Origin of the sequence: Budvicia diplopodorum (assembly GCF_009800925.1) — a bacterium.
Lineage (GTDB): Bacteria > Pseudomonadota > Gammaproteobacteria > Enterobacterales > Enterobacteriaceae > Budvicia > Budvicia diplopodorum.
Genome location: NZ_WOYF01000002.1, coordinates 173,015 through 288,357, shown reverse-complemented (window position 1 = coordinate 288,357; position 115,343 = coordinate 173,015). Strand labels below are relative to the sequence as shown.

Here is a 115,343-nt window from a genome sequence, read left to right as displayed (position 1 = left end):
AAGATGCTAACGTTGAAATCGAAGTTATTGCCGTTCGCGGCTAATCACCGTTTGTACCCTACGGTTCAGGGGTGATGGAATAGAAATGGCCGGCATTGAATGCCGGCCATTTTATTTGCTGTAGCTTGAAATATTGCTATTAACTCTTATTTCTATTAACTCTTATTTCTATTAATGCTTATTTCTATTTAACGCTTATTTCTATGCTTTTTATTTTTAGGGGCGGGGTAGGTCGGCCGGGCATGAATTGCCTGATAAACCTTAAAGCGCCCGGTATGAGCCAGTACTTCATGGCTGCCGAAGGTAGCATCAAGAATCTCCGCATACGGCAGGAAGGCGTTGGCTACAATGATCAGACGCCCTCCAAGCTGAAGGTGTTTGGTCGCGCCGCGAATGAGCGTTTCTGCCGTCGTGAAGCTGGTTTGAAGCCCGTCATGGAACGGTGGATTTGAAATAATCAAATCAAAGCGGCCTTCAATATCAGAAAACACGTCGCTGGCAATCACTTTGCCTTTCAGATGGTTCGCTTCCAGCGTGGCTTTACTAGATTCAATGGCAATGGCGCTAACGTCGCTTAGCGTCAGTTCAACTTCTGGCATTGCTTTAGCCAGCACGGCAGAGAGCACGCCCGCACCGCAACCGATGTCGAGAACTTTGCCTTTGGCGCTGTCGAGTACAGAAAGCAGCAGCTTACTGCCCAGATCCAGATCGTCACGGCTAAACACGCCCGGTAGCGTTTTCACCGTGGTGCCTTCAATAGCGTATTCATCCCACCATTCGTCCAGATTGAACTGGGTCTGATTGTCTAAGCGGAAATGGTACAGGCTACAGCGGCGGGCGCTGTCAATTTTAGCAATGGCACCAAAATCGGCTAATAGGGTTTCAGCGCTACGAACGCCGCTGCGGTTTTCACCGACAATAAACATATCGCTGCCAACCGGTAGCTGGCTGAGCAGTGAGCTTAGTTGAAACTGTGCTTCTTGCTTGCTTTTTGGCCAGTAATAAATCAGGGTGTCGCAGTCGGCAACCAGCGCTGGCTGCGGCAATAGGCTAAACTGCGCGTCATCACCCAACGTGCGGTTAATCTGACGCCAGTGGTGATACTGGGAACAGTGGACGCGTACGTTCTTCGCTTCAAACTGGCTGGCCAGTTCATCCTGTAAATCGCCGGCAAACAGTACGCGACGTTCGGTAAATTCATCGGTGTGGCGTAGTATAACTTCGCTGGCCGGGCAAAAAGCGGACATATCATTCTCCTGGGAAGCAAAGAGGCTTTAGGGCTTTGCCGAAACATAGTTAAGCAGACGTTTTATCGCCTATCGATAAGTTCGAAATAAACGCACACTAAGGTAACGCAAAACAACCTGAGCGCTATGCCTCAGTAATTATTCGGCGGAATTATAGTGCTTTCGTAGCGAAAGCACTATAAATACAAATTCCTCTATATTCTCGATGTAACGAGCATCAAAAGCGACAGAGCCGAGCAAAACAGCATGAGAACTTAGAGAAGAGTACGAAAGCGGATGGCACTAAAGAACAGGGTGCTAATAAGTCTGGGAGAATATCCGTTTTATACCCGATGTTAACTCATCGATCGCTGTGTTTTAGGCAAATACTCTAGATAGGGGTTCCGCAGTACACCAGCGTTCCTTGTAGTCGGCAGACGGGCGCCCAAAGCTGAAACGTACCTCTTTATTACGCGCGGTGCCATAATCAATGGCATCACGAACGTTTATCCAAGCGATAATTGTGCCGACTGACAGGTGTTTTAACTCCATATTCATCCCTGCATTCACATAATCTAAATATATTCTCTGATGGTCTTCTGATTTTGTAATCCATTGCATCGCGCAGGGTTCTCCGTGCATTTCAAGAACGGAGCCAAATAGTAGATCGGGGATCTCACTAAGCAGATTTCGGGCACCCTCTGTTCCTGCTCCTGTGCCACGGCGTTGGAAGTATAGTTTTTCATAAATTGGTAAGAGTGAATTAATATCATATTCCGATATTTTTCTAATACTTCCTCCACTGTCGATGAATTTTCGTAATTCTCTATTGCGAGAATTACGAGTCTTACTACTAACATTGTTTACAATACTTATTTCTCTGTTAGCATCAAGGAAGTGGCTTGAATTCATAATGTTACGACTATTAATTGCTGATAGGTATTTTGTTTTAAACGGTAATATACGTATTGAATCTTTTTTTATTGGCGGCATTACTTCATCAAAATTAAGAAGATAATTTCCTAAATTATGCTTTTTTGCTATTTTCTGCTCTCCGGAAATATAGCCATTTTCCCAAGAACAAATAGCTCCAATTAATTCGCCATTATCATTTTTTTTGGTAAAAAAGTTCTCATTAAGATCGTGATGTTTATGAAAGAACTCCAAAATTCTTGGTTCGCTCGATAAGTTCCCACCAAATTTCGCATATGCTTGTTTATATTCATGAAACGAGCACTCTTTCCACCCAAAAAGTTTTTGTAATTTCATTGCTCACCAGATTTACACATTATAAAAGTAGCATTCTCATGAAAAGAGATAGCGTTCAAAAAGTTTACCACAGTCAATATGGATCATAATCGAATTACTAAGCCAACTCCGCCTCTGTACTGGTTTTTAATACCATTGTTCCGTAGCGGATGTTCGACGGGTTTGTTAGCATAGCGCAGCTTAACGGTAAATCATCATTAAAAGCAGCGTTAACTATTAACTAGCTTATCATTTATATTATCAATTATGGGAACAGACAGCGAATTCATGATCACATCACGGCGCGACTGGCAATTACAGCAGATGGGCATCAGGCAATATCAACTGAGGCGCCCGGCAGCGCTCCACGGTGAAGTGGCAATCGTTCTGTCCGATAACGTTCGGGTTGTGCTCTTGGCCCAAACGCCCCCTGCGTTTACTTCGCTTTTGTTGCAGGATATTTTACGCGCGATGTCTCTGAGCCAGGAGCAGGTTTATTGCTTAACGCCGGAGCAGGCGATGATGATACCGGAAAACGCTCACTGTGCTTTTTGGCTTATGGGGTTAGATGAACCGCCTGAACTTCCTGCCTTTGTCGCCAGTTTACCTACTTTAACCAGCCCGTCTCTTACCGAGCTGGCTGATAACGCCAGCGCTAAACGTGCACTATGGCAGCAGATTTGTCACGATGAATATAATTTCTTCCCTCACGCAGAGTGATTTAGCGCAGGCATACCGGATCGAACTCGCCAGCCACGCTTTTCCATGGACAGAAAAAACGCTTAGCGGTAATCAGGGCGATCGCTACCTCAATCTGAAGCTGTGCGTTGATGGTCAAATAGCGGCCTTCGCCATTACTCAAGTGGTTTTAGATGAAGCTACGCTGTTTAATATAGCGGTACATCCTGACTACCAGCGTCGTGGCCTCGGGCGTGAACTGCTACAGCATTTGATCGACGAGTTGCTTCAACGAGGCGTAATGACGCTATGGCTTGAGGTCAGGGCGTCTAATCAGGGGGCGATAGCACTGTATCAATCTTTTGATTTTAACGAAGCGACGGTCAGAAGGGGCTATTACCCGAGTGCTAACGGCAGGGAAGACGCCGTTGTTATGGCGCTAGCGCTCTGATAAACAACGACAATAATGTTAAAGGGCGCGAGTTATTTAATCATACTCGCGCCTTTTTATTGACTATTTGACCAGCAGATCGTTTTCTACCGAGTGCACGCCAACCACGGTCTTCGCTGCGTCAACGGCTTCTTTTGCTTCATCTTGCGATCTGACAAAGCCGCTTAACTGCACTTTACCTTTGAAGGTTGTTACGGTGATTTGCGTTGATTGAATGCTTTTTTGCCCTAACAGCGCAGCCTTAACTTTGGTGGTGATTACTGAATCATCAATATAGCCGCCGGTGCCTTCGGTTTTTGCCGTAGGTGAGCAGCCAGCTACCGCCATCGTCATGACAATAGCGCCAAATAGAGCGGTGAGTGCCTTTGCAATCTTCATCTTTAGTGCTCCTTATAGGAATGAGAAATAACTCACTTGTTTAAATATTATCCACGGCCGCTTGATGCATTATTTAGTGGCATGGTGATACTCAAATTACCTTTTTAATATAGTAATTAAATATATCGATTGCGAATTATTCGATTTTTGTATTTGGCTATCTGCTTGCCGATATTAGGATATTTGCCGCAACATAAGGCCGTTTGCCTATCCTTTCGTTGTCCATGCGTGTAAAATTCCCGCCAATTAATGTTTATTCCGTTTTGTACACCCCGTGTGCCTTCAGAGAACAGTAGATGAAAGATACCTCAAGAGCCGCTGAAATCGCGTGCCGACGCACTTTTGCCATAATTTCCCACCCGGATGCCGGTAAAACCACGATTACTGAAAAAGTATTATTATTCGGCAACGCCATTCAAACGGCGGGTACGGTGAAGGGGCGCGGCTCCAATCAGCACGCTAAGTCCGACTGGATGGAGATGGAAAAGCAGCGCGGTATTTCCATTACCACCTCCGTAATGCAGTTTCCCTACAAATCTTGCTTGGTGAACCTGCTGGATACCCCGGGGCACGAAGACTTCTCTGAAGATACTTACCGCACGCTGACCGCCGTTGACTGCTGTTTAATGGTGATTGATGCGGCGAAAGGTGTAGAAGATCGCACGCGAAAACTGATGGAAGTTACCCGCCTGCGCGATACGCCAATTCTGACGTTTATGAACAAACTGGACCGTGAAATTCGCGATCCCATGGAAGTGATGGACGAAGTGGAACGCGAGCTGAAGATTATGTGCTCGCCCATTACCTGGCCGATTGGCTGCGGTAAGTCGTTCAAAGGGGTTTATCACCTGTATAAAGATGAAATCTATCTTTATCAGTCCGGTAAAGGCCATACCATTCAGGAAGTCCGCGTGGTTAAAGGGTTAGATAACCCTGATTTAGACGCGGCGGTGGGTGAAGACTTAGCGGCTCAGCTGCGCGATGAGCTAGAGCTGGTGAAAGGCGCTTCCCATGAGTTTGACCACGAGACCTTTTTGGCCGGTGAATTAACTCCGGTGTTCTTTGGTACAGCATTAGGTAATTTCGGCGTAGACCATATGTTAGACGGTCTGGTTGACTGGGCTCCGGCTCCGATGCCTCGCGATACTAACGTGCGTGAAGTGGTTGCGGCAGAAGAGAAGTTTTCCGGCTTCGTATTTAAGATTCAGGCCAATATGGACCCGAAACACCGCGATCGCGTAGCCTTCTTGCGCGTAGTGTCAGGCACCTATGAGAAAGGCATGAAACTGCGTCAGGTGCGGCTTGGCAAAGACGTGGTTATCTCCGATGCCTTAACGTTTATGGCCGGCGACCGTTCACACGTTGAAGAAGCGTTTCCGGGCGATATTATCGGGTTGCACAACCACGGCACGATCCAAATTGGTGATACCTTCACGCAGGGTGAAGATATGAAGTTCACCGGCATTCCTAACTTTGCGCCTGAGCTGTTCCGCCGTATTCGCCTGCGCGATCCGCTCAAGCAAAAGCAGCTGTTAAAAGGTCTGGTTCAGCTGTCTGAAGAGGGGGCGGTTCAGGTTTTCCGTCCGCTGGCTAATAACGATTTAATCGTGGGTGCGGTGGGCATTCTGCAGTTTGACGTGGTGGTTGCTCGTTTGAAGAGTGAATATAACGTTGAAGCCATTTATGAGTCAGTTAACGTTTCCACTGCCCGCTGGATCGAATGTGGTGATGCGAAAAAGCTGGAAGAGTTTAAGCGTAAGAACGAGCTGAACGTGGCATTAGACGGCGGTGATAACCTCAGCTATATCGCGCCAACCATGGTCAACCTTAACTTAACTCAGGAACGCTACCCTGAGGTTATTTTCCGTAAGACCCGCGAACATTAATGTTAAATCCGGGCCCGGCTACCGCCCGGGTTTTGTAAGCGAATGAAACAAAGCCTGTCATGATATGACAGGCTTTTTTGTTTTATTGCCACAATATCAAGACGGTTACCGCTTTCTGCCAATATGGCTTTACGCTGGCCGCCAAGAAAAATGTGATCTATACAACATTCTGTTCACGACTGGCCTATATTTAAAGTGCTGTCATTTGTACTTACTGGCCATTCCAATAGCCTATTTATCGGGGTGTTGCCAATAAGCGACATGCAAACGTTATGAATCTTAATTGGTTAAAAATTATTGTTATTTAAATGTTATGGATATATTGAGATTTGTCGTCGTATGGTGACATTCTTTCAGACTATAAATGGAAATAATTTCTAATATATTGATTCTATAATGTTATTTTTTGTTGGCCCGATAATTGCTTTGTCTAACTCGTTAGACAATTAGCTTAAGCACCGGGTTGATTGTTTTGGCCGGGTAGCGCATAGGCTATATGCCTTAGGCTATCCGCTCTTACCGTTTAATTTTAAAGGTAATCATCCATGAAAAATGTACCCTTCTCACGTTCTATTATCGCTGCCGTATTAAGTACCGTTGTTATGAGCGGTGTTGCATTTGCCGAAGAGACAGTAGCAACTAAGGCTGAAAACGCCGTTGATAAAGTCGGTAATTCTATCGATAACTCAATGAAGAAAGTTGATAACTATATGGATGACAGTTCAATCACCGCTAAAGTAAAAAGCGCATTACTGAACGAAAAGAGCATCCGTAGTACCGATATCAAAGTTAAAACTACCGGCGGTGTGGTAACGCTCAGCGGCTTTGTTAGCAGCAAAGAGCAGTCTTCTCAGGCTGATGGCGTCGCTAAACTGGTTGAAGGCGTTCAATCAGTGAAAAATGAGCTTAAAGTTCAGAAAGGCAAAAATGACACCGTGGGTGAGTATGTTGGCGATTCTGCAATTACCAGCGAAGTGAAAGCGAAAATGCTGGCCGATAAGGCAGTTCCGTCACGTCATATTACGGTTCAAACCAGCAATGGTGTGGTTAAGTTAAGCGGTACCGTTGAGAAAGAAGTTCAGTCTGAACAGGCCGAGAAAATTGCCAAACTGGTTGATGGTGTTAAAAGCGTTGAAAACGATTTGGTTGTAAAAGCAGCAAAATAGTCGATGTATCGGTAAAGCAGGCGACTGCTTTACCGAATGTCTGAACCGGAGGTTATTATGATGAATAGTGACATTATTGTCGGCAGACTGAAGCAGTGGAAAGGCTCTTTCCGTTTATGGTGGGCAGAGATAGCAGACAGTGACGGCGAATATTTTGCCGGAAACAGCGATTGGCTATCCGGGATCCTACAAGAAGATTACGGAAAGGAGCAAGAAAGGGTATCCTCTGAGTCAAGGATTGAACATTAAGGATTTTACGTTTGGGAAACAGAGTGCCCGTTACGCCGGTTAGTATTGAACCGTTGGCCTACCCGCCTTATTGGCCGGGGAAAATAGCTCTGGTTTATTTTCCGGCCAAACGGGAGAGTCGGCTGGATATGATTAACGCCTCCTTTAATATCAGAACCCGCTCGACCGGATGGGCCAGTAATCAGAGGTTGTATGGGCCCGGTTTTTATTGATACCCACTGTCATTTCGATTTTCCTCCTTTTGTTCACCATGAGCAGAGTAGCCTTGCGTTGGCGGCAAAGGCCGGCGTAGCGCGTATTATTGTGCCTGCGGTCAGCGCTGATAGGTTTAACGATATTCTTCGCCTGAGCCAGCAGTTTCCGATGATCTACGGGGCTTTTGGGCTGCATCCTTTGTATATCGCGCGGCATAATCAAGATTCGTTAGCGGCATTAGAGGCCTTGCTGAAGGGCAACTCGCAGGGGCTGGTTGCCGTGGGCGAGATCGGGTTGGATGAGTATATGGACGATCCTCAGCCTGAACGACAGCAGTGGATTTTATCTGAGCAGCTAAAGCTGGCTAACCGCTATGACCTACCGGTGATTCTCCATTCTCGCCGCACTCACGACCGGCTGGCTAAAATGCTTCGTCAGGCTAAGCAGGCCCGGGCCGGTGTGGTACACGGCTTTTCCGGCAGTTTGGAACAGGCTCTGGCTTTTATCCGGCTGGGGTATCGAATCGGGGTGGGGGGGGTAATTACCTATCAAAGGGCGCATAAAACCCGAAAGGTTATGGCGGAGTTGCCGCTGGATTCATTAATATTGGAAACCGACGCGCCCGACATGCCGCTGTCGGAGTTTCAGGGGCAGCCTAATCGACCGGAACGCATCCGACTGGTGTTTGAGCAGCTGTGTTTATTACGTTCAGAGCCTTCGCAACAGATCGCTGACCAGCTTTATGCCAACAGTATGGCGTTATTCTGGCCAGCCTGATTCGATATTATCGGTAGGGTTTCTTTTTATGCGGCTGTTTCTTCTTGGCCGTTTTAATCGGTTCTGGCCGTTGGGCGGCATCAATAATATTCTTGAGTTTGCCGTTGTTTGCGGTGGGTCGATGGGCCAGCAGCGTATAAGCCACTATCAGGCCGATTACCGTAGCCAGCAATAGCATCAGCCGGAGCATATTAACGGTATGTTTAACCTGTTGGGATTCAGCCTTTGACGGTTGGGTGTTGGCCGTCAGGCGAATAAAGCCGACGGGCCCCTCTTTACTCTTGATCGTTTCCACTATTTGTTGCCGTTCGGCAGTAGCTAAGCGCTCCCTGAGGCTGGATTGATCGCCTTCCTGCGCAATCAGCGTTCCGTCAACTTTGTACACCGATGCATCAAGTATCCGACTATGCTGCGTCAGGTGTTGTAGAATAGCCTTGATTTGCTGTTCATCAGCGGCGTCAATGGTTCCGTCCAGCAGCGGAGCCAGGGTGAATGCTATCTGTTCTGCTAACGATCGGGTTAATTCTTGTGACCGTTTAGCTTGTGCTGCCTGATTGTTTAAGCTGAAATAGGCTACGCCCTGCATCAGAACGATTAATAAAGTCAGGCAAAACAAAATAATAGCTACCCGATGCAGATTGCGCCTAAACTTGAGCCGTTTGATCATGCCACTACCTTAATGTACGAAGACGTTTTATGTTGCCAGAACTCTATCCGTTAGGATAGCTTGAGACGCTGTTTTGTCGCTGAATCAAATTTTTACTGGATTTTTCCCGTTTCTAAGGAGTTGTAGTAATGCCGATTAGCCTGACCTATAGCGATTTGCCCGCCGAAATTGATTGCTGGCCCGGACTTCCGCTATCGTTAAGCGGCGATGAAGTGATGCCGCTTGATTACTGGGCCGGACATACCGGATGGCTACTGTACGGCAGAGGTTTAGATAAGCAACGACTGGCCGGTTTCCAGCGTCGTTTGTGCGATCCGTTAGTGGTGGTTTCTGCCTGGAGCGTGGATGATTATCAGGTGATCCGCCTTGCTGGCATACTGTCGGCGAAGGCCAAGAAAATTGCCGATGAATATCAGTTGGATGTCGCTCAGATGAGCAATTTGCCGTCATTGCGTTCACCCGGCCTGTTGGTGATGGATATGGATTCAACCGCCATTGAAATCGAATGTATTGATGAAATTGCTAAGCTGGCTGGCGTCGGCGAACAGGTGGCTGAAGTTACCGAGCGGGCTATGCGCGGTGAGCTGGATTTTGCAGCGAGCCTGCGCCAACGGGTGGCTACGTTAAAAGGTGCCGACGCGGCAATTTTAGATCAGGTTAGAGATAATCTCCCGTTGATGCCGGGTTTAACCTCGTTGGTGAGCGGGCTGCATGAGCTCGGTTGGCATGTCGCTATTGCTTCCGGCGGATTCACCTATTATGCCGATTACCTGCGTGAGAAGCTGAGCCTGATTTCAGCCGCGGCTAACCAGCTTGGGGTTAAACAAGGGAAGCTGACCGGTAAGGTCGTTGGTCCTATCGTTGATGCCAAGTTTAAAGCCCATACCCTGCAGGAACTGGCGGAGTCTCTGGATATTCCCATAGGGCAAACCGTGGCTATTGGCGACGGGGCCAATGATTTAAAAATGATTAAGGTTGCCGGGCTGGGGATTGCTTATCATGCTAAGCCGAAAGTGTATTCGAAGGCCAAAGTTGGGATTAGGCATGCGGATCTGTTGGGTGTGATGTGTATTCTGTCGGCGAGTTTGAATAATGAGGGGCGGTAGGGGGAAGGGCGGTTCTTGGTCGTATTTTAACTAGAGCTGCGTATATTTCGTCCGTCAAAAGTAGTGCGTCTGTCTCGGCTTTATGCGTACACGGCCGAGCAGGATGCGGGCGCGCACCCTGCACCCGCGCTTTCGCACGGGAACTCAGGTCGCCTAGGCGACTTCCCTCCACAAAAAATTTGCCTTAACGCACCGGCAGAGAGCCGGAGTACTCGTCTCATCCCTGAGACTCGCCCTTTCAGGGTCAGCACTGAAGTGCTGTTCAAAATTGTTCCTACAATTTTGTCAGACGTCGCTCTGCCTTTCGCAGCATCCATGCTGCTCATGCTAGCAAATTGTTTATGTCGACTGAGTTCAAGTGCTCGTTGGAAGGTCAACGGCATGAAGGGCAAAGGCATGAAGAGCAAAGACAAAGAGAATTGTGCTATCAGGCTTTTTCCATTTTTATTATTAACTAAATAGATAGATCCAGAGGTAATCCATGGCTAAGCCCGTGAAGCGAGCGTTTGTATGTAATGAGTGTGGGGCTGACTATCCGCGCTGGCAGGGGCAGTGCAGTGCCTGTAATGCCTGGAATAGCATTACTGAGATTCGCCTCGCTGCGGCTTCATCGGCCAGAACCGATCGTTTTACCGGCTATGCGGGTGACGGTGGCATCAGTAAGGTGCAGAAGCTGTCGGAAATTAGTCTGGAAGAGCTGCCGCGGTTCTCTACCGGATTTCTTGAGTTTGATCGGGTGCTGGGCGGTGGGGTGGTGCCGGGCAGTGCCATTCTGATTGGCGGTAGCCCGGGAGCCGGTAAGAGTACGTTATTGCTGCAAACCATATGCAGGCTGGCCGGGCAGATGAAAACGCTGTACGTCACCGGTGAGGAGTCTCTACAGCAGGTAGCAATGCGCGCGCACCGTCTTGGTTTACCAACGGAAAACGTGCAGATGCTGTCAGAAACCAGCATTGAGCAGATTTGCCTGATCGCCGAACAGGAGCAGCCAAGGCTGATGGTGATCGACTCTATTCAAGTGATGCATATGGCCGACATCCAGTCGTCTCCGGGTAGCGTGGCGCAGGTGCGTGAAACGGCCGCCTATCTGACCCGCTTCGCTAAAACCAAAGGCGTGGCGATTATTATGGTCGGCCACGTGACCAAAGACGGTTCTCTGGCCGGTCCCAAAGTTCTCGAACACTGCATTGACTGTTCGGTGATGCTGGATGGCGACTCTGACACCCGCTTCCGGACCCTGCGTAGCCATAAAAACCGTTTCGGTGCGGTGAATGAGCTGGGAGTCTTTGCCATGACTGAGCAAGGGCTGAGAGAGATCAGCAACCCGTCGGCAATTTTTTTAAGCCGGGGCGATGAAGTGACTTCCGGCAGCTCTGTGATGGTAGTGTGGGAAGGTTCTCGCCCGCTGTTGGTTGAGATTCAGGCGTTGGTGGACCACTCGATGTTGTCTAATCCTCGCCGCGTGGCCGTTGGCTTAGAGCAGAACCGTTTAGCTATCTTGCTGGCGGTGCTGCATCGCCACGGCGGTTTACAGATGGCCGACCAAGACGTGTTTGTTAACGTGGTTGGCGGCGTAAAGGTAACCGAAACCAGCGCTGATTTGGCGCTGTTGCTCTCTTTGGTATCCAGCCTGCGCGATCGGCCGTTGCCTGAAGATTTAGTGGTGTTTGGTGAAGTGGGGCTAGCCGGTGAAATTCGCCCGGTACCCAGCGGTCAGGAACGGATTTCAGAAGCTTCAAAGCATGGCTTTAAGCGGGCAATTGTGCCGTTTGCCAACGTACCCAAAAAGCAAACGCCGGGAATGGAAGTCTTTGGCGTGAAGAAACTGTCAGACGCGCTGTCAGTACTGGACGATCTCTAAAACGCGCCATAGGGCAGGGTATCGGAAATAATTTCCCGATACCCTGACTAGCTCGCTTAGTCGACCAGCGGACTTAACGATTGCAGCAGAGGGTCAAGATACTGATTCACTTTCTGATAAACCTCGTGGTTAAGGGAACTATAGAAGCGATGGTTTTCCATATTTGGCGCGAAGCTGTCGCCCATCCTGACTAATTTCTTAGCCGCCTGTTGGTAGCTATCAAAGGCTCCGATCGCCATTCCTGCATTAATCGCACAGCCGATGGCGGCTGAACCGTTCATCAGATTACGGCTGGTCGGAATGCCGAATACGTCAGCGAAGATTTGCATAAACAGGTCGCTGTTGGCACCGCCGCCGGAAATAATCAGGCTTTTGAACGGAACCTTGAGTTCGGCCGCCATTTTATCCATATGATTCTTCATGGTGAAGGCAATACCTTCTAGCACTGAGCGATACATATGTGCGCGGGTATGTCGCCCGTCGAAACCAATCATCGCGCCTTTACGGAATTCTGCTTCTGACGGCGGTGCCCAGTCGTGTACGGTAAATAGCCCTTCACACCCGGCAGGAACCTTTGAACCTTCGAGGTTCAACAGCTCTTCAATGCTATGTCCTTTATTTGCGGCTTCGGCCAGCGCGGCTGCGCCAAACTGATCGCGAAACCAGCTAATCGTCCACATCCCACGGCGTACACCCATGCATTCGTACAGATAACGGCCGGGAATGGATGCCTGAAATGGCCAGAAGTTTTGCGCATCTTTAACGTTGGCATGACCATGAACCATGGCACCAATATAGGTACCCAACGAGATCAGGGCTACCCCTTCATCCAGCGATCCGGCTCCCAGCGCTTCTACCGCTTTGTCATGAGCGGTTGCGACGACGGGGATCCCGGCAGGAAGCCCCAGCTGCTGCGCTGCCAGCTCGGTGAGATGGCCCAGAATCTCGCCCGGCTTAACCACGTCGAGTACGCTGTCGCGGGTCAGATTACAGCTTTTCCACGCCTCAGGATCGGTACTCCAGTCCTGCGCATCGTTATCCATTGGCCACCAGCCAATGTAGTTGGCGCAGGTATCTTTAAACTCACCGGTCAGACGATGGGTTATATACCCCGAGGTGGTGGTGATGTAGCGCACACCCTTATAGGCGTCGATATACTCATAGGGCTTATTCAGGCGTTTATCCATCCAGTTAATCACAGGATAGGCCAGCTCGCCGTTCTCTTTTAGCAGCACCCGGCAGCAGCGGATAATACAAACGCCCATCGCCAGAATCTCGTGGCTCTGCCCGCCCCGTTTTTTAAATCCGGCCATTGCCTGAGTAAAAGCAATTTTCAGCGAATCCCACAGGTCATCATCGGGGTGTTCGGCTAACAGCGGTGCCGGAATGTCCATTTTGCGCAATGCCTGCTTTCCTTCACAGATAACATTGCCGTTTAAATCAAAAATCACCACTTTTGCGCTTTGGGTACCGACATCCACGCCCATCAAATACTTGTTACTCATTTTATCGCTCCGTTATAAATTTAATGATTATGCGATGTTAATAGTCTGGTTATTCCTCTGCCTGCAACGGTATTCTGGCGGAAGCGGTACTGCCCGAGCGCTTGATGTTGTTAAACAGCAGGAAGGTAAAGACAATCACCAGACCGGTGGCGAACAGACCCATTAGCCACATATTGCGGTAGGCTTCAGCCGGTGGCAGCGAGTCCTGCCAGTGGCCGATGATCGGGTAGACGAACACGTCAGGCAGAAAGCCGATAACTGAGCAGATTCCAACGGTAGTACCCATGATGTATTGAGGCGTGCGGGCTTCACCAATACAGGCGAAGTACAGGCCTCGTGAGGCATAGCAGGCGAATGCTAACAGTAAGATTAGCCCGATACCGACTACCACGGAGCCTGGATTCTGGTTGGTTATCAACAACGCCACCAGCGTAATTACGCTGATGATGGCCAGAAGCTGAATAACCCGGGTGGGTGATTTTAAACGGCCGTAGGTGGTAATCAGGCCACCTACCGGGCCGCACATGGCGCGGAAAATTTTGTTAATGACAATTCCCATATAGCTGGCTGCCACAAGGCTCATCCCGTACATTTCGGTCAGATAGTTAGTGGAGTAGCTGAGGATGGCGTAGATGGTATACACGCCAAAAATAATCATGCTGCAATACCAGGTGGTGCTGATTTTTAGCACTGACAAAATGTCAGACATGGCAAATGCGGGCATATTTTTCTGGCTTTCGGCGCTTTCGTTATGGGCGGTGAATCCGTCACTGACAAAGAACCAGCACAGTATGCCCAGTAAAATGTACACGCCGCTGTAGATCAAAATAACCGTTTTCAGGCTGTTAGGGTCGTCGGGTAAAAACAGTGAGAAAACCCACATGGTGAACACCGCCAGCAGCATCACGCCAACGCCGCGCAGGCCTTCCATCCAGCCCATGATTTTCCCTTGCTCCTCATGGTTGCCGAGTAACGATGCGGCTTTGATGGATACCGACCACAGCAGCAAAATGGTGGTAATCGCGAAGGCGACCTGTATCAGAATCATCACCCAGAACGGCGGATAAACTGCCATTAATAGCCCGAGTAGGCCGGTGGCGATCATGGCGAACGTCATCATCTTTCGGTGTGAAAACTTGTCGGCAATGACGCCGCTTGGGGCATATAGCACAATGGCAGTAATACCGAAGGTACTCATGATCAGCCCAATTTCGGTATTAGAAAACCCCATAAACTTAGCCATTGGAATTTGGTAAATGTATCGTAGGTAGGCCAGATCAAAGCTGACACCACCGCTGATACTGATGATTGCCAGAGTTAACCAACGGCGAAAATTATCTTTTTGCATGGCGTTATCCCAGTTGTAGTTCGTTGATTTTGGGCAAAAAAAAAGAGAAAAGTAAGCTTCCCGCACCGGGCGGAAAGTTACTTTTCTCGTCATCTCTAGTAACTGTGCTAATTAATAACATGCCGGTGTTGATACATTCCGTGAGAGTTGTCACAAATCCCACCATGATAAAACAAGGTTTGGCTATTTAGTTGATAATTAAAATAATATTAAGTTTTTTGGCTGAGTGCATTGTTCGTATGGGCGATGTTTAGTTTGCCAAATCGTATTCTGTGAGTGGTATCACGGAAAAGTCTTCGCCAGATATGTTACTTCTTTAAATAGTTACTAGAGACTATGAGAAAAGTAACTTTCCGCCCGGTGCGGGAAGCTTACTTTTCTCTTTTTTTTTGGATTTTTATCAGGACGTTAAGGGGTTACATCATGTCATTAAGCGCTTTAGATGGGTTTTCTCTGGATTTTTTCTCCCTTAAGGGCAAAACGGCGATCGTTACCGGTGGTAATAGCGGGCTGGGGCAAGCCTTTGCCGTTGCGCTGGCAAAAGCCGGTGCCAATCTGTTTATTCCAAGCTTCATTATGGATAAAGGCGAAACCCGCCAATTAATTGAGAAGCAGGGCGTTAAAGTCGAGTTTATGCAGGTTGATATTACCGAAAAAGGGGCACCGGGTAAGGTGATTGCCCAGTGTCTGGAAACGTTCGGTAGCGTTGATATTCTGGTGAACAATGCCGGTATCTGTAAGCTAAATAAAGTGCTGGATTTTGGCCGTGCAGACTGGGACCCAATGATTGATATCAACCTGACTGCCGCTTTTGAACTCAGCTATGAAGCCGCCAAAGTGATGATTCCCCAACGCCACGGCAAAATTGTGAATATCTGCTCCCTGTTCTCTTACTTGGGCGGGCAATGGTCTCCGGCCTACTCGGCCACTAAGCATGCGCTGGCCGGATTTACCAAAGCGTACTGTGACGAACTGGGCCAGTACAACATTCAGGTTAACGGCATTGCCCCGGGCTATTACGCCACTGAAATTACCACTGAAACTCGTAAAAATCCGGAAACCAATAAGCGCGTACTTGACCATATTCCGGCCAACCGTTGGGGTGAAACTCAAGACCTGATGGGCGCAATGGTCTATTTAGCCAGCCGAGCTTCGGACTATGTAAACGGTCATCTGCTGGTGGTTGACGGTGGGTACTTGGTTCGTTAAGCCGATTTAGTTTTTATCTATAGCCATGGCTTAGGCCATTTAAACGTACTGAAGCAGGAAGGATTTAACATGTCGCTGACAAGAGAAGCAATCGTTGAGAAGCTAAAAGAGATTGTAGGCCCGGAACGAGTTATTACTGATAAGAAGGTGCTGCAGAAAAACAGCGTCGATCGGTTTAGGAAATATGCCGATATTCACGGTGTTTTCACCCTACCGTTACCGGCTGCGGTGGTCAAATTGGCCGATACTCAGCAGGTTTCTGACGTTCTGGCATTTCTGAATAAGCATAAGATCAACTGTGTGCCACGTACCGGCGCTTCTGCGACCGAAGGCGGTCTGGAAACTGTGGTCGAAAACTCAGTGGTTCTGGACGGTTCTGGTCTGAATAAAGTTGTCAAAATTGATATCCAAAACATGCAGGCGACCGCACAGTGCGGCGTGGCGCTGGAAGTGTTAGAGAATAAGCTGCGGGCTCAGGGTTATACCACCGGACATTCGCCTCAGTCTAAGCCTCTGGCTCAGATGGGCGGGCTGGTGGCCACCCGTAGCATTGGCCAGTTTTCTACCCTGTATGGGGCAATTGAAGACATGGTTGTCGGGCTGGAAACGGTATTCCCTGATGGAACCATTACGCGGATTAAAAACGTTCCACGGCGCGCTGCCGGTCCGGATATCCGTCATGTGATTATTGGGAATGAAGGTGCGTTGTGCTATATCACTGAGGTTACGGTAAAGATCTTTAAATATATGCCTGAGAATAACCTGTTCTACGGCTATATTCTGGATAACATGAAGACCGGCTTTGAGATCCTGCGAGAAGTGATGGTGGATGGATATCGCCCGTCAATTGCCCGCCTGTACGATGCCGAAGATGGCACCCAACACTTTACCCATTTTGCCGAAGGTAAATGTGTGCTGATCTTTATGGCTGAAGGCTCTAAAGGCATTGCCAAAGCGACCGGCGAAGGGATTGAAGCGATTGTTAAACGTTATCCTGAATGCAAAAAGGTTGACAGCAGGCTGATTGAAGCCTGGTTTAATCATTTAAACTGGGGGCCGGAAAAGGTTGCCGCCGAGCGTGAGCAGATCGTGAAAACCAATAATATGGGATTCACCACCGAAGTTTCCGGTGACTGGAGCTGTATTAATGCCATTTATGAAAACGTTATTCAGCGCATTCGCCATGAATTCCCTCACGCCGACGACATTACTATGCTGGGTGGGCACTCGTCCCACAGCTATATCAACGGCACCAATATGTACTTCGTCTATGACTACAACGTCGTGGGCTGCAAGCCTGAAGAGGAAATTGATAAGTACCATAACCCGCTGAATAAGATCATCGTTGAAGAGACCATTAAGCTTGGCGGTTCAATGGTTCATCATCACGGTATTGGTAAACATCGGGTGCATTGGACTAAAAGTGAACACGGTTCGGCCTATTACATTCTGAAAGCATTAAAAGATGTATATGACCCGAATGGCATCATGAATACCGGTACGATTTACCCGATTGAGAAGTAACTTCTGGTCAGCCCCGCATCCTGCCCTTTGCGGTAGGGCGGGGCTTCATTATTATGATGGTAGGTTGACCACTGCTGCAAAAAGGGGATCATAATGTCATTATTACAACGCCCTAAGCCAGTACGCATGGACGACATCCCGCTAAACCGCTTTCATATTAAGATTGCTGGCCTGACGTTTGGTGCCCACCTGACGGACGGCTACGTATTGGGTGTGATTGGTTTTGCGTTAACGCAGATTAAGCCGCAAATGGCTCTTTCGTCTTTTTGGGTCGGAATGATAGGAAGTTCTGCACTTTTCGGCCTGTTTCTAGGCAGTCTGGTATTAGGCTGGATTTCTGACCATATTGGCCGTCAGAAGATTTTTACCTTCAGCTTTGTAATTATCACGCTGGCCTCATTGCTACAGTTTTTTGTCGCGTCGCCCGAGCAACTGTTCTGGCTACGGGTATTGGTCGGTATTGGCCTTGGCGGCGATTATTCCGTTGGTCATACCATGCTGGCTGAGTTTTCTCCGCGCAAACATCGCGGTTTGCTATTGGGCTCTTTCAGCGTTATCTGGACCTTTGGCTATGTATCGGCCAGCTTTATGGGGCACCTGTTCTCTGATGCCGGGCCCGATACCTGGCGCTGGCTGTTGGCTTCCGCGTCGGTACCTGCACTGTGCATCATGATACTGCGTTGGGGCACGCCTGAGTCACCGCGCTGGTTAATGCGCAAAGGGCGAATTGACGAAGCCCATGAAGTGGTAAAACGCTGCTTCGGGGCTAACGTTATGCTAACCGATGAAATCCCGGTCGATACCTCTCGCCACATACTGACGCTATTCTCATCTCGCTATTGGCGCAGGACGGCGTTTAATAGCCTGTTTTTTGTCTGTTTGGTCATTCCATATTTTGCGATTTATACCTACTTACCCGCCATGCTGAGCGCCATGGGCTTACAGGAAGATTTCACCACCGACCTGTTGCTGAATGCGCTATTAATGGTCGGCGCGGTGATGGGGATCGGCATCACCCAGCTGTGTTCCCGGCGCGGATTTTTAATTACCGCTTTCTTTATTCTGGCCGTGAGCCTGGCCGCGTTGGCCGTGATGCCCGTAGGGCAAACCGGCATCATGCTATTGCTGTTCGCCATTTTTACGCTAACCATTTCTGCCGTCAGTAATCTGGTTGGCGTGTTTCCGGCAGAAAGCTTCCCGACCGATATTCGCTCCCTTGGCGTTGGGTTTGCGACCTCCATGAGTCGTTTAGGTTCAGCGATTAGTACCGGGCTATTACCGCTATCGATTCTCTCTTTAGGACTCCAAACCACCATGCTGATACTGGTTGCCGTGCTGTTGGTTGGCGCATTGGTTTCTATTTTGTGGGCACCGGAAACCAAAGGGTTAACGCTGGTGGGCGCCTCGACGGTCAAACGTACGTCGGTTCAGGGGGCCAAATAGATGATGAAGATGTTATTGGCATTTAGAGCCTCTGCCGATCTGTCGATGATGGCTGAGAAGGACTGGCGGGTTGACGACCAGCAGCAAATTGACGTTAGCTTTATTCAGACCATGCTGAACTGCTTTGACGAAAGCGCGGCAGAGCTGATGTTGATGATAAAACAGAATTCAGCTTGGGGCGAGGGAGAGCTGGCGCTCAGCGCGCTGAGCGTGGGCGATAGTAAAAGTCATTACTATCTGAAGCAGCTTTACGCGTTGAGTTTCGATCGCGCAGCGCGGGTTGATCTACCGCCTCAGGCCGATTTTCGTTTTAATCCACGGGCCGTATCTGAAATCATTGCTGCTTATCACCATCGGGTCGAAGAGCAGTCTTTGATCGTGATGGGCATGCAGAGCGGTGACGGTTTTGACGTGCAGACTGCCATGCAGTTAGCGGAACTGTTGCAGTGGCCTTGCATTACTCAGGTTAGCCATTTTGACGCTCAGCCTGAATCTCAGCGGGTAGTCTTAATTCGCCAGACCGAGGAACGGTCTCAGCGGCTTATCATTACGGCTCCGGCCGTTTTGGCGATCGGTAATTCGCCTCAGGCCAGCGCGTTGCGGGTGCCGACTCTTAAACAAAAACTGTCGGCGGGAAAGAAAGCTATCGCTGATTATTCGCTGGGTGAGTTGGGTTTAAGCCTGCCACAGTTACAGCAGCGTAGTGATAAGCAGGTGTTGCAGTTAACCCGCCAGCAAAATCGCCGGGCTGGAGTGGTGCTTAGCGGCACTCTTAGCAGCACTACCATGCAGGAAACGATGCAGGAAACGGTCAGTCGCCTTTATCAGGGGTATTTGAAAGGGAGGATAGGCCGATGAAAATGGCAATGGTGCTGGATGCCGATTCCCCGTCGTGGCTTCGGCAAGCGCAAGAGATGAATTTTTGTTTGTCACACAGTCAGGCCGACTGGGATGAAAGCGTGCTGTGGCTGTTGTTTCGGGAAAATAAGCCGGTGGAATTACCGGTTTTTAACCATGCTGTTTCGCAGGTATTTTGGTTAAAGATCCCCGACATCCTGCTAACAGAAAGCGTGCTTCCCGCGTTGATTCAGGCCCATCAGCGTTACCCTGCTGAGCTTTTACTGTTTAGCGCCAATGCGTTTGCGGCAGAATTAGCTACCCGAACGGCGATGCGATTAGGCGGGGTCAGCTGTTTAGACGTTTACCAATTGCAAATACAGGATGGTCAGTGTCAGGTTCAGCAACCCTGTTATGCCAATAACATGTTGGCCAGCCTATCTTTAACGGCTAAGCCGTGGTGTATTGCCGTTGCCCGACAGGGGCGCGGTGAAGCGGCTAGCGCAATTTATGATGTTCCTCATAGTGAGGTAAAAAGCGAAGTAAAAAGTGAAATAGCGCAGCCCGACTGGCTGATAGAACAGCACAATTTGCCGGTTGAAGCCTCGTCGGCCTTGAGTAAGGCTAACCGTATACTGGTCATCGGGCAGGGTGCTGGCAGTCAGGAGAACGTTCAGAAACTGCACCAGATAGCAACGGCGTTGGGCGCTGAATTGGCCGCCAGTCGCCCGGTAGTCATGAACGCCTGGTGCCCGATGAATCGCCTGATTGGGATGTCCGGTGAATCAATTGCGCCGGAAGTGTGTATCGCTGCTGGGGTGTCGGGCGCGCCGGCTTTTGCGGTTGGTATCAGGCAAAGTCAGCTGGTGGTGGCGATTAATACCGATCCCGACGCGGCCATTTTTGCTCAGGCTGATGTTGGAATAGTCGGGGATATGAATCAGGTCTTGGATGCGCTGGTGAAGTGCTTAGAGCAGAAGATATCGTAGTGATTCAGACTGCTGACAGCCGCCGTCCTTCGGCCGCTAGATAATGGTGATATCCCGGCACTGTTTTTGCGGACGAAACTGACGAAATAACTAAGTTAAGCGATTTCGTCAGTAGTCTTATTGCTTCTTAACTTAAAATTGAAGTTCCCACACGCCGGTGTTGGTGGTGGAAATCGCCATTGCGCCTGCGTTAATCGCACTCATGGCATCTTCATGATCGCATACTAAGCCACCGGCAATAATCGGCAGGTTAATCTGTTGGGCAACCCACCCGAGCACTTTTGGCATGCATCCCGGCAGGATCTCAATACAGTCTGGGTTCGACTGGGCCACTTGCTTATCAATATTATGAAAAGAGATAGAATCAATCAGAAACAGGCGGTGAATACCGTAAAAACCCTGAGCCCGGGCCGCTTTGATCATTGACGCTTTGGTACTGATAATTCCGTCGGCGGCGGTAACGATTTTCAAAAAGTCGATAACGATCTCTTTATTGGAGGTGCCATCCAGCAGATCAACGTGGATAAAGGCGTATTTGTCGGCCTTTTTTATCCGCTGGACGATAGCGCCGATATTGCAAATGTTGCCGTACAGGATCGAAATAATTTTACAGTCTGACTGTAGTGCCCGATCGAGGCTTTTCGTATCTTTAACCGCGGCAATAACCGGGTGTAGCTTCAGGATTGTTGATATGGGCAATGGATGCTCTCTGTATTGTTTCAGTTTCCTGTCTTAGCGCCGGTTAGGTTGATTTTCCATTTTTATACTGAACCTTATGCAGCAAACTGAACGTCATTGGGGCTGAATGTAGCCAGCCTACCATGAACTATTTTTTAGCGCTCAGAGGTCTCTCACATAACCAAAATTAGCCGAAGCGTAGAACGATGCCATAGCCTGACGATGGATATTGCCAGCGAGCCAGTACCTTCTCATCGCACAATAACCGGCAAGTTCCACATTCGAGGCAACCGTGAAGGTCAAAACTCAGGCTTCCGTCCGAATTTTGTTGGTAAAGTCCTGCGGGGCAGGCGGCAACCAACGTGCTTAACTGACGGCGATCCGGATGGTCAGCCAGCACAATATGAGGCTGATGCGGGTTTATCCGGTAATGGTTTTTGCTTAATTTTTCTTCCGGACTCATAGGCTACGGGCTCCTCGTATACCATCTTTAATCAGCTTGAACAGCCCGGCGCGGCGAACGTTGTTCCATATGATTTTCCGCAGCGGTTTAGCCGACGTGCCGTTGACGCGATATAGCTGTTGTAGGATGTCGGCGGCAAGCTGCGGGTAGCGTTCAAACAGGGCGGGCGTTTGCAGCAGCGTTTCGGGTAAAGAGCGATATTGTTGTAACACAGACCACAGCGAACCGCTTTCTAAATGCGCTCGATAATGTGCCAGAGATTGGGCGGTGAAGCTATTGGTTTGGCTGGCATCAATAAGCGCCTGTGCGGCGGCTTTTGCCGATAACACCGCCAAATCCATACCGCGCACCGTGTGCCCGGCATTAACGCAAAGCCCTGCGGCATCTCCGATAATGACATAGCCAGCCCCAGAAAGCGGCGGCACGCAGTTGATACCTCCTTCTGGGATCAGATGGGCGCTGTATTCAAGCAGTTCGGTTTTTCTTATCAGCGGCCGTACCGCCGGATGCTGTTTGAAGTTTTCCAACATGGCGGCCAGATTCTGGTTGGCATCGCTTAGAGCGGATAGATTACAGACCACCCCCAGCGACAGGGTGTCGCGGTTGGTATAGACAAAGCCGCCGCCGACTTTTCCTGCGCTGGCATTACCGGCGAATAGCCATGCCGTACCTTCATTTTCCTCAAGGGCGAAGCGTTCTTCAATTACGTCCGAGTCGAGGGTTAGTACCTCTTTAACGCCAACGGCCATGGTCTTCGGCTGAGGTTTCGACACCAGATTATGGCGTTCTGCCAGCAGAGTATTTGCCCCTTCTGACAGCACTACGGCCCGTGCATAAATTTCGTCGTCCCCGGCTTTAACCCCACAGATAACGCCCTGTTTTTCGATAAGGCTATCAACCTGTACGCCAGTCAGGCATTGAGCTCCGGCGGCTTCGGCCTGAGCCATTAACCATGGATCGAAACGCGATCTCAGAACGCTATAGGACGTTGAGCCTTCAGAAAAGATAGGATGGTGATAATCCAGCGTAACCGCGCTATCGGCAGTGAGTAGGGAGAACTTTTCGTGGGTGATTTGTCGTTCTAAGGGAGCCTGATTAGCGAAGCCCGGAATAATCTCGTCTAGGCTATAGGTATATAACCGGCCTCCGGAGACGTTTTTTCCTCCGGCATGAGAAGCCCGCTCTAACAACAGTACCTTAACGCCAGCCCGTGCCAGTAGTAAGGCGCAGGTACAGCCGGCAATTCCGCCGCCGACTACGATAACGTCAAACTTATCTTCATCCATTGGATCGATCCCGCTGCGGTTAGCATGACCAAAAGTATAGCATTCGGTGAGGGTAATTTATTGATTAAATCGGGAATTTCCCCAATTAGAGAGCGAGGTAGGTCTGGTTAATTTTCTCCGGTATTGAGTTGGTTTCAATACCGGAGCGGTTTACATGTTTAGCTTAAAAGGCAACGGCAATTTTACCGGTCATATGACCTTCCAGCTGCATTTTATGCGCCTCAGTAATGCTTTCAACGCTGAGCCCATGCAGGGTTTTGCTTAGCGTACCTTTTAGCTCACCTTTATCCAGCATTTCGGCGATTTGCTGAAGAATATGGCCTTGTTCTGCCATATCCGGCGTTTGGTACATACTGCGGGTGAACATCAGCTCCCAGTGGAAGGCGACGCCTTTAGTTCTGATCAGCGGTTGAGCTAATGGCTGCTTGTTCTCTACAATCGAGCAGATATGACCAAACGGAGCAATAACTTCGCTCATAGCCTCCCAGTGGCCGTCGGTATCGTTCAGGCAAAAGATATAATCCACCTGTTTAATATTGTGCTTAAGCAGATTATCTTTAAGGTTGCGGTAGTCCACGGTTAGGTCTGCGCCACGGTCTAAGCACCATTTTTGTGACTCAGGGCGTGAGGCGGTTGCTACGATGCGCACTTTACTGCGCAATGCGGCTAGAGGTATGGCCAGCGATCCTACGCCACCGGCACCGCCGATAATTAACAGGGTTTTGTCACTGCCCGCGTCCTGAATTTTTAAGTGCTCAAACAGGCCTTCCCATGCGGTTAATGCCGTTAGCGGAATGGCTGCGGACTCTGCCCAGCCTAGTGATTTTGGCTTACGGGAAACGATTCTTGAATCAATGAGCTGGTGGGTTGCATTGCTGCCCGCTCGGGTAATATCTCCGGCGTACCACACTTCGTCACCGACGGAGAATTCGGCAACTTTTGAACCAGTGGCAATAACAACGCCGCTGGCATCCCAGCCTAAAATCCTCGGTTCCTGGAGCCCATTCTGTTTTAAACCGGCGTGAACTTTGGTATCTACCGGGTTCATCGCAATCGCTTTTACTTCGACTAGCAAATCAAAGTCGCCGGGGGCCTGCTGTGGAAGGTCAATCTTAATCAGCTGTTGTGGGTTTTTCGGGTCAACGGCAATGGCATAACGGGCCATAAATAGGTTCCTTACGGGAGGATAATTGCAGCCAGTCTAGTCGCTGTCGTAAAGACTGATAAGATAGTATTATGCAAACAAACTGTTTATATAGAATGAACAATAATGTTTAAACAACTGCAGGATATGGCGCTGTTTACGCTGGTGGTCGAACTGGGCAGTTTCACCGCCGCGGCGAAACGTGCCGGGTTACCTAAGTCGAGCGTGAGCCAAAGAATTAGTCACCTTGAGCAACAGTTGGGAATCCGATTACTGATGAGGACCACCCGACAGCTGAGCTTAACGTTTGCGGGTGAACGCTATCTGGTGCACTGTCAAGAGATGATTCAGGCTTCAGAACGGGCGCAGCAGTCTTTGCAAATATTGAAAGCGTCGCCCAGCGGTAGAATTCGTATTACGGCACCTGCCGGTCTGGCCATTACGCTATTGGCTCCGGTGGTGACTGATTTTCAGCGATTGTATCCTGAGGTTTCGGTTGAGGTGTATGTCTCTGACGCTATGGCCGATCTGGTGGCTTCCGGCTTTGATATTGGCATTCGAACGGGAAAACCGCAGGATTCAACGCTGATTGGCCGGTTTCTTGGCCACTATCCTCGCTATCTATTGGCATCGCCTGATTATTTGGTGCAGTCCGGGCCTATCGTTCACCCCGATCAATTGGCTGGGCACCGCTGTATTACCCATCGGGCATGGTCAGAATGTACGTTACGCAAGGATAATCAGGTTTTTCACTGGCTCCAGCCCGCCGACCACGTTACCGATAATTTACTGTATGCGCGCCAGTGCGCGATTGCCGGCGGCGGTATTGCATTCTTGCCGGCATTTTTAACCGGAGAGGCTATTGCCTGTGGGCAACTAAGGCCAGTTTTAGCCGACTGGCAGGCAGACGGTAACGATCTTTATTTGATCTACTCGGATCGTAAACTGAATATGCCAGCGCTGGATCGTTTTATTGAAACGATGATGAGCCATGCGTTAGTGGCGGGGCATTCAGCCCCTCTAAATTCGGTGAATTAACGGCTAATCCAGGCCTCTGGCCGCTCTGCGCCTGATTTGGTCAGACTGCAAAATGGTTAATGAATTGGTGAGCGGGTCAACGGCCATTTTCCACATAACGTAGGCGACATCCTTCGATGCGATTCCTTTCCATCTGCCGGGCAAAAGGCGAAATAGCGGCGCGGTAATTTGTTCAATCTGGCGAGGATTTTCCCGATGGCCGATCAGCATTGACGGGCGAAGCAGGGCTAAATGAGGCCAGTTCTGGGCAATCAGCGCCTGTTCCATCCGGCCTTTGGTCTGATTATAGAAAATCCATGAGCTGGCTTTAGCACCGATAGCGCTGACCACCAGATATTGAGCTGCGCCTAAGCGAAGGGCGGTTTTTCCGCCGTGCACCGGCAGTACCATGTCAGCAAAACGGAATGCTTCTCTGCTTCCTGCTTCTTTTAGGGTTGTTCCCAAACAGCAAAAGGCGATATCAACCGGTTCTGTTAGGGTATCTAATAGAATTTGGACATCGGGCCCTATCGGGTTGATAAGCTTCTCGCTGGTGGAAAGTAGCGGTTTGCGCGTTGGGGCATATATATGAGTAATGTAAGGATCGGATTCCAGCATGGCTAACAGTTGGCCGCCGATTAATCCCGTAGCACCAAGCAATAGGACTTTTTTTGTCATTGGCGTTCTCCTGAAAATATGGATTGAACCGCGTTGAAGTACGCCACTGATAGGGCGACGTTTTTAAGCAAAGAGTGCTCCGGGCCTGACATAATTATAACGCCCCTAATGGGGCGTTATGGTTGACTGCTTTAAGCATAGATCGGAAATTACTTGATCATCTTCTTATACTTAATGCGGTGTGGCTCAAGGGCTTCTGCACCCATGGTGCGCTTTTTCCACTCTTCGTATTCGGTAAAGTTACCTTCGAAGAATTCAACTTTACCTTCATCACCGTAGTCCAGAATATGGGTGGCGATTCGGTCAAGGAACCAGCGGTCATGGGAAATAACCATCGCACAGCCCGGGAACTCTAACAGGGCGTTTTCCAGCGCACGCAGGGTTTCAATGTCCAAATCGTTGGTTGGCTCATCGAGTAGCAACATATTGCCGCCAACCTGTAGCAGTTTGGCTAAATGCAGACGGCCACGCTCACCGCCGGACAGTTCTCCAACTCGCTTACCCTGATCGACGCCTTTAAAGTTAAAACGGCCAACGTAGGCACGGCTTGGCATTTCAAAGTTGCCAATGCGCATGATGTCTTGACCGCCGGATACTTCTTCCCAAACGGTTTTACCGTTATTCATGTTGTCACGGAACTGATCGACCGAGGCAAGCTGTACGGTTTCACCTAAGCTGATGTCGCCTGAATCTGGCTGCTCTTGGCCGGAAAGCATACGGAACAGCGTTGATTTACCCGCACCGTTAGGGCCAATGATACCGACAATGGCGCCTTTCGGAATGGCAAAAGTCAGGCCATCAATCAGCAGGCGGTCACCGTAAGACTTGGTCAGGTTATTCACTTCCAGCACCTTGTCGCCTAAGCGCTGGCCCGGTGGAATAAACAGTTCACTGGTTTCGTTACGTTTTTGATATTCAACGCTGTTAAGTTCTTCAAAGCGGGCCAGACGAGCTTTACCTTTGGATTGACGGCCTTTCGCACCCTGACGAACCCACTCCAGCTCTTTCTGAATTGACTTGCGGCGTGCCGCTTCAGAAGAGGCTTCTTGCTCCAGACGCTGATCTTTCTGTTCCAGCCATGAGGAGTAGTTACCTTCCCACGGAATGCCTTCACCGCGGTCGAGTTCAAGGATCCAACCGGCAACGTTATCGAGGAAGTAGCGGTCATGGGTAATGGCCACAACGGTGCCTTCATAGTCGTGCAGGAAGCGTTCTAACCATGCTACCGATTCGGCATCAAGGTGGTTGGTTGGCTCATCGAGCAGCAGCATATCTGGTTTTTCCAGCAGCAGCTGGCAAATGGCCACGCGACGGCGTTCACCGCCCGACAGATGCTCAATGCGGGCATCCCAAGGGGGCAGGCGCAGGGCATCTGCCGCACGCTCCAACTGGTGGTCAAGGTTATGGCCGTCGTGCGATTGAATGATTCCTTCCAGCACGCCCTGTTCTTTAGCCAGCTTATCAAAGTCGGCATCGGGCTCAGCATACGCAGCATAAACTTCGTCTAAGCGGGTTAGGGCATTTTTGACTTCGCTAACCGCTTCTTCAACCGCTTCACGAACCGTTTGGTTCATATTGAGCTGAGGTTCTTGCGGCAAGTAGCCGATTTTAATACCGGGATGCGGGCGTGCTTCGCCTTCAATGTCGGTATCGATACCGGCCATAATGCGCAGCAGTGTGGATTTACCTGAACCGTTCAGACCCAGCACGCCAATTTTGGCCCCAGGGAAAAAGCTCAGGGAGATATTTTTTAGAATATGTCGCTTCGGAGGGACGACCTTTCCGACCCGATGCATAGTATAGACGTATTGTGCCACTGTTCTTCAAGCCTCGTTATGACTACTTTGTTAACTATCCATAATCTATACGCTAGACGTTTAAAGCTGCGGCGGCGTTAGTGCGCCCGAATGACTGACCTGAGCAGGTTATCGGGTTTGTTTCATTTTCGGCCTTACTGCAACTTCAACTATTCTGAGTATATATGGGGCATAGATAGGTCATTATGCCCTAAATCTGACAGAATCACTGCTATATGATTAACGGGAGTACCGTGACTACTCGCTATTTTTTATTATTCATCTGATTGTATGCTTTATCTGGCAAGGCGATATCACGAGAAACAAAATTTGCGCGACGTTTCCAGATTTTTGATTTTTTACCTTTTTGTCTCGGTTTCAGGCGTTAGAATACAATAGTTGGATTGATAATGAGCGAAATTGAATATTGGCTGTCTTAATACCCTGCGCGTCATCCTCGTTATTACATGAAGATTAAGACGACAAATTTAGGGCAGTGGGCCGACATTGAGTCGAAATCTCTTATACTCAATGGGCGCGGTATTGCGTGAATACAGTAAATATCAGTAACGAATGACAGGATAAGTGAGGATGTTTGTGACGGATAATTGGCGTAACTTTATGAAGAAAAGTACATTCTTGGCTGGCGTAATGATAGTGATGGCGGCCAACAGCGTATGGGCCGATTCGTTGAATGCTCAACGTGAGCGCTATCAACAGGTTAAACAGGCGTGGGATAGCAAACAAATGGATGAGGTGTCCCGCCTGATGCCGACGCTGAGCGCTTACCCGCTTTATCCTTACCTTGAATATCGTCAACTCACTCAAGACTTAAGCTCCCTATCGGTAGCGGATGCCGGTAAATTTACGGCGCGCTACCCTACGTTGCCTCTGACAAGAAACTTACAAAACAACTTTATCAATGAGTTGGCTAACCGTCAGGACTGGTCAGGTATTTTACAATTTGCACCTGATGCCCCTCATTTAGTGGCTGCGCGCTGTAACTATTTCTATGCTAAATGGTCTACCGGCGAAAAGCAGGCAGCTTACGATGAGGCTAAAAATATATGGTTGAGTTCAAAGTCGTTACCCGCTTCCTGCGATAAGCTATTCGCTGAATGGCGTAATGCCGGAAACCAGACCGCATTGACCACGCTAGAGCGTATCAGCATCGCCAGTCAGGCTGGCAATGAGCCGTTAGTCAGTTCATTGATAGCACAGCTTCCTGCCAGCTATAAAACTATCGGTGATGCGCTCAGTAAGTTACAAAAAGATCCTGCCAACGTAGCGTCTTTTTCCCGTGATTTTTCCCCAACCGATTTTACTCGTGAAGAAACTCGTCTGGCTTTCGCTAAGCTGGCCCGTAAAGATGTAGAGCAAGCCAGAGCCATTTTGCCTCAGGTTTCCCGCCAGCAAAAAATGAGTAGTGAGGAACATCAGGGGCTAGAAAACATTATTGCCGGTCGTCTGATGGATAACAGCGTGACCAGCGAGCAGGCTTCGTGGCGCGATGAGACGCTTGCCAAAGGCGGTAGTGATGACCTCGTTGAGCGTCGAATTCGTTTGTCGCTAAGTAATGGTGATAAGAAAGGAGTCGCCAAATGGATTGCCAAATTGCCTCAAAGCGTTGCGGCGAAAGACGAGTGGTGCTACTGGTATGCTGACGGATTGCTGGAAAACGGCCAGCGTACGGAAGGTGAAACGGTCTTGCGTGAGCTGACTAAGGCGAGGGGATTCTACCCGATGGTCGCCGCCCAGCGTTTGGGTATTAGCTATCCGGTGCAGATGGATAAGGCGGTCAAATACACGCAGGCATTAATACAGCGTCCTGAAGTCGATCGGGTGCGTGAACTGATGTATTGGGGGTTGGATAACTTAGCCCGCAATGAGTGGAGTAACCTGATTTTAAGCCTTGATAAACCAGAACAAGAAGGGTTAGCTCGTTATGCCTACGAGCAGGACTGGGCTGATTTAAGCGTACAGGCAACGATTGTGGCTAAGCTATGGGATCACATTGAGGAACGTTTCCCGTTGGCTTACCCCAACCTATTTAAAGCATCCACCAATGATAAAAGCATTGGCATTTCATTCGCGATGGCAATTGCTCGCCAAGAGAGCGCATGGAATCCTCAGGCCCAGTCGCCGGTCGGAGCCAGAGGCTTAATGCAGCTTATGCCAGCAACGGCTAAGCAAATAGCTAAACAAAGCGATATTACTCATTACAGCAATACCAGTCAGCTTTTTGATCCTGAAACCAATATTCAGTTAGGAACCAGCTATCTGGAACACACTTATCAGACCTTTGACCAAAACCGTATCTTAGCGGCGGCAGCCTATAACGCTGGCCCTAATCGGGTAAGGTCATGGTTGGATAACAGTGCCGGTCGGCTCGATGCTGTCGCCTTTGTTGAGAGCATTCCGTTTAATGAAACCCGTGGCTATGTGAAGAATGTTTTAGCCTATGACCTGTTTTATCGCAGCTTTATGAATAAGTCGCCGATCGTGATGACGGATAACGAGTGGGAACGCCGTTATTGATTTGGTACTGAGCGGCATACTTTAGTTATGCCGTTTTTAGCTGGCTTATGCTATCGTACTAGCAAGATAGTTCATCGTCCGGAGTAGAAATAATGTCAGACCAACATCGCCAGCTTGAGTGGCAAGGCTTTATTACGTTATTACAACAGGCCTTTTGTGATGGGAATCAACAGGATCTATTACAGCTTCTGCTAACTCCTGACGAGCGTGAAGCATTGGGAACTCGGGTTCGAATTATTGAGGAACTGATGCGCGGAAAAATGAGCCAGCGCGAATTGAAAAGTGAACTTGGTGCCGGTATTGCCACCATTACCCGTGGTTCAAACAGCCTTAAAATGGCTAACCCAGAGTTCAAAAGCTGGCTTGAAGCTGCGCTGTTAGGCAATGAAGACGCTAAACCAGATTAAGCATGAAATAGAATAAACCACAAACATTGTTCAATCGGATTTTACTTTGCGGGTATGATTAACCGCGCAGGATTTAGTTAATTCGGGTTTGATAAATTTCATTATGGAAGGGTACAAAGGCTAGAAGCAGAGCCTGTTGATAAACGCTGGTACGGGAAAGTTTACCTTGGGTAAACAGGCCAATGGCTCCGCCTTGTTGCTTAATATTTTTTATTCCGGTCAAGGTAGCCATTTCGTCACCAAGCTCTTTTCCTTCATACAGGCTTTTTAAAATAACCGGTGGAAGGATCAGGCTTGCCGAACGGGCTTCACCGCGACAATGATTATTTTCGATAACAATCCACGCAAAGGTCATTTCGTCATCAATGCCTGCTTCAATGCCAATCCAGAAGTCGGCTTCCGGGCGGACCTGACGGGCAGACATTACTCGATGTCGGGCTCCGGTTCTGGTTTCTTTATCGCCCATCGGTTGATTAGGAACTCCGCTATTGACTTCAACGCTTTCGATCCTGCAACTGTCAGGGCCAAATAGTTCAGTGAAGGTCAGGCTAATGGCATTTATTTTTGCAGGGTTAGTTGTCGCGGCAATCACGTGATACATAGTTAAATCAAGATAGTAAGAAAACAGTCTCCACAGTATAACGGATAACATGCATGACACAGGTATACTTAATTCGACATGGTGAAACAGAATGGAACGTTGCTCGCAAAATTCAAGGGCAAACGGACAGCAATTTAACTGAAATGGGTGAGACTCAGGCCCGTCAGGCAGGGCGGAGGTTAAAGGATCTTGGCATCACTCATATCATTGCCAGCGATCTGGGTCGTACTCGTCAAACCGCGGCGCTTTTGGCTGAATATTGCCGGATTGAGCCCACTTATGATTCTCGCCTGCGTGAACTGAACATGGGCATTCTTGAACGGCGCGATATCGACTCGCTGACGCCGGCAGAAGAACAACACCGCCAATTGATTCTTGATGGAACCCCCGATGGCCGTATTCCCGAAGGTGAATCGTTAACTGAGCTTTCTGCGCGTATGCGTGCCGTGCTTGATGAGTGCAAGAGCTTACCGGAAGGCAGTAAAGCGTTACTGGTTAGCCATGGTATTGCGTTGGGTAGCTTATTGGGTAACGTTTTAGGCTTACCGCCTTACGCTGAGCGTCGTTTACGTTTGAAAAATTGCTCTCTGTCGTTAGTCGAGAGCCAGAATAGCCCATGGCTTGCGCCCGGTTGGGTGGTTGAATTTGCCGGGGATACCCAGCATTTAACCGCCGATGCGCTTGATGAAATCCAGCGTTAACGCTGGATTGGGATCATGTATTCGCCGTCAATAATCGGTGGGATGTCGTCACCTATTCTTTTACCACTCTTAGGATGAAATATCTCGATGTCATATCCTTTGCGGCGAGTAAGCTTTAATAAAGGTAAACACGTTCCATAGAGGGTTAGGACAAACTGCGAAAGCCCGTCCGGTGGTCCGTTATAGCGAAAGAGGGCATATTCACCGCCCTGTAGCGCAATAGAATGCCCTTCTACACCCTGAGGTACGTGCTGGGGTTCCAGTGCCGTAGTGTAAAACACTTCCTGTTCGTCATCTTTTTCCTGACTAGGCCGTGAATGATTCAAGCCGTATAACACCGGCGGGACTTCAATCGGTTGGTTGCCTAGGTATTGATGCCAGAACTGTAATCGAATTTTAGCTTTTGACTGGAACAATTGTTCAAGAGTACAGGTGTAGCTTTGAGTTATTCCGATAAGCAACTTATCTTCTAGCATGACGTACTCAACGGGGAACAGGTTATTTCCCGATAGTTTGATCGGCGGACAAATACCGACAGCACTCCACGTATCGGCCCGACGATAAAAGGCCGGAGTCTGAGCAAACTGCTTTTTAAACGCGCGGGTAAACGTTTGTTGGGAATCAAAACGATATTGTAGTGCCACATCAAGGATTGGGCGGGCCGTAAGCCTTAATGCCACAGCAGCCTTAGACAATCGCCGTGCTCTGATATAAGAACCGATTGCCTGACCCGTGATCTCTTTGAACATTCTCTGTAGGTGCCACTTGGAATAACCTGACTTGGCTGCGACATTGTCCAGTGATAGCGGTTGATCCAAATGACTTTCGAGCCAGTCTAAAAGATCGTGAATAATACTGGCCTGATCCATAAAAACATCCTCATCAACTAGGCGGAATACCTATAGAATTTATGTAACTATGCTGTTTTATTTTACTTAGGCTGTAACTTAGCGTGATTACGGAACAATTTAAATATTTTTAACAAAAGAATACTATTTAATCGTTCGATAAAATACGCCAAAAGCGGTCGCGTGCCGTGCCGTGGTTATAGCTGTGGCTTAGGGCGGTTTGAAGCATGATAGCAATTTTTCAGCATCGTATTCCATGCCTATTTGTCAGAAGTTGATAAACAGGGCTAATATGATTAAGACTCCATAGCGACATTATTTAGAAATTTAGTTGTTCAATGGATGTTGTAATTAATCCCGTTTCACTGGAGATAATGAGTGAGAAAGGTCATTCCGTTATTTTGTTGTTTGACAATATTCAGCCCGCTGCTGGCGAATGCCGAGCAAATCGGTTCGGTTGATACTGTATTTAAAATGTTAGGTCCGGATCATAAAATTGTCATTGAAGCATTTGACGATCCAGAGGTTCAAAATGTGACCTGCTACCTAAGCCGGGCTAAAACTGGTGGTATTAAAGGTGGTTTAGGGTTGGCTGAGGATACTGCTGATGGCGCTTTGTCTTGCATTCAAATCGGTCCGATAGCGCTGAGTGATAAAATTAAGAATCGTCAATCGGATGGTGAGACCGTGTTTCGCAAACGGACATCGCTTGTTTTTAAATCTATGCAGGTAGTCCGGTTTTACGATGATAAAAGGAATACGCTGATTTATCTGGTTTATTCTGACAAGGTGGTTGATGGTTCTCCTAAAAATGCGATCAGTACGGTACCTATAATTCCATGGTCATCGGCACAAAACCCGTAGGCTGTGGCTGATTTGATAGAGCAGATATAAAAAGACCAGTGCATTGGCACTGGTCTTTTTAAATGATACTGATGAAGTTAGTATTACTCTTCTAAATCACCGCAGAAACGGTAACCTTCGCCATGGATAGTAGCGATAATCTCTGGGGTGTCTGGCGTTGATTCGAAATGTTTACGAATACGGCGAATGGTAACGTCAACGGTGCGATCGTGAGGTTTTAGCTCACGGCCAGTCATCTTTTTCAGCAGTTCTTCGCGAGACTGTATTTTTCCCGGATTTTCACAGAAATGTAGCATCGCGCGAAACTCGCTGCGCGGTAACTTAAACATTTCACCGCTAGGATCGACCAGAGAACGGCTATTGATATCTAGAGTCCAACCGTTGAATCTGTAGTTCTCAACCAGTTTACGTTCTTCACCGCTCACCGCGCCTAAATTCATAGTACGGGATAATAGATTGCGAGCACGGATAGTCAGTTCACGAGGATTAAATGGTTTGGTGATGTAATCATCCGCGCCGATTTCTAACCCTAAGATCTTATCTACTTCGTTATCTCTGCCGGTTAAGAACATTAGGGCAACGGCAGCTTGTTCACGTAGTTCACGCGCTAACAGCAAACCATTTTTACCCGGCAGGTTGATATCCATGATGACCAAATTGATATTGTGGTCGGATAAAATCCGATGCATTTCGGCACCATCATTGGCTTCAAAGACAACGTATCCTTCCGCCTCGAAAATGCTCTTTAATGTGTTACGAGTTACTAACTCGTCTTCAACGATCAGGATATGCGGGGTTTGCATGTCTGTTACCTAATTTGCCAACAAAATCAAATTTAATATTACAGAAGTTATGTTCAAGCAAGTCGGCAGACGCTCAAACTTACTACTGCAGTATAAGGGACGAATCCCGATTTTTTTCAAATTTCAACACAATCGCTGGTTCGGGGTCGGCCAAGGCAACTACCTAAAAATACCTGTGATTTGTTAAAACTGATAATTTAACTACCTTAGTGTAGCAGCAATATAGCAGGTGTCTTGCTTTTGCCGATCAACAAAATTGTGGCTTGTTGATATATATCAATAATAGTTATAGCACATTAGTGGATTTGTGAGAAAAATCTACAAAAACAATCAAATTGCACCGTGCTTCTTGACGATTTTTTACATATGCACCCGATTTATCTCTCTGTTTCCACCGGATATTTTTCCTAATACGGCTAAAGTTGCTGGAAAAAGAGTTAGAAGTTTATTTGGCGTAACTCAGTATTAATTGCGGAATCTTTGTTAGCAACTTTTTAGCTATAATTTATTAGACCCCCGTATCTTACAAGGAAATAAGCTCGATACTCAATGAGAGATTAACGATATTTCTGGTATTTGATGCCAAATCTTCTTGCGTAGTGATAATCGTTGTAGCCTAAAACGTACTGTTTAATATCATGAATATTCAAGAAAACGTGCGTTCATTCCTATATTGATTGTGACTAATTAATATTGTCATTAAGAATATTTTGTTATATTTCAAATGGTTATTTTTGGTTTTCATTTTCAATTAAATCAATTTTCTATGGTTGAATGAACGGGAGTCAATGAACTAATCGAGTGGCTACAATATTTATTTAATATCTAGAAATGAGTATTCATTCTATATATTTTTTACTGCGTTCAATATCAATCTACATCACCCTATTATGGTGAGATACGAAAGTGGTCAGATGTGATTGCAACCGGTTTGCTATTAATCACAAAGTAATATTGTAATTTTGGTGGTATTAAAGCTGTTTATTTTGCCAGTCACCTTATTTTTCAATCTTATGTTGGATTTTTGATTTATTCATTGGATTTTTATTCTGTTATTTGTCGGTTACTCATTGATTCAACATTCATTCATTTAGAAAACACTGGCTATCTGAATACCAGTTTATTCATGTAGTTATTAGGAAAATTTAAAGAAAGAAAAGCTTTTGCTGTGACAATTCTAATTGTGGAATTAGCTAGAAATTCTTGAGTGAGCTAAGTAAAGTGGCCTCAGATTTGTTAATTCACGTAGTGGAAGCGTATGCAGTTTCATATCATTTTGGTTTCACCTGCCCGGCCAGAGAACGTAGGGGCTGCGGCTAGGGCGATGAAAACCATGGGGTTCACCTCGCTGAGAATTGTCAACAGCGATGCCCATCTGCAGCCGCCAGCACGCTGGGTGGCTCATGGCTCTGGCGATATCTTAGATAACGCGGTTTGCTTTAATACCCTTGAGGATGCCCTAAGTGATGTGACTTTTAGCGTCGCGTCAACTGCCCGAAGCCGTGCTCACTATCACTATTATTGTTCTCCCGTTGAGCTTGCCGCGCAGCTCATTGAGAGAAAAGCATGGTTATCCGATGTGGCAATTATCTTTGGCCGTGAAGACTCTGGGCTAACGAACGATGAGCTGGCTTTGGCAGATATACTGACCGGTGTACCCATGAAGGCTGATTATCCATCATTGAATCTGGGACAGGCGGTGATGGTTTATTGCTATCAGTTGGCGGATTTGATCGCTCAGCCAGACCAGCACGTTAAATCAAACGTTCCAGATCAAAAGCAGTATTTAACCCTCAGGCTGAGGATGTATCAGCTATTAGAAAAGCTAAACGTGGCTGATGATGAAAAACTCTCACAATGGATACAACAACGCATCGGTTTTTGCGAACAGCGGGATGTGGCAATGCTCCATCGCTTGCTGAATGATATTGAAAAACGGTTATGATTGGCTGATTATTTGTCACTTTTGAACAATGATGCAATATTTGTGCATTGATATTTAACAAGATTATATTAAATTTAGCTTATTTTTACACATCTCATTGATTTTAAAACGGGTCTGTTCTACTTTAACTGCTCGCCAATTTAAGTCGTAACGACTAATTTGGTTAGAATTTCAAAAAATAATTGACACTTTATTCTATTTGCTTTAACCGTAGATAGAGTAAATTGAAACCCTTAGAGACAGATATGCAAAACGTCAGCCTGATTATTACAACGACCACCACCGATACTATTAGTAGCGGGGCGGGCTGACGCTTAAATAAAATAAAAAAGCCCGCACCGAAGAATCGAGTGCGGGTTTTTTTTTGCAATATTTTTAAACAATGCTTTTAAATAATGGCGTGAATAACGGAAGGGGAGGCCAAGAAATGCGAGTTCTGAAATTTGGCGGTACATCAGTAGCAAATGCCGAACGCTTTATGCGCGTAGCGGATATCATTGAAAATAATGCACGTCAGGGTCAGGCCGCAACGGTACTGTCTGCTCCGGCAAAAATTACCAATCATCTGGTTGCCATGATTGAGAAAACCGTGGCTGGTCAAGATGTTGTCACTAATATGCTGGATGCGCAGCAAATTTTTGCCGAGCTTCTTCAGGGACTATCCGTCGATCAGCCGGGGTTTGATTACCCTAGGCTTAAAAGCTTTGTTGAACATGAATTTGCTCAGCTCAAGCACGTATTGCACGGTATATCGCTGTTAGGCCAGTGTCCGGACAGCGTGAATGCCTCGATTATTAGCCGGGGTGAGAAGCTTTCTATCGCCATTATGGAGTCTGTATTTCAGGCCAGAGGATATGGCGTTACCGTCATTAACCCGGTGGCTATGCTATTGGCGCATGGCCACTATTTAGAGTCAACCGTTGATATTGTTGAGTCAACCAGACGTTTGGTTGAGCTAGGTATTCCCAAAGATCACGTTATTTTGATGGCCGGTTTTACGGCGGGTAATGAGAAAGGGGAACTGGTCGTGTTAGGCCGAAATGGTTCAGATTACTCTGCCGCAGTACTTGCCGCCTGTTTGCGCGCTGACAGCTGTGAGATATGGACCGACGTTGACGGTGTATATACCTGTGACCCACGATCGGTGCCCAGTGCAAAGCTGCTGAAGTCAATGTCCTATCAAGAAGCGATGGAGCTGTCTTATTTTGGCGCCAAAGTTCTTCATCCCCGCACTATCGCGCCTATTGCCCAGTTCCAAATTCCCTGCCTGATAAAAAATACGGCCAATCCGCAGGCTCCGGGTACGCTAATCAGCCGTGAGAGCGGCGATGACCGTTATCCGGTTAAAGGCATCACTAATCTGAATAATATGGCGATGATTAACGTCTCCGGCCCCGGCATGAAAGGTATGGTTGGTATGGCCGCCAGGGTTTTTTCTGTGATGTCCCGGGCCGGTATTTCTGTGGTACTGATTACCCAGTCGTCATCGGAATACAGTATTAGCTTTTGCGTGCATCAGAGTGAACTATCCCGTGCCCGTAAGTCTTTAGAAGATGAATTCTATTTAGAGCTCAAAGATGGTTTACTCGATCCGCTGGATGTGATTGAGAAGCTGGCGATTATCTCGGTCATTGGCGATAACATGCGCACTCAGCGTGGCATGTCTGCCCGCTTCTTCACTGCATTAGCGCGGGCTAATATTAACATCGTAGCCATTGCTCAGGGTTCTTCCGAACGTTCTATTTCTGCCGTAGTGAATAACGACTCGGCAACAATGGCCGTCAGAGCCAGCCATCAGGTACTGTTCGATACGCATCAGGTGATCGATCTCTTCTTGATCGGCGTTGGTGGCGTCGGCGGTGCGCTATTAGATCAGATCCACCGTCAGCAGCAGTGGCTAAAGCGTAAAAATATCGAGCTTCGGGTGTGCGGTATTGCCAACTCTCGCGGCATGGTAACCAATACCTTGGGTATCGAAATGGATAGCTGGCGCAAGGCGTTAGCTGCCGCTCAGGAACCGTTTAATCTGGGTCGCTTAATTCGCATGGTAAAAGACTATCATCTGTTGAATCCGGTGATTGTTGACTGTACTTCAAGTCAGGATATTTCGTCTCAATATGCGGACTTCCTTGCCGATGGTTTCCACGTGATTACCCCAAATAAAAAGGCTAACACGGGGTCAATGAATTATTACCATCAGCTGCGTCAGGCGGCCAGCGTTGGCAACCGTAAATTTCTTTATGACACCAACGTCGGCGCTGGCCTGCCGGTGATAGAAAACTTACAGAACCTGCTCAATGCTGGCGATGAACTGATGCGTTTCTCAGGTATCCTTTCTGGTTCCCTGTCCTTTGTTTTCGGTATGCTTGAAGAGGGCATGAGCCTGTCAGAGGCCACTAAACTGGCTAAACATAAAGGCTATACTGAGCCGGATCCTCGCGATGATCTATCGGGTATGGATGTTGCCAGAAAGCTACTGATTCTGGCTCGTGAAGCCGGTTATTCGTTAGAGCTAGATCAGATTAACGTTGAATCAGTATTGCCGGATTCATTTGACGCCAGCGGTGATGTTGATAGCTTTATGCAACGTTTGTCGCAGCTTGACGGTGATTTTTCACAGCGCGTTACGCTGGCAGCCCAGCAGGGTAAAGTGTTACGTTATGTTGGCATGATTGACGATGGTCAGTGCCATGTGAAGATCGATGCCGTAGATGGAAACGATCCATTGTTTAAAATTAAAAACGGCGAGAACGCGCTGGCATTTTATACTCGTTATTACCAACCGCTGCCGTTAGTTCTGCGTGGCTACGGTGCGGGTAACGATGTTACCGCAGCGGGCGTATTCGCTGATATTCTGCGTACCTTATCAGGCAAGCTGGGAGTTTAAGATGATCAAGATTTATGCACCAGCTTCTATTGGTAACGTGAGTGTGGGTTTTGACGTTCTGGGGGCGGCGGTATCGCCCGTTGATGGAACGCTATTGGGCGACTGTGTCAGTATTCAGGCCGCCGATCAATTTAGCCTGCGTAACGAAGGGCGCTTTGTGGGTAAATTGCCCGCAGAGCCGAAAGAAAACATCGTTTACCAGTGCTGGGCGCTTTTTTGCCAGACGCTGGGGCGTGAACTTCCGGTTGCGATGGTATTAGAAAAGAATATGCCAATTGGTTCTGGCTTAGGTTCAAGCGCCTGTTCAGTGGTTGCTGGTTTAATGGCGCTGAATGAGTATTGTGAGCGTCCGTTTAATGAAACTGAGCTTTTGGCTATGATGGGGGAGCTGGAAGGCCGCATTTCCGGCAGCGTCCATTATGACAACGTTGCGCCTTGTTATTTGGGCGGGATGCAGCTGATGCTAGAAGAGAACGGTATTATCAGCCAGTCAGTGCCCGGGTTTGAACAGTGGTACTGGGTCATGGCTTATCCGGGAATTAAAGTCTCAACGGCAGAGGCCAGAGCGATTTTACCCGCTCAGTATTTACGACAGGACTGCATCCGGCACGGGCGCTATCTGGCCGGTTTTATTCATGCCTGTCATACCCAACAGCCTGCGCTAGCGGCCAAGTTAATGCAGGACGTTATTGCTGAGCCTTATCGTACCCGATTGCTTCCGGGGTTTTCTGAAGCTCGCAAAGCGGCTCACGACATTGGCGCTTTAGCCTGTGGTATTTCAGGCTCTGGCCCTACGATATTTGCCGTTAGTGACCAACTTGATACCGCCCAGCGGCTTGAAGCCTGGTTGGCTAAAAACTATGTACAAAACGATGAAGGATTTGTCCACGTTTGCCGTCTGGACACAATCGGTGCCCGTAATTTGAATAATGGAAAATAGCCAAAAGATGAAACTGTATAACTTAAAAGATCATAATGAACAGGTTAACTTTGCTCAGGCAGTGCGTCAGGGCTTAGGTAGACAGCAAGGGTTATTCTTCCCGTCAGAGCTACCGGTTTTCGACGATTCCGCGATCGATTCGCTGCTGTCTATGGATTTCGTTACCCGCAGCGCCCGCATACTTTCGGCCTATATCGGTGATGAAATTTCTGCAGATGCGGTTGCTAAACGCGTGTCGGCGGCTTTTCAATTCCCGGCTCCGGTTGTAGCGGTAGAAAAGGATATCGGTATTCTAGAGCTATTTCACGGCCCGACGCTGGCGTTTAAAGATTTCGGCGGTCGTTTGATGGCTCAAATGCTGGCGGAAGTGGCGGGCGATACTCCTGTTACTATATTAACGGCAACTTCTGGCGATACCGGTGCTGCAGTGGCTCATGCATTTTATGGCCTGAAGAATGTGCGGGTTGTTATTTTGTATCCGAATGGAAAAATCAGCCCACTACAGGAAAAACTGTTCTGTACGCTGGGTGGGAATATCCATACGGTAGCTATCGATGGTGATTTCGACGCCTGCCAGTCGTTAGTAAAGCATGCTTTTGATGATGAAGATTTAAAGTTAGCGTTGGGCCTGAACTCGGCGAACTCAATCAATATCAGCCGGCTATTAGCCCAGATATGCTACTACTTTGAGGCCGTATCTCAGTTGACCCAAGAACAGCGTAATCAGTTGGTTATTTCGGTACCAAGCGGTAACTTTGGCGACCTGACTGCGGGCCTACTGGCTAAGTCTCTGGGATTACCGGTTAAGCGCTTTATTGCGGCAACCAATGCAAATGATACCGTTCCGCGCTATCTGGCCGATGGTCAATGGTTGCCAAATAAAACCGTGGCGACGTTGTCTAATGCCATGGACGTTAGCCAGCCAAACAACTGGCCGCGTATCGAAGAATTGTTCCGCCGTAAACAATGGCCACTGAAAGATCTTTGCTACGGCGCTGTGAGTGATGACGTTACTCGTGAAACGCTTCATGGCTTAGCTAAGCTGGGCTATACCTCTGAACCTCACGGGGCTATTGCCTACCGTATGCTGCGCGATGGATTGAAAGAGGGCGAATATGGCCTGTTTTTAGGAACGGCGCATCCGGCTAAGTTCAAGGAAAGCGTTGAAGAGATTCTAGGCACTGAGCTGCCGTTGCCAAAAGCGTTGGCCGACCGCGCTAATCTGGATCTATTATCGCACTATCTGCCGAATGAATTTGCCCAGTTACGCGCTTTTCTGATGGCGCTGCCTGCTTGATTATTATTGCTTCTTCCCCGTCATCACCCCGGTGGAAACCGGGGTCCAGCCTTTAAGCCAAGCGCTGATTTGTTAGCTAAAACCTGAGTCCCGGTTTCCACCGGGATGACGACATGGTGGTACCATGTTTGCTTCTGAGCCGCCTGCATTTAATAGTGAGCATGCTCCGAGCGCTTAAACACCAGCTCGTTGCCTTTAGATTCCGACTCCGCAAACTGGTAGCCTTCGAGATCAAAATCAACCAATTGCTCGGCTCGCGTTAGCTGATTTTTAATGATAAACCGGCTCATCAGGCCGCGCGCTTTCTTGGCGTAGAAGCTGATGATTTTATATCTTCCGCTTTTCTCATCTAAAAATACCGGTTTAATCACGCTGCCGTCTAGCGCTTGAGCCTGTATTGACTTGAAGTACTCGTCAGAAGCCAGATTAATCAATACGTCATCTCCCTGCGCTTTCAATGCCTGATTAAGCCCGTCGGTAATTCGCTTTCCCCAGAAGGCGTAGAGATCTTTCCCTCGGCTATTGCCCAACTTAGTGCCCATTTCTAAACGATAGGGCTGCATCAAATCCAGCGGACGTAATAAGCCGTATAGGCCGGAAAGCATGCGCAGATGCTGCTGGGCAAAATCAAAATCTCGATCGTTAAAGTCTTCAACGTGTAAGCCGGTATAGACATCACCTTTAAACGCCAGCAGTGCCGGGCGGGCATTTTCAGGCGTAAAATCTGGCTGCCACTCAGCAAAACGGGCTGCATTCAGCCCTGATAGTTTATCGCTGATACTCATCAGGCTGGCAATTTGGGCGGGGGTTAATTTACGACACTCTTTTATTAACGCTTTCGACTGGTCCAGCATTTCGGGCTGAGTATAGCGCGTTGTCACTAACGGGCTGGCGTAATCGAGCGTTTTAGCCGGTGAAATAATAATCAGCATAATCAGAATCCTGAGATAAGCGTTTTGCCTACTTTAGCAGAAAGTCTCAATGGAAAAATCGATGGATTTAATAGGGACAGATAACTGAAGCAAAATGGAGCTATTTTTCTGCTAGTTATCAGAGGGTAGAAGAAATAGGCTATTTAAATCAGCGATGAAATTGTGTTATTGGTTAGTTACGCCGTTGCACCCTAAATCAGTCATGTTATTATCGATGCAGTACGGTAATACAACAATATATCCATCATACTTCGAGTTGCAGATGTGCTGGCTGCGCGCGTTTACCCGAATTATTTTGGGTATAATCATTACTTGGCTTAACAATGAGATCTATCATGACAGATAAACTTACCTCTCTACGTAAAATTACTACCGTTGTGGCTGACACCGGCGATATCGCCGCCATGAAATTGTACAAGCCTCAAGATGCTACGACCAACCCTTCTTTGATTTTGAATGCGGCTCAGCTTCCTGAATACCGTAAACTTATTGATGAAGCGATTGCATGGGCTAAGAGCCAGAGTTCCGATCGCGCACAGCAGATTATTGATGCTTCTGACAAGCTGGCAGTGAATATTGGATTAGAAATTTTAAAGCTGATCCCCGGCCGAATTTCAACTGAAGTTGATGCTCGTCTTTCTTATGATACTAAAGCCAGCATTGTTAAAGCTAAGCATCTGATTAAATTGTATAACGATGCGGGTATCAGTAATGACCGCATTCTGATTAAGCTGGCGTCAACCTGGCAGGGCATTTGTGCTGCAGCCGAGCTGGAAAAAGAAGGCATCAACTGTAACCTGACGCTGCTATTTTCCTTTGCGCAGGCTCGAGCCTGTGCGGAAGCCGGCGTTTATCTGATCTCTCCGTTCGTGGGTCGTATTCTTGACTGGTACAAAGCTAACGGCGACAAGAAAGAGTTTGCGCCGCAGGAAGATCCGGGCGTTGTGTCGGTAACAAGCATCTACGAATATTACAAGCAGCACGGTTTTAACACCGTGGTTATGGGCGCAAGCTTCCGTAACGTTGGTGAAATTATTGAGCTGGCTGGCTGTGACCGTTTAACCATAGCGCCACCTCTACTGAAAGAGCTGTCAGAAAGTCAGGGCGAATTAGAGCGTAAGCTGTCTTACAGCGGTGAAGTTAAAGCGCGTTCAGCGCCACTAACCGAACCTGAGTTCTACTGGCAGCATAATCAGGATCCAATGGCGGTTGATAAGCTGGCCGACGGTATCCGTAAGTTTGCTATCGATCAGGAAAAACTAGAAAAGATGATTGCAGCGCTTTTGTAATCGTTCTCCGTTTTTCAGATAAAAATACCGGCCTTTGGTCGGTATTTTTTTATCTGTGATTAAACATTGGTATGATTGCCGAATAAAGCATTCCGCGTAACCACGCTGGCGCAGTTGAATAACAGGGGTTTTACAATGAATAAGTTACGTATTGGTCTGGTTTCCATTTCCGATCGTGCCTCTAACGGGGTTTATCAGGATCGGGGAATTCCGTCGCTGGAGTCATGGCTGAAGAGCGCGTTAAGTACCGAATTCAGCGTGGAAACCCGACTGATTCCCGATGAACAAACCCTGATTGAAGAGGCTCTGTGTGAACTAGTCGATGAGATGGGATGTCATCTGGTGTTGACCACCGGCGGAACCGGGCCCGCCAGACGCGACGTGACGCCTGATGCCACTTTAGCTATCGCCGATCGTATTATGCCGGGCTTTGGTGAACAAATGCGCCAGATAAGCCTGCACTACGTGCCCACGGCGATTTTATCCCGTCAGGTTGGCGTTATCCGTAAACAGGCGTTAATTATTAATCTTCCGGGGCAGCCAAAATCGATTCAAGAGACCCTTGAAGGCGTAAAAGATTCTGAAGGAAAGACGGTTGTGGCCGGTATTTTTGCCAGCGTACCGTATTGCATACAACTGCTTGATGGGCCTTATATTGAGACTCACCCCGAGGTTGTAGCAGCCTTTCGGCCTAAAAGTGCTATCCGCGACATAAAAAATTAAATTCAAAAATTATGCGGAATAAGATTCCCATCTACTGGTGTATCAATACAATTACGGTATAGTAAAAAATAGTTTACAAGAGGTAAGCTATTTTTTTTACACTAGCCAGTAGAAATTGATGGGAATCTATGACTAAGCAACAAAATCGCCAACTCAATAAACAAGATTATAAAACGTTAACTTTGGCGGCATTGGGTGGCGCGCTTGAGTTTTATGACTTCATTATATTTGTTTTTTTTGCCGTGGTTATCGGCAAGCTTTTCTTTCCACCCGATATGCCACAGTGGCTAATGCTGATGCAAACTTACGGCATCTTTGCGGCCGGTTATTTAGCTCGTCCTTTAGGCGGCATTGTGATGGCGCATTTCGGCGATTTATTTGGCCGTAAAAGAATGTTCTCACTCAGTATTTTACTCATGGCTTTGCCTACGCTGGCGATGGGTATGTTGCCAACGTATCAGAGCATCGGTATTGCGGCTCCGTTGCTGTTGCTATTAATGCGTATTTTTCAGGGCGCAGCAATTGGCGGGGAAGTGCCCGGAGCTTGGGTGTTTGTGGCGGAACACGTACCGCATAAGCGTATTGGCTTTGCCTGTGGCGTGCTGACGGCGGGGCTAACTATCGGCATTTTATTGGGGTCGCTAGTGGCGACATTGATTAATACAACCCTGAGTCAGGAAGCTATTTATAACGGCGGCTGGCGTATACCTTTCTTCTTAGGCGGCGCTTTTGGCCTGATAGCTATGTATTTACGCCGTTGGCTAAAAGAAACGCCGGTATTTATTGAAATGCAGGCCCGTAAAACGTTGGCTGAAGAGCTTCCTCTCAAGTCAGTGGTGGTTAATCACCAGCGCGGAGTGGGCGTTTCAATGCTGTTAACCTGGTTGCTATCTGCCGGTATCGTGGTGGTTATCTTGATGACGCCAAACTATCTGCAAACTCAGTTTGGTATCGATCGGGTTATTGCGCTGCAGGCTAACAGTATGGCGATTGTTGCCCTATGCTTCGGATGCGTCGTCGCGGGTATGTTTGCCGACCGGTTTGGCGCCAGTAAAACCTTTATTATCGGTAGTATTCTGCTCGGCATTTCCAGCTGGGCGTTCTATCACTCGGCGGCTAACGTAGAACGGCTGTTTCTGACCTACTCGCTGGCCGGTTTTTGCGTTGGCGTGGTGGGTGCAGTACCTTTTGTACTCGTCAGAGCCTTCCCGGCAGAGGTCCGCTTCTCTGGTATTTCATTCTCTTATAATGTCTCTTATGCCATATTTGGCGGCCTTACGCCGGTATGTGTCACTTACCTGATGAAGTTTACGCCAATGGCCCCGGCCTATTACGTTCTGGCGCTTTCCGTAATGGGATTAGCCATCGGGATTTATCTGCGTAATGACATTAATGAGACTCAGACGGTGGCAGAATCAGGCTCGGTAGAGCTGAGAGAGGAGCCAGCAACGATAAGCTAATTGTTGCGGTACTGAATTGGAGACAATAAAAAACCTGCAGTTAAATGCAGGTTTTTTTACGTCGAAACTCTTATATTACGACGCTTTACGCTCGCCGATTGGCAGTACGGTGCGACCAAACTGCTCGTTCAGTACTTCAGCCATGGCTAAGTAGATTGCGCTTGCGCCACAGATAATGCCTTCAAATCCGGCAAAATTTATCACTGCTTTATTACCGGTAATATTGCCGTAAGACAGTAAGAAGAATAGAACCGTTAGGCTGGCAAATACGAACTGTATTCCACGGTTACCGCGCAGCGTGCCGAAGAACATAAAGAAGGTGAATATTCCCCACAGCGCTAAGTAGACGCCGAGGAATGTTCCGTCGGTTGCTTCTACGTGGCCGACCGGTGGAATTAAGAAGATACCAACTAAGGTCATCCAGAAGAAACCGTAGGAAGTAAAGGCCGTCACGCCAAAGGTATTACCCTTTTTAAATTCTAAAATGCCGGCGATAACTTGAGCTATACCGCCGTAAAAAATGCCCATGGCAATGATTGCGGTCGTCACTGGAAAAAAGCCAGCATTATGGACATTTAATAAAATCGTGGTCATACCGAATCCCATCAACCCTAGTGGTCCTGGATTCGCTAATTTGTTCGAGTGCATATATCCTCTGTACTCTCTTGAATATTAAATAAAAAAATAGAATTTCTATCCGCTACTGGGGAATTAATTTCCAATGGCCGCTTGTAAATAAAATCTGAGTGTTACAAGTGAGCGCCGAATGATAATGAGCGTTGAGCCCCGATACAATGGTTTAGATCAGTAATAATGCAAAATTTTTTTATTTTCCCCCTTGATGCAGAGTTTCGTGCCCCCATCTTATGTACAACGGCAGAACGAGCCTATGGATGTATGACTTCAAATTGTTAATTGAACGGCAGTTGAAAAGTTATTTTATGTCCCCATATAGGTGAGTATGTGAACGAATACGGCTTTTAAGTGGAGATGATGTAATGGGTAAAATTATTGGTATTGACTTGGGTACAACGAACTCTTGTGTAGCTGTAATGGACGGCTCTCAGGTTCGCGTAATTGAGAACGCGGAAGGGGATCGTACGACTCCGTCAATTATCGCGTATACCCAAGACGGCGAAATTTTGGTTGGTCAACCGGCTAAGCGTCAGGCTGTTACTAACCCACAAAACACACTTTATGCAATCAAACGTCTGATTGGTCGTCGCTTTGGCGATGAAGAAGTGCAGCGCGATCGCAATATTATGCCTTTCCAAATTGTTGGTGCGGATAACGGCGATGCGTGGATTGAAGTTAAAGGCCAGAAGATTGCTCCACCTCAGATTTCTGCTGAAGTCTTGAAAAAAATGAAGAAAACGGCAGAAGACTTTTTGGGTGAGCCAGTAACAGAAGCGGTTATCACCGTTCCTGCTTACTTCAACGACTCACAGCGTCAGGCAACGAAAGATGCCGGTCGTATTGCCGGTTTAGACGTTAAACGTATCATCAATGAACCAACCGCAGCGGCTTTAGCATACGGTCTGGATAAAGAGATGGGTAACCGTACTATCGCCGTTTATGACTTGGGCGGCGGTACCTTTGATATCTCTATTATCGAAATTGATGAAGTTGACGGTGAAAAGACTTTCGAAGTATTAGCTACTAACGGTGATACCCACTTAGGCGGTGAAGACTTTGATAACCGTTTAATCAACTACTTAGTTGATGAGTTCAAGAAAGAGCAAAACTTCGACCTGCGTAACGATCCTTTAGCGATGCAGCGCCTGAAAGAAGCGGCAGAAAAAGCGAAAATCGAGCTTTCTTCCGCCCAACAGACTGACGTAAACCTGCCGTATATTACTGCAGATGCTACCGGTCCAAAACATATGAACATTAAAGTAACTCGCGCTAAGTTAGAGTCGCTGGTTGAAGATTTAGTGAATCGTTCTTTAGAGCCGTTAAAAGTTGCTCTGCAAGATGCTGGGCTGTCCGTGAGTGAAATTCAGGACGTGATTCTGGTCGGTGGCCAAATTCGCATGCCTTTAGTTCAGAAGAAAGTGGCAGACTTCTTTGGTAAAGAGCCGCGTAAAGACGTTAACCCGGATGAAGCTGTGGCTATCGGTGCTGCCGTTCAGGGCGGCGTATTAGCCGGTGATGTTACCGACGTTCTGTTATTAGACGTAAGTCCTCTGTCTCTGGGTATCGAGACCATGGGCGGCGTGATGACTAAGCTGATCGAGAAGAATACCACTATTCCGACTAAGCACAGCATGCCGTTCTCTACGGCTGAAGATAACCAATCTGCGGTAACTATTCACGTTCTGCAGGGCGAGCGTAAACGTGCGAATGACAATAAGTCATTGGGGCAGTTTAACCTCGACGGTATTCAGTCTGCTCCGCGCGGCGTACCAAAAATTGAAGTGACTTTTGATATCGATGCTGATGGTATCCTGCACGTATCGGCTAAAGACCAGAATACGGGTCGTGAGCAAAACATCACCATTAAGGCTTCTTCTGGTCTGAATGAAGAAGAGATCCAAAAAATGGTGCGTGAAGCTGAAGCCAATGCTGAAGCAGACCGTAAGTTCGAAGAGCTGGTTCAGACTCGTAACCAAGGCGATCACCTGATGCACAGTACGCGTAAGCAGGTAGATGAAGCCGGTGACAAACTGCCAGCCGATGATAAAGCGGCAATCGAAGCGGCATTAACCGCGCTGCAAGCTTCGCTGAAAGGCGAGGACAAGGCCGATATCGAAGCTAAGGTTCAGGCTTTGGCTGAAGTCTCTGGCAAGCTGTTAGAAATGGTACAGCAGCAACATGCTGAAGGTGCAACTGCAGATGCTGAAGCTGCGCCGAGCAAAGATGACGATGCTGTCGATGCCGAGTTCGAAGAAGTTAAAGACAAAAAATAATCGCCCATCGGCGGGCACGGTAGCGATACCGAAAGTATGGTATTGTTAACGGAACTGGCACGGGCGTTGAGGTAACTCTACGCCCGTGTACGCATATATAGGGTAAGTCCACAGATGGCGAAGAAAGATTATTACGAAATCTTAGGCGTAAGCCGCGATTCAGATGAACGCGAAATTAAAAAGGCCTATAAGCGCCTAGCGATGAAGCATCATCCGGATAGAAATCAGGGTGATAAAGACTCTGAAGCAAAATTTAAAGAAATTAAAGAAGCCTATGAAATTCTGACGGATGCTCAGAAAAAGGCGGCCTATGACCAATATGGTCATGCGGCCTTTGAACACGGCAGCATGGGCGGCGGTGGCGGTGATTTTAATGACATCTTTGGCGATGTCTTCGGTGACATCTTTGGCGGTCGTCGTCAGCGTGCAAGCCGTGGTTCTGACTTACAGTATAATATGGCGCTGACTCTTGAAGAGGCCGTTAGAGGCGTAACTAAAGAGATCCGTATTCCGACGTTAGCCGAGTGTGATGTTTGCCACGGCAGCGGTGCTAAAGCCGGAACGTCTGCTACAACCTGTTCTACCTGTCATGGTGCAGGTCAGGTACAGATGCGTCAGGGTTTCTTCGCGGTGCAGCAAACCTGCCCGACCTGTCATGGTCGCGGTAAAATTATCAAAGATCCGTGCACTAAGTGCCGTGGGCAAGGCCGGGTTGAGAAAAACAAAACGCTGTCAGTGAAGATTCCGGCAGGCGTTGATACTGGCGATCGGGTGCGTTTATCCGGTGAGGGTGAAGCCGGCGAAAGCGGCGCTCCGGCAGGTGATTTATACGTTCAGGTTCAGGTCAAGCAACATCCGATCTTTGAGCGTGATGGTAATAACCTGTATTGCGAAGTGCCGATTAACTTTGCCATGGCTGCCTTAGGCGGTGAAATTGAAGTGCCGACTCTGGATGGCCGGGTTCACCTGAAGGTTCCTGCTGAAACGCAAACCGGCAAGCTGTTCCGCATGCGTGGAAAAGGGGTGAAATCGGTTCGCGGCGGCGCTCAGGGCGATTTGCTTTGCCGCGTTGTGGTTGAGACTCCGGTTAAGCTTAACGACAGACAAAAGCAACTGCTACGTGAGCTTGAAGAGAGCCTTGGCGGCGAGAAAGGGGCTAAAAATAGCCCTCGTTCGACATCCTTTCTGGACGGCGTGAAAAAGTTCTTTGACGATCTGACCGGCTAACTGCTTCAGCCTTTGTACGGTAAATAAAAATACCTAATCATTCGATTGGGTATTTTTTTGTCTAGAGATTTGTCGATAGATAGTTACACGTTTATACAGCGATATGCGCCCCAACTAAATGGATGCTTTCGGCGGTTAATAGTATAAAACGGTGGCTTGTTATGGTTTTTTGCTGAATTGATTATTATCGGATGATTTTAAAGGATTATTTATATTCATTAATATTTTTCATTAACAACTTTATCGTTTTTAATCTCATTTAAATATAAATTATTGTGTTTTTATTTCATTTTATTCTGGTTACTACCGTTTTATAGTAATATTGGGCTAGCAAATAATCAAATAGACTATGACGTTGAGCAAAGCGTCATAAAAGGAGCGATCACGGCCATGACCCACTATCTACGAAAGTTCCTGAGGCTAGAAGCTTCCGGCGGTATTTTCTTAATCGTAGCGGCGTTGGTTGCCATGGTAATGGCTAACTCTCCGCTACGGCCTGCCTATGAGGGGTTTCTGCACATTCCGATTGTGATTCAAATAGCCTCTCTGGATTTAAGTAATTCGCTGGCTCACTGGATTAACGATGGCCTGATGGCTATTTTCTTTTTGGTTATTGGGCTGGAAGTTAAAAAAGAGCTTATTGAAGGCTCTTTAGCTGGAAAAGATAAGGCGCTTTTCCCAGTGGTTGCCGCAATTGGCGGTATGATTTTACCTGCGCTGATTTATCTGGCTTTTAATCAAAGTGACGAAATTACGCGTACCGGTTGGGCTATTCCTGCCGCCACCGATATTGCCTTTGCGCTGGGCGTTATGGCGCTATTGGGCCGTCGGGTGCCAACCAGCCTGAAGGCTTTCCTCATGGCTCTGGCGATTATTGATGACTTAGGTGCGATTGTTATTATTGCTCTGTTTTACACTAAAGAGTTGTCTTTAGTTGCGCTATCAGGTGCAGCAATGATGATTGTTGCCATGGCGTTGATGAACCAGCGTGGGGTAGGTAATAAGCTGGCCTATATGGTGGTCGGTGCTGTGCTTTGGGCATGCATGATGAAGTCGGGCGTACATGCCACGCTGGCGGGTGTTATCACCGGCTTCTTTATTCCATTACGAGGGGTTGAGCAAAGCAAACCGTTAGATAGCTTGATTCATCAGCTACATCCGTGGGTAACCTATTTCATTTTGCCGCTGTTTGCCTTTACCAATGCCGGGGTGTCTTTAGCCGGAGTAACTCTGCATTCATTAGGTGGGATACTGTCACTAGGCATTATGCTGGGGCTGGTTGTTGGTAAGCCGCTCGGTATTTTTGGCTTTTGTTGGTTAGCCTTAAAGGCCGGTCTGGTGAAAATGCCTGATTCGATCTACCTGAAGCATATTTTTTCAGTGTCCGTACTTTGCGGAATTGGATTTACTATGTCGATATTTATCTCTTCTCTGGCGTTTGAAGGCGTAAGCGAGCAGTTTATTACCTACTCCAGATTGGGCATCTTACTGGGCTCTACGCTGGCGGCTATTTTAGGCTACTTCCTGCTTAAGGTTTCGTTAGCAGGCGCTAAGGCGGCCGGAGAGGCGTGATTTTAGCCAGTAAATAATCAGGCCTCGTGTGCAGGATCAAAAAACGCTTAACTTTATTGATGAGTTAAGCGTTTTTTATTATTGGGTTGGTCGAGCTTACAGATTTCAGACACAAAAAAACCGGCCAAAGCCGGTTTTTTTAAGAAACGTAGAACAGCATTACTGCATTGCGTTGATCTGTGCAATCAGGTTTGATTTATGACGAGCAGCTTTATTCTTGTGAATCAGGCCTTTAGCGGCTTGACGGTCAACAATAGGTTGCATGTCATTGAATGCTGTTTGTGCAGTAGATTTATCACCTGCTGCGATCGCCATTTGTACTTTCTTGATGAAAGTACGCATCATGGAGCGACGGCTTGCGTTATGCTTGCGGCGCTTCTCAGACTGGACGGCGCGTTTCTTAGCTGATTTGATATTAGCCAAGGTCCAACTCCCAAATATAGTTTCTTGAGGACATTCTAAAGGCGAAGGAATATGCCCTTTCGACCTTCTTTTGTCAACGGATTTGTGCAAATTAGCGCCGCCAGTTCTAATTTCTATGGAAAAATCTATGGAAAAAAGAGCGGCAACACCACGGGTATCGATGGCGCAAGATTCTAACAGCTTTGTATCATGGAATATAGTCTTTAACGCGTTTTCTTTGTGCGTATGTCGAAGATATAAACATTCCTGTATATTGAGCGCTGAAATCAAGGCCGTGGGCCATAAACAACAGAAGTTTTTAACTTATAGCGTAATCGTTGGTTAACCTTAGCCTTCTCAGTTGCTATAATTCCCGATTTCCACTGTATAGGGCCCAGAGCTGATTATGAAGCTGATTCGCGGCATACACAATATCCGGCCTCGTCACCACGGATGTGTATTGACTATCGGTAATTTTGACGGTGTCCATCTTGGTCATCAGGCGTTGCTTCGTCAGCTTAAAAAGGAAGGTCAACGTTTAGGCCTGCCGACGATGGTAATGATTTTTGAACCTCAGCCGTTAGAGCTGTTTGCACCAGAGCAGGCACCGGCGAGGCTGACCAGGCTTCGTGACAAGTGTAAATATCTTGCACAGGCCGGGGTTGACTACCTTCTGTGCATTAAGTTTGATACCGCGTTTGCCACTATCAGCGCCGAGAATTTTATTTCGCGGTTGCTGGTTGACAAGTTGGGTGTTAAGTTTTTGATGATTGGCGATGATTTCCGCTTTGGCGCGCAGCGGCAGGGCGATTTTTCTCTGTTGCAGGCCGCAGGAAAAAAACAGGGTTTTGCCGTTGCCAATACTGAAAGCTTTTGTGAATTTGGTAAACGTGTAAGCAGTACTATGATTCGTCACGCGTTACGTGATGACGATCTGGCGCTAGTCGAATCGCTACTGGGTCGACCATACAGTATTTGCGGCCGTGTAGTACACGGTGACGCGCTGGGAAGGACCATCGGGTTTCCTACCGCTAATCTGCCAATGAAACGCTTAGTGACGCCGGTTAAAGGCGTTTATGCCGTAGAGGTTTTGGGATTGGGCGATAAACCATTGCCGGGCGTAGCGAATATTGGTATCAGACCGACCGTTTCTGGAGTGCGTCAGCAGCTTGAAGTTCATTTGCTTGATGTCGATATGGACCTATACGGGCGGCATCTGGACGTAGTTATCCGAGAAAAAATACGTAGCGAGCAGCGGTTTGCCTCGCTGGACGCATTGAAACAACAAATTGAATATGATGCCGTGTCTGCCCGAAAATATTTTGAGCAAGCGGCACGAACCTAATTTCTAGCCAAGTATGGAACCGAGAATCGAATGACTGACTATAAGAACACATTGAATTTGCCGGACACCGGGTTTCCAATGCGCGGCGACTTAGCCAAGCGTGAACCTGGAATGTTAGACCATTGGTACCAATCAAACCTTTACGGTGCGATTCGTCAGGCCAAAAAAGGGAAGAAAACCTTTATTCTTCACGATGGCCCTCCTTATGCAAACGGCAATATTCATATTGGTCACGCAGTTAATAAGATTCTGAAAGATATCATTATTAAATCAAAAGGTATGGCTGGTTATGACGCGCCTTATGTTCCGGGCTGGGACTGTCATGGCCTACCGATTGAGTTAAAAGTTGAGCAACTGGTCGGTAAACCGGGCGAGAAGATCAGCGCGTCTGAATTTCGTAAAGCATGTCGTGAATATGCCGCAGAGCAGGTTGAAGGTCAGAAAAAGGACTTCATTCGTTTAGGCGTGCTGGGTGACTGGGATAACCCGTATTTGACCATGGCGTTTAAAACCGAAGCCAACATCATTCGTTCTCTGTCTAAAATTATCGGTAATGGGCACCTGCATAAAGGCGCTAAGCCGGTACATTGGTGTATCGACTGCAGTTCATCGTTGGCTGAGGCTGAAGTTGAATATTATGACAAAACTTCACCGTCTATCGATGTGCGCTTTAACGCCGTTGATCCTCTAGCCGTTGCGGCCAAATTTGGTGTGACCAGCGTTAAAGGCCCACTGTCAGCGGTTATCTGGACCACCACGCCGTGGACCCTGCCTGCAAACCGGGCTATTTCGCTACATCCAGAATTTGAATATCAGCTAGTTCAGGCCGCGGACGAAACGTTAATCCTTGCCGCTGAACTGGTTGAAAGCGTGATGAAGCGCGCCGGAATCGAAAGCTGGGCGGTGCTCGGTAGTGCAAAAGGCGCTGACCTTGAGCTGATGCGCTTTACCCATCCGTTCTTGGCGTTTGATGTACCGCTTATCCTCGGTGAGCACGTTACCTTAGAAGCCGGTACCGGCGCTGTACATACCGCTCCGGGCCACGGTCCCGATGACTATGTTATCGGCCAAAAATATCATTTAGAAGTGGCTAATCCGGTTGGTCCTAACGGCTGTTATTTAGCCGGAACTTATCCAACTCTGGATGGCTTAAACGTATTTAAAGCTAACGATGTTGTCGTTGAGCTACTGCGTGAAAAAGGCGCACTGCTGCAGGTTGAGAAGGTGCAGCATAGCTACCCGTGCTGCTGGCGCCATAAAACGCCGATTATCTTTCGCGCGACGCCTCAGTGGTTCGTCAGTATGGACCAGCACGGGCTGCGTAAGCAGTCTTTAGAAGAGATTAAAGCCGTTCGTTGGATCCCTGACTGGGGTCAGGCGCGTATCGAAACCATGGTGGCCAATCGCCCTGACTGGTGTATCTCTCGTCAACGTACCTGGGGCATGCCGATGTCTCTGTTTGTACATAAAGATACCGATGAACTGCATCCACGCTCTCAGGAAATCATGGAACTGGTGGCTCAGCGCGTTGAAGAACACGGCATTCAGGCGTGGTGGGATTTAGATCCTAAAGACGTATTGGGTGAAGATGCGGCAAACTACGTTAAAGTTCCTGACACGCTAGACGTATGGTTTGATTCAGGCTCGACTCACTCATCGGTCGTGGACGTTCGCCCTGAATTTAACGGTCACAGTGCAGATCTGTATCTGGAAGGATCGGATCAGCATCGCGGCTGGTTTATGTCATCGCTGATGATTTCAACGGCAATGAAAGGCAAAGCGCCTTACCGTCAGGTTTTGACCCACGGTTTCACCGTTGACGGTCAGGGCCGTAAAATGTCTAAGTCTATCGGTAATACCGTCAGCCCTCAGGACGTAATGAATAAACTGGGCGGAGATATTCTTCGCTTATGGGTCGCCTCAACGGATTACACCGGTGAAATTGCGGTGTCGGATGAAATCTTGAAACGTTCAGCCGATGCCTATCGTCGAATTCGTAATACCGCGCGCTTTTTACTGGCTAATCTGAACGGTTTTGATCCGGTCAAAGACATGGTTAAACCAGAAGATATGGTGATACTGGATCGCTGGGCCGTGGGCCGCGCGATGGCGGCGCAGGAAGAAATTGCTGCCAGCTACGATAATTACGACTTCCACGTGGTTATTCAGCGCCTGATGCAGTTCTGCTCGATTGAAATGGGTTCATTCTATCTGGACATCATCAAGGATCGTCAATATACCGCGAAGGGCGATAGCTTAGCCCGCCGCAGCTGCCAGACCGCGCTGTACCATATTGCTGAGGCGCTGGTTCGTTGGATGGCACCGGTTATGTCATTTACTGCCGATGAAATCTGGAGCTATCTGCCGGGTGAACGCGATAAGTTTGTGTTTACCGGTGAATGGTATCAGGGGCTGTTTGGCCTAGCCGATGGCGAGAATATGAGCGATAGCTATTGGTCAGAACTGCTGAAAGTTCGCGGTGAAGTAAATAAGGTTCTGGAGCAGGCGCGTAATGACAAATTACTGGGCGGCTCTTTAGAAGCCGCAGTAACGCTGTATGCGGAACCTGAACTAGCAGCCAGCCTGAATGCGCTACAAAATGAACTTCGCTTTGTCCTGCTGACCTCGGGCGCTAAAGTTGGGCCAATCGATCGGGCTGGCGTTGATGCACAGCAAAGCGACGTGATGAAGAATCTGAAAGTCGGGTTCGCCAAGGCGCAGGGAATTAAGTGTCCGCGCTGCTGGCACTATACTCTGGACGTCGGCCAAAACGCTGAACATCCGGATCTCTGTGGTCGCTGCGTAACTAACGTTGCTGGCAATGGTGAAGAGCGTAAGTTCGCCTGATGAGTAAATCTAATTTTTTATCTATTGGTACCACCGGATTACGCTGGCTCTGGCTGGCGGTTCTGGTTTTTATTGCCGACATCGCTAGCAAGTTCTGGGTGATCAAAAACTTTGCTTTGGGCGAGTCGGTCGATTTATTGCCATTCTTTAATTTTTACTATGCTCGAAACTACGGCGCAGCGTTTAGCTCTTTTATGGGGCAGCGCTGGGCGCTAGCGGCGGTGGCAGTTACCATTTCTATTGTACTGATGGTAATGATGTACCGCACGGCAGCAACGGCCAAATGGAGTAATATCGCGTTTGCGTTAATTATTGGCGGCGCTTTGGGTAACCTGTTCGATCGCCTGTATCACGGATTTGTTGTCGACTTTTTCGATTTCTATATTGGTGAATGGCATTACCCAACCTTCAACGTTGCCGACTGCGCCATCTGTATTGGTGCGGTAATGGTGATTTTGGAAGGATTTATTTTCTCACAGAAGAAAGACGAGAAAAAAGAGACGGCAGAGTAATCCGGTAAGCGCTTGGCGTGTCATCAGACATAACGCATGACCGGTTACGCCATTTGGAGAGTAAAAATGCAAATATTGTTGGCTAACCCGCGCGGTTTCTGCGCCGGGGTAGACCGGGCCATCAGCATTGTCGAGCGTGCGCTGGAAATTTACGGCGCGCCGATTTATGTGCGTCATGAAGTTGTACATAACCGCTATGTGGTAGATAGCCTGCGCCAGAAAGGGGCGGTATTCATTGAACAGCTGAGTGAAGTGCCTGACGGCGCAATTCTGATTTTTTCTGCCCACGGTGTCTCTCAGGCGGTCAGAGCGGAAGCTAAGGCTCGCGATCTCACGGTGTTTGATGCTACCTGCCCGCTGGTGACTAAAGTTCATATGGAAGTCGCCCGAGCCAGCCGTAAAGGCCGTGAAGCTATTCTGATTGGCCATGCTGGTCACCCCGAGGTTGAAGGGACCATGGGCCAGTACAGCAACGCCGAAGGCGGCATGTATCTGGTAGAGTCGCCGGACGACGTCTGGCAGCTATCGGTTAAAGATGAAAATAACCTCTGCTTTATGACTCAGACCACGCTATCCGTCGATGATACTTCCGACGTGATTGACGCACTGCGTAAACGCTTCCCGGATATTATCGGCCCGCGTAAAGACGATATTTGCTACGCCACCACCAATCGTCAGGAGGCGGTACATAATCTGGCATTGCAGTCTGACGTAGTGTTAGTGGTGGGTTCTAAAAACTCGTCTAACTCTAATCGCCTAGCTGAACTGGCCCAGCGTATTGGTAAACCAGCCTATTTAATTGATACCGCTGATGATATTCAGGAAGGCTGGCTCAAAGCGGTTAACTCCGTTGGCGTGACCGCCGGTGCTTCAGCGCCCGACGTATTAGTTCAGGCCGTGATTGAACGCCTGCGTTCGTTAGGCGGCCTGCCTGCGCAAGAGATGGAAGGGCGGGAAGAAAGCATCGTATTCGAAGTGCCCAAAGAATTGCGGGTTAAAATGGTAGATTAACCGATTGGTTTTACAATAGTTCGATATTAGCAGCATCGAGGCGAATATTACTCGCTGATTTTTTTCAACGGCTGCGGCCTTGTATGCGCCGCAGCTTCCAGCAATTCTCTGCTAAATACTTTGTTAAAACCTATTTTTATTCATCCAGATAAATATGTCTGGATTAGCCGTACTTTTTATCTTCCCTGATTATACCCATCATACTTCAAGTTGCAGGTGCGTTGGCTACGTTCGCTCACCCAAATCACTTACTTGAGTAAGCTCATTGGGGCTCACTCACTTGCCGCCTTCCTGCAACTCGAATTATTTTGGGTATGTAAGTAAATCTATTTGTCAGAACTAAAGCTGGACGCTACTCTGACAGACACAAGGGGTTCCCTTCAGTAATACAATAATAATTTAGAGGACGATTATGACCAGTAAGCAGGTAAGAGTAGCGATTGCCGGAGCCGGCGGACGGATGGGGCGTCAGCTGATTCAGGCAGTAGAACTGGCCGAAGGCGTTGTTTTGGGGGCTGCGCTGGAGCGTAGCGGCTCGTCACTTATTGGCGTTGATGCCGGAGAGTTAGCCGCTATTGGTCAGTTAGGCGTTCGGGTCAGTGATGATTTAGACGCCGTCGCTAATGATTTTGACGTATTTATTGATTTTACTCGCCCTGAAGGCACGTTAAGCCACATCGCATTTTGCCGTAAACACCATAAGTCAATGATTATCGGTACCACCGGTTTTGATGAGACCGGTAAAGCAGAAATAAAAGCGGCATCTCAACAGATTGGTATCGTTTTCGCTGCAAACTTCAGCGTAGGGGTGAATTTAGTTCTGAAGCTGTTGGAACAGGCAGCAAAGGTCATGGGCGACTATACTGATATAGAAATTATTGAAGCCCATCATCGTCACAAAGTGGATGCCCCGTCAGGTACCGCTTTAGCCATGGGCGAAGTGATTGCCGATACGCTTGGCCGAGATTTAAAAACCTGCGCGGTGTATGCCCGTGAGGGCCATACCGGAGAGCGTAACCGCCAGTCGATCGGTTTTGCTACCTTAAGAGCCGGTGATATCGTTGGTGAACATACGGCAATGTTTGCTGATATTGGCGAGCGGGTTGAAATCACCCATAAGGCATCGAGCCGTATGACTTTTGCTAACGGCGCCGTTAGGGCTGCGGCTTGGTTAAACCAGCATAAAAGTGGATTATTTAGCATGCGGGACGTTTTATCGCTTGATGACTAGATAAAATCATCTTATCTTGATTGATTTGCGTATTTTTCAATGCGCAAATCAAATTTTTATTTCTATAATTATTTGTTTTTTTAAAGATTATTTTGCTAATTATATTATTTAATCGCTTTGTTTTGTTTAATCAAATATTGTCCATATAAATTAAATTTATCCTAATTTATTTAGTCATATTTCACCTCGTTATTCCAATTTCATCATTATTTTTCATTTTTAATTCATTTATTCATTAAAAAGCATAGCAATCGTTTTCCAAGCGCTAGTTAGACTATGTTTTTCATTGGTTATGATGATTTATTTGCTGAAGTCTACAAAATACAATTAAAAAAGCGTTTTTTATAGACAAGAAACTGTCGGATCATTAGAATGCGTCCAATTTGCCCGAAAGTTGCTGATAAGGCTTTTTTTGCGCTTATTTAGAAGGTATAGTTGTGAATTAATATGCAGTTTTTATGACTCTTTATTCTAGGAGGGTGTTTTGAGTAAGACAGCGCTACTGGTTCTCGAAGACGGAACCCAATTTCACGGTCGGGCCATCGGGGCAAACGGAACGGCAATTGGGGAAGTTGTTTTTAATACCTCAATGACCGGCTACCAAGAAATCCTCACCGACCCATCCTATTTCCGCCAAATTGTCACTCTTACTTACCCCCATATTGGAAACGTTGGTACAAACTCCTCAGACGAAGAATCGAGCTCAGTGCATGCACAGGGCCTGATTATCAGAGATCTGCCGCTGGTTGCCAGTAACTACCGCAATCAGGAAGGATTATCCGAATATCTTAAACGCCATAACATAGTGGCAATCGCCGATATTGATACCCGTAAACTGACCCGAATTCTGCGTGAAAAAGGGGCTCAGAACGGTTGCATTATTGTCGGTGATACCGCCGATGCTCAGCTCGCACTGGATAAAGCCAAATCCTTCCCCGGGCTGAAAGGGATGGACTTGGCTAAAGAAGTTACTACCCGAGAGTCTTACCGGTGGACACAGGGAAGCTGGACGCTGGAAGATGATTTACCCGCGGCTAAAGATGATTCCGAACTGCCTTATCACGTGGTGGCTTATGATTATGGCGTTAAGCGCAACATCTTAAGAATGCTGGTTGACCGTGGCTGCCGCTTAACGGTGGTTCCGGCGCAAACTTCGGCGCAAGAGGTGCTTAAGCTTAATCCTGACGGCGTCTTCTTATCAAACGGGCCGGGAGACCCTGCACCCTGTGACTATGCTATCCAAGCAATTGAGCAGATTTTAGAAACCGATATTCCGGTGTTTGGTATCTGTCTTGGCCATCAGCTGCTGGCTTTGGCATCCGGCGCGCAAACCAGCAAAATGAAGTTCGGCCACCACGGCGGCAACCACCCGGTTAAAGATATTGAGAATAATACCGTGATGATTACTGCTCAAAACCACGGGTTTGCCGTGGATGAGTCAACGCTGCCGGCCAACCTGATTACTACCCATAGGTCGCTGTTTGACGGCTCACTGCAAGGGATTCATCGTACCGATAAAGCCGCGTTCAGCTTTCAGGGGCACCCGGAAGCCAGCCCGGGCCCGCACGATGCGGCACCGTTGTTCGACCATTTTATCGAACTTATTGAATCCTATCGTTCTACCGCTAAATAAATCAGGAGCCCTTAACAATGCCAAAACGTACTGATATTAAAAGTATCCTGATCCTTGGTGCTGGCCCGATTGTTATTGGTCAGGCCTGCGAGTTTGACTATTCCGGCGCTCAGGCGTGCAAAGCCCTGCGCGAAGAGGGGTATCGGGTTGTGCTGGTTAACTCGAATCCGGCAACCATTATGACCGATCCTGAAATGGCCGATGCTACCTATATCGAGCCGATTCATTGGGAAGTGGTGCGTAAAATTATTGAGAAAGAGCGCCCGGATGCCGTACTGCCCACCATGGGTGGACAAACGGCGCTTAACTGTGCGTTAGAACTCGAGCGCCAAGGCGTGTTGGCCGAGTTTGGCGTAACCATGATTGGAGCCACGGCCGATGCTATCGATAAGGCTGAAGATCGCCGCCGGTTTGACATCGCCATGAAGAAAATTGGCCTTGATACGGCCCGTTCGGGCATCGCTCATAATATGGAAGAAGCCCATGCGGTTGCGGCTGACGTTGGCTTTCCCTGCATTATTCGCCCGTCGTTTACCATGGGGGGAACCGGCGGCGGTATAGCCTATAATCGTGAAGAGTTTGAAGAGATTTGTGAACGTGGCCTAGACCTTTCTCCTACCAAAGAGCTACTGATTGATGAGTCGCTGATTGGCTGGAAAGAGTATGAAATGGAAGTGGTGCGGGATAAAAATGATAACTGCATTATCGTCTGCTCGATTGAAAACTTCGACGCCATGGGTATTCACACCGGCGACTCAATTACCGTGGCTCCGGCTCAAACGCTGACCGATAAAGAGTATCAAATCATGCGTAACGCCTCGATGGCGGTGCTGCGCGAAATCGGCGTTGAAACCGGCGGTTCAAACGTTCAGTTTGCGGTTAATCCGAAAAATGGTCGCCTGATTGTGATTGAAATGAACCCGCGGGTGTCGCGCTCTTCGGCTTTGGCTTCTAAAGCGACCGGTTTTCCGATTGCTAAAATTGCCGCTAAGCTGGCGGTTGGCTACACGCTTGATGAACTGATGAATGATATTACCGGTGGTAAAACGCCGGCCTCCTTCGAACCCTCTATCGACTACGTGGTCACCAAAATACCTCGCTTTAACTTCGAAAAATTTGCCGGTGCCAACGACCGCCTGACTACGCAAATGAAGTCGGTGGGCGAAGTCATGGCCATCGGTCGTACTCAGCAGGAGTCGTTACAAAAAGCGCTGCGTGGCCTTGAAGTTGGTGTAAATGGCTTAGATCCTAAAGTGAATTTAGATGACCCCGATGCGCTAACCCGCATCCGTCGCGAGCTGAAAGAGGCTGGCTGCGACCGGATTTGGTATATCGCCGATGCGTTTCGCGCCGGTATGTCGGTTGACGGCGTGTTTAACCTGACTAACGTTGACCGCTGGTTCTTGGTTCAAATTGAAGAGTTAGTGCGGTTAGAAGAACAGGTTGCCGAACGCGGCTTTACCGGCCTTGATGCGAGCTTTATGCGTACCTTAAAGCGTAAAGGCTTTGCCGATGCGCGTTTGGCCAAGCTGGTTGGCTTTTCAGAAGCTGAAGTTCGTAAGCTTCGCCACAAATATGAGCTGTACCCGGTGTATAAGCGGGTTGATACCTGTGCGGCCGAGTTTTCTACCGATACGGCCTACATGTACTCTACCTATGAAGACGAGTGCGAAGCTAACCCGACCAACGATCGGCCAAAGATTATGGTACTCGGCGGAGGCCCGAACCGCATCGGTCAGGGTATTGAGTTTGATTACTGCTGCGTACACGCTTCGCTGGCACTGCGTGAAGACGGTTACGAAACCATCATGGTCAACTGTAATCCAGAAACGGTTTCTACCGATTATGATACTTCAGACCGCCTGTATTTCGAGCCGGTAACGCTAGAAGACGTGTTGGAAATCGTACGTATTGAGCAGCCTACCGGCGTTATCGTTCAGTACGGCGGCCAGACTCCGTTAAAGCTGGCCCGAGCTTTAGAAGCCGCTGGCGTGCCGATTATCGGTACTTCGCCGGACGCCATTGACCGCGCTGAAGACCGTGAACGCTTCCAGCAAGCGGTTCATCGCTTAGGATTAAAACAGCCGGCTAACGCCACGGTTACCACTATCGAAATGGCGGTGGAAAAGGCGGTGGGCATTGGTTATCCGCTGGTGGTTCGCCCGTCATACGTACTGGGCGGGCGGGCAATGGAAATTGTTTACGATGAAACCGACCTGCGCCGTTACTTCCATAGCGCTTTCAGCGTATCGAACGATGCGCCGGTGCTGCTGGACCACTTCTTAGATGATGCGATTGAAGTAGACGTTGATGCCATCTGTGACGGTGAACGCGTGCTGATTGGCGGCATTATGGAGCATATCGAGCAGGCCGGGGTTCATTCCGGTGATTCAGCCTGTTCACTGCCTGCCTATACGCTGAGCCAAGAAATTCAAGACGAGATGCGCAGACAGGTTGAGAAGCTGGCGTTTGAACTGTGCGTTCGCGGCCTGATGAACGTGCAGTTTGCGGTGAAAGATAATGATGTTTACCTGATTGAAGTTAACCCGCGCGCCGCCCGTACCGTGCCCTTTGTCTCTAAGGCTACCGGCGTTCCTTTGGCGAAAGTCGCGGCCCGGGTTATGGCGGGTAAGTCATTGCTTGAGCAGGGCGTAACCAAAGAGGTTATCCCGCCTTATTACTCGGTTAAAGAAGTGGTGCTGCCGTTCAACAAGTTCCCGGGTGTCGACCCGATTCTTGGGCCAGAAATGCGCTCTACCGGTGAAGTGATGGGCGTCGGGCGCAGCTTTGCCGAAGCGTTTGCCAAAGCTATGTTGGGCAGTAGCCCGAACAAAATGCCAAAAGGCAGAGCGTTACTGTCGGTGCGGGAAGGGGACAAATCTAAGGTGGTAGACCTAGCGGCTAAATTGCTGAAACAGGGCTTCGAACTGGATGCTACCCACGGTACCGCGGTGGTACTGGGTGAGGCCGGTATTAATCCACGCTTGGTTAATAAGGTGCACGAAGGCCGCCCGCACATTCAGGACCGGATTAAGAACGGTGAGTATAATTACATCGTGAATACCACAGAAGGGCGTCAGGCAATAGAGGATTCCAAACTGATTCGCCGTAGTGCGCTTCAGTATAAGGTTCACTATGACACCACGCTGAACGGTGGTTTTGCTACCACGATGGCAATGAATGCTGACCCGACGGAGAAAGTCATTTCGGTACAAGAAATGCACCGGTTATTGAAATAGCCACTCGGTAATTACTGAGCGTAAACCCGCTGATAGTCAGATATTGGCGGGTTTTATTATTACTACCTAAGATTTATACATCAATATGGTTAAGCGCATTTGAACGGTTGGAGCGGTTTAGCCATCGGTGCTATTCTAACGTGCGCTAAAACGGCAAACGGGCTTCCGTTTATATCCTTTCTCTTTATTATTCAGGTAAATATAAAGTGGAATCTGATAAAGTTCAGCTACGCCAGCGGGAAATTACCCGTTTGTGTATTCAATGCGCTTTACTATTACTCCAGCATGGGGCCGAAAGTATGCTGGTTGAACAGCTATCTTATCGCCTCGGCAAAGCGTTAGGCATTGATAACGTTGAAAGTTCGATCTCAGCGAATGCCGTGGTGCTCAGTACTATTTATCAAGGTTTCTGCATGACCTCGACTCGGAAAAACATCGATCGCGGCATAAATATGCATATGGTCACTGAAGTTCAGCGCATTGTCATTTTGACCGAACACCGGCTATTGGATATTGATGATGTTCAGAAGCGTTTGGATAATATTAAACCGCTGCGCTATCCACGTTGGCTGATGGTGTTAATGGTTGGGCTATCCTGTGCCAGCTTTTGTAAGCTGGCTGGCGGCAGCTGGGATGCCGTATCGATCACGTTTGTAGCCAGCTCTATTGCCATGTACGCTCGTCAGCTATTGACGTCGGTTCAGATGAACCCGTTGATCAACTTTTTTTGTACCGCTTTCGTGGCGACTACCGTTGCGGGCTGGCTGGTGCGATGGATCGATATGCCAACGGCATCGGTTGCGATGGCATCTAGCGTATTGCTGCTGGTTCCCGGCTTTCCGCTGATTAATTCCGTTGCCGATATGTTTAAAGGACATATCAATACCGGCATTGCCCGCTGGGCGATGGCCAGTTTGCTTACGCTTTCCACCTGCATTGGCGTGGTTGTTGCTATGTCAGTCTGGGGATTCAGGAGCTGGTTATGAATTTACTTTTAACGCTGATTCAGGGAATGGTATTGGCCGCCATACCGGCGGTTGGCTTTGCGCTAGTGTTTAACGTTCCGGTGAAAGCATTGAAGTACTGTGCGCTGTTGGGCGCAATCGGTTATGGTACAAAAACCCTGTTGATGCACTATGGCATGCTGATTGAATGGGGTACTTTTCTGGCTTCAATTCTAATCGGCAGTATTGGTATTTACTGGTCAAGGCGTTTTCTGGCCCACCCGAAGGTGTTCACCGTGGCGGCGGTCATTCCGATGTTTCCGGGGGTTTATGCCTATAAGGCAATGATTGCGATGGTGGAAATTTCTCATCTGGGCTATAGCTCTCAGCTGTTTGAAACCATGATCACTAACTTTTTGCGGGCGTCGTTTATCGTCGGTGCGTTATCTATCGGGCTTTCTCTACCTGCGCTGTGGCTATACCGACGCCGGCCGAGCGTATAAATATGAGCAGCATTTATAAAGCTGACAGGACAACAGAATTCAGGACATTTTTATGGTTATTAGTTTAATTGCCGCAATGGCTAACAATCGGGTTATTGGTGCAGATAATGCCATGCCCTGGCACTTACCCGCCGACCTCGCGTGGTTTAAACGAAATACGCTGGCTAAGCCGATCATTATGGGGCGTAATACCTACGAGTCCATAGGCCGCCCGCTACCGGGGCGATTAAACATCGTGATTAGCCGCTACCCGCAGTCAGACGATAGGGTAACCTGGGTAAGCACGTTAGAGCAGGCAATATTGGCCGCCGGTGTGGTTGATGAAGTGATGATCGTTGGCGGTGGACGGGTGTACGAACAGGCGCTGGCGCAGGCAAACCGGCTCTATCTCACCCACATTGAAGCGAATTTGGAAGGGGATACCTACTTTCCTGACTATCAGCAGTACTCTTGGGCTCAAACTTATGAAGAACGGCATCAGGCTGATGAGAACAACCCGTATGGCTATCGCTTTGAGGTGTTGGAGCGCAGTTGATAGGCTTTAAGCCCCGAAGCGTTGCGGGGCTTAAACCTGGCTCTGTGGATATGAACTACCGTTAGCCACATTAAGAGCCAATTTGAACTTCCTGACCTAAGAATTCCTGTTGAAAGTACTGCTTATCGTCCCATCTCAGCATGGTTAATTTTCCGCCCCAACAGCATCCGGTATCCAGCGCATAGATTCCGTCCGGCGCGCCGTTCCCTTCAAGGGCTGCCCAGTGGCCAAAAGCAATAGAGTATTTTTCGGTGACCGGGGTGGATATCTCAAACCAGGGTTTCAATGGCGCAGGCGCTTTTTTCGGTACGTCTTTGCAGATCATATCTAAGCAGCCGTTCGGGTAACAAAAACGCATTCGGGTAAAGGCATTGGTGGCATAGCGCAGGCGCGAAAGGCCAGACAGTTGGTCGTTCCAGCAGTTGGGCAGGTCGCCATACATTGAATCAAGAAACAGCGGATAGATATCGCTGGAGAGAATCGCTTCGATCTCTCGGGCACAGCGTTTAACCGTGTCGATATCCCACTGTGGGCTGATGCCTGCATGGGCCATGATTAACGCTTTCTCTTCGTCAATTTGTAATACCGGCTGGCGACGTAACCAGTTAATCAGCTCATCGCAGTCAGGGGCTTCCAGCAACGGCGTCAGGTTATCTTTTGGCTTATTGCGACTGATACCGGCAAAGATTGCCAGCAGGTGGAGGTCGTGATTACCCAGCGTTAAGCGCACGGCATTGCCCAGTGAGCGAACGTAGCGCAGAACTTTCAGGGAATCGGGCCCGCGGGCCACTAGATCGCCGGTTAACCAGAGGGTATCGCGTTGAGGATTAAAATCTGCCTGAGCTAAGAGTGCCTGTAGTTCGTTAAAACAACCGTGAACGTCACCTACTAAAAGTGTTGCCATAAGCAGGAGCTAGCCTTTTATTATTACTCACTATACTTCGAACCGTGGGTGCGCAACCATCTTCCTTCAATTCGAATTATTTAGAGGATAGATTAGTGAATCAGCGATGGGATCGCCAGACGGAATACCGGAATGATGATTTGAAACGGTTGGCCATGCTGATCGACCATTTTGTAATGGCCTTCCATTGTGCCCAGCGGGGTTTCCAGAACGGCGCCGCTGGTATACTGATATTCGCCGCCAGCGATAATGATCGGTTGTTCTCCGACCACGCCTTCGCCCTGAACTTCAGTCTGCTTGCCGTTAGCATTGGTGATTAACCAGTAACGGCCTAATAGCTGGACCTGAGTCCGCCCCAGATTACGTAATGTCATGGTATAAGCAAAAACAAAACGCTCTTCGTCCGGCATAGACTGTGTTTCTACGTAAAAACTCTGTGCCTGAATAAGAACCCGGGGTTGATCGATCATGGTATTACTCCTGTTCAGCCTTTTGCGAGGCATTATTGGCACAAAGCCAGTTTGCCAGTTTGCAATATTGCTCAACGGAGATATTTTCTGCCCGCATGGTTAAATCTAAGCCTAACTCGGTCAGCTGTTCAGGTTTGAACAAATGGCCGAGGCTGTTACGGATAGTTTTCCTCCGCTGATTAAACGCTTCAGTGGTTAGTCGGCTTAATATCCGCATATCGCTCACCGGATAAGGAATAGTGGCGTGTGGTATTAAGCGGACAACCGCAGAGTCAACTTTTGGCGCAGGGCGGAATGCCGTTGGCGGCACTTCGAGTACCGGAATAATGTGACAGTAATATTGCGCCATTACGCTTAACCGGCCATAGGCTTTACTATTAGGGCCAGCAACTAAACGGTTAACCACCTCTTTCTGCAGCATAAAATGCATATCGCTTATGGCATTAGTATAGCTGAAAAGATGAAACATCAGAGGCGTTGAAATATTGTAAGGCAAGTTACCAAACACGCGCAGTGACTGACCTCTCTCTTTTGCCAGAGCGGCAAAATCGAAGGTCATGGCATCTTGCTGAAAAATAGTTAGCTTACTGCCTAGCTTAGGATGAACCGCCAAGCGGGCGGCTAAATCGCGATCCAGTTCGATAACGGTCATGCGCTCAAGGCGGGCGGCAACGGGCTCGGTTAGTGCGCCTAATCCGGGGCCTATTTCTAGCATTTCCTGCCCCGGCATTGGGTGAATAGCCGAGACGATACTATCGATCACATATTGATCGCTTAAAAAGTTCTGCCCGAAACGTTTTCGGGCGAAATGGCCTTGATGGACACGATTATTCATTACGATTATTTATCATTTTAATAGCGAGATTAAGAGCCACCGTAAAGCTGCCGACGTCGGCCTTTCCGGTAGCGGCAAGGTCTAGTGCCGTTCCATGGTCTACGGAAGTACGAATAAAAGGCAGGCCCAGCGTTATATTCACCGCGCGGCCAAAGCCCTGATATTTCAATACGGGTAGTCCTTGGTCATGATACATCGCTAATACGGCATCAGCGTGTTGTAAATATTTTGGCTGGAAAAGGGTGTCGGCAGGGAGCGGGCCGATAAGGTTTATTCCCTGCTGGCGTAGCTTCTCTAACGTGGGGATAATGGTATCTATCTCCTCGTGGCCCATATGGCCGCCTTCTCCTGCATGAGGGTTAAGCCCGCATACGTAGATTTGCGGCTGCGGGATGCTAAACTTGGTTTGTAAATCATGATGCAAAATCACGATTGTTTCAGTCAGGCTTTGTGGCGTGATAGCCGCCGATACCTGAGATAACGCTAGGTGCGTAGTGGCTAAAGCGACCCGCAGTTCTGGGGTTGCCAGCATCATAACAACCCGCTGGCAATGACTGCGTTCGGCAAAGAACTCAGTGTGGCCGGTAAACGCAAAACCGGCATCGTTAATGATACCTTTATGCACCGGGCCGGTAATTAAAGAGGCAAATTCACCGCTCAGACAGCCATCACAGGCTCGGGCTAGCGTATTGACGACGTAACTGCCATTGTCAGCGTTTAATTCACCGGCAATTGCCTGAGCGTTTAGCTCTATCGGAACAACGGTTAACGTTCCTTTGACCTGAGGCTGAGGGGCTTTAAGCGGATCGTAGTCACGCAATTGCAAAGACAGCCCGAGAAGGGCTGCTCTTTGTTGTAGCAAGGCGGGGTCAGCACAAACAACTAACTCGACCGGCCAATCTTGCTGAGCTAGCCGGACCGTTAAGTCCGGCCCAATGCCAGCGGGTTCACCGGGCGTGATAACCACGCGTTGATATTTATTTGCCATCGTTATTACTGGTACTGCCGTTCATAATTTTGACGTAAGCGCTGGCGCGTTGTTCCTGCATCCAGCTCTGAACTTCTTCGGCAAATTTACGGTTAAACAGCATCCGATAGGCCCGGTCTTTTTGCGTCACGTCGGTTTTGTCTACCTGACGGGTATCTAACAGCTGAATTAAGTGCCAGCCGAAAGACGAGTGAATCGGTGCGCTAAGCTCATTCTTTTGCAGGCGCATTAACGCGTCGCGGAATGCCGGATCGTAACTTTCAGGCGATGCCCACCCTAGATCGCCACCCTGCTGCGCAGAGCCCGGATCTTCAGAATATTGACGAGCCATCTCTTTAAAGTCGGCCTTGCCGCTGCGAATGTCCGCTGCGATTGAAGCCATTTTGGCTTCTGCCTGTTCGTCAGTCATCACAACTGAAGGGCGTAACAGGATATGGCGCGCATGAACTTCCATAACGGAAATGGATTTTTGTTCACCGCGGATATCATTGATTTTTAAAATATGGAAGCCAACCCCTGAGCGGATTGGGCCAACGATGCTGCCTTTTGTCGAGGTTTGTAGCTGGCTGGCAAAAATAGCCGGTAGCTCTTCCATTTTGCCCCAACCCATTTGGCCTCCTCTTAGCGCCTGAGGGTCAGCTGAATAGGTTGCGGCCATCTTGCCAAAGTCGGCTCCGGCATTAATTTGTTCCATAATACTTTTTGCTAACGCCTGGGCTTTCTCAACCTGCTGTTGCGATGCCGTTTCTGGTACAGGGATCAGAATATGGCTTAGGTTTAGCTCAGCGCCGCGGCCAATTTGTTTAGCAATTTGGTTGGCCATTGCATCCACTTCTTGTGGCAGCACTGAAACCCGACGACGAACTTCGTTGTTTCTGACTTCAGCCATCAGCATCTCTTTACGGATTTGCTCTCTATAGCTGTTGTAGTTCATGCCGTCAGCGGCCAGACGGCTGCGCAGCTGATCGGGCGTCATGTTGTTTTGGCGGGCAATATCAGCGATACCGCTATTGAGCTTGGCATCGTCAATTTTGATTCCCGAGCTGGTTGCTAACTGGGTGATGATGCTGTCCATGATCAGGCGTTCAGTAATTTGCTTGCGCAGCGTTTCATCATCGGGCAACTGTTGTCCGGCGCGTTTGGCATTACTTTTAACCGAAGCCATCATGTTAATCACATCGCTTTCGAGTACCACTCCGTTATTAACAACGGCGGCAACGCTGTCTACGTGCTGCCCTTGTGGGGCAGCTAATGCGGTGTGTGAAGCCAGTGACATTGAAGTGATTGCGGTACATAGCGCCAAATTTGCGGCAAACGATTTCCAGTTCTTCATTACTTTTTTCATATAATCCATCCGCCTCTGAGCGGTTAAATATTAAAATCGTACTAACGTGAGTTTAGCTATTCGTTAGCGTTAGAAAGCTCGCTGATATGGCAGAATACCCGTACGCATCATTTTGCTTCCGCCCAAGCTATAGTTATTGCTTAAGCCACGAAGCTCAAAATTCAATGACACTTTGTTGTCATAATCGCTTTGGAAGTTACCGGTATTGTTCCAGCCGATAATCTTTCTTTCATAACCAACGCCTATTGCCCAACAGCATGTGTTGTATTGGAAACCGATTAGACTATCGGCAGACTGTTTTAGTTTCGTATCGTAGTAATAAGATCCGACGGCCGACCATCGGTCAGTAATTGGCCACGTGGCGATGCCGCCAACCTGCGAAATATCTTGGTTATAGGCAGTATAGCCATTTGAGATATTGGTTGTCATTGCCGAAACGTATTCTTTACTGGCATAGCGATAGCTTAGCTGAATTACTCGCTCGCTGTCTTTACGGTATTCGGCTACGGCGTTACCGACGGCAAAGTTATTTAACCGCGTATCGTATTGAAGGCCGCCGCGCAGGGCAAAGTTAGGATCGATTTTCCAAAAGCTGTCGCCAGCCCAAACTACGCTACCGCTACTTTTATTTTCATCATACTTGCTGGTGTCATCGCCGGTGCGAGAGTCCTCAAAAAAGTAAATCTGACCGATTGATGCGTTGAAACGTTCATCCTGACGATCGTCATAAACCCGCGTGGTTAAACCGGTAGTAACCTGATTAGCTGAGGCAATACGGTCTAAACCACCGTAGCTCCGGTCGCGGAACAGGCCGGTATAGTCGGTTTGCAGCAGGGTAGAATCATAGACGTAAATATCGCTCTGATCTTTATAAGGTACGTAGAGGTATTGAACCTTAGGCTCCAACGTTTGAGTGTAATCCTGCCATGTGTCCATTGGACGGTCAAAAACCACTTTTCCGGCAATTTTATACTGTGGTAATACGCGGTTTACCGAGTCTTTAAGCTCCGGTGCGTTTGCGCCGTAGTATCGATAAAAGTTATTGCTAAAGTCTTGCTGGTAGTGGGTAGCCATTAGCTTAACTTCACTATCAATGCTTCCCCAACGGTTAGCCATTGGGTAATTTATCGTTGGTTCTAGATGTGCTCGGGTAGCCGTTGGGTTATTGGGATTCTCGCTGGAGAACTTGGCTAGCTGAGCATAGGTATGCAGATCAAAACCGCCAATGTTGTACTGGTAGTTATTCATATCAATTTGAGGTTCTGCACGATAGGCATTGGCATTGCCCACATCGTTAAATACCTGAAACTGTTTCATCGCAATGGTGGCATCCCAGTTTTGATTGGCATAGCCTACGCTGTATTTCTGGGTCGCATAGCCGTCAGTGCTGGATCCATATTTGCTATCAAGATCGCTGAGGTATCGGCTATCGCTAAGCTTGGTATAGTCGACGTTAAACCGCCAAAACTGGTTCATTACCCCGTTATGATTCCAGTAAAATAGCCAGCGGTCAGTATCATCAACGGTTTTGCCTGACTTCGCCATGTCGTCTTTATACTGGCTATCCCCTTTTAGCCAGTCGAGTTCCATAATACCGCTACCCGGACTCAGTAAATAACGGAACTCGTTTTCGTACAGCATTCCCCGGTTTTCAATATAGTGCGGCGTCAGGGTGGCATCAAAGTTAGGCGCAATATTCCAGTAGTAAGGCAGGGAGAATTCTAATCCGCTGTTATTACCGTATTTACCGGTTGGCATTAAGAAACCGGAACGGCGCTTATTGCCGGTCGGTATTTGTAAATAGGGGCTATAAAAAACCGGTACCGGACCGATTTTAAAGCGGGCGTTCCAGATTTCAGCCAGCTCTTCTTCATTATCATGAATAATTTCGCTACCAACGATGCTCCAGCTGCTGTCGCCGGGCAGGCAGGAGGTAAAGGTACCGTTATCAAGAATTGCATAGCGGTTATCTTCACGCAGCTTCATCTTGTCGGCATCACCCCGGCCTTGGCGGCCAACCATTTGGTAATTACCCTGATAAACGTCGGTATCTTTGGTATTCAGGTTTGCCCAAGCCTTTGGCCCGCTAAGTTTGATCATATTGTCATCATACTTAACGTTACCCGTGGCGGTAACGGTACGGATAGGCTGTTCTTGACCTTCGAGCGGCTCTTGATTCACTTCAGCCCGATCGGCGACCAGCAGGCGATTACCTTGTTCAATAATGACGTTACCGCTAAATACGGCACTGGCAGGGTAGTTAACTTCGCTGCCGTCAGATTGGATATCGACGGGTAATGAGTTAGGGTCTCCGGCTACTAACGGACGTTCATACACCGGTATTCCGAACTTACATTGTTCAGCTAACGAAGCCAGAGCATTCTGGCTATAAAGCGCCATCCAAATCGTGGAGGCAAGCAGTGTGGGATAACGTTTTTTCATACGGTTATTTCGAGTATTCCGTCAGTTGCGGCCATGCAGAGGCAAACTTGATGAGATTATCGTACTCATCCCTGTTACACCAGCGTTAAATCTTATCATCACCGTTAGGTGGTTCAATCGTTGGCAGGTATGATAATGCAATTTGCCGCTGACGGCATTGTCAATTGAGGGTGATATGCAGTATTGGGGAAAAATTCTGGGCGTTATTTTAGCGCTTATATCCGGCGGTGGCTTCTGGGCTGTGGTTCTGGGGTTGATTGCGGGTCATATGGTCGACAAAGTAAGAACGCCTCGCCAAAGCGGTTTTTTTTCCAATCAGCAGGCCAGACAGGATCTGTTTTTCCGCGCAACCTTTCAGGTTATGGGGCATTTAACCAAATCTAAGGGCCGGGTCACTGAGGTTGATATTCAGAATGCCTCGATGATTATGGATCGCATGCAAATCCACGGTACGCGCCGTAATGATGCCCAGCAAGCGTTTCGCGAGGGTAAGCAAAGCGGCTTCCCCCTGCGCGAAAAGCTAAAAGAGCTCAAAGCCATCTGTTTTGGCCGCTCTGATCTTATTCGCATGTTTCTGGAAATTCAGCTTCAGGCGGCATTTGCCGACGGAGTGTTGCACCCGAATGAACGTCAGGTGCTGTATGTGATCGGTGACGAACTGGGTATCTCTCGGGCACAGTTGGAACAGTTACTTCGCATGATTGAAGGCGGGCGTCAGTTTGGTCAATCCGGCGGATGGCAAGGGCAGCAGGGCGGATATCGTCCAGATTCAGGGCCGACGCTGGGTGATGCCTGTAACGTTTTAGGCGTAAAGAGCAGCGATGATGCCACGACCATTAAGCGTGCCTATCGCAAGCTGATGACTGAGCATCATCCTGATAAGCTGGTGGCTAAAGGCTTACCCAAAGAGATGATGGAAATTGCCAAGCAGAAAGCACAGCAGATTCAGGGTGCGTATGATTTGATTAAGCGGGAAAAGGGATTTAAGTAATTTAGTTATCTGAGCCGGTTAAATAAATTGCATAGTAAATTGGATAGTAAAAGGAGTGGTTGATGAAAGGATTATTAGCCGGCGTTAGCGCATTACTGTTTTCTACTCTATCAATTGCCGGGCCAGCGACGATTGGCGAGGCGGTATACTAACGGCAAGACCTTGCCTATCGTGATTGATTTACCCTAATTGCCACAATAATATCTCGCTCTTCGGGGCGTTAAGGACGTAGCGTGATAAGAACGATCGGCGGGCTATTTTTGATATTGTTGCTGTTTTCATTGAGCGCCATTGCAGCACCTCCGGCAGGCGATCCTACGGCATTTTTGCAAAAAATTTACGCTTCTTATACCAATGGCTTTGAATCGGTCAGTTTGCTTGGTACCGGCGACAGGCAGATTTTATCCGATGAGCTTTTGAGCGTAGTCGAGGAAGACAATAAATTGGCCGGTGGCGAAATGGGTTTCCTCGACGCCGATCCGATTTGCGCCTGTCAGGATTATGAACATCTGGCGGTTGATAATATAAAAGTGTTATCCAACGATAGTCAGATATCGGCGGTTGAGGTGACGTTTCGCGCCTTTGCCGACAGCCCCGCCAGCGTTACTCAAACCTTTATGTTGAAAGCTAAAAACGGCGCTTGGCTGATTGATGATATCGTGACGGGCAACGGTAGCCTGCACCAGAATATGCAAAACAGTAACGATGAGATAAAGCGAAACCCGCCGGAACCGGAAGATCCTCAATCATTTTTAACCACGCTTTACGCCATCCGCTATAGCCAAAACGATCGGCCGGTTCCCCTGTATGAAACCGACAGTCAGCAAATACTATCCGATAGTCTGCTAAACCTGCTCGCCGAAAACCGGAAAGCGACGCCGGTCGGTGAAGTCGGGTATCTAAACGGCGATCCGCTATGCGGCTGCCAGGATTACGATCGCCTTACCGTTACCAGCATTAACGTCATATCCAATGACAATAAGCAGACCACTACGGTGGTTAAGCTACGCGTGTTTAAAGACGTTGCCGATGAAAGCGTATTGACCCTTAAGCTGGTAGCCCTAAGCGACCGGTGGGTGGTTGATGACGTTATTGATAATGAGGGAAGCATGCGGGCCGCCATTGAACTAGATACCCAAATGCGTCGAGAGCAACTCGCTCAGCAAAAGAGTGGTAAGTAACTTTTGCGATCGAGACTGAGGTGCAGTACCAACCAAGCCAGCTGATTAGCTGGCTTAGCGTTGTTTTCTGATCGCTAAAAGTCCGGCTCGCAGCGAAAATGCATTGGTGTACCAAACGCCGGATGAGTGATGCTCAGCTCCTGAGCGTGCAGCTGAAGCCTTGGAGCCATCGCTTTGGCTTCAGGATGAGCGTAAAACCGATCGCCCAAAATGGGGTGGCCGATAGCCAGCATATGAACCCGAAGCTGATGTGAACGACCGGTAATCGGCATAAGCTTGACCCGGGTTGACCCGTCATCGTCGCGGCTAATCACCTGATACTCGGTTTGGGCACTTTTTCCGGTTTCATAACATACTTTTTGCTTGGGCCGGTTCGGCCAGTCACAAATCAGCGGTAGATCAATCAACCCTTCATCGTGCTCTAAATGGCCCCATACTCGGGCAATATAGGTCTTTTTAGGCTCCCGTTCGCGAAACTGGCGCTTAAGCTCCCGTTCGGCGGCTTTGGTTAACGCCACGGCAATCACGCCGCTGGTTGCCATATCCAGCCGATGAACGGATTCTGCGGCAGGAAAATCGCGCTGAACTCTGGCCATCACGCTGTCATAATGTTCCGGCGCTTTGCCGGGAACTGAGAGCAGATCGCTGGGCTTATTGACCACCATAATGTGCTCGTCTTGATATAAGACATACAGCCAAGGCTCGGTTGGTGGGTTGTAGGGTTCCATGTGCTCTCCGGAGCCTGTTGAGGTTCAAACGGTTGTCTCTCGACACGCTGACCAACGCCAGCGTGTCGATATCAAGTCTAATACTTCGTCATAATTAGCCATCGATGATGGCTCAGATTGATGACAAACCCAACGATTAATATTGGGTCGTAAAAATAGTTAATCCCAAGCCCGGAGCACGACATACTAAAGGACATCGCCCTTCGGCCGCTAGAAAATGGCCATATTCCGATGCTATTACTGCGGACGAAACCTACGCTGAAACCCAATAAAGCTATTTCGCCATCACTCTAGGCCATCAGTGACGACGAAAGCCAGACTACTGGTGGGTTACCACGATCATCCGCAGCGCATCCAGCCGCCAGCTTGCCTGCTGTAGGCAAGCCAGAATTTGCTTACGGTTATCTTCAATGGCTTCCAACTCATCGTCGCGGATAGTCGGGTTAACTGCTTTTAGCGCATTGAGGCGGGCCAGCTCAGCGGTCAGCGTATCGCTGGCTTCCTGCTTGGCCGTATCAATTAGCGCTTGTGCCTGTTTAGCCACTTCATCTTCGCCCATTTGCAGCATTTGGTGGATATCGGCCTGCACGGCGTTAACCAGCTTGCTCGACGTATGGCGATTGACTGCGCTTAGCTGGCGGTTAAAGCTTTCAAACTCAACCTGAGCGGCAAGATTGGTACCTTTACGGTCTAGCATCAGGCGGATCGGCGTAGGCGGTAAGAAACGGGTGAGCTGAAGATTTTTCGGTGCCTGTGCTTCGACCACATAAATCAGTTCCATTAGCATGGTACCGACCGGCAGCGCTTTGTTTTTCAGCAAGGAAACCGCACAGCTGCCGGTATCGCCGGATAAAATCAGGTCTAGCCCGTTGCGAACAATCGGGTGCTCCCAACTGATAAACTGCGCATCTTCCCGCGACAGGGCTTTATCCCGGTCAAACGTAATGGTGCAGCCATCTTGAGGAATGCCCGGGAAATCGGGTACCAGCATATGGTCAGACGGCGTCAAAATCATCAGGTTGTCACTGTCGTCTTCCTGATTAATTCCGACAATATCAAACAGGTTTAGCGTAAAGCCAATCAGGTCGACGTTATTATCCTGTTCTGCGATAACCCGCACCAGCTCCTGAGCCGGTTCTCCGCCGTTAGAGTTCATCTCCAGCAGGCGATCGCGACCGTTTTCAAGATGAATTTTTAGCGCATTATGACGAGCCCGGCTGCGCTGAATAAATTCGTCAAACCCTTCCTGCTCAGACGGATTGGCCAGATACTGCATCAGCTCATCGTGCACGGCGTCGTAAATCGGGCGACCGGTTGGGCAAGTATGTTCAAACGCGTCCAGACCTTCATGGAACCAGCGGATCAAAATGGCCTGAGCGGTGTTTTCTAAGTAAGGGACGATAATCTGAATATCGTGAACCTGCCCGATGCGGTCTAAGCGGCCAATTCGCTGCTCCAGCAGGTCAGGGTTAAACGGAAGGTCAAACATCACCAGTCGGCTGGCAAACTGGAAGTTACGGCCTTCTGAGCCGATTTCAGAGCACAACAGTACCTGAGCGCCATTATCTTCAGTGGCAAAGTAGGCGGCGGCGCGGTCGCGCTCGATAATCGACAAGCCTTCATGGAATACGGCGGCGTGAATGCCTTCACGCTCGCGCAGGGTTTGTTCCAGCTGTAGTGCCGTAGCTGCCTGAGCGCAAATCACCAGCACTTTCTCATGGCGATGCTGCTTCAGGTATTCCATTAGCCATCCGACTCGAGGGTCGAAGTTAAGCCAGCTTACGCCGTCGCCTTCAAAGGTTTGAAAGATTTGCTCAGGGTACAGCATGTCATGGGCGCGCACGCCCACTGCTTTTTTGTCGTTCATCAGGTTCGCGACTTTAAACGCGGTCTGATATTGGGCAGGTAAGGGCAGTTTAATCTGATGAAGATAACGGATCGGAAAGCCTTTTACTCCCTGACGGGTATTACGGAACAGCACGCGGCTGGTGCCGTGGCGATCCATCAGCATGCTGACTAATTCAGAACGGGCAGATTCACTCTCTTCGCCGTCAAGATTGGCGGCTTTCAGCAGCGGTTCAATATCCTGTTCGTTAATCAGATCGCCCAGCAGGTTTAATGCCGTATTATCTAACTTATCACCGCTGACCAGCAGGCTAACCGCGTCGGCCACCGGGCGGTATTTTTGCTGTTCGGTGACAAATTCGTGATAGTCGTGAAAACGGTCAGGGTCTAACAGGCGAAGGCGGGCAAAGTGGCTCTCTTGGCCCAGCTGTTCCGGCGTGGCGGTCAGTAATAATACGCTTGGCGTTTGCTTGGCTAACTGTTCTATCGCCAGATAGTTTTCGCTAGGAGCTTCTTCGCTCCACGATAGGTGGTGAGCTTCGTCTACCACTAGCATATCCCAGTTGCCATCGACCAGATCATCTAGCCGCTGCCTGTTTTGGCAGACAAAGCCCAGCGAGCATATCACCAGCTGTTCTGTCTCAAACGGATTGCTGAAATCCATTCGGGCTTCGGCGTAGCGTTCTTCATCAAATAGAGCGAAGTGCAGGTTAAAGCGGCGCAGCATTTCTACCAGCCATTGATGCTGTAGCGTTTCCGGCACGACGATCAATACGCGCTCCACTCGACCCGCCAACAGCTGTTGATAAATAATCATGCCCGCTTCAATGGTTTTACCCAAACCCACTTCATCGGCCAAAAGGACGCGAGGCGCATGGCGATGCCCCACCTCATTGGCGATATGGAGCTGGTGCGCAATTAAGCTGGCGCGAATGCCGGTTAAGCCGCTCCAAGGCATGCGAAACTGCTCGCTTTGAAATTTTCTGGCCCGATAGCGCAGGGTAAAGCGGTCCATGCGGTCGATCTGACCGGCGAACAGGCGGTCCTGCGGTTTACTAAAGGTGAGCTTACTGTCGAGCATTACTTCACGCAGGCTAACGTTCGCTTCGTCAGTATCTAGGCGCTGGCCGACATAGGTCAGTACGCCTTCATTTTCTTGTATGTCTTCAACCAAAAGCTGCCAGCCTTCGTGGCTGGTAATGGTATCGCCCGGATTGAACATCACGCGCGTGATCGGGGAATCTTTTTGGGCGTACAGGCGATTTTCGCCAATAGCCGGAAATAATAACGTTACGGTACGCGCATCGACTGCGACGACTGTTCCCAGTCCTAAATCACTTTCTGTGTCACTAATCCAGCGTTGGCCTAAGGTAAAGGACATATGTTTATTGGCTTCTCATGGTTGCCATAACAATAAAAGCCGTCAACCTGGTAAATGGCTCAAGGTGATTTACTCAGGACGGCTAAACGGTTATTGCTATGGTTATTTCTCGAAATAAAGACAAGGGCGTTATGGTAATGTTCGCGCCCTGTTAAAACAACCCCATTTGACCGGTAATCAGTGAATCAAAGTTGTCATGCATGAAGGGAAGGATCGCATCAGCGATAGGTTCCAGCTGGCTTGATATATAATGTTGATAGTCAATGGGTGATTGTAAATTTTCCAGCGGCTGCGGGCCTTGTAACGTAATCAGATAACAAATCGTTCCGCCGTTCTGGTACTGCAATGGCCGTTGGTGAGAATGGTTGTACTCATCGGCCAGCTTCGCGGCTCTGGCGTGCGGCGGAACGTTACGCTGATACTCTGACAAACGACGGCGCAGGCGCTTACTGTAAATCAGCCGTTGGTCAAATTCGCCGTCCAGCGTTTTTTGTACATATTCTCGAATAAAGTCCTGATAGGGCTGATGGTGAAATATCCGGCTATACAGCTCTTGCTGGAATATCTGAGCCAGCGGCGTCCAGTCTGTGCGTACGGTTTCCATACCTTTATAAATGATTTCATCGCTGCCGTCGGCTTTAGTGACCAACCCGGCATAGCGCTTCTTACTGCCCTGTTCAGCACCGCGGATGGTCGGCATCAGAAAGCGGCGATAGTGGGCTTCATATTCCAGCTCCAGCGCGCATTCCAGCCCCATTTCTTCATGTAAGTGTTGTTTCCACCATTGGTTGACTACGTTCACCAACGAGCGGCCAATATCATTAGCCTGTTGGTCGCTGCGCGCCTGTTTAAGCCAGACGAAGGTCGAGTCGGTGTCGCCGTAAATCACTTCATAGCCTTGCTGTTCGATCAGCTTTCTGGTCTGTAGCATGATTTCATGACCGCGCAGGGTAATTGACGAGGCCAGCCGAGGGTCGAAAAACCGACAGCCGCTGGAGCCCAGCACGCCATAAAAGGCATTCATGATAATTTTTAACGCCTGAGACAGCGGTTTGTTGTTGGTGCGTTTGGCTTCTTCCCGACCCTGCCAGATTTGTTTGACGATATCCGGCAAACAGTGCTGGGTTCGGGAGAACCGTGCCTGACGGAACCCGGCGACCGCCGTTTGGTCGGTCTCTTTAAGCGTGCCTTCAATTAACCCCACAGGGTCAATCAGAAAGGTACGGATAATCGAGGGATACAGGCTTTTGTAGTCCAGCACGATGACCGAGTCATACAGGCCCGGCGTTGACGACATCACGTAGCCGCCGGGGCTGGCCTCTTCAGGTAAAGTGCCCAAATTGGGCGCAACGTAGCCGATCCGGTGCATTTTGGGTAAATAGAGGTGGGTGAAAGCCGCGACCGAGCCACCGCTGCGATCGGCCGCCAGACCGGTTACCGTTGCGCGTTCTAGCAGAAAGGTCATCAGCTGCGTTTTATCAAAAATGCGGGTGACCAGAACGCAGTCCATCAGGTTATAGCGGGCAAGCGCAGGCTTATCTTCGGCAAACATGCGGTTAATTTCGGCCATGCGATCGTAAGGATTACCAATGGCTTTTCCCTCATTGAGTAACTCCCGGGCTACGTTTTCAAGGCTGAACGAAGGGAAATTCCACGTGGCGCTTTTTAGCGCTTCAATGCCATCGATGATTAGCCTGCCGTTGGCGGAGGCAAAGAAATGACCCTGTTTGAAGCCGTGTTCCCGCCAGTCCAGCGCACTGTTATCGCGCCCGAAGGCCAGCGGAATTTGGTAACGCTCAGCGTGCTTTTGCAATACGCGCAGGTCAAACTGAACCAGATTCCAGCCGATAATGGCATCGGGGTCGTGTTCGGCCAGCCATTGGTTGAGCTTATGCAGCAACAGCGGCCGGCTGGCAACGTACTCCAAATTAAAATCGATACCCTGCGGGTCGCCGTTTTCCGGCCCCAGCATATACACGGTGTTTTGCCCGCATCCGTGCAGCCCAATGGAATAAAGCTCTCCCTGAGCGGTAGTTTCGATATCCAGTGAGACCAGTTTAAGCGTAGGGCGGTAGCCCGGCGCGGGTTTTATCTGTACGTTAGTCATATGGCCGTCGGTGGCGCGATCGCCCTGAAACCAAACCGGTGCGGTAATAAACCGCTCCATCAGATAACGCTCAGGTGGTCGAATATCGGCTTCGTACATGGGTATTTCAGATTCAGTTAACAGCTTTTCGGCTCGCTGAAGCTGACAATATTGGCGGCAATAAAGCCCTTCAACCGGCTGGCAGCTAAAGTCGAGCATTGCCAACGGTCGTAAACTCCAGCCCCGCTCATTGGCCAACAGCGACGTTACTCTGGCATGGTGAGCGGCGGGAACAAAAGCGACGGCCTGCTGTAGCGGTAAGCGAATACGCTGAGGGCCATTGTCCGTTGCCAGCCAATAGTCTATTTCAATGCCGGAAGGGGTATCCCGCCAGTGTCTGGTCAGAATAAAACCCTGTTGTGCTGAATTCACGGTGCGCTCGCTTACTGATGTACGCCGGTGGTAGGTATCGTTAATCAAGAAAATCTTGAGCCTATTTAGGCTACTCGGGTTAATTATAGATTAGCATGTATATCCATACAGTTGTTGTCTATTTTATTTTGTTTTGTTTTTTTTTACCTTTACTACACATACTACACGGTGAATTTTTGTTCTATCTTTAAATGGGAGACATTATCACCAAATACTCTGTTCATGGATGATGTACCCGACTGAGCCTTATTTTTAGCGACGTTCGCTAACCCGAGGCGATTTGTCACAAAAGGTCTGTTGGTTGGGAGCCGGGGTGAGCATTTTTTAGCTCTGTTTATCACCTTATTTGCCCTGATATTTTTCTAAGCCAGCAACGTATATGGGTTGTAAAGGATAGATCTAATATGAAAATACAAATATGGTCCGATTTTTCTTGCCCGTTTTGCTATATCGGTAAGCACCATCTTAGCGCTGCGTTAGCCACATTTTCCGGTCGTGAAAGCGTGGAAACTATTTTTCGCAGCTTTGAGTTAGATCCAAACGCTTCACCCCAAAGTGACACCAATATTTATACCCATCTGGCTGAAAAGTATGACATGAGTATCTATCAGGTTGAGGAAATGACCGGGCTGATTGTCGAACAGGCTAAGCAGGCCGGGCTAGATTTCAACTTTGACTCGCTGATCCCCACTAACACTTTTGATGCGCATCGATTGTTGCATTTTGCATCAGAACGCGGCGTTTCAGAGCCGATGAGCGAAGTGCTGTTCAAGGCTTTCTTTACCGACTCGGCCAATATTGGCGACCGCCAAACCCTGATTAAGCTTGCGGCTGACGTTGGCTTAGAACCTCAGTTGGTGCGCGATGTTTTGCACTCAGATAGCTATGCGGATCGGGTAAGGGCCGATGAATATTTTGCTAAACAGATAAAAATTACCTCGGTGCCGTTTTTTGTTTTTGATAACAAATATGCCGTTTCCGGCGCACAGCCGGTGTCTGCGTTTACTGAGGTGTTGGACAAAGTTCAGGAAGAAGCCCGGCGGCTTAGCCATCTGGAGAATAGCAAGCTGCATCACGGTGGGCCCTACGGTATAGATTGAGATCTATTGACTGACAATAGACGCTTGGCAACGGGGTTAATGCTACCGTTGCGGTATAACGCCCAGCACGCTGGCTGACTCGCTTTTACCTTCCAGTAACGCTTTGGTTGGGCCGTCATACACAATATTGCCTTCAACAACCAATAGCGTTCTTGGGGCAATACGCGCAGCGTCTTCAAGATTGTGTGAGACGATTAGCAGCGTCAATTGCTGTTCATTACACACGCTTTCAACCAAATCTAACATGTCATAACGCAGTGCGGGATCCAGCGCTGAAAACGGTTCATCTAAAAGCAATATAGGCCGGTTTCTGACCAAACAGCGGGCCAGCGCGGTTCTTTGTCTCTGCCCGCCGGAGAGCTGCGACGGCAGGCGGTCTAAGTAATCCGTTAAGCCTACGCGCTGGCAAATGTCTAACTTCTTTTGCTGCTGCTGGCGGCTAAGCTTTAATCCGGGGTCTAACCCAAGGCCAACGTTCTGTTCTACGGTCAGATGGGCAAACAGATTATTTTCCTGAAACAGCATAGATACCGGCCGCCCGGACGGTGGCGTAGCGGTGTGATCGCGGCCGTTAAGTATCAGGCTGCCGCTTTGTGGCATGACAAAACCCGCTATCAGGTGGAGCAGGGTGCTCTTTCCGGCACCGCTAGGGCCCAGAATGGCAACCCGCTCTGTGCTGGTAACCGCCAGATCGAAATTCATCGAAATGGGAGGATATAAATAGCTCAGTTCATTTAGATTTATCATGGCGTCCGGGAAGTCGTTCAATCAGGGTAAACAGTGAAAAACACAGTAATAATAGCAGCAGAGAGGTAACGGCAGCGGATTCACTGCGGTAGTTTCCCAACTGTTGGTAAAGATAGTAGGGCAGCGTTCGGAACTGCTCGTTGCCAAACAGCGCAATCACGCCAAAGTCGCCGATAGAAAGCACGCTGGCGAAGGCCAGAGCCTGAGCGATAGGGCGTTTTAACGCATTAAGTTCAATCCAGCGCAGGCGGTTCCAGCCGTGAACGCCCAACGATTGGGCCAGCAGCGAGTAGCGCTCGGCTAAATCGCGCATCGGATTGTCCAGTACCTTAAGGGCATAGGGAATGGCCATTAAGGCATTTGTCATGATGACTATGCCGTCGGCCGACTCCGGCAGCCCAATAGTGTTGTTTAACAGCAGAAAGAACCCGGTGGCCAGAACGATGGCCGGCATCGCTAAAATCACCATTCCGCTCATCTCTATTCGCAATCCCCACGGGTTATGGCGTAGCCGAAGTTCCCGACTGCTCCACAGCAACATCATGGTTAACACAATGCTTAATAGACCGGAGCCTAACGCGATGCGCAACGACGTGCCTAACGCTAGCCATACCGCCCGCTGGCTGAGCACCGGCATCACCGCGCTGTTGATACCATCGGCGACGACGGCCAGCAACGGGGGAAGCATCAGTAGCAGCGTTAGCCCAATCAGTAGGCTATCGACCAGTTTTTGAGTCAGCGAGTCGCGACTGTCATGCCATTTAAGCCCGTAAGTGCTGCCAACCGGCAGCGAAGGGTTAAGGCGCTGGCTGAGCATCACCATACTTAAGCAGCAAAATAGCTGCATCAGGCCGAGCAGGGCCGCCCGCTGTGGATCAAAGTCATAGTGCAGCGCCTGATAGATGGCCAGTTCAATGGTGGTGGCTTTGGGGCCACCGCCCAGCGAAAGTACGGTAGCGAAGCTGGCAAAGCACAGCATAAAAATCAGAGCGCCGGTCGGTAGTATCTGGCGCTTTAAGGCTGGCCATTCGACGAAGCGAAAGCGCTGCCAGCCGTTCATGCCGAGCTGAGCGGCTAACTGGCGTTGTTCTACGGCGATGCCTTCCAGCGCCTGAAGCAGTAAACGGGTTGCCAGCGGTAGGTTAAAGAAGGCGTGAGCCAGCAGTATGCCTTGAAGCCCATAGGGTGAGAATGCATAGCCCATACCCATGTGTTTTAGTAGCGATGCCAGCCAGCCTTGCTGACCATAAACGCTAAGAATGCCGAATACGGCGACCAACACCGGCAGGACCAGCGTCATCGCGCACAGGCGTAATAACAGCGTTCGTCCGCTAAAACGACGGCGATACAGGGCTCGGGCGACAAAAATAGCCGGCGTCAGCGAAATTAAAGCAGAGAGCAAAGCCTGCCAAAAGGTAAACCCGACCACGTGCCATAAATAGCCATCGCTAAGCAAGGCGCTGACATCGCCGGGCGGGGAGTAAATCCACAGCGCGGCAAAGGCAAGCGTGGCGACGCTAAGGATTAACGCCGCTGCGATAACGCCGGGCCAAAGCCAGCGGGGAATTAGTGGCTGACGGCGCTTTGCCATGCCTGAATCCAAGATGCTCGGTTATCTGACGCTTCCTGCGGGCTGAACTCCAGCGTGTGGGCCGGTTTTGCCGTTTGAGTAAAGGCTTGCGGCAGCGGAAGGTCTATCACCGGATACATCCAGTTGCCGGTTGGGATTTGTGACTGGAAGGCCGGCGTGGTAATAAATGACATAAATTCAGCAGCTAGCTTGGGCTGCTTGCTCGACGCTAACTGCCCGGCCACTTCCACCTGCATATAGTGGCCTTCGCTGAACGGTGCCGCCACGTACTGATGCTTGTTTTCTTCAATCACGTGATAGGCCGGGGAGGTGGTATAGCTGAGCACTAAATCCGCTTCGCCTTTCAAAAATAGTCCGTAAGCGTCGCTCCATCCTTTGGTGACGGTAACGGTTTTCTTTGCCAGCTTCTGCCAGGCCTCAGGGGTTTTATCACCATAGACTTTTTGCATCCACAGCATTAAGCCTAGCCCCGGCGTGCTGGTGCGCGGATCCTGATAAATGACTTTCCATGGTTCAGGGCTTTCTACCAGTTCATGCAGGCTTTTCGGTGGGTTTTTTAAACGTTGATTATTGTAGACAAAGGCAAAGTAGCCGTAGTCATAAGGAATAAATATCGGATTTTTCCAGCCGCCGGGCAAGGTCAGCGAACGGGCATTGACATCAATAGAGTGCGGCGCAAACAGGCCAGTTTTTTCAGCCGCCGCCACCAGATTGTTATCAAGGCCGAGTATGACGTCAGCGCTGCTGTTTTTGCCTTCCATGCGTAAGCGGTTTAGCAGCGATACCCCGTCAGCCAAAGGCACAAACTTCAGTTCACACTGACATTGCGCCTCAAAGGCCTGCTTAATTTTAGGTCCGGGGCCCCAGTCAGAGGCAAAAGAGTCGTAGGTATAAACGGTCAGAGTGGGCTTCACGCTAGCCGCATTGGCCAGCAGCGGGACGGTGATTAACACCAGTGCCGTAGCGATGAATTTAGTAAACACTTTGCGCTCCTAATAAAATAGTAGGCAAAAGTCTTTGAGCAGCTTGAATGCGCGGGTGCAAAGGGATCGACGACGCATCATTCACTCCCAAATCCCTTCGCCGGTATTAGCCGGATCAGGTTCGACGGGTATGGTTTATCTCTTATAAACACATTCTCAGCCTTTACAGCACCCCGTTGAGAACGGGCCATTGTAGTGGCTATTGGGAGGATGGGGAAGAAGATTGTTTTGTTAATACTGCAGCTTATTTGTAGGCTATCAATCACAGGCGTCACCGGTTTATTCCTGTGATTTTTCCTGGCTTTTACCATTAATACGGTAAAATAGCGACTATATCACACCTAATTACGCCTCAGTGCCAGCTTGATATATAGACTTGTCATAACTATTACTGTTTAATTTGGGGTATTAAAACAGTATTACTTAATTAATTAGTTATTATTTTTACTAGGGATTCATATTTAAAAGTCAAAAATGATTCTGCCGAATATATATTTTTTTGCCGATGGTGGTTCTATGCGGATATTACAAAGTAACGATTTCTTTCAGTCTGAGCAACATGCATTCTGTGTATTTATGCTGAATAAGCAAATGATGGAGAATGCCCACGGGCACGATTTTGATGAGATTGTTATTGTTCGCGACGGTAGCGGTTTTCACATTATTAATGATTGCGTAGAGTTTATCTATAAAGGAGATTTCTTTTTTATCTCAGTGAATGATACCCACAGTTATTTATCCATAAATAACCTATCGATAATTAATTTATTAATACATAAAGAACGTGAATTTAATTTCATTAATAATGTGGAACGGTTGCTGGCGTTGCTAAGGGAAGCGCAAGGCAACTTACCCCTGCGTGATATGACGCTGTCATGTAATGAGCTGCTTGCTATCACACAACAGTGCGAATTCATTAGCAACAAAAACGATGATAAATATGATGACATTTATTTTTCAGCGACAGAATCTGCCGTACTCTCAATTCTCGGTACGCTTTGCCAGAATCTTTATCAGAAATGCGATCGTCAAGTTTTTGAACATGCCAGCCGTCAATACCTGATTAACTTTCTTAAACATAATTATATGCACAATGTCTGCTGGAACCAGTTATGCGATGAAAGTGGCATTGCCAGACGTACAATGTTTCGTTTTATTAAAGACGTGACGGGTTTTACTCCGGGCCAATTCCAGCAGGTGTTCCGTTTAATGAAGGCCCAAGAGCTATTACGTACTACAGATAAAAGCATTAGTGATATTGCGATCAACTGCGGCTTTGCGAACTCTTCACGCTTAACTGAATCCTATAACCGGCAGTTCCGCCATACGCCAACGCAGGAGCGTAGGATCTGCCGCTAGGCCTATTACCATAGTACCCGATAATGTATATGAGCCAGTCGAAAGCTTTGGTGGTGATGCTAATTAGTGTGGCGTAGTAAATAGCCCTCTGTAGTTAAGGCGATATTTATATTTTTATTCGACGGCGTAATAACAAATTACGCCAAGGGTTCGCTCATGCCTGATAAATGCAGCCGGGAAGAGTAGTCGTATTTATTACCTCACACAATAATGATGAAGGATATGTATTATGACCAGAAATAAAGAGCCGAATCCCTGGTATGTAGGTGTTGTATCTGGAATGGCTTCATATATTGATTCTGCTGCCATTATTTCCAACGGCACTGCGCTGGTTATCTACCAAAAGGCGATTGGCACCACCTCGACGGAGATTGGTATTCTCTCTGGGTTGCTCACTTTGTGCATTGCCGTCGGTGCATTAACCGGCGGACGACTCGGCGATAGGGTTGGCCGTCGTTCCGTATTTATTTTAACCATGGCGATGATAATCGTGGGGACGTTACTGTTGGCGTTTGGCCTGACGTTCCCGTTATTGCTGGTGGGAACGATCCTGATTGGGCTGGCGACAGGAGCCGATTTGCCGGTTTCTTTAGCAACCATTTCAGAAGCCGCCAGTGAAGGTAATCGCGGCAAGATTATTGCTTTTTCCAATTTACTGTGGACCGTGGGGATAGGTACCACCATGGCGATTTCCTCTTTGGTTGGCGATTGGGGAATAGTTGGGGCGCAGATAATGTATTTACACGTGGGCGGCGTAGCAACGGTATTGCTGGTATTACGCTGGTTTATCCCCGAATCGTCACTGTGGTTGGCGGCAAGAGATGAACAACGTCGTGGCCTGACGACGGTTCGTGCGCAGAAAACGGCCTGGGGCGATTTATTCCGTGGCAAATACCTGTGGCCGTTTACTGCTCTGTGTCTTTTTTATACCTTCGTCAATCTGGCCGCCAATACCGGTGGGCAATTTGGTACTTATGTTGCCGTGAATGTGGTTGGTATTTCGGTCACGACCAACTCGCTATGGAATCTCATTATTATGCCGCTAGGCATGGCATCAGGAATTCTATTTATGCGTATTGTCGATACGCCTAAACGCATGCCTTTTTTTGTGCTTGGTGCCGTTCTGATAACCAGTGGGTATGCCATGCCGGTGTTGTTGAATTTCAGCGCAGCTTCTTGGTTCTTCTGCATATTGTTTTGCAGTCTCGGTAACGGGCTGGCATTCGAAGGCATTATGAAAGTATGGTCTCAGGAGTCATTTCCTACCATGCTGCGATCAACCGCTCAGGGCGTGATTGTCGCGATCGCCCGTTTATCCTGTGGAATGTTGGCCTTTGTCACTCCGGTATTACTTGATGCCGGCCCGAGCGTTCTTTATTGCATTTTGGCATCTACTGCAGGCGTCGGTCTACTTATTGGCTGGTTATGTTTTCACGGTCAACAGCGAAATGAATTCAGTACAGAGGTTCAAACGCTCATTGAGGAACAGCCTAAACCTGCTGACGCCGCGCTAAATAATATCGTACACAACTGACAGTCTCTTTCTTCTGATAGAAAAATGGAGTAATTCACCATGTTGGCAGTAAATAAGATAACGCTAAATTATGTTGAGCAATTAGATGGCGTGGAATCCGTTCCGGTATTTGGCTGGACGATTGACAGCGATCGACGCTGCGTGGTGCAGCAAACCTGGCAGTTACAAATAAGCGAACAGGCATGTTTTAGCACGATAATTCATGATAGCGGCACAGTAAATGGAGACCAGTCAAATCATATTGTGGTGCTTGACCTGACGCTAAAAAATTCATGGCGTTATTATGCACGGGTTAAAATTACCGATAATCATGGGGAGGTCAGTAACTGGAGTGATATTGCCTCATTTGTTACTGGATTACCGGCGCAACATTGGCAGGCCGAGTTTATCTCAGCGGAACAGACCTCGGATAAACATCTTTCAGCAGGGACGTTATTGCGTAGACCGCTACAACTTCCGCCAATCGAAGCTATCCACTCTGTTTTTGTGCATGCCAGTGCATTAGGGGTTTATAACCTACACCTTAATGGACAGAAGGTCGGTCATGACGAACTCACTCCGGGCTGGACTAGCTATCACCATCACCTGTTGTATCAGACTTACGATCTGACTTCACTTATCAACAGTCAGGAAAACGTGCTTGGCGCGATGGTAGGTGCCGGATGGTATAAAGGCGATATGAGCTTTAATCGTTATCGTAATTATTATGGCGAGCGGACGGCTTTTATTTGTCAGGTGGTGGTGAATTACAAAGATGGACGTCAGGAGACGATAGTCACCGATCTATCATGGCAGGCCGCCGATGCGCCGGTGTTGTTTTCCGAAATATACGACGGTGAAATTTATGATGCCCGGCAAGAAAAAACCGGCTGGGACACCGTCAATTTTGATGCCAGCGGCTGGCGCGACGTGGAGATCGTCAGAGCCAGTAAAGCGGTATTGCGTGCTCAGGGCTGCGCCACGATCCAACACATCGACACGCTCGCCCCTGTGGCCTTATTGACCACTCCCCAGGGTGATACGGTCATTGATTTTGGACAAAATCTCAGTGGCTGGGTTGAATTTACCGTTCAGGGAAAGGCCGGTGATAAGGTAGTGCTTCGCCATTTTGAAGTGCTTGATGCCAGTGGTAACGTTTATCTTGAGAATCTTCGCACCGCAAAACAACGTATTGAATACATTCTGAAAGGCAATCAACCCGAACGTTATCATCCCCATTTTACTTTTCAGGGATTCCGCTATGTAAAAGTGGAAAGCTGGCCTGGAACTATCGATCTGGAAAACATTAGGGTACAGGTACTGCATTCAAACATGCAACAAACGGGCACGTTTAGCTGTTCGAATGTGGATTTAAATCAGTTGCATAGCAATATTTTATGGGGACTGAAAGGGAATTTTGTTGATGTGCCAACGGACTGCCCACAGCGTGATGAACGTCTGGGCTGGACCGGAGATGCGCAAATTTTCTGTCGCACCGCCAGCTATCTGATGCAGACCCGCAACTTCTTCGCTAAATGGTTAACTGATTTAGCGTTTGATCAAACGGATGAGGGCGGTGTGCCACACGTCGTGCCGGATATTCTGACCGGAAAATGTGATAACGACCGTTTCCTCTCTCAGGGGCGCACTCATTCAGCCGCCGCCTGGGCCGATGCCGCCGTCATCAACCCTTGGACGCTGTATCTGATGTATGGCGACAAACAAACGCTGGAAAACCAGTACGCCAGTATGAAAGGGTGGATTGAATTTATGCGTACCCATTCAAAGAATCATCTCTGGGGTTACCGTTTGCAGTTTGGTGATTGGGTTGCGCTGGATGCCAAAGAAGGGAGCTATTTTGGCGCGACGCCCAACGAGCTTATCTGTGCGGCCTATTATGCCTGGTCAACCTTGTTGTTTGCCAAAGCGGCGAAGGCGCTAAACCACACGGCAGATTACGAACAGTATTACGCACTCTATCTAGATATTGTGGCCAGTTTTCAGAACGAGTTTTTTACCCCCAATGGCCGGCTCGCCGCCAGAACTCAAACCGCCCATATTGTCGCGCTGTACTTCAATCTGGTGCCAGAGGCTTTTAAAGAACGTACCGTCAATACGTTGGTGGAGTTACTGCATGAAAATGAGGGCCATCTGGTTACTGGTTTTGTTGGAACGCCCTATTTTTGTCATGCATTAAGCCAGAACGGCCACGCCAAGGAAGCTTGGCAGCTTCTGTTAAAAGAGGATTTCCCCTCTTGGCTTTATCAGGTTAAGGCGGGTGCCACCACCATTTGGGAACACTGGGATGGCATAAAACCAGACGGTTCGATGTGGGATCCGGCGATGAACTCATTCAATCATTACGCCTATGGTGCCATTGGTGAGTGGTTATACCGTGCGGTGGCCGGGATTGAAACCGATGAGGATGAACCTGCTTTTAAACGTCAGCTTATTAAGCCAGAAATTGGCGGCGGGTTGATGTGGGTAGACGCCAGCTATTGTTCAGTATACGGCATGATTAAAGTGAGTTGGAGCGTCGAGCAAAATCTTCCAGAAAAACAGCTTATTTCTCTTTCTGTTACCGTACCGCCCAATACCACTGCCACTATTCAATTAACGGATGCCACTGAAATTATTAACGCGGAATATCTTGATTTTAATACCAGCGGCAATGGTTTTAGTGCAGATGCGGGTTCCGGTAGTTATGTCATTGATTACTGGAGATGCGCCCAAAGTTAATTATTCAGTTTTTACATCAGAAAATTACGGTCACGTATTGGTGTGGCCGTAATAAACCCTCATTGAGAAATTACATTATCTATTTTGTTACAAGGATTAGTTTATGAATAAAGCCCTATTCGCATTGGCGGTTGGCCTATTTCTGGCTGTCCCAGAGGTTCGGTCTACCGCGTCGGAAAATACCATTGAGCAACGTTTGCAGCAATTGGAACAACGATTGCTGGCCGCAGAAAAACGCGCCCAGCGCGCAGAGGATAAAATAGCGCAATTAAATGCAAAAAATGTCGTACAAACTTCTGAGTCGTCGGCTTTACCGGTAACCGTTGTAAGCGTAACGGCTGCCCAAGAGAGCCAGAAAAATGCCACTCCATCCGCATTAAAATTAAGTGGCTATGGCGATCTTAAAGTTTATGGCGATGTTGAATTTAATATGGACGCCGAAAGCCGTAAAGGAACGTTAATACGAAATAATGATACCAGCAACGAGCAGTGGAATTTGAATGGCCGTATTTTGCTAGGTGTTGACGGTTATCGCACCCTGACTAACGGTAATTTTGCGGGGTTTAGCGTCCAACCGCTGGCAGATATGAATGGCGGAGTGAATCTTGATGACGCTGTATTTTTCTTTGGCCAAGAACGGGATTGGACGGTGAAAATTGGCCGTTTTGAAGCTCGGGACATGTTTCCGCTTAATCAAGACACTTTTGTTAAGTATTCTGGTAATACCGCCGACGACCTTTATGATGATGGCTTCGGTTATATTTATATGATGAAAGAAGGGCGCGGGCGCTCAGGTTCGGGTGGGAACTTTCTGGTGAATAAAACTATCGATAATTGGTATTTCGAGCTTAATACCCTTATTGAAGATGGCAGCGACCTATTTGTTGATAAAAGTTATCACGGTTATACGTTGACCAATGATAAGAACGTAGTCTATTTGCGGCCAGTGATGGCCTGGTCGCAGGATTCTTTTAGCATCGCGGCTGCAATGGAGTCTAACGTCGTCAGTAACGCCTACGGTTATTACGATAGCCGTGACCGCTGGGTGGATCAGTCAGACAGAACAGGTTACGGACTCACGATGAACTGGAATGGTCTGAAACACGATCCTGATAATGGGGTGGTGATGAATATTAATACGGCTTATCTTGATGCCCCGGATGAAAAAGATTTTTCAGCCGGGATTAATGCACTCTGGAAGCGGTTCGAATTGGGTTATATCTATGCGCACAATAATATCGAAAATTTCTCCAACGTGCGCCCAGACACCTGTGATTCACAGTGCATAATAGACCAAGCTGGTAAGTATGATATTCATACCGTTCATGCGTCATATCAAATCCCTAACGTGCTGGATATGCAGAATTTTAATATCTATCTCGGAGCCTACTGGTCTACAGTACTGTCTAATAACGAAAACGCAGATAATGACGATCGCTACGGTACACGCGTACGTTTTAAATACTTTTTCTGATGTCATATAGGGTTAACGGCAGAACGTATGGTATTCGTTCTGCTTTTCCTTAATACATCTTCCGTTGTCATTGACGGATGTCATCTCGATCCTACTCTAGCTACGTTTGATTATTCTGATTGTGATGGTAAGTAGATACTTACCTGATATTTCCTTGTAGATTTAACGCTTATACCTTTATTCGCCAGTAGGAACTCTACGATGAATCTGGTTATGCTCGTTTATCCACAAATGACTCAGCTAGACCTTACAGGGCCGCTGGAAGTTTTCTCCCGCTTTAAAGAACTGACGATTCATCTGGTATGGAAAACGTTAGAACCGGTAGCGGATGGAGGAGGGTTGAGAATACTTCCGTCGGTAACCATGGCGGGCTGCCCTCAAGCTGATATTTTGTTTGTACCCGGTGGACCGGGGCAGGTCGCGCTGATGGAAGACGCCCATACGCTGGCCTTTCTGAACAATCAGGCTAGTCAGGCGGATTATATTACGTCAGTCTGTACCGGTTCATTAATTCTTGCTGCGGCAGGCTTGCTTTCCGGCTATCGGGCAACCTGTCACTGGATGTCTTTGGATCAACTGGCCTATTTTGATATTGAACCTGTTAACCAACGGGTGGTGATTGATCGCAATCGTATTACCGGTGCTGGGGTGACATCGGGAATTGATTTTGCATTGACTCTGACCGGTAAAATTTTTGGTGAAGAGCGGGCCAAGAAGGTTCAACTGTCAATGGAATACGACCCCGAACCGCCGTTTAGCTGCGGTTCAGTGCTCAAGGCTGAAGCAGAAATAGTCGCTCAAGTCAGAGAGACTGCGTCTGCTTTTCAGCAGCAAAGAGAAGACGTGACTAAACGCGCGGCGGATAATCAGATTCATTAAATAGATAATTTATTACCAGACTGCTGACCGCGTGGGGTAGTTTTAAATTTGCGTAAGCGTTGTCTGCATGAACAATGCCGGAATAGTCACTACTCCGGCGTATGAACAATAGCGAGGTTTAGAAGCTAACGCTGGCACCCACATAAAGGCGCGAGGGCACGCCACATTAATTTAGCTTCTGAATTAACTTTGGGCTCAGTTCATTTCAATGAGATGACCGGTGTGGTTTGTCTCTCATAAACACATTCCCCGCCTTTACAGCACCCCGTTGAGAACGGGCTATTGGATGGGTGTGAAAGCGGATAATTATATTATTGCCACGGCTCTATTTCCCGTTTGGGAACTATCTTTCCGATAACTGGATATAAAGGTTTGGGGGAAAAAAATGATTTGTTTGGCAACCGTTATGCCTGTGTTTGTTTTAATTAACTGAGTTTATAGGTTTAATTGTTTTAATTAACCTAATGACGGTTAAGGTCAATTGCATTTTAAAACTAGTATATTTACTAGGTACATAATGACTGAAAATAACTATATACTCCGAAAATTGTTTCTAATTAATGCTATCTAAGGTTGATTAATCACGCCTATTAAGTATTGGCTTATTTAGGCGCGGGATTTACTGCGTCGGCAAACACGGACGAACAATGAAGCTAAATTTAACTCGAGACACTCTTAAGCATTACGCGCCCGTCTATTTTATTCTTATCTTAAGCCTGATTAGCTACGGCAAACCTATTTATGCCGCCCCGCTTAACCCCGCCGAGCGTGAAGACAGCCAGCAGCAACAGCGGGATGTTTTGCTGCAAAACCAGCAACAGCGTGAAGATTTAGAGCGTAGCATTCAGCTTCAGCAGTCTACTAAGGTTTCGCCGGTTGAGGTTAAAGGCCCCTGTTTCCAAATAGCAGAAATTAATATTGAGCAGGCTTCATTATTATCAAATAAACAGAAACAGGCGCTTGCTCAGCCCTATTTAAACCAGTGCATTGGCGTGACTCAAATATCCCAGCTAGTGGAAAAAATTTCTGACTGGTATATCAGCCGGGGGTATATCACCAGCCGTGCCTTCCTCACCGAGCAAGATCTTTCTTCCGGTAAGCTTAATATTGTGGTGCTGGAAGGCAAACTGGAAGAAATCCGGCTGGAAGGCAAAGTGACGTCTGAAGTCAGAATGGCATTTCCCGGCTTGGTCGGCCATATCTTAAACCTGCGCGATATTGAGCAGGGCATGGAACAAATTAACCGGACCCGCACCGTGCCGGTGCAGATTGAAATTTTACCGGGCAGCGAGCAGGGGCTGTCGGTGGTTAACCTAACGGCAACGCCTGAATTTCCATTATCTATTGGCCTCGGTTTTGACAATAGCGGGCAAAAGAGCACGGGTACCGGGCAGATGAACGCGTCGGTGACCGGCAATAATCTTTTAGGCTTGGCGGATAAGTGGTATGTGTCTGGCGCTAAAAGCAGCGACTTTTCCAACAGCCACGATGCCCAAAGCGTACAGGCAAGCCTCAGCGTACCTTACGGCTACGGTTTACTGGATTACAGCTATTCCTACAGCGATTATCTGAGCAGCATTGATAATCGAGGGTTTCTCTGGCGCTCGCGCGGTGATACCCAAACCCACCGCTTAAACAGTGCCTGGGTGCTATACCGCGACGGCGACATTAAAACCGGTATTTCACTGGGCATTACCCACCGTATCAATAATAACTACCTGAATGACGTTTTGTTGCAGAGCAGCAGCCGTAAGCTGTCGAACTTCAGCGTCGGGATCAACCATAGCCAAAAAATTTGGTCAGGTTTTGCCACCCTCAACCCGACCTATACCCAAGGCGTACCTTGGCTGGGCGCGGAAGATGACCAAGGGAAGTCTTCCGGAGCGCCCCGAGCGGAATTTTCCAAGTGGAACATATCGAGCAGTTACTATTTTCCGCTAACTGAAAAGCTAACATGGCTAAGCAGCCTCTACGGGCAGTGGACGCCGGACCGGCTGTATGGCTCTGAGCGCTTAACCATCGGCGGTGAGAGTTCAATTCGCGGATTCAAAGAGCAATATCTGGCGGGTGACAGCGGCGGCTATTTGCGTAACGAAATTAGCTGGAATTTAGCCACGCTGCCCGCTATTGGCAACGTCAGCGCCATTGTTGCCGTTGACGGCGGTTATTTACATCACGATAGCCTCGACCCTTACGCCTCGGGCACGCTTTGGGGAAGTGCGGTTGGATTAGCCTCTAACAATCAACATTACAACAGCAGCTTCACCGTAGGCAAACCGCTGAGCCATCCGGACTGGCTTGAGCCCGACTTACTATCAATTTACTACCGCATCGGACTCATATTTTAAAGGAATAATAATAATGAAAAATAGTACAGCACCGTTGCCGGTTAATACCTCTAAGCGTTTACTCAGCTACCTGATTAGCGGATTGCTTTGCGTCCAGCCGGTGCTTCCGGCTTTTGCCGACGGTATTCAGGTGGCGGGCGGTAATACCAATACTGAACGGGCGGCCAATGGCGTGCCGGTGGTCAATATTGCCACGCCCAATCAGCAGGGCGTTTCCCACAATCAATACAACGAATTTAACGTCGGTAAAGAAGGGCTGATACTCAACAACGCCACCGGTGCGCTTAATCAGACCCAGCTTGGCGGCATCATTTCGAACAATACCAACCTGAAAGCCGGGCAGGAAGCGCAGGCGATTATCAATGAAGTGGTCGGGGCAAACCGTTCGCAGCTTCAGGGCTATACCGAAGTGGCGGGCAAGCAGGCCAACGTGATGGTGGCTAACCCCTACGGCATTACCTGCGACGGCTGCGGCTTTATCAATACGCCGAACGTCACGCTGACTACCGGTAAACCGGTGATGGACGCTCAGGGTAATCTTGATTCGCTCTCCGTCACGCAGGGCTCTATTACTATCAACGGTCAGGGGCTGGATGCCAGCCACAGCAACTCGGTGGCGATTATTTCCCGCGCCACTGAGATTAACGCCGGGCTATACGCGCAGGATTTAACCGTGATTGCCGGTAGCAATCGGGTTGGAAGCGATGGTTCCGTCACGCCGATTGCGGCAACTGACACTACGCCGAGAATAGCGGTAGACACCGGTGCCCTGGGCGGCATGTACGCGAACCGCATTCATTTAGTCTCCAGCGACAAAGGGGTGGGCGTTAACCTCGGTAACCTGAACGCCCGGCAGGGCGACGTTCAGCTCGATGTGAACGGTAAGCTCACGCTGAATAATACGCTGGCTCAGGGGGCGATAACCGCCCATGCCGATGAATTAGCATTAACCGGTAACCATAAGGCTACTGGTGATATCCGCTTAAGCAGCAAAGGTAATACTGAATTAAAGCAGGGCGTTATCTCTTCTGGCCAGAACGTGGCGCTGAATAGTCAGGGGCAATTAACCCTGAGTGACAGTCTGGTTGCCGCCGGGGTCGATGCTCAGGGCGCCGTCGGCAATAGCGGCACCTTGCAGCTCAACGCGGGCAGCCAGCAGTGGAACAACAGCCAGCTATCGGCCGCTCAGGTTATTGCCCAAAGCCAACAGGCCGTGCAGCAGGACGCGACTTCCCGCGTGATGGGCACTTCCGGCGTTAGCATTACCGGTTCACAGCTGTATCTCGATGGGCAGGTTAGCGCCGGGCAGGATATCGCGTTAGACGCAGGCTATTTAAGCGTCGGCGCGCTGTCAACGGTTTCTGCCCAACAGAGTTTGAACGTTCGGGTAAGCCAAGGTATCGATAATCTGGGTGAAATGAACGCGGGGTATTTCACCACGTTATCAACCGGGCAATTAAATAACCAGGGGCTGATAGCCACCAATGGCAATAGCGTCATCACCGCTACCGGCATCAATAATCAGGGCCGAATTCAGTCGCTGGGCGCACAGTCAATCTCTGCCGGAACGGTAAATAGCAGCGGTTCGCTGTTGTCGGGCGGATTATTGACCTTAACCGGCAACCAAATCACGCTCTTGGGCAGTACCGGCTCCCAACAAGCACTAACGCTCACCGCCCATGACTGGCTGAAGGTAGAGCAGAGCGGTTCGCTGATAAGCGACGGTAGCCTGAACCTACAGGTCGGCCGCGCAGACATTGCCGGGCTGGTTCACGGGCAACAGGCCATGGTATTCAATGCTCAGGCGCTGAACACCGCGCAGGGCAGCCGTTTACTGAGCGATAACCACATCGCGCTGATGGCATCGAGCATGACGCTGGGCGGTTTAGTCTCGTCGAATGGCGCTTTGTCGATTGACGCTGCGCTCTTCACCTCGCTGGCGACCGCGCAGATTCAGGCTTACCAAGATTTATCCCTTAACGCCAGCCAAAATGCACAGCTACAGGGTGTTTTCACTGCGGGCGAAAACCTCACGCTGACCGGCACTGCCATTAATCAACAGGGCATACTGAAATCTGACGCTGCGCTGTCATTAACCGGAACGGCAATTAACCAACAGGGTACGCTGCAAGGGAAATCGGTTGAGCTTAACGCTCAAACGCTCACCAATAGCGGCACGGTATTAGCCCTGGACCAGCTGACGGTCAATGCGCAGCAGGTGGATAACCGAACCAGCGGCAGGCTGTTTAGCGCCGGTAATCTGGACCTGACCGCTGATTCTCTCAGCCACGCAGGGCAAATCGTTGCGCTATCGGATATCGACATTGGCCTGCAGCAGGATTTTCTGCAATACGGCACCATCGCGGCGGGCAACGCCTTATCTCTAACTAGCTCAGGGGCCATCAGCCAATCCGGCACGCTACAGGGTAATGAAGTCAGCGTAACCAGCGGCGGCCTGTTCACTAATCAGGGCCGAATAACGGCGGGCGAAGGCACGTTAAGCGTCAATGCGGCGGATATTAACCTGACCGCCAGCAGCCATTTGCAGTCCGGCGGTGATATTCAGCTCATCAGCCGTGATTCGATTGCTCATCAAGGTTTTACCGGTTCGGGTGGTGATTTGCTACTTAGTGCGGCCAATAACATCACCAATAGTTCGTTGTTATACGCCGCCGGTGATATGCAACTGTTCGCCAACCGCATCAGCAATATCAAAGGCGATATTCTGGCGGGTAATAGCCTGTGGATGCAGAAGGATGCAGCGGGTAATGCGAATGCCGCGGTGATTAACCGTTCGGGGACGATTGAGACGATTAGTGGTGATATTACGATAAATACTGCGCAGCTGTTGAATGAGCGGGATGGTTTATCGGTAACCAGCACTGAACGCAGCCTGATTGATGAGTATGAATGGCTAACCGGCGTTGATGCAAGGGTTCCGTTTAGCCAGTTGAAATGGGGTGAGTATGTCTTTTATAGTCAGGAGAATGAAACCTGCGGTGGTAGTGCAGAGAATGGAGGATGTACAACCAGTACCAACTATTATGCCTATACGCCTGAAGAATTTGTCACTAAAAAAATACCCATTTCTATTTCTACCGTAGGCGTGACCAGCAATGGTGGCGCATCACGAATTTCATCCGGGCGTGATTTATATATTTCAGCCGATTCATTGCAAAACCATGCCAGCAATATTTTGGCCAATAGGGATGCCTTTTTATCGGGAAATACGCTAAATAATCAGTCATGGTTTAGCGGAACAGAAACACAATACCAAACCTATACATCTCAATCTTTAGCGCCCGTATATAACCGTGGTGCAGATGATTACGGTGAATCTCCATATACCTTTTTTGCAATTGAGAAAAATATATTTCTGGATAGGGGGATTGACTATAGTTGGTATTACAAAAGTGGTGAAGAAAGCGTAGATGAAGATAAACGTTTCATTTATTACAAAGCGACAGGTGAAAGAAGCTTCGAACGCAGCGGCGATTCCGAACTCTACCGCTCAACTATCCAAGCCGGTGGTAACGTATATGCCAATTTCGACAGCGATATCAGCAATACCACAACCGTCGCCAACGCGGGCAATATCAGCCATACGATAAATGCTCCAACGCTAAACGGGTTTGATGATTTCGCCTTACCGAATGGGCTCAACGGCCTGTTCGTCACCAGTCAGGACCCCGACAGCCCTTATCTGATTACCACTAACCCGAACCTAAACGGCTTGGGAGGCTTAGATAACGGCCTGTTTAACGATCTGTATGCGCTTTTGGGAAGACAGCCGGGTACGGCTCCTCGTGAAACCGACAGCCGCTTTACCGATAAAAACAAATTTCTGGGCTCGGCCTATTTTCTCGACCGTTTAGGTCTCAACCCTGACCTCAGGTACCGCTTTCTTGGCGACGCCGCGTTTGATACCCGCTATATCAGCGATGCCTTGATTAAGCAGACCGGTAACCGTTATATCAACGGCATTGGCACCGATCTGGCCCAAATGCAATACCTGATAGATAACGCCGTCGATGCCCAAACCGGTTTGAACTTAACCTTTGGCATCAGCTTAACGCCACAACAGGTCGCTCAACTGAATAAGAGCATTGTCTGGTGGGAACCGGTCACGGTTAACGGACAAACGGTATTAGCGCCAAAGCTGTATCTGGCTAAAAACGACGTCACTTCGCTTGATGGCAGCGTGATTAAAGGCACTAACGTTGCGCTGGACGGCGGCCGTATTATCAACAGCAACAGCACTATTTTGGCCGATAAGTCTCTGTTTATTGATAGCTGGAGCACCATTGATAACGTGAATGCCGGCAAGATAAAGGCGGGTGGCTACCTGTCGATGAGTGCGATGGACGATATCAACAATATCGGTTCAACCATTCGCGGGCAGCAGGTATCGCTTGAAAGCATTGACGGCAGCATTGTTAACCGTACTGAAACTCAACAGTGGGCGGTTTCTGGCACGGCTGAATTTCCGGGGCTATACGAAAGTAGGCGGGTTGCAGACAGATTTACCGCATTCTCACAAACGGAAGTTGGTGATATCGCTTCGATTCAGTCGGAAGGTGCGCTGGATTTGAGCGCCGGAAAAGATATTACTCTCCACGCAGCCGAGGTGGTGACTGATAAAGGTAACCTAACGCTATTTGCCGGTCGAGATGTCAATATTGAAACTGCCGACCTGACACAGTCAACCCAGAAAGGAAAAAACAAGACTGAGGTTGAAGGTGCTCTTCGCAGTACGCTGCAAAGTGGCGATAATCTAACCGTTGTGGCCGGGCGTGATATCAACGCGCAGGCGGCTGAAGTGATAGCCGAGGGCAGTGCGGCGCTGTCAGCCGGGCGCGATGTTAACCTGACCACGGCCGAAAGCCGGGTTTATCAGGAAGCTTACGGCAAGCGATCAAAGACGATTGATGAGTCAGTTCGCCAGCAAGGGACTGAAATCACCGCGGGCGATAAGGTGCAAATCGTTGCCGGACACGATATCAATATGCAGGCGGCTGAAGTTCAGACCGAAGGTAATATTAGCGTATACGCGGGTAACGACATTAACGTAACCAGCGCAACGGAAAGCGACTATCGCTTTTTTGAAGAAACAAAGGTTAAGAAAAAGACCTTCTCTAAAACCACCACCCATACTGTTGAGCAGGACTATGCAACTCGCGAAGAAGGTTCGCTACTGAGCGGCGATAAAGTCACGCTTTCCGCCGGGCACGATCTGAAAGTACAGGGTTCCTCGGTTGTTGGTGAAGGTAACGTAACTCTGGCTGCGGGTAATAATGTCGATATCGTTGCGGCTACCGAAGAGCAGTCTACCTATCGTTTAAAGGAAGTGAAAAAGAGCGGGATGTTTAGTAGCGGTAGCTTAGGCGTCACTATTGGCTCTCAATCAACGAAAAGTGTGTTTGACGGGGCTGAAGTTAACCAAAGCGATGCGCGCAGTATGATAGGAACTACCGGCGGTAATGTGATTATCTCCGCGGGTAAAACGGCGACCATCAGCGGCAGCGATATCGTCGCCGGGCGCGCCCTTGGCGATACCACTCGGGCAACGGGCCATATCGATATTACCGCTCAGGACATCGCTATTCTTCCGGGGCGAGATGTGGTCGATGAGAAAACCTCCTATTCATCGAAAACTAGCGGGTTTGGCATTTCTATTGCCGATCCACTGATTAATAGCGTGCGTAACTTCCGCGATATTTTTGAATCAGACACGGGGAACGTACAGAAGGCTAAAACGCTATTAAGTGAAATGGGCGCGACCCTTGCCGATCTCGGTTCTCCGACTCAGCTTCCGCTAACCTACGGCCGCTCTTCCAGCTATAGCGAAACCAGTATTCACGGCGAGTATCAAAGCGGCAGTAGCCTGAATGCCGCAGGAAATATTCAGTTGAACGCTACGGGTAGCGGCGTGCGTGATGCCAACGGCGCATTGACTAATGGTGATGTACTGATTAGCGGTAGCCGCTTGGGCGCGGGTGAATCGATTATCATCGATGCCAGCCGTGATGTCGTGATTGCACCTTCCACCGACAGCCAAAACAGTACCCATAAATCGGGAAGTAGCAATTGGAGTGTAACCTCGGCCTTGCCAACCGTAGGTTCAGCGATCCGCATGATGGACGGTGGACCGAATAATGGTCCTAGCGTATTGCCTTTTGGCTATGACAAGTCAGCAAAAAAAGGCGATAAGCAGGTAACGGCACAAACGCCGTCTGCGCTCACCGGGCAAGATATTTATATCAATAGCAAAGAGGGCAGCATTGACGTTACCGGCAGTAGCTTGGCAGCAATTAATGATCTGATGCTGGTTGCCAAACAGGGCAGTATCAACGTTGGCTCTGGCAGTAATACGGTGCGTGAATATGAAACCGGTAGTCAGACTTCATTAGGCGAGTTAGGCGGCAATGGCTACAGCGGCACCGTTGGCTGGCGTAAGGAGAAGTACTCCGCTCTGGATCAAAGCACGCAGGAAAGTACGGTTCGCAGTCAGCTAACTAGCGGGACAGGAAATGTAACGCTACAGGCCGGTCAGGACGTCGTGCTTAACGGTGCCGACATCAGCGCCGGAAAGTCGATTAACCTCAGCGGCAAAAACGTGTTTATGGATGTGAGCCAAGATAGCTCACTGCATGAAAATAGCTCGAGTTCCACACAGTACGGCATGACCGTTTCAACATCAGGCTATGTCGTGGCCGCGGCGCAGGCCGCTGAGAACGCAGCCCAGACGCTAGAAGATGGTCGAGACCCTCGCCTGGCAGCGATTTATGGGGCACAGGCTGCCTTGAATATCGCTTCACAAACCATGCAGTCTAATATGAATCCGACTGCAATAAAGGTAACGGTTAGTACTACCGCAGGGAGTTCCCAACAGCAGCAGAGATATGAAAGTGAGCAGCAGCAGGGCAGCCGCCTGAAGGCCGGTGAAACGGTCAATATCAACGCTACCAATGATATTCGCGGCAGCGGCGTAGATATTAAGGGTAAAAATGTCATCCTCAATGCCGGTCAGGATATTGTTTTAACCGCCGCTCAGGATAAAGACAGGTTGGAGGGCAGCAATTCCGGCAACCAGCAAAGCCTTGGCGTGGGCGTTGGTTTTGGTGGAAGTCAGAACGGTATTACCTTTGAAGCGGGAGCCAGTCAGTACAAAGGTAAAGAGAATGGCAGTTCGCTGGTTAATCATAATAGCCAGATCCATGCCGATGAAACGTTAAGTATCACCAGCGGGCGGGATACCACCCTTCAGGGCGCGGAGCTTTCCGGTGAGCGAGTGATTGTTAACGTCGGGCGTGACCTGACTATCAGCAGCGTACAGGACAGCGCAGAGTATGACAGCAAGCAGACCTCCGGCGGAGTGAATGTTAGCGTCTGTGTGCCACCAATATGTGCGGGGGCAGTAGTTCAGGGCAGCGTTAATTTCAGCGGTGAAAGAATCAATAATGATTATGACGCCGTACGCGACCAGAGCGGTATTTTTGCCGGTTCCGGTGGTTATGATATTAACGTTGGCAACCATACCCAGTTAGACGGCGCAGTTATTGCCTCCGAAGCGGATGCCGATAAGAACCGCCTCAGCACCGGTACGCTGGGCTGGACGGATATTGAGAATAAATCCGAGTGGGAAGGTAAGCAGTACGCGGTTAGCGTATCCGCTTCCGTTAGTAAGAATGCGAGTTCAGAGGGAACTAACGCACCGGCCTCTAACGGGTCAGGATATACTCTGGGCGCGCCGAGCATGCCAACCGTAAGCGTCGGTAAAGTTGGGGATAACAACAGCACAACTACCCGCAGTGCGATATCGGCCGGGGATATTATCATTCGTGATAAAGATAACCAAAAGCAGGATGTTGCCACGCTGAGCCGTGATACGGACAACGCTCATGAGGCGCTTAATGACAACTTTGATAAGGACAAAATCAAAGATAAGCTAGCTATACAGAAAGAGGCGGTAGCGCTGGGTACACAGGCAATGGACGCCTATAAGACCAGCAAGCTGAACGAAGCTAAAGAGCAAGTTCGGGCCGACATGGCGGCGCGCGGTGAACTCGATGGGTTGTCTGAGGCGCAAATTAACGATCGGATAACGGGATCTAAACAGTATCAAGATGTCGATGCGAAATATGGTGTCGGTAGTGAGTTCTGGACACACGGTTCAGCCGCGACCGGATTGTTAGCAGGCGTGCTGGGTGGTAACGTTACCGGCGGCGTTGCGGCGGGAGCAGCTCCTTACATGGCGGCTCTGGTTAAAGATGCGACTGAGGGCAATCCCGCCGCGCGTATCGCGCTACATACCATAGTGTCGGGCGCACTGGCTCAGGCTCAGGGTGCGAACCCAGGAGCAGCCGCGGCCGGTGGGTTTATTGCGTCGGCAACTTCAGAAGCGTTAGCGAATAAATTCTTCGGTAAGGCTCCCGAAGATCTTAGTGCTGATGAAAAGGCGCTAGTCAGTAATTTGGTGACGATGCTAGGTGCAGCGGCCGGTGGGGCCGTGGGTGGCGATGGCGTATCGATAGCCAGCGGCGGGAATGCGGCGCGGGTGGAGGTGGAGAATAACTCGGTATCGAATGGTGAAGCGGGTATGGTTGATATGCTGAGCTGTTCGTTAGGAATGTCGTCTGCCTGTGAGCGAGCTTATCCCACGCCCGAACAACACCTTACCGCTCTGGGCATTAATGTTGCTATTGTTGGTGGTTATCAGATTATTGCAGCAACACCGGAGATGCTGGCGTTAGCAAGAGCCGCAATGGATGGTTGTAAAACTAATCCGGCCTATTGCTTAAACAGTGTTGGCATACAGGTTGGCGAGGCTGTTATTCCTGGGGGAACTGGGGCGGGTGGTGCGTTGGTGATAGGACGAACAGCACAAGAGATTGCGGCTGTTAAGAATGTGGCTCAAGGAACAAATGTTACACCTATTCTTCGGGATGTAGAAACAGGACTAGATACTATTAGCCCAACACTATCTGTTGGAAAAGGTGCAATCAAGCGTTTGTCCTACGATACGGCAACAGGTAAAGTTGTGCAGCATGAGGGGATCGCCGCAGCACAACTGGAAAATACCTTTGGCGGTACGTTAGTTAGAGTCGATTCAGTTCAAGGACAAAAAGGGCCTGACTTTGTATTTACTGATGGTCCTTATGCTGGTAAAACCGTTGATTTTATGTGGACTGATTCATCTAAAGCACTACAAATTAATCAGTTTTTTAAAAATAATGAAACACAGAATTACAAGCAACTAGTTGATCATATAAATAAGGCAGACATCGTTCCTATTGATTACAGGAATTTAAATTCAATAAACCAAAGTATGGTTAATGGATGGATTAAGGTCATGACACCAGAACAACAAGCTAAAATTCTTATTATCAGGTGATAATTATGGGAATGTATATATCAATAGGTAAAAACACTGGTTGGGGATTAACCAGTGGTCTATTTGACATTATAACTGAAAGCACAAGAGAGCTTTTTAGTGCTGAACAATATGGTTGTATGAAAAGCATCTACGAAGCATTTGATGATCAAGGCCAAAGCTTTATTGTTCTAGACTCTGTTGATCGTGATTGTTTCAACTTATTTTATCGACACTGTAAAGCTGCAATGGAGGCTTTTCCTGATAGTCCTCGGGGCAAAATTTCACCACTAAAATCTATTTCAGGCATCTTATGGAACTGGTCTGAAATTTTACGGCTAATGCGGGAAGATTCTCGATATAGAGGCTAACCATAAGTGATAAATCCCAGCTCCATTGTTGTGAGCTGGGATATTTTTTATCTATTACTCAGCGGACACAGGCCTGATAACCAGTTGCCCCCGTTCAACCACCACTATCACCGGCGTATCGGTGTTGAACCCGGCCTCTTTTAACCAGATGCAGGCTGGGGTGGCGGTTGTAATAGGTGGTCATGCACGTTCTGCTATCCTGATGGCGAACGCTGACATAGCCCACTTTATAACAACGCTGTGTTTTGGATATCGTTGAATCTGCTCAGCATAATGCTCTTTAACAACATGGTGGAAAGTGGCTTGCAGGGCCAAAAGTGCGCGTCGGGGCTTGTGTGTCCCTGCACCGTAATACACGGGCAAAACTGGGTTGTAACATGCTGACTAAATTGGGAAAAGTGGTATTCTCTGGCTAACTTCACAACGGATAAAGTTGTTGTGGAGAATAACTTCCTAAGTGCAACAAAAGCGGAAGACCTGATTAAGGCAATCGAAGATCAAAAAGCCGGTAAAAATCTGGTAGAAGCCTCGAAGACTATTCTCAGGCTGACAAATGAAGATCGGGCCAGCAATATTCTGGTTGATAAGTATCTAAAGGGCGAACTGACAGAGACTGAAAAACAAGATTTGGCCGGCCAGCTCAATCAGTACGGTCTCGAATTACAAATACTTTATGGTTATTCGCCACAACGGGCCGCTGAAGCAGTACAGGGGCTTCTTGCTGGTACAGCGTTTGTGGCATCCACAGGGGATATTCAAGCGTATAACGAAGCACTGAGTTACCTGAAGGGAGCCAGCACGGATTACGGTCAGGCTGCAATAGGTACAGATGCTTTACTGGCATTACCGGGTGCGCCAGGGGTAATCGCACGTGGAGCCTTGGCGGCTGGCGGTGCTTATCAGGCAGGAACGGGTATTGGTCAGGCGATTGATGGCAAATATGGAGAAGGTGCGCTCAATATTGGGCTGGGAACTGCGGCTATTTTTGGTGGTGTGTCCGGGCAGAGTGCGATCTCAAAACCCAACGGGGCTATTGTTACGCCGGGTGATACCAGTATTTGGCAAAGCTCTTCGGTTGGTAATTATTTTGCAAAAAATGAAGGGGCTTTGACTGGAAATCCGACGAAGTATGATCCCAAAATGACGCAAGAAAATATTCGTTCTCTGAGCCGGGAGAATGAGAGTGCGCAGATACTTTCTCAATCAGGTTTCCTTGTAGAACAAAATCCATACATAACAGGGAATAAAAATCCTGATTACCGAATAAATGGTGAGATTTTTGATAACTATGCACCTAAATCTAGTAATGTTAGAAATATTTATAGTGAAGTTAAACGTAAGGTAGTTACGGGACAGACAACAAATGTTGTTATCAATATGTCTGATACAAAAGTGAGTCTTCCCACATTGCAAAGTCAACTTAATCAATGGCCAATAATGGGACTGGATAAAGTTATTGTCATTGATAAAACTGGTAATGCGATAAGGATAAAGTGAGGTAAAAAATGGCTATTGATTTAACGTGTTTTACAACACTTTCTATACCTGATCTACAGCGTAAACTTGACTGTTTTCAAGGAAAATATCCGTATGTGTTCCCGGCCCATTACGTTTTGTATAAGGCTCATTCATTAGATCGTTTTGATAAAGAAATCTCAAATGAATATGGCCTTGATCCTGAATCCTATTTTATGGTGGCTGTTAATAACAAGGCTCTTGAAATATCGACAGACGAAATGGCGGATATGGTCAGAAAAGAGCTAGGTGCTGAAAATGTTATTGTGCTCTTGAATGGTGAAGATCTTATCTGACCATCTTTAAATAACCCCCAGCTCAAGCGCTGGGGTTTTGCTTTATCTGTCACTCAACCACAGGCAGGATAACCAGTTTCCCCTGCTCCACGGCCACGATAACCGGCGTATCGGTCGCAAACCCGGCCTCTTTTAGCCAGTCGCCCTTCAGATACAGGCAGGGGCGGCAGCTGTAAAAACGGATAAAAAGGTATGAGATAGAAGCATAACTAGGTGGGAATGAATTCAGAGACAGATCACTGTCGATTTACTACTGCATCGGACTAATATTTTAACGGAATAATAATGAATTTTATTCTGAAACATAATCTTGTTATAGGTATTTTTCTTCGATGAAAAATGAAATTCATAGAATAAAAGGTAACTAAAGATGAAAAAAATTTATAATGTACTTCCTATTGTTTTTATCGCGACAATATTATCAGGCTGTGCTGGGAGTTGGGGGCAAGTTCCTTATATACCCCCATCGGCCTCTGAGGAAAATATTGCTAAAATTCGGTTAATCGGAAATCCGGTTGGGTTCACAATAGGGCAATTGGATAAAAAAGCTGGACATGTTGATAACTCAACAGTTGTAATCTTTAAATCAAGTACAGATATTGGGCTGCCGAAACTCCCTTCTGTACCAGAAAGGTACAAAGAAACCTATTTTGAAACTGCATTATATGCAGGTACTCAAACAAAAATAAGTTATAGCTTTGGGGGATGCAGTGTAGGAATGGATTTCTTACCTCAGAAGAATGAAGTTTATGAGTTTAGAGCTAGTTTCTCCGATTTGGCGGGCTATTGTGTCTTATACGGCGTACATGTGAAATATGATAAAGAGAATGATATTTACGTAGAAGAACCTATTATACGATTAGATAGTAGTAAGGGTAAAAAATGGAACTAAGGCCTATTTTAATTATATTGTTGTCTTTGCTATTAATCGGATGTGTTCGCAATTTTGATAAAATTCATGAAGGAACGATAAGTAAATATTCTGAGCAAGAGATAAAGAAAAATATTGTTATTGGAGTATCCACAAAACGTGATGTTTTAATGTTATTGGGTCGACCAAACTATCCGGTCGATTACAATCAAGGAAATGATTGGATTTATACATCACAAAAAATGGATAGGGGATTTTACTTGCTAGCTCCTGTGAATATGGACGAAAAATTATCTCTCAAGCTTAAGTTTAGCGATCAAAAAATATTGGAATATCTTGATTATGTCCAGTTGTAAGTAATGGGTGGGCCTTAAATCAAGGACAGATCAGTTTCATAAATACCGAATATAGTCATGAACGCCACTACCGTTGGAAATAATGGCTATATTACAGTGACGAATTTAAGAGGGCTCATGACGTGAGGATAATAAAGTTGATGGCTGATTACGGCTGTTATCCGCTATGGGGAACAACCCCTGAAAAACTTGGAGACATTCCACCTAGCGAATTGCCCATATCTACTGAGCTTCAGGATCGTCTCCAAAGCTGGGCAGATCGTTTTGATGCAATACTCAATATGGATGATCCCGTATCCTCAGGATTTAGAAGTACCTCTGATGAAGATATCTTTATTGAAGATGGATACCAATTGGCTCAATGTTTACGTGACGAACTTGGTAGCGAATACGAAATTATATATCGTTAGCTGCACTACCTCAGACCCAATCCCATAATTACCGTTTTTTATCAGTTCTTACCAAATTCAACTCACATCGTTACATACAATTTGCGAGCAACATCATAGATAACCAACTCCCCAACAAAACCCCTTGCCGTTTATTTCCACCCGCTGTATCGTCTCTTTGCGCCTGCAAAATCAGGCGACGGGATTGACCTCCTAAATAAACCTTATCGGCGACACACGACGCGTCAGCGTCTTTTTTTGTGTCGTACGTTTAGCTGCACCCATACTATGGTGGGCTGGGCGAGGGCATCGCAAGGTGCGCCAGTGTCCGATAAGGCTGGTAAGGTCAACCTCGTTCAGTCCACCACCCATGTGATTGACCTCTCTGGTGGTGGTTTTAAACACTACTTATCGGAGGCTGCCCCATGGCTACTACCCCAACCCAAACATACGCTTCAGAAAATTCCATACTCACTTTGCCATTTGGTAAAGACGACGATTTCACCGAACTGGCTGAATACTGCGAACGCTTGGTCGAAACCCTGATTGACTGCCATAACCCGGCAGAAAGGCTGGCGGTGTGCAGTCGCCTGAGCACCATGCTTGCGTTGTTGCAACCCAAGCTGAGCGAACCGGTTCCGCCGCATCTGATTAGCGGCTTTATCGTTGATGATGTTCCCGTTCCGATACCTGCGTTTGAACCCGAAGCAGAGCTGCTTTGCAGCTATAGCCTTGCGCTGTCGCAACTGCTGGCCAGCCGTACTTTTCAGCCAGAGATGGAACAACCCCTCAACGGGCTATTGTTTGAACTGGTTAGCTATTTTTCCGATGAGCTGAGAATGCCGCGCTTTGTACGTAAAGAAAGCGGAGTGATACCAATTTAGATGTAAGTATGAGGTGAATACGCAAACAAAAAAACACGCCGGAACAAAATATGCCCCGGCGTATAAACGATTGAACGATTAGAAGCTAACGCTGGCGCCCACATAAGGGCCGTCGGCCACTACGCTGTTTCTGTTACCGTCTTCACCTTCTACTTTCACATAGCGGTATCCGGCATCAACGCTGATAGGGCGGAACACGTCTAAACGCACGCCGCCGGTGGCTTCATAATAGCTATTGCTGCCGGTAGTGAGGGAGTCAGGGGCGTAATATCCCTCACCGTACAGTGAAATGCGTTCAGTTACTGGCCATCTCAGACCGCCACCGACCGCCGCCGCAAAGTCATCGTCATTATTTTCAGGGTTAAGGTATAACGCCTTACCGCCAACGGTTGCCATTAGTGGCCCTACTGGCACGTTAAGGCCGAGGCCAAGACCGTATACCTCGCCATTGTGATCGCTACGGGACCAGTTGCCGGTTACTGCCAGACCGGTTGACTCAGTGCCTAATCCAACCTGAACGTTGGTGTAGTCTTCACCGGCCTGACCGTGAACGCTAATCGCGTTAGCCGCCGTTGAGAGAAAGAAGGCGGCACATGCACCGGCCAAAAGTAGTTTTTTCATTATTAATCAGCTCCCTTTCGAAAATAGCCCAGCGCTTGTATAGCACTGATAGCGGATTGTAAACTAATCACGCAAAGGGTCTTCCGTTGTTTTTTTAATAAAATGTATCGGGATCTTTCAGGTGGGGTGGCTGTTGGTAGGATTAAAGGCTTAGAAAGAGCCGGGATTTGGTCATTAAGCTAAGCGTCAATTTGTTAGCCAAAACCGGGGTCCCGGGCTTTCGCCGGGATGACGGTATGGTAAGGCCAGCAAATGCTGGCCTTGAAATACACAATAAACACATGTCGTTTAGCTTAAAAACGCCGGTTGCTTCGCTTCATAAGCGCTAATCTCTGCATCGTGCTGAAGCGTCAGGCCAATGCTGTCTAGCCCGTTAATCATGCAGTGCTTACGAAACGCATCAATGTCAAAACCGTAGCTTTTACCATCGGCAATCACCGTTTGGTTTTCCAGATCGACGGTAAACTGAACGCCTTCCTGACGATCGACCAGTTTGAATAACACATCGATGTCGGCTTCACTTAAGGTTAACGGTAGCAGCTGGTTATTCAGCGAGTTACCGTAAAAGATATCGGCAAAGCTTGGTGCAATAACCACTTTAAAACCGTAATCGGTCAGCGCCCACGGTGCGTGCTCACGGGAAGAGCCGCAGCCGAAGTTTTCACGGGCCAACAGGATGGACGCACCTTTATAACGCGGTTTGTTCAGTACGAAGTCAGGATTTGGCTTTTGGCCTGCGTCGTCGAGAAAGCGCCAGTCGTTAAACAGGTGCTGACCAAACCCGGTGCGGGTAACTTTCTGTAAAAACTGTTTCGGAATAATCGCGTCAGTATCGACGTTAGCGGCGTCTAATGGCACCACGATCCCGATATGTTGAGTAAATTTAGTCATGTGTGAGGTTCCTTGTTTGGCTTGTCTGGGCTTAGCTCAGCTCACGAATATCGGCAAAGTGACCGCTAATTGCGGCCGCCGCGGCCATGGCCGGGCTCACCAAATGGGTGCGGCCACCGCGGCCCTGACGGCCTTCAAAGTTACGGTTGCTGGTAGACGCACAGCGTTCGCCCGGCTCTAAGCGGTCATTGTTCATGGCTAAGCACATAGAACAGCCCGGTAAACGCCATTCGAAACCGGCTTCAATGAATATTTTGTCCAGACCTTCGGCCTCAGCCTGAGCTTTAACCGGCCCGGATCCCGGTACTACCATAGCGACTACGCCCTGAGCGACTTTACGGCCTTTCGCAATGGCGGCGGCCGCGCGTAAATCTTCAATGCGCGAGTTAGTACAAGAGCCGATAAATACTTTATCGATCGGGATATCGGTTAGCCTGGTGCCCGCTTTCAGGTCCATATACGCCAGCGCTTTTTCTGCTGAAGTACGCTCTACCGGATCGGAAAACGACGCCGGGTCTGGAATCGTTTGGTTAACGGCCATAACCTGACCGGGGTTGGTTCCCCAGGTTACCTGTGGCGCAATATCGGCCGCGTTCAGGGTGACGACGGCGTCAAACTTAGCCCCTTCGTCAGACTTCAGCGTGCGCCAGTAAGCTACCGCCTGTTCCCAATTGTCTGCTTTTGGCGAAAATTGGCGGCCTTTGACGTAGTCAAACGTGATGTCATCTGGCGCAACCAAACCGGCTTTCGCGCCCATTTCAATCGCCATATTACACAGGGTCATGCGGCCTTCCATCGATAACGCTTCAATGGCTTTACCACAAAATTCAACAACGTGAGCGGTGCCGCCTGCGTGACCGATTTTACCAATAATGGCCAGTACGATGTCTTTCGCAGTAATGCCTTGTGCGGCAGTGCCGTTGACTTCAATTTTCATGGTTTTAGCGCGCGACTGTTTCAACGTTTGGGTGGCTAAAACGTGTTCAACTTCGGAAGTACCGATACCGAAGGCCAACGAGCCGAAGGCGCCGTGCGTCGCGGTATGAGAGTCACCGCAGACGATGGTCATACCCGGCAGGGTCATGCCCTGTTCCGGGCCAATAACGTGGACAATACCTTGGTACGGATGGTTCAGGTCATATAAAGAGACGTTAAACTCAGCGCAGTTCTTGATTAACTCCTGCATCTGAATGCGCGCCATTTCACCGCTAGCGTTAATGTCTTTGGTTTGAGTTGAAACGTTATGATCCATGGTAGCGAAAGTCTTGCCCGGCTGGCGGACTTTACGCTTCATAGCGCGTAAGCCGTCGAAAGCCTGAGGCGATGTCACTTCGTGGACCAGATGGCGGTCAATATACAGTAATGGTGTTTCATTCGGTGCTTCGTAAATCACGTGAGCGTCGTATAACTTTTGATACAGTGTCTTAGCCATTGTTATGCTCCTTGGGACACGAACTGAGCAATCATATCGCCCATTTTGCTGGTGCTGATTGCTTGACCGCTACCGGCTAAATCGGCGGTGCGGTAGCCTTGCTCTAATGTCTGATTAATGGCCTTTTCGATGGCGGTGGCCGCATCGTCAGCCTTCAGGCTATAGCGTAGCAACAGCGCCAGAGACAGGATTTGCGCAATGGGGTTCGCGATGTCTTTACCGGCGATATCCGGCGCAGAGCCACCGGCGGGTTCATACAGGCCAAAACCTTTTTCGTTCAGGCTGGCAGAAGGCAACATGCCCATAGAGCCGGTGATCATGGCGCATTCGTCAGACAGAATGTCGCCGAACAGGTTAGAACACAGCACCACGTCAAACTGAGACGGCTCTTTGATCATCTGCATGGTAGCGTTGTCGATGTACATGTGGTTCAGGGCAACGTCCGGATATTGCTTCGCCACTTCATTGACCACTTCACGCCATAAAATAGAGGTTTGCAGTACGTTAGACTTATCAATTGAGGTCACTTTAGCGCGGCGCTTACGGGCTGCTTCAAAGGCGATATGGGCAATGCGTTCGATCTCGTAGCGATGATAAACTTCGGTATCAAAGGCTTTCTCTTGCGGGCCTGAACCTTCACGGCCTTTCGGCTGACCGAAGTAAATGCCGCCGGTCAGTTCGCGCACGCATAAAATATCAAATCCTTTATGGGCAATATCGCTTCTTAACGGGCAGAAATCTTCTAATCCCTGATATAAGCGGGCAGGGCGCAGGTTGCTGAATAGCTGAAAGTGTTTACGTAGCGGCAATAGTGCGCCGCGTTCTGGCTGTTCTGCCGGCGGTAAGTTTTCCCATTTAGGGCCGCCGACTGAGCCGAATAAAATCGCATCAGCCTGTTCACAACCGGCGACGGTCGCGCCCGGCAGTGGCATTCCGTGACGATCGATAGCCGCGCCGCCTACGTCATATTCAGCGGTGGTGATCTGCATATTAAAGCGTTGGCGAACGGCTTCTAATACTTTCTGTGCCTGCTGCATGACTTCTGGGCCGATGCCGTCTCCGGGAAGTACTGCGATATGGTAAGAACGCGTCATAGTTGTATCTGCTCCATTACTTTATAAAATTATTTTAATGTTTCTAATGCTACGAACTCCCGTTTATGGCCTTGATTTATTGCGCCATCAACGGGTTTTCAATTGAGTTATACGGCTTGAGACAGTCGCTGCTTTTGTTGTTCTACCTGCTGCGCACGCCAGATGTGGTTCAGTACGTGAACCAGCGCCAGGGCGGATGACTCAACGATATCCGTTGCCAGACCAACGCCGTGGAAACGACGACCTTCATATTCCGCCACGATATCCACCTGACCTAGGGCATCTTTGCCCTGACCTTTGGCCGTCAGTTGGTATTTAACAATGGAGATTGGGTATTCTGTAATGCGGTTAATCGCCTGATAAACCGCATCAACGGGGCCGTTGCCGGTTGCTGCTTCCGCTTTGATCTCGCCGCCGCAGGCTAAACGTACCGATGCGGTCGCCATCAGGTTAGTGCCTGACTGTACGCTGAAATAGTCCAGTGAGAAGCGATCTTGCTCTTCGTGCTGCTTACGAATAAACACCAGCGCTTCTAAGTCGTAATCAAACACTTGGCCTTTCTTATCCGCCAGCTTCAAAAATTCGCTGTACAGCTCGTCTAGTGAGTAATCACTGTCGGTATAGCCCATGGCTTCCATACGATGCTTGACCGCAGCACGGCCAGAACGGGAGGTTAAATTCAGCTGCACTTGGCTAAAACCAATGGATTCCGGGGTCATGATTTCGTAGGTTTGACGATTTTTCAGCACGCCGTCTTGATGAATGCCGGAAGAGTGTGCGTAAGCATTGGAGCCGACAACCGCTTTATTCGCCGGTACTGGCATATTACACAGTTGGCTGACTAACTGGCTGGTGCGGTAGATTTCTTGGTGATGAATGTTGGTATGCACGCCCAGCAAGTCTTGGCGCACTTTAATCGCCATAATCACTTCTTCCAGC

General features: G+C 48.6%; 93 protein-coding genes, 1 pseudogene, 1 riboswitch and 1 other annotated feature (2 of these 96 running past the window's edge). Of the genes and pseudogenes, 57 read left to right on the top strand and 37 right to left on the bottom strand.

Translation table 11 applies throughout. From position 1 onward, the window contains the following. Positions 1–44, top strand: partial view of a 2-iminobutanoate/2-iminopropanoate deaminase gene (gene ridA, locus GVI43_RS03700; RefSeq protein ID WP_159565395.1) — the 3' end only. Its footprint begins 343 nt before the window's first position; only the last 44 of its 387 coding nucleotides appear in the window; the start codon falls outside the window, past its left edge; the stop codon is at positions 42–44. 144 nt (positions 45–188) lie between these two features. On the opposite strand, the gene rsmC is transcribed toward ridA, so the two are convergent. Both rsmC and GVI43_RS03690 read right to left on the bottom strand, forming a co-directional pair. Then, positions 189–1,247: a 16S rRNA (guanine(1207)-N(2))-methyltransferase RsmC gene (gene rsmC, locus GVI43_RS03695; RefSeq protein ID WP_159565394.1), complete on the bottom strand. Its 1,059-nt coding sequence runs from the start codon at positions 1,245–1,247 to the stop codon at positions 189–191. 357 nt (positions 1,248–1,604) lie between these two features. After that, entirely contained in the window at positions 1,605–2,495 is an 891-nt protein-coding gene (locus tag GVI43_RS03690; RefSeq protein WP_159565393.1) for a GNAT family N-acetyltransferase, read from the bottom strand. 270 nt (positions 2,496–2,765) lie between these two features. On the opposite strand from GVI43_RS03690, the gene GVI43_RS03685 reads away from it, so the two are divergent. Together GVI43_RS03685 and rimI are read left to right on the top strand one after the other, a co-directional pair. After that, positions 2,766–3,194 (top strand): DNA polymerase III subunit psi, encoded by a 429-nt coding sequence (locus tag GVI43_RS03685; protein ID WP_159565469.1) that lies wholly within the window; start codon positions 2,766–2,768, stop codon positions 3,192–3,194. Next, positions 3,163–3,603 carry a ribosomal protein S18-alanine N-acetyltransferase gene (rimI, locus tag GVI43_RS03680; RefSeq protein WP_159565392.1) on the top strand — a complete coding sequence of 147 codons (441 nt, stop codon included), beginning with the start codon at positions 3,163–3,165 and terminating at the stop codon, positions 3,601–3,603. Before GVI43_RS03685 ends, rimI begins: the two co-directional genes overlap by 32 nt. Positions 3,604–3,666: 63 nt before the next feature. On the opposite strand, the gene GVI43_RS03675 is transcribed toward rimI, so the two are convergent. Continuing rightward, on the bottom strand, positions 3,667–3,981 hold the full coding sequence (locus GVI43_RS03675; RefSeq protein WP_159565391.1) for a BON domain-containing protein: 315 nt from the start codon (positions 3,979–3,981) through the stop codon (positions 3,667–3,669). A gap of 296 nt (positions 3,982–4,277) precedes the next feature. On the opposite strand from GVI43_RS03675, the gene prfC reads away from it, so the two are divergent. The 4 genes from prfC (at position 4,278) to GVI43_RS03655 (ending at position 8,254) form a co-directional block, all read left to right on the top strand. Next, the gene (prfC, locus tag GVI43_RS03670) at positions 4,278–5,867 is read left to right on the top strand and encodes a peptide chain release factor 3 (protein WP_159565390.1); all 1,590 of its coding nucleotides are present in this window, start codon (positions 4,278–4,280) and stop codon (positions 5,865–5,867) included. A gap of 545 nt (positions 5,868–6,412) precedes the next feature. Beyond that, complete coding sequence (gene osmY, locus GVI43_RS03665) at positions 6,413–7,033, top strand: molecular chaperone OsmY (RefSeq protein ID WP_159565389.1); 621 nt, start codon at positions 6,413–6,415, stop codon at positions 7,031–7,033. Between the two features lie 60 nt (positions 7,034–7,093). After that, positions 7,094–7,282, top strand: a complete 189-nt coding sequence (locus tag GVI43_RS03660) for a CsbD family protein (RefSeq protein WP_159565468.1) — start codon at positions 7,094–7,096, stop codon at positions 7,280–7,282. A gap of 192 nt (positions 7,283–7,474) precedes the next feature. Then, positions 7,475–8,254 (top strand): TatD family hydrolase, encoded by a 780-nt coding sequence (locus GVI43_RS03655; protein ID WP_159565388.1) that lies wholly within the window; start codon positions 7,475–7,477, stop codon positions 8,252–8,254. A gap of 7 nt (positions 8,255–8,261) precedes the next feature. Here the strand turns inward: GVI43_RS03655 and GVI43_RS03650 are convergent, their stop codons facing one another. Next, positions 8,262–8,921 carry an AhpA/YtjB family protein gene (locus GVI43_RS03650; RefSeq protein ID WP_159565387.1) on the bottom strand — a complete coding sequence of 220 codons (660 nt, stop codon included), beginning with the start codon at positions 8,919–8,921 and terminating at the stop codon, positions 8,262–8,264. A gap of 128 nt (positions 8,922–9,049) precedes the next feature. Between GVI43_RS03650 and serB the strand changes: the two genes are divergently transcribed. Together serB and radA are read left to right on the top strand one after the other, a co-directional pair. After that, entirely contained in the window at positions 9,050–10,027 is a 978-nt protein-coding gene (gene serB, locus GVI43_RS03645; protein ID WP_159565386.1) for a phosphoserine phosphatase, read from the top strand. Positions 10,028–10,508: 481 nt separating this feature from the next. After that, on the top strand, positions 10,509–11,888 hold the full coding sequence (gene radA / locus GVI43_RS03640; protein WP_159565385.1) for a DNA repair protein RadA: 1,380 nt from the start codon (positions 10,509–10,511) through the stop codon (positions 11,886–11,888). 56 nt (positions 11,889–11,944) lie between these two features. Here radA and GVI43_RS03635 read toward each other — a convergent pair whose 3' ends face one another. Together GVI43_RS03635 and GVI43_RS03630 are read right to left on the bottom strand one after the other, a co-directional pair. Continuing rightward, a complete protein-coding gene (locus tag GVI43_RS03635; RefSeq protein ID WP_159565384.1) occupies positions 11,945–13,393 on the bottom strand; it encodes an FGGY-family carbohydrate kinase in 1,449 nt (482 codons plus the stop codon). A 49-nt stretch (positions 13,394–13,442) separates the two neighbouring features. Beyond that, positions 13,443–14,741 (bottom strand): MFS transporter, encoded by a 1,299-nt coding sequence (locus GVI43_RS03630; protein WP_159565383.1) that lies wholly within the window; start codon positions 14,739–14,741, stop codon positions 13,443–13,445. Positions 14,742–15,164: 423 nt separating this feature from the next. Between GVI43_RS03630 and GVI43_RS03625 the strand changes: the two genes are divergently transcribed. The 5 genes from GVI43_RS03625 to GVI43_RS03605 all read left to right on the top strand — a co-directional run bounded on the left by GVI43_RS03625 (position 15,165) and on the right by GVI43_RS03605 (position 20,743). Next, positions 15,165–15,950, top strand: coding sequence for an SDR family oxidoreductase (locus tag GVI43_RS03625; protein ID WP_159565382.1), 786 nt, complete (start codon positions 15,165–15,167; stop codon positions 15,948–15,950). A gap of 69 nt (positions 15,951–16,019) precedes the next feature. Then, positions 16,020–17,474, top strand: a complete 1,455-nt coding sequence (locus tag GVI43_RS03620; RefSeq protein ID WP_159565381.1) for an FAD-binding oxidoreductase — start codon at positions 16,020–16,022, stop codon at positions 17,472–17,474. Positions 17,475–17,567: 93 nt separating this feature from the next. Further along, positions 17,568–18,917, top strand: coding sequence for an MFS transporter (locus tag GVI43_RS03615; protein WP_159565380.1), 1,350 nt, complete (start codon positions 17,568–17,570; stop codon positions 18,915–18,917). Continuing rightward, positions 18,918–19,775, top strand: a complete 858-nt coding sequence (locus tag GVI43_RS03610) for an electron transfer flavoprotein subunit beta/FixA family protein (RefSeq protein ID WP_159565379.1) — start codon at positions 18,918–18,920, stop codon at positions 19,773–19,775. It begins immediately after the preceding gene. Next, positions 19,772–20,743: an electron transfer flavoprotein subunit alpha/FixB family protein gene (locus tag GVI43_RS03605; protein ID WP_159565378.1), complete on the top strand. Its 972-nt coding sequence runs from the start codon at positions 19,772–19,774 to the stop codon at positions 20,741–20,743. Before GVI43_RS03610 ends, GVI43_RS03605 begins: the two co-directional genes overlap by 4 nt. A gap of 132 nt (positions 20,744–20,875) precedes the next feature. Here GVI43_RS03605 and GVI43_RS03600 read toward each other — a convergent pair whose 3' ends face one another. From GVI43_RS03600 to GVI43_RS03585, 4 genes are all read right to left on the bottom strand, one after another. Beyond that, the gene (locus GVI43_RS03600; RefSeq protein WP_159565377.1) at positions 20,876–21,442 is read right to left on the bottom strand and encodes a glycerol-3-phosphate responsive antiterminator; all 567 of its coding nucleotides are present in this window, start codon (positions 21,440–21,442) and stop codon (positions 20,876–20,878) included. 166 nt (positions 21,443–21,608) lie between these two features. Then, the gene (locus GVI43_RS03595) at positions 21,609–21,884 is read right to left on the bottom strand and encodes a ferredoxin family protein (protein ID WP_159565376.1); all 276 of its coding nucleotides are present in this window, start codon (positions 21,882–21,884) and stop codon (positions 21,609–21,611) included. Beyond that, entirely contained in the window at positions 21,881–23,170 is a 1,290-nt protein-coding gene (locus GVI43_RS03590; RefSeq protein WP_159565375.1) for an FAD-dependent oxidoreductase, read from the bottom strand. Before GVI43_RS03590 ends, GVI43_RS03595 begins: the two co-directional genes overlap by 4 nt. Positions 23,171–23,333: 163 nt before the next feature. Next, positions 23,334–24,335 (bottom strand): zinc-binding alcohol dehydrogenase family protein, encoded by a 1,002-nt coding sequence (locus GVI43_RS03585; protein WP_159565374.1) that lies wholly within the window; start codon positions 24,333–24,335, stop codon positions 23,334–23,336. A 105-nt stretch (positions 24,336–24,440) separates the two neighbouring features. Here GVI43_RS03585 and GVI43_RS03580 point away from each other — a divergent pair, with 105 nt between their 5' ends. Beyond that, positions 24,441–25,352, top strand: a complete 912-nt coding sequence (locus tag GVI43_RS03580) for a LysR family transcriptional regulator (protein ID WP_159565373.1) — start codon at positions 24,441–24,443, stop codon at positions 25,350–25,352. A 3-nt stretch (positions 25,353–25,355) separates the two neighbouring features. Here the strand turns inward: GVI43_RS03580 and GVI43_RS03575 are convergent, their stop codons facing one another. Together GVI43_RS03575 and ettA are read right to left on the bottom strand one after the other, a co-directional pair. After that, positions 25,356–26,009 carry a Rossmann-fold NAD(P)-binding domain-containing protein gene (locus GVI43_RS03575; RefSeq protein ID WP_159565372.1) on the bottom strand — a complete coding sequence of 218 codons (654 nt, stop codon included), beginning with the start codon at positions 26,007–26,009 and terminating at the stop codon, positions 25,356–25,358. Between the two features lie 149 nt (positions 26,010–26,158). After that, positions 26,159–27,826 carry an energy-dependent translational throttle protein EttA gene (gene ettA / locus GVI43_RS03570; protein ID WP_159565371.1) on the bottom strand — a complete coding sequence of 556 codons (1,668 nt, stop codon included), beginning with the start codon at positions 27,824–27,826 and terminating at the stop codon, positions 26,159–26,161. A 600-nt stretch (positions 27,827–28,426) separates the two neighbouring features. Here ettA and sltY point away from each other — a divergent pair. Then, positions 28,427–30,343, top strand: a complete 1,917-nt coding sequence (gene sltY / locus GVI43_RS03565; protein WP_159565370.1) for a murein transglycosylase — start codon at positions 28,427–28,429, stop codon at positions 30,341–30,343. 92 nt (positions 30,344–30,435) lie between these two features. Continuing rightward, positions 30,436–30,750 carry a trp operon repressor gene (gene trpR, locus GVI43_RS03560; protein WP_159565369.1) on the top strand — a complete coding sequence of 105 codons (315 nt, stop codon included), beginning with the start codon at positions 30,436–30,438 and terminating at the stop codon, positions 30,748–30,750. A gap of 73 nt (positions 30,751–30,823) precedes the next feature. Here the strand turns inward: trpR and yjjX are convergent, their stop codons facing one another. Next, entirely contained in the window at positions 30,824–31,351 is a 528-nt protein-coding gene (gene yjjX / locus GVI43_RS03555) for an inosine/xanthosine triphosphatase (RefSeq protein ID WP_159565467.1), read from the bottom strand. A 53-nt stretch (positions 31,352–31,404) separates the two neighbouring features. Here yjjX and gpmB point away from each other — a divergent pair, with 53 nt between their 5' ends. Next, positions 31,405–32,052, top strand: a complete 648-nt coding sequence (gene gpmB, locus GVI43_RS03550) for a 2,3-diphosphoglycerate-dependent phosphoglycerate mutase GpmB (RefSeq protein WP_159565368.1) — start codon at positions 31,405–31,407, stop codon at positions 32,050–32,052. On the opposite strand, the gene robA is transcribed toward gpmB, so the two are convergent. Further along, a complete protein-coding gene (gene robA, locus GVI43_RS03545) occupies positions 32,049–32,921 on the bottom strand; it encodes an MDR efflux pump AcrAB transcriptional activator RobA (protein WP_159565367.1) in 873 nt (290 codons plus the stop codon). The genes gpmB and robA overlap by 4 nt on opposite strands. A gap of 369 nt (positions 32,922–33,290) precedes the next feature. Here robA and creA point away from each other — a divergent pair, with 369 nt between their 5' ends. Next, complete coding sequence (creA, locus tag GVI43_RS03540; RefSeq protein WP_425482118.1) at positions 33,291–33,764, top strand: protein CreA; 474 nt, start codon at positions 33,291–33,293, stop codon at positions 33,762–33,764. A gap of 83 nt (positions 33,765–33,847) precedes the next feature. Here creA and arcA read toward each other — a convergent pair whose 3' ends face one another. Next, positions 33,848–34,567 carry a two-component system response regulator ArcA gene (gene arcA / locus GVI43_RS03535; protein ID WP_159565365.1) on the bottom strand — a complete coding sequence of 240 codons (720 nt, stop codon included), beginning with the start codon at positions 34,565–34,567 and terminating at the stop codon, positions 33,848–33,850. 1,258 nt (positions 34,568–35,825) lie between these two features. Between arcA and GVI43_RS03530 the strand changes: the two genes are divergently transcribed. The 4 genes from GVI43_RS03530 (at position 35,826) to thrC (ending at position 41,636) form a co-directional block, all read left to right on the top strand. Beyond that, positions 35,826–36,512, top strand: coding sequence for a tRNA/rRNA methyltransferase (locus tag GVI43_RS03530; protein ID WP_159565364.1), 687 nt, complete (start codon positions 35,826–35,828; stop codon positions 36,510–36,512). Between the two features lie 252 nt (positions 36,513–36,764). Continuing rightward, positions 36,765–36,879 (top strand) — a sequence feature (Thr leader region). Between the two features lie 60 nt (positions 36,880–36,939). After that, on the top strand, positions 36,940–39,399 hold the full coding sequence (gene thrA, locus GVI43_RS03525; protein WP_159565363.1) for a bifunctional aspartate kinase/homoserine dehydrogenase I: 2,460 nt from the start codon (positions 36,940–36,942) through the stop codon (positions 39,397–39,399). 1 nt (position 39,400) lies between these two features. Further along, positions 39,401–40,339, top strand: a complete 939-nt coding sequence (gene thrB / locus GVI43_RS03520) for a homoserine kinase (protein ID WP_159565362.1) — start codon at positions 39,401–39,403, stop codon at positions 40,337–40,339. A 7-nt stretch (positions 40,340–40,346) separates the two neighbouring features. Continuing rightward, positions 40,347–41,636, top strand: a complete 1,290-nt coding sequence (gene thrC / locus GVI43_RS03515; RefSeq protein WP_159565361.1) for a threonine synthase — start codon at positions 40,347–40,349, stop codon at positions 41,634–41,636. 149 nt (positions 41,637–41,785) lie between these two features. Here the strand turns inward: thrC and yaaA are convergent, their stop codons facing one another. After that, positions 41,786–42,568 carry a peroxide stress protein YaaA gene (gene yaaA, locus GVI43_RS03510; protein ID WP_159565360.1) on the bottom strand — a complete coding sequence of 261 codons (783 nt, stop codon included), beginning with the start codon at positions 42,566–42,568 and terminating at the stop codon, positions 41,786–41,788. 335 nt (positions 42,569–42,903) lie between these two features. On the opposite strand from yaaA, the gene tal reads away from it, so the two are divergent. From tal to GVI43_RS03495, 3 genes are all read left to right on the top strand, one after another. Then, positions 42,904–43,857 carry a transaldolase gene (tal, locus tag GVI43_RS03505; protein WP_159565359.1) on the top strand — a complete coding sequence of 318 codons (954 nt, stop codon included), beginning with the start codon at positions 42,904–42,906 and terminating at the stop codon, positions 43,855–43,857. Positions 43,858–43,992: 135 nt separating this feature from the next. Then, positions 43,993–44,580, top strand: coding sequence for a molybdopterin adenylyltransferase (gene mog, locus GVI43_RS03500; protein WP_159565358.1), 588 nt, complete (start codon positions 43,993–43,995; stop codon positions 44,578–44,580). Positions 44,581–44,708: 128 nt separating this feature from the next. Beyond that, positions 44,709–46,040, top strand: a complete 1,332-nt coding sequence (locus GVI43_RS03495) for an MFS transporter (RefSeq protein WP_159565357.1) — start codon at positions 44,709–44,711, stop codon at positions 46,038–46,040. A 75-nt stretch (positions 46,041–46,115) separates the two neighbouring features. On the opposite strand, the gene satP is transcribed toward GVI43_RS03495, so the two are convergent. Beyond that, complete coding sequence (gene satP / locus GVI43_RS03490; RefSeq protein ID WP_159565356.1) at positions 46,116–46,688, bottom strand: acetate uptake transporter; 573 nt, start codon at positions 46,686–46,688, stop codon at positions 46,116–46,118. A 350-nt stretch (positions 46,689–47,038) separates the two neighbouring features. Here satP and dnaK point away from each other — a divergent pair, with 350 nt between their 5' ends. From dnaK to nhaA, 3 genes are all read left to right on the top strand, one after another. Continuing rightward, the gene (dnaK, locus tag GVI43_RS03485) at positions 47,039–48,949 is read left to right on the top strand and encodes a molecular chaperone DnaK (RefSeq protein ID WP_159565355.1); all 1,911 of its coding nucleotides are present in this window, start codon (positions 47,039–47,041) and stop codon (positions 48,947–48,949) included. Between the two features lie 114 nt (positions 48,950–49,063). Next, the gene (gene dnaJ, locus GVI43_RS03480; protein WP_159565354.1) at positions 49,064–50,176 is read left to right on the top strand and encodes a molecular chaperone DnaJ; all 1,113 of its coding nucleotides are present in this window, start codon (positions 49,064–49,066) and stop codon (positions 50,174–50,176) included. A gap of 390 nt (positions 50,177–50,566) precedes the next feature. Further along, positions 50,567–51,748 (top strand): Na+/H+ antiporter NhaA, encoded by a 1,182-nt coding sequence (gene nhaA, locus GVI43_RS03475; RefSeq protein ID WP_159565353.1) that lies wholly within the window; start codon positions 50,567–50,569, stop codon positions 51,746–51,748. Positions 51,749–51,907: 159 nt separating this feature from the next. On the opposite strand, the gene rpsT is transcribed toward nhaA, so the two are convergent. Continuing rightward, on the bottom strand, positions 51,908–52,171 hold the full coding sequence (gene rpsT / locus GVI43_RS03470) for a 30S ribosomal protein S20 (RefSeq protein ID WP_029093028.1): 264 nt from the start codon (positions 52,169–52,171) through the stop codon (positions 51,908–51,910). A 385-nt stretch (positions 52,172–52,556) separates the two neighbouring features. On the opposite strand from rpsT, the gene ribF reads away from it, so the two are divergent. From ribF to folA, 10 genes are all read left to right on the top strand, one after another. Then, positions 52,557–53,495 carry a bifunctional riboflavin kinase/FAD synthetase gene (gene ribF / locus GVI43_RS03465; protein WP_159565352.1) on the top strand — a complete coding sequence of 313 codons (939 nt, stop codon included), beginning with the start codon at positions 52,557–52,559 and terminating at the stop codon, positions 53,493–53,495. A 30-nt stretch (positions 53,496–53,525) separates the two neighbouring features. Further along, positions 53,526–56,342, top strand: coding sequence for an isoleucine--tRNA ligase (gene ileS, locus GVI43_RS03460; RefSeq protein ID WP_159565351.1), 2,817 nt, complete (start codon positions 53,526–53,528; stop codon positions 56,340–56,342). Further along, a complete protein-coding gene (gene lspA / locus GVI43_RS03455; protein WP_159565350.1) occupies positions 56,342–56,854 on the top strand; it encodes a signal peptidase II in 513 nt (170 codons plus the stop codon). Before ileS ends, lspA begins: the two co-directional genes overlap by 1 nt. Positions 56,855–56,920: 66 nt before the next feature. Next, entirely contained in the window at positions 56,921–57,865 is a 945-nt protein-coding gene (gene ispH, locus GVI43_RS03450) for a 4-hydroxy-3-methylbut-2-enyl diphosphate reductase (RefSeq protein ID WP_159565349.1), read from the top strand. Between the two features lie 412 nt (positions 57,866–58,277). Next, a complete protein-coding gene (gene dapB, locus GVI43_RS03445) occupies positions 58,278–59,096 on the top strand; it encodes a 4-hydroxy-tetrahydrodipicolinate reductase (protein WP_159565348.1) in 819 nt (272 codons plus the stop codon). Between the two features lie 484 nt (positions 59,097–59,580). Then, the gene (gene carA, locus GVI43_RS03440; protein WP_159565347.1) at positions 59,581–60,729 is read left to right on the top strand and encodes a glutamine-hydrolyzing carbamoyl-phosphate synthase small subunit; all 1,149 of its coding nucleotides are present in this window, start codon (positions 59,581–59,583) and stop codon (positions 60,727–60,729) included. Positions 60,730–60,746: 17 nt separating this feature from the next. Then, positions 60,747–63,968: a carbamoyl-phosphate synthase large subunit gene (carB, locus tag GVI43_RS03435; RefSeq protein WP_159565346.1), complete on the top strand. Its 3,222-nt coding sequence runs from the start codon at positions 60,747–60,749 to the stop codon at positions 63,966–63,968. 206 nt (positions 63,969–64,174) lie between these two features. Next, the gene (locus GVI43_RS03430) at positions 64,175–64,954 is read left to right on the top strand and encodes a threonine/serine exporter family protein (RefSeq protein WP_159565345.1); all 780 of its coding nucleotides are present in this window, start codon (positions 64,175–64,177) and stop codon (positions 64,952–64,954) included. After that, positions 64,951–65,415 (top strand): threonine/serine exporter, encoded by a 465-nt coding sequence (locus tag GVI43_RS03425; RefSeq protein WP_159565344.1) that lies wholly within the window; start codon positions 64,951–64,953, stop codon positions 65,413–65,415. The genes GVI43_RS03430 and GVI43_RS03425 overlap by 4 nt, the downstream gene beginning before the upstream one ends. Positions 65,416–65,467: 52 nt before the next feature. After that, a complete protein-coding gene (gene folA, locus GVI43_RS03420) occupies positions 65,468–65,950 on the top strand; it encodes a type 3 dihydrofolate reductase (RefSeq protein ID WP_159565343.1) in 483 nt (160 codons plus the stop codon). A 70-nt stretch (positions 65,951–66,020) separates the two neighbouring features. On the opposite strand, the gene apaH is transcribed toward folA, so the two are convergent. The 6 genes from apaH to lptD form a co-directional block, all read right to left on the bottom strand. Beyond that, positions 66,021–66,854: a bis(5'-nucleosyl)-tetraphosphatase (symmetrical) ApaH gene (apaH, locus tag GVI43_RS03415; RefSeq protein ID WP_159565342.1), complete on the bottom strand. Its 834-nt coding sequence runs from the start codon at positions 66,852–66,854 to the stop codon at positions 66,021–66,023. 92 nt (positions 66,855–66,946) lie between these two features. Continuing rightward, positions 66,947–67,324: a Co2+/Mg2+ efflux protein ApaG gene (gene apaG / locus GVI43_RS03410; RefSeq protein WP_159565341.1), complete on the bottom strand. Its 378-nt coding sequence runs from the start codon at positions 67,322–67,324 to the stop codon at positions 66,947–66,949. A 4-nt stretch (positions 67,325–67,328) separates the two neighbouring features. Then, a complete protein-coding gene (gene rsmA, locus GVI43_RS03405) occupies positions 67,329–68,159 on the bottom strand; it encodes a 16S rRNA (adenine(1518)-N(6)/adenine(1519)-N(6))-dimethyltransferase RsmA (RefSeq protein WP_159565340.1) in 831 nt (276 codons plus the stop codon). Continuing rightward, positions 68,152–69,147, bottom strand: a complete 996-nt coding sequence (gene pdxA / locus GVI43_RS03400) for a 4-hydroxythreonine-4-phosphate dehydrogenase PdxA (protein WP_159565339.1) — start codon at positions 69,145–69,147, stop codon at positions 68,152–68,154. The genes rsmA and pdxA overlap by 8 nt, the downstream gene beginning before the upstream one ends. After that, on the bottom strand, positions 69,137–70,480 hold the full coding sequence (surA, locus tag GVI43_RS03395) for a peptidylprolyl isomerase SurA (RefSeq protein WP_159565466.1): 1,344 nt from the start codon (positions 70,478–70,480) through the stop codon (positions 69,137–69,139). The genes pdxA and surA overlap by 11 nt, the downstream gene beginning before the upstream one ends. An 81-nt stretch (positions 70,481–70,561) precedes the next feature. Then, positions 70,562–72,934 carry an LPS assembly protein LptD gene (gene lptD, locus GVI43_RS03390; protein WP_159565338.1) on the bottom strand — a complete coding sequence of 791 codons (2,373 nt, stop codon included), beginning with the start codon at positions 72,932–72,934 and terminating at the stop codon, positions 70,562–70,564. A 175-nt stretch (positions 72,935–73,109) separates the two neighbouring features. Here lptD and djlA point away from each other — a divergent pair, with 175 nt between their 5' ends. Then, on the top strand, positions 73,110–73,925 hold the full coding sequence (gene djlA, locus GVI43_RS03385) for a co-chaperone DjlA (protein WP_159565337.1): 816 nt from the start codon (positions 73,110–73,112) through the stop codon (positions 73,923–73,925). A gap of 233 nt (positions 73,926–74,158) precedes the next feature. Beyond that, a complete protein-coding gene (locus GVI43_RS03380; RefSeq protein ID WP_159565336.1) occupies positions 74,159–75,106 on the top strand; it encodes a DUF3828 domain-containing protein in 948 nt (315 codons plus the stop codon). Between the two features lie 74 nt (positions 75,107–75,180). On the opposite strand, the gene rluA is transcribed toward GVI43_RS03380, so the two are convergent. The 3 genes from rluA to GVI43_RS03365 form a co-directional block, all read right to left on the bottom strand. Further along, positions 75,181–75,834, bottom strand: coding sequence for a bifunctional tRNA pseudouridine(32) synthase/23S rRNA pseudouridine(746) synthase RluA (gene rluA, locus GVI43_RS03375; RefSeq protein ID WP_159565335.1), 654 nt, complete (start codon positions 75,832–75,834; stop codon positions 75,181–75,183). A 319-nt stretch (positions 75,835–76,153) separates the two neighbouring features. Beyond that, the gene (gene rapA / locus GVI43_RS03370) at positions 76,154–79,060 is read right to left on the bottom strand and encodes an RNA polymerase-associated protein RapA (protein ID WP_159565334.1); all 2,907 of its coding nucleotides are present in this window, start codon (positions 79,058–79,060) and stop codon (positions 76,154–76,156) included. Between the two features lie 151 nt (positions 79,061–79,211). Further along, on the bottom strand, positions 79,212–81,578 hold the full coding sequence (locus GVI43_RS03365; RefSeq protein ID WP_159565333.1) for a DNA polymerase II: 2,367 nt from the start codon (positions 81,576–81,578) through the stop codon (positions 79,212–79,214). Positions 81,579–81,982: 404 nt separating this feature from the next. On the opposite strand from GVI43_RS03365, the gene GVI43_RS03360 reads away from it, so the two are divergent. After that, positions 81,983–82,678 carry a DsbA family oxidoreductase gene (locus GVI43_RS03360; protein WP_159565332.1) on the top strand — a complete coding sequence of 232 codons (696 nt, stop codon included), beginning with the start codon at positions 81,983–81,985 and terminating at the stop codon, positions 82,676–82,678. 42 nt (positions 82,679–82,720) lie between these two features. Here GVI43_RS03360 and thiQ read toward each other — a convergent pair whose 3' ends face one another. The 3 genes from thiQ to thiB are packed head-to-tail and all read right to left on the bottom strand — an operon-like array spanning position 82,721 to position 85,999. Then, complete coding sequence (thiQ, locus tag GVI43_RS03355) at positions 82,721–83,425, bottom strand: thiamine ABC transporter ATP-binding protein ThiQ (RefSeq protein ID WP_159565331.1); 705 nt, start codon at positions 83,423–83,425, stop codon at positions 82,721–82,723. Beyond that, positions 83,409–85,016: a thiamine/thiamine pyrophosphate ABC transporter permease ThiP gene (gene thiP, locus GVI43_RS03350; RefSeq protein WP_159565330.1), complete on the bottom strand. Its 1,608-nt coding sequence runs from the start codon at positions 85,014–85,016 to the stop codon at positions 83,409–83,411. Before thiP ends, thiQ begins: the two co-directional genes overlap by 17 nt. Then, a complete protein-coding gene (gene thiB, locus GVI43_RS03345) occupies positions 84,992–85,999 on the bottom strand; it encodes a thiamine ABC transporter substrate binding subunit (RefSeq protein ID WP_170324310.1) in 1,008 nt (335 codons plus the stop codon). Before thiB ends, thiP begins: the two co-directional genes overlap by 25 nt. A gap of 74 nt (positions 86,000–86,073) precedes the next feature. Next, a riboswitch (TPP riboswitch) is annotated at positions 86,074–86,185 on the bottom strand. Positions 86,186–86,515: 330 nt separating this feature from the next. On the opposite strand from thiB, the gene GVI43_RS03340 reads away from it, so the two are divergent. The 8 genes from GVI43_RS03340 (at position 86,516) to GVI43_RS03305 (ending at position 106,055) form a co-directional block, all read left to right on the top strand. Further along, a complete protein-coding gene (locus tag GVI43_RS03340) occupies positions 86,516–87,358 on the top strand; it encodes a helix-turn-helix domain-containing protein (RefSeq protein WP_159565329.1) in 843 nt (280 codons plus the stop codon). A 280-nt stretch (positions 87,359–87,638) separates the two neighbouring features. Continuing rightward, complete coding sequence (locus GVI43_RS03335; RefSeq protein WP_246201479.1) at positions 87,639–88,892, top strand: MFS transporter; 1,254 nt, start codon at positions 87,639–87,641, stop codon at positions 88,890–88,892. A 39-nt stretch (positions 88,893–88,931) separates the two neighbouring features. Then, entirely contained in the window at positions 88,932–91,610 is a 2,679-nt protein-coding gene (locus tag GVI43_RS03330; RefSeq protein ID WP_159565327.1) for an alpha-L-rhamnosidase, read from the top strand. Positions 91,611–91,713: 103 nt separating this feature from the next. After that, positions 91,714–93,084, top strand: coding sequence for a carbohydrate porin (locus tag GVI43_RS03325; RefSeq protein ID WP_159565326.1), 1,371 nt, complete (start codon positions 91,714–91,716; stop codon positions 93,082–93,084). 201 nt (positions 93,085–93,285) lie between these two features. Next, positions 93,286–93,963, top strand: a complete 678-nt coding sequence (locus GVI43_RS03320; RefSeq protein ID WP_159565325.1) for a DJ-1/PfpI family protein — start codon at positions 93,286–93,288, stop codon at positions 93,961–93,963. A 647-nt stretch (positions 93,964–94,610) separates the two neighbouring features. Then, positions 94,611–96,311 carry a ShlB/FhaC/HecB family hemolysin secretion/activation protein gene (locus GVI43_RS03315; RefSeq protein WP_159565324.1) on the top strand — a complete coding sequence of 567 codons (1,701 nt, stop codon included), beginning with the start codon at positions 94,611–94,613 and terminating at the stop codon, positions 96,309–96,311. A gap of 13 nt (positions 96,312–96,324) precedes the next feature. Then, positions 96,325–105,705: a hemagglutinin repeat-containing protein gene (locus GVI43_RS03310; protein WP_159565323.1), complete on the top strand. Its 9,381-nt coding sequence runs from the start codon at positions 96,325–96,327 to the stop codon at positions 105,703–105,705. A gap of 5 nt (positions 105,706–105,710) precedes the next feature. After that, entirely contained in the window at positions 105,711–106,055 is a 345-nt protein-coding gene (locus tag GVI43_RS03305) for a hypothetical protein (protein ID WP_159565322.1), read from the top strand. 75 nt (positions 106,056–106,130) lie between these two features. Here the strand turns inward: GVI43_RS03305 and GVI43_RS03300 are convergent. Further along, positions 106,131–106,308, bottom strand: a pseudogene (locus GVI43_RS03300) (SymE family type I addiction module toxin); the annotation flags it as partial. A 185-nt stretch (positions 106,309–106,493) separates the two neighbouring features. Here GVI43_RS03300 and GVI43_RS03295 point away from each other — a divergent pair. Together GVI43_RS03295 and GVI43_RS03290 are read left to right on the top strand one after the other, a co-directional pair. Continuing rightward, complete coding sequence (locus GVI43_RS03295; protein ID WP_159565321.1) at positions 106,494–107,552, top strand: CdiA C-terminal domain-containing protein; 1,059 nt, start codon at positions 106,494–106,496, stop codon at positions 107,550–107,552. A gap of 8 nt (positions 107,553–107,560) precedes the next feature. Continuing rightward, the gene (locus GVI43_RS03290) at positions 107,561–107,866 is read left to right on the top strand and encodes a hypothetical protein (protein WP_159565320.1); all 306 of its coding nucleotides are present in this window, start codon (positions 107,561–107,563) and stop codon (positions 107,864–107,866) included. A 49-nt stretch (positions 107,867–107,915) separates the two neighbouring features. On the opposite strand, the gene GVI43_RS15845 is transcribed toward GVI43_RS03290, so the two are convergent. Beyond that, positions 107,916–108,050 carry a SymE family type I addiction module toxin gene (locus GVI43_RS15845; RefSeq protein ID WP_281350972.1) on the bottom strand — a complete coding sequence of 45 codons (135 nt, stop codon included), beginning with the start codon at positions 108,048–108,050 and terminating at the stop codon, positions 107,916–107,918. Between the two features lie 186 nt (positions 108,051–108,236). Here GVI43_RS15845 and GVI43_RS03280 point away from each other — a divergent pair, with 186 nt between their 5' ends. The 5 genes from GVI43_RS03280 (at position 108,237) to GVI43_RS03260 (ending at position 110,366) form a co-directional block, all read left to right on the top strand. Further along, positions 108,237–108,758, top strand: coding sequence for a hypothetical protein (locus tag GVI43_RS03280; protein ID WP_159565319.1), 522 nt, complete (start codon positions 108,237–108,239; stop codon positions 108,756–108,758). Continuing rightward, positions 108,749–109,093 (top strand): outer membrane protein assembly factor BamE, encoded by a 345-nt coding sequence (locus GVI43_RS03275; protein WP_159565318.1) that lies wholly within the window; start codon positions 108,749–108,751, stop codon positions 109,091–109,093. Before GVI43_RS03280 ends, GVI43_RS03275 begins: the two co-directional genes overlap by 10 nt. A 140-nt stretch (positions 109,094–109,233) precedes the next feature. Then, on the top strand, positions 109,234–109,503 hold the full coding sequence (locus tag GVI43_RS03270) for a hypothetical protein (protein WP_159565317.1): 270 nt from the start codon (positions 109,234–109,236) through the stop codon (positions 109,501–109,503). A 99-nt stretch (positions 109,504–109,602) separates the two neighbouring features. Beyond that, positions 109,603–110,028, top strand: coding sequence for an ash family protein (locus tag GVI43_RS16020; RefSeq protein ID WP_159565463.1), 426 nt, complete (start codon positions 109,603–109,605; stop codon positions 110,026–110,028). Continuing rightward, positions 109,959–110,366 carry a hypothetical protein gene (locus GVI43_RS03260; protein ID WP_425482117.1) on the top strand — a complete coding sequence of 136 codons (408 nt, stop codon included), beginning with the start codon at positions 109,959–109,961 and terminating at the stop codon, positions 110,364–110,366. Before GVI43_RS16020 ends, GVI43_RS03260 begins: the two co-directional genes overlap by 70 nt. Positions 110,367–110,444: 78 nt before the next feature. Here GVI43_RS03260 and GVI43_RS03255 read toward each other — a convergent pair whose 3' ends face one another. The 5 genes from GVI43_RS03255 to leuA form a co-directional block, all read right to left on the bottom strand. After that, positions 110,445–110,987 (bottom strand): YfaZ family outer membrane protein, encoded by a 543-nt coding sequence (locus tag GVI43_RS03255; RefSeq protein WP_159565315.1) that lies wholly within the window; start codon positions 110,985–110,987, stop codon positions 110,445–110,447. Positions 110,988–111,275: 288 nt separating this feature from the next. Next, positions 111,276–111,878: a 3-isopropylmalate dehydratase small subunit gene (gene leuD, locus GVI43_RS03250; protein WP_159565314.1), complete on the bottom strand. Its 603-nt coding sequence runs from the start codon at positions 111,876–111,878 to the stop codon at positions 111,276–111,278. A 31-nt stretch (positions 111,879–111,909) separates the two neighbouring features. Further along, complete coding sequence (leuC, locus tag GVI43_RS03245) at positions 111,910–113,310, bottom strand: 3-isopropylmalate dehydratase large subunit (RefSeq protein ID WP_159565313.1); 1,401 nt, start codon at positions 113,308–113,310, stop codon at positions 111,910–111,912. A 2-nt stretch (positions 113,311–113,312) separates the two neighbouring features. Beyond that, positions 113,313–114,404 carry a 3-isopropylmalate dehydrogenase gene (leuB, locus tag GVI43_RS03240; RefSeq protein WP_159565312.1) on the bottom strand — a complete coding sequence of 364 codons (1,092 nt, stop codon included), beginning with the start codon at positions 114,402–114,404 and terminating at the stop codon, positions 113,313–113,315. 107 nt (positions 114,405–114,511) lie between these two features. Continuing rightward, positions 114,512–115,343, bottom strand: partial view of a 2-isopropylmalate synthase gene (leuA, locus tag GVI43_RS03235; RefSeq protein WP_159565311.1) — the 3' portion only. 719 nt of this gene lie beyond the right edge of the window; the window shows 832 of its 1,551 coding nt (coding positions 720–1,551); its start codon lies off the right edge, out of view; the stop codon is at positions 114,512–114,514.

Coding starts and splice junctions, on each gene's coding strand:
- rimI (WP_159565392.1), top strand. CDS start 3,163: ATGAATATAATTTCTTCCCTCACGCAGAGTGATTTAGCGCAGGCATAC.
- GVI43_RS03620 (WP_159565381.1), top strand. CDS start 16,020: ATGTCGCTGACAAGAGAAGCAATCGTTGAGAAGCTAAAAGAGATTGTA.
- pdxA (WP_159565339.1), bottom strand. CDS start 69,147: ATGGCAAATAAATATCAACGCGTGGTTATCACGCCCGGTGAACCCGCT.
- GVI43_RS03690 (WP_159565393.1), bottom strand. CDS start 2,495: ATGAAATTACAAAAACTTTTTGGGTGGAAAGAGTGCTCGTTTCATGAA.
- GVI43_RS03635 (WP_159565384.1), bottom strand. CDS start 13,393: ATGAGTAACAAGTATTTGATGGGCGTGGATGTCGGTACCCAAAGCGCA.
- rsmC (WP_159565394.1), bottom strand. CDS start 1,247: ATGTCCGCTTTTTGCCCGGCCAGCGAAGTTATACTACGCCACACCGAT.
- rsmA (WP_159565340.1), bottom strand. CDS start 68,159: ATGAATAATCGTGTCCATCAAGGCCATTTCGCCCGAAAACGTTTCGGG.
- GVI43_RS03425 (WP_159565344.1), top strand. CDS start 64,951: ATGAATTTACTTTTAACGCTGATTCAGGGAATGGTATTGGCCGCCATA.
- thiP (WP_159565330.1), bottom strand. CDS start 85,016: ATGGCAAAGCGCCGTCAGCCACTAATTCCCCGCTGGCTTTGGCCCGGC.
- GVI43_RS03305 (WP_159565322.1), top strand. CDS start 105,711: ATGGGAATGTATATATCAATAGGTAAAAACACTGGTTGGGGATTAACC.
- GVI43_RS03610 (WP_159565379.1), top strand. CDS start 18,918: ATGATGAAGATGTTATTGGCATTTAGAGCCTCTGCCGATCTGTCGATG.
- lptD (WP_159565338.1), bottom strand. CDS start 72,934: ATGAAAAAACGTTATCCCACACTGCTTGCCTCCACGATTTGGATGGCG.
- thiQ (WP_159565331.1), bottom strand. CDS start 83,425: ATGATAAATCTAAATGAACTGAGCTATTTATATCCTCCCATTTCGATG.
- leuD (WP_159565314.1), bottom strand. CDS start 111,878: ATGACTAAATTTACTCAACATATCGGGATCGTGGTGCCATTAGACGCC.
- dapB (WP_159565348.1), top strand. CDS start 58,278: ATGACCAGTAAGCAGGTAAGAGTAGCGATTGCCGGAGCCGGCGGACGG.
- djlA (WP_159565337.1), top strand. CDS start 73,110: ATGCAGTATTGGGGAAAAATTCTGGGCGTTATTTTAGCGCTTATATCC.
- GVI43_RS03630 (WP_159565383.1), bottom strand. CDS start 14,741: ATGCAAAAAGATAATTTTCGCCGTTGGTTAACTCTGGCAATCATCAGT.
- GVI43_RS03625 (WP_159565382.1), top strand. CDS start 15,165: ATGTCATTAAGCGCTTTAGATGGGTTTTCTCTGGATTTTTTCTCCCTT.
- thrA (WP_159565363.1), top strand. CDS start 36,940: ATGCGAGTTCTGAAATTTGGCGGTACATCAGTAGCAAATGCCGAACGC.
- GVI43_RS03660 (WP_159565468.1), top strand. CDS start 7,094: ATGAATAGTGACATTATTGTCGGCAGACTGAAGCAGTGGAAAGGCTCT.
- arcA (WP_159565365.1), bottom strand. CDS start 34,567: ATGCAAACCCCGCATATCCTGATCGTTGAAGACGAGTTAGTAACTCGT.
- carB (WP_159565346.1), top strand. CDS start 60,747: ATGCCAAAACGTACTGATATTAAAAGTATCCTGATCCTTGGTGCTGGC.
- robA (WP_159565367.1), bottom strand. CDS start 32,921: ATGGATCAGGCCAGTATTATTCACGATCTTTTAGACTGGCTCGAAAGT.
- dnaJ (WP_159565354.1), top strand. CDS start 49,064: ATGGCGAAGAAAGATTATTACGAAATCTTAGGCGTAAGCCGCGATTCA.
- yjjX (WP_159565467.1), bottom strand. CDS start 31,351: ATGTATCACGTGATTGCCGCGACAACTAACCCTGCAAAAATAAATGCC.
- GVI43_RS03595 (WP_159565376.1), bottom strand. CDS start 21,884: ATGAGTCCGGAAGAAAAATTAAGCAAAAACCATTACCGGATAAACCCG.
- GVI43_RS03275 (WP_159565318.1), top strand. CDS start 108,749: ATGGAACTAAGGCCTATTTTAATTATATTGTTGTCTTTGCTATTAATC.
- GVI43_RS03335 (WP_246201479.1), top strand. CDS start 87,639: ATGGCTTCATATATTGATTCTGCTGCCATTATTTCCAACGGCACTGCG.
- GVI43_RS03340 (WP_159565329.1), top strand. CDS start 86,516: ATGCGGATATTACAAAGTAACGATTTCTTTCAGTCTGAGCAACATGCA.
- mog (WP_159565358.1), top strand. CDS start 43,993: ATGAATAAGTTACGTATTGGTCTGGTTTCCATTTCCGATCGTGCCTCT.
- GVI43_RS03290 (WP_159565320.1), top strand. CDS start 107,561: ATGGCTATTGATTTAACGTGTTTTACAACACTTTCTATACCTGATCTA.
- trpR (WP_159565369.1), top strand. CDS start 30,436: ATGTCAGACCAACATCGCCAGCTTGAGTGGCAAGGCTTTATTACGTTA.
- GVI43_RS03615 (WP_159565380.1), top strand. CDS start 17,568: ATGTCATTATTACAACGCCCTAAGCCAGTACGCATGGACGACATCCCG.
- yaaA (WP_159565360.1), bottom strand. CDS start 42,568: ATGCTGATTATTATTTCACCGGCTAAAACGCTCGATTACGCCAGCCCG.
- GVI43_RS03530 (WP_159565364.1), top strand. CDS start 35,826: ATGCAGTTTCATATCATTTTGGTTTCACCTGCCCGGCCAGAGAACGTA.
- ispH (WP_159565349.1), top strand. CDS start 56,921: ATGCAAATATTGTTGGCTAACCCGCGCGGTTTCTGCGCCGGGGTAGAC.
- gpmB (WP_159565368.1), top strand. CDS start 31,405: ATGACACAGGTATACTTAATTCGACATGGTGAAACAGAATGGAACGTT.
- leuB (WP_159565312.1), bottom strand. CDS start 114,404: ATGACGCGTTCTTACCATATCGCAGTACTTCCCGGAGACGGCATCGGC.
- rluA (WP_159565335.1), bottom strand. CDS start 75,834: ATGGAACCCTACAACCCACCAACCGAGCCTTGGCTGTATGTCTTATAT.
- GVI43_RS03280 (WP_159565319.1), top strand. CDS start 108,237: ATGAAAAAAATTTATAATGTACTTCCTATTGTTTTTATCGCGACAATA.
- apaH (WP_159565342.1), bottom strand. CDS start 66,854: ATGGCAACACTTTTAGTAGGTGACGTTCACGGTTGTTTTAACGAACTA.
- GVI43_RS03330 (WP_159565327.1), top strand. CDS start 88,932: ATGTTGGCAGTAAATAAGATAACGCTAAATTATGTTGAGCAATTAGAT.
- ribF (WP_159565352.1), top strand. CDS start 52,557: ATGAAGCTGATTCGCGGCATACACAATATCCGGCCTCGTCACCACGGA.
- GVI43_RS03675 (WP_159565391.1), bottom strand. CDS start 3,981: ATGAAGATTGCAAAGGCACTCACCGCTCTATTTGGCGCTATTGTCATG.
- GVI43_RS03580 (WP_159565373.1), top strand. CDS start 24,441: ATGTTTAAACAACTGCAGGATATGGCGCTGTTTACGCTGGTGGTCGAA.
- GVI43_RS03495 (WP_159565357.1), top strand. CDS start 44,709: ATGACTAAGCAACAAAATCGCCAACTCAATAAACAAGATTATAAAACG.
- GVI43_RS03605 (WP_159565378.1), top strand. CDS start 19,772: ATGAAAATGGCAATGGTGCTGGATGCCGATTCCCCGTCGTGGCTTCGG.
- rapA (WP_159565334.1), bottom strand. CDS start 79,060: ATGTCCTTTACCTTAGGCCAACGCTGGATTAGTGACACAGAAAGTGAT.
- GVI43_RS03325 (WP_159565326.1), top strand. CDS start 91,714: ATGAATAAAGCCCTATTCGCATTGGCGGTTGGCCTATTTCTGGCTGTC.
- leuC (WP_159565313.1), bottom strand. CDS start 113,310: ATGGCTAAGACACTGTATCAAAAGTTATACGACGCTCACGTGATTTAC.
- ileS (WP_159565351.1), top strand. CDS start 53,526: ATGACTGACTATAAGAACACATTGAATTTGCCGGACACCGGGTTTCCA.
- thrC (WP_159565361.1), top strand. CDS start 40,347: ATGAAACTGTATAACTTAAAAGATCATAATGAACAGGTTAACTTTGCT.
- serB (WP_159565386.1), top strand. CDS start 9,050: ATGCCGATTAGCCTGACCTATAGCGATTTGCCCGCCGAAATTGATTGC.
- GVI43_RS03320 (WP_159565325.1), top strand. CDS start 93,286: ATGAATCTGGTTATGCTCGTTTATCCACAAATGACTCAGCTAGACCTT.
- satP (WP_159565356.1), bottom strand. CDS start 46,688: ATGCACTCGAACAAATTAGCGAATCCAGGACCACTAGGGTTGATGGGA.
- GVI43_RS03575 (WP_159565372.1), bottom strand. CDS start 26,009: ATGACAAAAAAAGTCCTATTGCTTGGTGCTACGGGATTAATCGGCGGC.
- sltY (WP_159565370.1), top strand. CDS start 28,427: ATGAAGAAAAGTACATTCTTGGCTGGCGTAATGATAGTGATGGCGGCC.
- dnaK (WP_159565355.1), top strand. CDS start 47,039: ATGGGTAAAATTATTGGTATTGACTTGGGTACAACGAACTCTTGTGTA.
- GVI43_RS03255 (WP_159565315.1), bottom strand. CDS start 110,987: ATGAAAAAACTACTTTTGGCCGGTGCATGTGCCGCCTTCTTTCTCTCA.
- GVI43_RS03315 (WP_159565324.1), top strand. CDS start 94,611: ATGAAGCTAAATTTAACTCGAGACACTCTTAAGCATTACGCGCCCGTC.
- prfC (WP_159565390.1), top strand. CDS start 4,278: ATGAAAGATACCTCAAGAGCCGCTGAAATCGCGTGCCGACGCACTTTT.
- apaG (WP_159565341.1), bottom strand. CDS start 67,324: ATGATCGATCAACCCCGGGTTCTTATTCAGGCACAGAGTTTTTACGTA.
- thrB (WP_159565362.1), top strand. CDS start 39,401: ATGATCAAGATTTATGCACCAGCTTCTATTGGTAACGTGAGTGTGGGT.
- GVI43_RS03310 (WP_159565323.1), top strand. CDS start 96,325: ATGAAAAATAGTACAGCACCGTTGCCGGTTAATACCTCTAAGCGTTTA.
- GVI43_RS03270 (WP_159565317.1), top strand. CDS start 109,234: ATGGCTGATTACGGCTGTTATCCGCTATGGGGAACAACCCCTGAAAAA.
- GVI43_RS03590 (WP_159565375.1), bottom strand. CDS start 23,170: ATGGATGAAGATAAGTTTGACGTTATCGTAGTCGGCGGCGGAATTGCC.
- surA (WP_159565466.1), bottom strand. CDS start 70,480: ATGAAGAACTGGAAATCGTTTGCCGCAAATTTGGCGCTATGTACCGCA.
- osmY (WP_159565389.1), top strand. CDS start 6,413: ATGAAAAATGTACCCTTCTCACGTTCTATTATCGCTGCCGTATTAAGT.
- radA (WP_159565385.1), top strand. CDS start 10,509: ATGGCTAAGCCCGTGAAGCGAGCGTTTGTATGTAATGAGTGTGGGGCT.
- GVI43_RS03360 (WP_159565332.1), top strand. CDS start 81,983: ATGAAAATACAAATATGGTCCGATTTTTCTTGCCCGTTTTGCTATATC.
- folA (WP_159565343.1), top strand. CDS start 65,468: ATGGTTATTAGTTTAATTGCCGCAATGGCTAACAATCGGGTTATTGGT.
- tal (WP_159565359.1), top strand. CDS start 42,904: ATGACAGATAAACTTACCTCTCTACGTAAAATTACTACCGTTGTGGCT.
- GVI43_RS03585 (WP_159565374.1), bottom strand. CDS start 24,335: ATGGCCCGTTATGCCATTGCCGTTGACCCGAAAAACCCACAACAGCTG.
- GVI43_RS03650 (WP_159565387.1), bottom strand. CDS start 8,921: ATGATCAAACGGCTCAAGTTTAGGCGCAATCTGCATCGGGTAGCTATT.
- lspA (WP_159565350.1), top strand. CDS start 56,342: ATGAGTAAATCTAATTTTTTATCTATTGGTACCACCGGATTACGCTGG.
- GVI43_RS03655 (WP_159565388.1), top strand. CDS start 7,475: ATGGGCCCGGTTTTTATTGATACCCACTGTCATTTCGATTTTCCTCCT.
- nhaA (WP_159565353.1), top strand. CDS start 50,567: ATGACCCACTATCTACGAAAGTTCCTGAGGCTAGAAGCTTCCGGCGGT.